The 112,580-nt window shown below is 64.6% G+C and carries 113 protein-coding genes and 1 tRNA gene (2 of these 114 cut by a window edge); 46 read left to right on the forward strand and 68 right to left on the reverse strand.

Annotated features, from left to right (window positions below):
- From gshA to ACZ5BH_RS04040, 5 genes are all read left to right on the forward strand, one after another.
- On the forward strand, positions 1-1,007 hold the 3' portion of the coding sequence (gshA, locus tag ACZ5BH_RS04020; protein ID WP_464890628.1) for a glutamate--cysteine ligase. Its footprint begins 289 nt before the window's first position; only the last 1,007 of its 1,296 coding nucleotides appear in the window; its start codon lies off the left edge, out of view; its stop codon occupies positions 1,005-1,007.
- Between the two features lie 4 nt (positions 1,008-1,011).
- Complete coding sequence (gene gshB, locus ACZ5BH_RS04025) at positions 1,012-1,968, forward strand: glutathione synthase (protein WP_464890629.1); 957 nt, start codon at positions 1,012-1,014, stop codon at positions 1,966-1,968.
- Positions 1,965-3,026 (forward strand): FAD:protein FMN transferase, encoded by a 1,062-nt coding sequence (locus tag ACZ5BH_RS04030; protein WP_464890630.1) that lies wholly within the window; start codon positions 1,965-1,967, stop codon positions 3,024-3,026. The genes gshB and ACZ5BH_RS04030 overlap by 4 nt, the downstream gene beginning before the upstream one ends.
- A gap of 51 nt (positions 3,027-3,077) precedes the next feature.
- Positions 3,078-3,983: an energy transducer TonB gene (locus tag ACZ5BH_RS04035; protein WP_464890631.1), complete on the forward strand. Its 906-nt coding sequence runs from the start codon at positions 3,078-3,080 to the stop codon at positions 3,981-3,983.
- 149 nt (positions 3,984-4,132) lie between these two features.
- A tRNA-Ile gene (locus ACZ5BH_RS04040) sits at positions 4,133-4,224 on the forward strand.
- 29 nt (positions 4,225-4,253) lie between these two features.
- Here the strand turns inward: ACZ5BH_RS04040 and ACZ5BH_RS04045 are convergent.
- From ACZ5BH_RS04045 to ACZ5BH_RS04130, 18 genes are all read right to left on the reverse strand, one after another.
- Complete coding sequence (locus ACZ5BH_RS04045) at positions 4,254-5,390, reverse strand: hypothetical protein (RefSeq protein ID WP_464890632.1); 1,137 nt, start codon at positions 5,388-5,390, stop codon at positions 4,254-4,256.
- A 39-nt stretch (positions 5,391-5,429) separates the two neighbouring features.
- Positions 5,430-5,900 (reverse strand): hypothetical protein, encoded by a 471-nt coding sequence (locus ACZ5BH_RS04050; protein WP_464890633.1) that lies wholly within the window; start codon positions 5,898-5,900, stop codon positions 5,430-5,432.
- 513 nt (positions 5,901-6,413) lie between these two features.
- Complete coding sequence (locus tag ACZ5BH_RS04055; RefSeq protein ID WP_464890634.1) at positions 6,414-7,007, reverse strand: hypothetical protein; 594 nt, start codon at positions 7,005-7,007, stop codon at positions 6,414-6,416.
- An 11-nt stretch (positions 7,008-7,018) separates the two neighbouring features.
- Positions 7,019-7,489 (reverse strand): hypothetical protein, encoded by a 471-nt coding sequence (locus ACZ5BH_RS04060; protein WP_464890635.1) that lies wholly within the window; start codon positions 7,487-7,489, stop codon positions 7,019-7,021.
- Positions 7,490-7,563: 74 nt separating this feature from the next.
- Positions 7,564-7,875 carry an immunity 53 family protein gene (locus ACZ5BH_RS04065; protein ID WP_464890636.1) on the reverse strand — a complete coding sequence of 104 codons (312 nt, stop codon included), beginning with the start codon at positions 7,873-7,875 and terminating at the stop codon, positions 7,564-7,566.
- 128 nt (positions 7,876-8,003) lie between these two features.
- Positions 8,004-8,375: a GFA family protein gene (locus tag ACZ5BH_RS04070; RefSeq protein ID WP_464890637.1), complete on the reverse strand. Its 372-nt coding sequence runs from the start codon at positions 8,373-8,375 to the stop codon at positions 8,004-8,006.
- A gap of 145 nt (positions 8,376-8,520) precedes the next feature.
- Positions 8,521-8,763, reverse strand: coding sequence for a hypothetical protein (locus ACZ5BH_RS04075; protein WP_464890638.1), 243 nt, complete (start codon positions 8,761-8,763; stop codon positions 8,521-8,523).
- Positions 8,764-8,856: 93 nt separating this feature from the next.
- Complete coding sequence (locus tag ACZ5BH_RS04080) at positions 8,857-9,366, reverse strand: hypothetical protein (protein ID WP_464890639.1); 510 nt, start codon at positions 9,364-9,366, stop codon at positions 8,857-8,859.
- 65 nt (positions 9,367-9,431) lie between these two features.
- The gene (locus tag ACZ5BH_RS04085) at positions 9,432-9,725 is read right to left on the reverse strand and encodes a type II toxin-antitoxin system RelE/ParE family toxin (RefSeq protein WP_464890640.1); all 294 of its coding nucleotides are present in this window, start codon (positions 9,723-9,725) and stop codon (positions 9,432-9,434) included.
- Positions 9,722-9,946, reverse strand: a complete 225-nt coding sequence (locus tag ACZ5BH_RS04090; protein ID WP_464890641.1) for an addiction module protein — start codon at positions 9,944-9,946, stop codon at positions 9,722-9,724. The genes ACZ5BH_RS04085 and ACZ5BH_RS04090 overlap by 4 nt, the downstream gene beginning before the upstream one ends.
- A gap of 87 nt (positions 9,947-10,033) precedes the next feature.
- Positions 10,034-10,903 carry a DUF2806 domain-containing protein gene (locus tag ACZ5BH_RS04095; RefSeq protein WP_464890642.1) on the reverse strand — a complete coding sequence of 290 codons (870 nt, stop codon included), beginning with the start codon at positions 10,901-10,903 and terminating at the stop codon, positions 10,034-10,036.
- A gap of 46 nt (positions 10,904-10,949) precedes the next feature.
- A complete protein-coding gene (locus ACZ5BH_RS04100) occupies positions 10,950-11,663 on the reverse strand; it encodes a hypothetical protein (RefSeq protein WP_464890643.1) in 714 nt (237 codons plus the stop codon).
- 89 nt (positions 11,664-11,752) lie between these two features.
- On the reverse strand, positions 11,753-12,175 hold the full coding sequence (locus ACZ5BH_RS04105) for a hypothetical protein (RefSeq protein WP_464890644.1): 423 nt from the start codon (positions 12,173-12,175) through the stop codon (positions 11,753-11,755).
- Positions 12,176-12,289: 114 nt separating this feature from the next.
- Positions 12,290-12,514 carry a hypothetical protein gene (locus ACZ5BH_RS04110; RefSeq protein WP_464890645.1) on the reverse strand — a complete coding sequence of 75 codons (225 nt, stop codon included), beginning with the start codon at positions 12,512-12,514 and terminating at the stop codon, positions 12,290-12,292.
- Between the two features lie 14 nt (positions 12,515-12,528).
- Positions 12,529-12,846 carry a hypothetical protein gene (locus ACZ5BH_RS04115; RefSeq protein WP_464890646.1) on the reverse strand — a complete coding sequence of 106 codons (318 nt, stop codon included), beginning with the start codon at positions 12,844-12,846 and terminating at the stop codon, positions 12,529-12,531.
- Positions 12,847-12,938: 92 nt separating this feature from the next.
- Positions 12,939-13,349: a GFA family protein gene (locus ACZ5BH_RS04120; protein ID WP_464890647.1), complete on the reverse strand. Its 411-nt coding sequence runs from the start codon at positions 13,347-13,349 to the stop codon at positions 12,939-12,941.
- A 91-nt stretch (positions 13,350-13,440) separates the two neighbouring features.
- Positions 13,441-13,869 carry a hypothetical protein gene (locus tag ACZ5BH_RS04125; RefSeq protein WP_464890648.1) on the reverse strand — a complete coding sequence of 143 codons (429 nt, stop codon included), beginning with the start codon at positions 13,867-13,869 and terminating at the stop codon, positions 13,441-13,443.
- A gap of 105 nt (positions 13,870-13,974) precedes the next feature.
- Positions 13,975-14,931: a hypothetical protein gene (locus ACZ5BH_RS04130; protein ID WP_464890649.1), complete on the reverse strand. Its 957-nt coding sequence runs from the start codon at positions 14,929-14,931 to the stop codon at positions 13,975-13,977.
- 477 nt (positions 14,932-15,408) lie between these two features.
- On the opposite strand from ACZ5BH_RS04130, the gene ACZ5BH_RS04135 reads away from it, so the two are divergent.
- From ACZ5BH_RS04135 to ACZ5BH_RS04160, 6 genes are read left to right on the forward strand one after another with little or no spacing between them, the layout of a single operon-like run.
- Positions 15,409-16,515: an integron integrase gene (locus tag ACZ5BH_RS04135; protein ID WP_464890650.1), complete on the forward strand. Its 1,107-nt coding sequence runs from the start codon at positions 15,409-15,411 to the stop codon at positions 16,513-16,515.
- A gap of 54 nt (positions 16,516-16,569) precedes the next feature.
- Positions 16,570-17,133 (forward strand): YqgE/AlgH family protein, encoded by a 564-nt coding sequence (locus ACZ5BH_RS04140; RefSeq protein WP_464890651.1) that lies wholly within the window; start codon positions 16,570-16,572, stop codon positions 17,131-17,133.
- On the forward strand, positions 17,126-17,539 hold the full coding sequence (gene ruvX / locus ACZ5BH_RS04145) for a Holliday junction resolvase RuvX (RefSeq protein ID WP_464890652.1): 414 nt from the start codon (positions 17,126-17,128) through the stop codon (positions 17,537-17,539). The genes ACZ5BH_RS04140 and ruvX overlap by 8 nt, the downstream gene beginning before the upstream one ends.
- 52 nt (positions 17,540-17,591) lie before the next feature.
- The gene (gene pyrR / locus ACZ5BH_RS04150; protein WP_464890653.1) at positions 17,592-18,101 is read left to right on the forward strand and encodes a bifunctional pyr operon transcriptional regulator/uracil phosphoribosyltransferase PyrR; all 510 of its coding nucleotides are present in this window, start codon (positions 17,592-17,594) and stop codon (positions 18,099-18,101) included.
- Positions 18,098-19,075, forward strand: a complete 978-nt coding sequence (locus ACZ5BH_RS04155) for an aspartate carbamoyltransferase catalytic subunit (protein ID WP_464890654.1) — start codon at positions 18,098-18,100, stop codon at positions 19,073-19,075. The genes pyrR and ACZ5BH_RS04155 overlap by 4 nt, the downstream gene beginning before the upstream one ends.
- Entirely contained in the window at positions 19,075-20,364 is a 1,290-nt protein-coding gene (locus tag ACZ5BH_RS04160) for a dihydroorotase (protein ID WP_464890655.1), read from the forward strand. Before ACZ5BH_RS04155 ends, ACZ5BH_RS04160 begins: the two co-directional genes overlap by 1 nt.
- A gap of 380 nt (positions 20,365-20,744) precedes the next feature.
- Here ACZ5BH_RS04160 and ACZ5BH_RS04165 read toward each other — a convergent pair whose 3' ends face one another.
- Entirely contained in the window at positions 20,745-21,380 is a 636-nt protein-coding gene (locus ACZ5BH_RS04165; protein ID WP_464890656.1) for a hypothetical protein, read from the reverse strand.
- Positions 21,381-21,490: 110 nt separating this feature from the next.
- On the opposite strand from ACZ5BH_RS04165, the gene ACZ5BH_RS04170 reads away from it, so the two are divergent.
- Positions 21,491-22,363 carry a dihydroorotate dehydrogenase electron transfer subunit gene (locus ACZ5BH_RS04170; RefSeq protein WP_464890657.1) on the forward strand — a complete coding sequence of 291 codons (873 nt, stop codon included), beginning with the start codon at positions 21,491-21,493 and terminating at the stop codon, positions 22,361-22,363.
- A gap of 426 nt (positions 22,364-22,789) precedes the next feature.
- Here the strand turns inward: ACZ5BH_RS04170 and ACZ5BH_RS04175 are convergent, their stop codons facing one another.
- From ACZ5BH_RS04175 to ACZ5BH_RS04320, 30 genes are all read right to left on the reverse strand, one after another.
- Positions 22,790-23,404 (reverse strand): c-type cytochrome, encoded by a 615-nt coding sequence (locus ACZ5BH_RS04175; protein ID WP_464890658.1) that lies wholly within the window; start codon positions 23,402-23,404, stop codon positions 22,790-22,792.
- 114 nt (positions 23,405-23,518) lie between these two features.
- The gene (locus tag ACZ5BH_RS04180; protein WP_464890659.1) at positions 23,519-24,706 is read right to left on the reverse strand and encodes a ligand-binding sensor domain-containing protein; all 1,188 of its coding nucleotides are present in this window, start codon (positions 24,704-24,706) and stop codon (positions 23,519-23,521) included.
- A 6-nt stretch (positions 24,707-24,712) separates the two neighbouring features.
- On the reverse strand, positions 24,713-25,861 hold the full coding sequence (locus ACZ5BH_RS04185; protein WP_464890660.1) for a ligand-binding sensor domain-containing protein: 1,149 nt from the start codon (positions 25,859-25,861) through the stop codon (positions 24,713-24,715).
- Entirely contained in the window at positions 25,858-26,160 is a 303-nt protein-coding gene (locus ACZ5BH_RS04190) for a c-type cytochrome (protein ID WP_464890661.1), read from the reverse strand. Before ACZ5BH_RS04190 ends, ACZ5BH_RS04185 begins: the two co-directional genes overlap by 4 nt.
- Before the next feature lie 32 nt (positions 26,161-26,192).
- A complete protein-coding gene (locus ACZ5BH_RS04195) occupies positions 26,193-27,563 on the reverse strand; it encodes a sigma-54-dependent transcriptional regulator (protein ID WP_464890662.1) in 1,371 nt (456 codons plus the stop codon).
- Positions 27,560-29,077, reverse strand: coding sequence for a sensor histidine kinase (locus ACZ5BH_RS04200; RefSeq protein WP_464890663.1), 1,518 nt, complete (start codon positions 29,075-29,077; stop codon positions 27,560-27,562). The genes ACZ5BH_RS04195 and ACZ5BH_RS04200 overlap by 4 nt, the downstream gene beginning before the upstream one ends.
- A 171-nt stretch (positions 29,078-29,248) precedes the next feature.
- Complete coding sequence (locus ACZ5BH_RS04205) at positions 29,249-29,815, reverse strand: tetratricopeptide repeat protein (RefSeq protein WP_464890664.1); 567 nt, start codon at positions 29,813-29,815, stop codon at positions 29,249-29,251.
- Positions 29,812-30,420, reverse strand: coding sequence for a TlpA family protein disulfide reductase (locus tag ACZ5BH_RS04210; RefSeq protein WP_464890665.1), 609 nt, complete (start codon positions 30,418-30,420; stop codon positions 29,812-29,814). The genes ACZ5BH_RS04205 and ACZ5BH_RS04210 overlap by 4 nt, the downstream gene beginning before the upstream one ends.
- On the reverse strand, positions 30,417-31,748 hold the full coding sequence (locus ACZ5BH_RS04215; RefSeq protein WP_464890666.1) for a cbb3-type cytochrome c oxidase subunit I: 1,332 nt from the start codon (positions 31,746-31,748) through the stop codon (positions 30,417-30,419). The genes ACZ5BH_RS04210 and ACZ5BH_RS04215 overlap by 4 nt, the downstream gene beginning before the upstream one ends.
- Position 31,749: 1 nt before the next feature.
- Positions 31,750-32,562 carry a cytochrome c biogenesis protein CcsA gene (ccsA, locus tag ACZ5BH_RS04220; RefSeq protein ID WP_464890667.1) on the reverse strand — a complete coding sequence of 271 codons (813 nt, stop codon included), beginning with the start codon at positions 32,560-32,562 and terminating at the stop codon, positions 31,750-31,752.
- A gap of 12 nt (positions 32,563-32,574) precedes the next feature.
- The gene (locus ACZ5BH_RS04225) at positions 32,575-33,576 is read right to left on the reverse strand and encodes a cytochrome c biogenesis ResB family protein (RefSeq protein ID WP_464890668.1); all 1,002 of its coding nucleotides are present in this window, start codon (positions 33,574-33,576) and stop codon (positions 32,575-32,577) included.
- A 6-nt stretch (positions 33,577-33,582) separates the two neighbouring features.
- The gene (locus ACZ5BH_RS04230; protein ID WP_464890669.1) at positions 33,583-35,940 is read right to left on the reverse strand and encodes a hypothetical protein; all 2,358 of its coding nucleotides are present in this window, start codon (positions 35,938-35,940) and stop codon (positions 33,583-33,585) included.
- Positions 35,937-37,016 (reverse strand): 6-bladed beta-propeller, encoded by a 1,080-nt coding sequence (locus tag ACZ5BH_RS04235; protein ID WP_464890670.1) that lies wholly within the window; start codon positions 37,014-37,016, stop codon positions 35,937-35,939. Before ACZ5BH_RS04235 ends, ACZ5BH_RS04230 begins: the two co-directional genes overlap by 4 nt.
- Positions 37,013-37,936 carry an NHL repeat-containing protein gene (locus ACZ5BH_RS04240; RefSeq protein ID WP_464890671.1) on the reverse strand — a complete coding sequence of 308 codons (924 nt, stop codon included), beginning with the start codon at positions 37,934-37,936 and terminating at the stop codon, positions 37,013-37,015. The genes ACZ5BH_RS04235 and ACZ5BH_RS04240 overlap by 4 nt, the downstream gene beginning before the upstream one ends.
- A 17-nt stretch (positions 37,937-37,953) precedes the next feature.
- Positions 37,954-38,301 (reverse strand): c(7)-type cytochrome triheme domain-containing protein, encoded by a 348-nt coding sequence (locus ACZ5BH_RS04245; RefSeq protein ID WP_464890672.1) that lies wholly within the window; start codon positions 38,299-38,301, stop codon positions 37,954-37,956.
- 49 nt (positions 38,302-38,350) lie between these two features.
- On the reverse strand, positions 38,351-38,875 hold the full coding sequence (locus ACZ5BH_RS04250) for a c(7)-type cytochrome triheme domain-containing protein (protein ID WP_464890673.1): 525 nt from the start codon (positions 38,873-38,875) through the stop codon (positions 38,351-38,353).
- A 19-nt stretch (positions 38,876-38,894) separates the two neighbouring features.
- Positions 38,895-39,776, reverse strand: coding sequence for a hypothetical protein (locus ACZ5BH_RS04255; RefSeq protein ID WP_464890674.1), 882 nt, complete (start codon positions 39,774-39,776; stop codon positions 38,895-38,897).
- A gap of 31 nt (positions 39,777-39,807) precedes the next feature.
- On the reverse strand, positions 39,808-40,710 hold the full coding sequence (locus ACZ5BH_RS04260) for a hypothetical protein (protein WP_464890675.1): 903 nt from the start codon (positions 40,708-40,710) through the stop codon (positions 39,808-39,810).
- 40 nt (positions 40,711-40,750) lie between these two features.
- Positions 40,751-41,401, reverse strand: coding sequence for a c(7)-type cytochrome triheme domain-containing protein (locus tag ACZ5BH_RS04265; protein WP_464890676.1), 651 nt, complete (start codon positions 41,399-41,401; stop codon positions 40,751-40,753).
- Between the two features lie 27 nt (positions 41,402-41,428).
- Entirely contained in the window at positions 41,429-41,842 is a 414-nt protein-coding gene (locus ACZ5BH_RS04270; RefSeq protein WP_464890677.1) for a c(7)-type cytochrome triheme domain-containing protein, read from the reverse strand.
- 37 nt (positions 41,843-41,879) lie between these two features.
- Complete coding sequence (locus tag ACZ5BH_RS04275) at positions 41,880-43,529, reverse strand: hypothetical protein (RefSeq protein ID WP_464890678.1); 1,650 nt, start codon at positions 43,527-43,529, stop codon at positions 41,880-41,882.
- 123 nt (positions 43,530-43,652) lie between these two features.
- Positions 43,653-44,705: a peptidylprolyl isomerase gene (locus ACZ5BH_RS04280; RefSeq protein ID WP_464891191.1), complete on the reverse strand. Its 1,053-nt coding sequence runs from the start codon at positions 44,703-44,705 to the stop codon at positions 43,653-43,655.
- Positions 44,706-44,823: 118 nt separating this feature from the next.
- A complete protein-coding gene (locus ACZ5BH_RS04285) occupies positions 44,824-45,675 on the reverse strand; it encodes a cytochrome c3 family protein (protein WP_464890679.1) in 852 nt (283 codons plus the stop codon).
- Positions 45,676-45,878: 203 nt separating this feature from the next.
- Positions 45,879-48,269, reverse strand: a complete 2,391-nt coding sequence (locus tag ACZ5BH_RS04290) for a cytochrome c3 family protein (RefSeq protein ID WP_464890680.1) — start codon at positions 48,267-48,269, stop codon at positions 45,879-45,881.
- On the reverse strand, positions 48,266-49,177 hold the full coding sequence (locus ACZ5BH_RS04295) for an NHL repeat-containing protein (protein WP_464890681.1): 912 nt from the start codon (positions 49,175-49,177) through the stop codon (positions 48,266-48,268). The genes ACZ5BH_RS04290 and ACZ5BH_RS04295 overlap by 4 nt, the downstream gene beginning before the upstream one ends.
- Before the next feature lie 31 nt (positions 49,178-49,208).
- Positions 49,209-50,171, reverse strand: a complete 963-nt coding sequence (locus ACZ5BH_RS04300; protein ID WP_464890682.1) for a cytochrome c3 family protein — start codon at positions 50,169-50,171, stop codon at positions 49,209-49,211.
- Positions 50,172-50,437: 266 nt separating this feature from the next.
- Positions 50,438-51,385 (reverse strand): formate dehydrogenase subunit gamma, encoded by a 948-nt coding sequence (locus ACZ5BH_RS04305; protein WP_464890683.1) that lies wholly within the window; start codon positions 51,383-51,385, stop codon positions 50,438-50,440.
- A gap of 47 nt (positions 51,386-51,432) precedes the next feature.
- Positions 51,433-52,560: a hypothetical protein gene (locus ACZ5BH_RS04310; protein WP_464890684.1), complete on the reverse strand. Its 1,128-nt coding sequence runs from the start codon at positions 52,558-52,560 to the stop codon at positions 51,433-51,435.
- A 219-nt stretch (positions 52,561-52,779) separates the two neighbouring features.
- On the reverse strand, positions 52,780-53,766 hold the full coding sequence (locus ACZ5BH_RS04315) for a hypothetical protein (protein ID WP_464890685.1): 987 nt from the start codon (positions 53,764-53,766) through the stop codon (positions 52,780-52,782).
- Positions 53,767-53,860: 94 nt separating this feature from the next.
- A complete protein-coding gene (locus ACZ5BH_RS04320; RefSeq protein ID WP_464890686.1) occupies positions 53,861-54,958 on the reverse strand; it encodes a 6-bladed beta-propeller in 1,098 nt (365 codons plus the stop codon).
- Positions 54,959-55,511: 553 nt separating this feature from the next.
- Between ACZ5BH_RS04320 and ACZ5BH_RS04325 the strand changes: the two genes are divergently transcribed.
- Genes ACZ5BH_RS04325 through ACZ5BH_RS04335 form a run of 3 tightly spaced genes read left to right on the forward strand, consistent with a single transcriptional unit; the run spans position 55,512 to position 58,835 of the window.
- The gene (locus ACZ5BH_RS04325) at positions 55,512-56,657 is read left to right on the forward strand and encodes a c-type cytochrome (protein WP_464890687.1); all 1,146 of its coding nucleotides are present in this window, start codon (positions 55,512-55,514) and stop codon (positions 56,655-56,657) included.
- Positions 56,658-56,662: 5 nt separating this feature from the next.
- Positions 56,663-57,676: a c-type cytochrome gene (locus ACZ5BH_RS04330; protein ID WP_464890688.1), complete on the forward strand. Its 1,014-nt coding sequence runs from the start codon at positions 56,663-56,665 to the stop codon at positions 57,674-57,676.
- Positions 57,677-57,683: 7 nt separating this feature from the next.
- Positions 57,684-58,835 carry an NHL repeat-containing protein gene (locus ACZ5BH_RS04335; RefSeq protein WP_464890689.1) on the forward strand — a complete coding sequence of 384 codons (1,152 nt, stop codon included), beginning with the start codon at positions 57,684-57,686 and terminating at the stop codon, positions 58,833-58,835.
- A gap of 79 nt (positions 58,836-58,914) precedes the next feature.
- On the opposite strand, the gene ACZ5BH_RS04340 is transcribed toward ACZ5BH_RS04335, so the two are convergent.
- The 4 genes from ACZ5BH_RS04340 to ACZ5BH_RS04355 all read right to left on the reverse strand — a co-directional run bounded on the left by ACZ5BH_RS04340 (position 58,915) and on the right by ACZ5BH_RS04355 (position 61,945).
- A complete protein-coding gene (locus tag ACZ5BH_RS04340; RefSeq protein WP_464890690.1) occupies positions 58,915-59,811 on the reverse strand; it encodes a cytochrome c3 family protein in 897 nt (298 codons plus the stop codon).
- A 301-nt stretch (positions 59,812-60,112) separates the two neighbouring features.
- Entirely contained in the window at positions 60,113-60,640 is a 528-nt protein-coding gene (locus ACZ5BH_RS04345; RefSeq protein WP_464890691.1) for a hypothetical protein, read from the reverse strand.
- The gene (locus tag ACZ5BH_RS04350; protein ID WP_464890692.1) at positions 60,637-61,413 is read right to left on the reverse strand and encodes a cytochrome c3 family protein; all 777 of its coding nucleotides are present in this window, start codon (positions 61,411-61,413) and stop codon (positions 60,637-60,639) included. The genes ACZ5BH_RS04345 and ACZ5BH_RS04350 overlap by 4 nt, the downstream gene beginning before the upstream one ends.
- Complete coding sequence (locus tag ACZ5BH_RS04355; protein WP_464890693.1) at positions 61,406-61,945, reverse strand: hypothetical protein; 540 nt, start codon at positions 61,943-61,945, stop codon at positions 61,406-61,408. Before ACZ5BH_RS04355 ends, ACZ5BH_RS04350 begins: the two co-directional genes overlap by 8 nt.
- A gap of 137 nt (positions 61,946-62,082) precedes the next feature.
- Here ACZ5BH_RS04355 and polX point away from each other — a divergent pair, with 137 nt between their 5' ends.
- The 5 genes from polX (at position 62,083) to ACZ5BH_RS04380 (ending at position 69,028) form a co-directional block, all read left to right on the forward strand.
- Complete coding sequence (gene polX / locus ACZ5BH_RS04360) at positions 62,083-63,810, forward strand: DNA polymerase/3'-5' exonuclease PolX (RefSeq protein WP_464890694.1); 1,728 nt, start codon at positions 62,083-62,085, stop codon at positions 63,808-63,810.
- On the forward strand, positions 63,807-64,724 hold the full coding sequence (locus ACZ5BH_RS04365; RefSeq protein ID WP_464890695.1) for a hypothetical protein: 918 nt from the start codon (positions 63,807-63,809) through the stop codon (positions 64,722-64,724). The genes polX and ACZ5BH_RS04365 overlap by 4 nt, the downstream gene beginning before the upstream one ends.
- On the forward strand, positions 64,721-65,890 hold the full coding sequence (locus tag ACZ5BH_RS04370; protein ID WP_464890696.1) for a cation:proton antiporter domain-containing protein: 1,170 nt from the start codon (positions 64,721-64,723) through the stop codon (positions 65,888-65,890). Before ACZ5BH_RS04365 ends, ACZ5BH_RS04370 begins: the two co-directional genes overlap by 4 nt.
- Before the next feature lie 58 nt (positions 65,891-65,948).
- Positions 65,949-67,037, forward strand: a complete 1,089-nt coding sequence (locus ACZ5BH_RS04375; protein ID WP_464890697.1) for a VIT1/CCC1 transporter family protein — start codon at positions 65,949-65,951, stop codon at positions 67,035-67,037.
- A 248-nt stretch (positions 67,038-67,285) separates the two neighbouring features.
- Positions 67,286-69,028, forward strand: a complete 1,743-nt coding sequence (locus tag ACZ5BH_RS04380) for a sensor domain-containing diguanylate cyclase (RefSeq protein ID WP_464890698.1) — start codon at positions 67,286-67,288, stop codon at positions 69,026-69,028.
- Positions 69,029-69,124: 96 nt separating this feature from the next.
- On the opposite strand, the gene ACZ5BH_RS04385 is transcribed toward ACZ5BH_RS04380, so the two are convergent.
- From ACZ5BH_RS04385 to ACZ5BH_RS04395, 3 genes are all read right to left on the reverse strand, one after another.
- Positions 69,125-69,466: a zinc ribbon domain-containing protein YjdM gene (locus ACZ5BH_RS04385; RefSeq protein ID WP_464890699.1), complete on the reverse strand. Its 342-nt coding sequence runs from the start codon at positions 69,464-69,466 to the stop codon at positions 69,125-69,127.
- Between the two features lie 283 nt (positions 69,467-69,749).
- Positions 69,750-70,877 carry a PilT/PilU family type 4a pilus ATPase gene (locus ACZ5BH_RS04390; RefSeq protein ID WP_464890700.1) on the reverse strand — a complete coding sequence of 376 codons (1,128 nt, stop codon included), beginning with the start codon at positions 70,875-70,877 and terminating at the stop codon, positions 69,750-69,752.
- 24 nt (positions 70,878-70,901) lie between these two features.
- The gene (locus ACZ5BH_RS04395; protein ID WP_464890701.1) at positions 70,902-71,939 is read right to left on the reverse strand and encodes a type IV pilus twitching motility protein PilT; all 1,038 of its coding nucleotides are present in this window, start codon (positions 71,937-71,939) and stop codon (positions 70,902-70,904) included.
- 147 nt (positions 71,940-72,086) lie between these two features.
- Here ACZ5BH_RS04395 and ACZ5BH_RS04400 point away from each other — a divergent pair, with 147 nt between their 5' ends.
- The 11 genes from ACZ5BH_RS04400 to ACZ5BH_RS04450 all read left to right on the forward strand — a co-directional run bounded on the left by ACZ5BH_RS04400 (position 72,087) and on the right by ACZ5BH_RS04450 (position 84,614).
- A complete protein-coding gene (locus ACZ5BH_RS04400) occupies positions 72,087-72,770 on the forward strand; it encodes a YggS family pyridoxal phosphate-dependent enzyme (protein ID WP_464890702.1) in 684 nt (227 codons plus the stop codon).
- A gap of 116 nt (positions 72,771-72,886) precedes the next feature.
- Positions 72,887-73,762, forward strand: coding sequence for a substrate-binding domain-containing protein (locus tag ACZ5BH_RS04405; protein WP_464890703.1), 876 nt, complete (start codon positions 72,887-72,889; stop codon positions 73,760-73,762).
- A gap of 15 nt (positions 73,763-73,777) precedes the next feature.
- The gene (locus ACZ5BH_RS04410; RefSeq protein WP_464890704.1) at positions 73,778-75,352 is read left to right on the forward strand and encodes a diguanylate cyclase; all 1,575 of its coding nucleotides are present in this window, start codon (positions 73,778-73,780) and stop codon (positions 75,350-75,352) included.
- A gap of 10 nt (positions 75,353-75,362) precedes the next feature.
- Positions 75,363-76,184: a pyrroline-5-carboxylate reductase gene (proC, locus tag ACZ5BH_RS04415; RefSeq protein WP_464890705.1), complete on the forward strand. Its 822-nt coding sequence runs from the start codon at positions 75,363-75,365 to the stop codon at positions 76,182-76,184.
- A gap of 16 nt (positions 76,185-76,200) precedes the next feature.
- Positions 76,201-76,776, forward strand: coding sequence for a YggT family protein (locus ACZ5BH_RS04420; protein ID WP_464890706.1), 576 nt, complete (start codon positions 76,201-76,203; stop codon positions 76,774-76,776).
- A gap of 3 nt (positions 76,777-76,779) precedes the next feature.
- The gene (locus tag ACZ5BH_RS04425) at positions 76,780-77,070 is read left to right on the forward strand and encodes a DUF167 family protein (RefSeq protein ID WP_464890707.1); all 291 of its coding nucleotides are present in this window, start codon (positions 76,780-76,782) and stop codon (positions 77,068-77,070) included.
- Positions 77,071-77,378: 308 nt separating this feature from the next.
- Entirely contained in the window at positions 77,379-79,322 is a 1,944-nt protein-coding gene (locus tag ACZ5BH_RS04430) for a dynamin family protein (RefSeq protein WP_464890708.1), read from the forward strand.
- Positions 79,323-79,540: 218 nt separating this feature from the next.
- Positions 79,541-80,686: a homoserine O-succinyltransferase MetX gene (gene metX, locus ACZ5BH_RS04435; protein WP_464890709.1), complete on the forward strand. Its 1,146-nt coding sequence runs from the start codon at positions 79,541-79,543 to the stop codon at positions 80,684-80,686.
- Entirely contained in the window at positions 80,683-81,282 is a 600-nt protein-coding gene (metW, locus tag ACZ5BH_RS04440) for a methionine biosynthesis protein MetW (RefSeq protein ID WP_464890710.1), read from the forward strand. Before metX ends, metW begins: the two co-directional genes overlap by 4 nt.
- A 207-nt stretch (positions 81,283-81,489) precedes the next feature.
- Positions 81,490-81,939: a DUF4426 domain-containing protein gene (locus tag ACZ5BH_RS04445; protein ID WP_464890711.1), complete on the forward strand. Its 450-nt coding sequence runs from the start codon at positions 81,490-81,492 to the stop codon at positions 81,937-81,939.
- 278 nt (positions 81,940-82,217) lie between these two features.
- Positions 82,218-84,614, forward strand: a complete 2,397-nt coding sequence (locus tag ACZ5BH_RS04450) for a bifunctional diguanylate cyclase/phosphodiesterase (protein WP_464890712.1) — start codon at positions 82,218-82,220, stop codon at positions 84,612-84,614.
- A 439-nt stretch (positions 84,615-85,053) separates the two neighbouring features.
- On the opposite strand, the gene ACZ5BH_RS04455 is transcribed toward ACZ5BH_RS04450, so the two are convergent.
- Both ACZ5BH_RS04455 and ACZ5BH_RS04460 read right to left on the reverse strand, forming a co-directional pair.
- Positions 85,054-85,746 carry a sulfite exporter TauE/SafE family protein gene (locus tag ACZ5BH_RS04455; protein WP_464890713.1) on the reverse strand — a complete coding sequence of 231 codons (693 nt, stop codon included), beginning with the start codon at positions 85,744-85,746 and terminating at the stop codon, positions 85,054-85,056.
- 144 nt (positions 85,747-85,890) lie between these two features.
- Positions 85,891-87,291 carry an AmpG family muropeptide MFS transporter gene (locus ACZ5BH_RS04460; RefSeq protein WP_464890714.1) on the reverse strand — a complete coding sequence of 467 codons (1,401 nt, stop codon included), beginning with the start codon at positions 87,289-87,291 and terminating at the stop codon, positions 85,891-85,893.
- Between the two features lie 80 nt (positions 87,292-87,371).
- On the opposite strand from ACZ5BH_RS04460, the gene ACZ5BH_RS04465 reads away from it, so the two are divergent.
- The 4 genes from ACZ5BH_RS04465 to ACZ5BH_RS04480 all read left to right on the forward strand — a co-directional run bounded on the left by ACZ5BH_RS04465 (position 87,372) and on the right by ACZ5BH_RS04480 (position 91,791).
- Positions 87,372-88,526 carry an efflux RND transporter periplasmic adaptor subunit gene (locus ACZ5BH_RS04465; protein WP_464890715.1) on the forward strand — a complete coding sequence of 385 codons (1,155 nt, stop codon included), beginning with the start codon at positions 87,372-87,374 and terminating at the stop codon, positions 88,524-88,526.
- A gap of 170 nt (positions 88,527-88,696) precedes the next feature.
- A complete protein-coding gene (locus ACZ5BH_RS04470) occupies positions 88,697-89,386 on the forward strand; it encodes an ABC transporter ATP-binding protein (RefSeq protein WP_464890716.1) in 690 nt (229 codons plus the stop codon).
- Complete coding sequence (locus ACZ5BH_RS04475; RefSeq protein WP_464890717.1) at positions 89,373-90,587, forward strand: ABC transporter permease; 1,215 nt, start codon at positions 89,373-89,375, stop codon at positions 90,585-90,587. Before ACZ5BH_RS04470 ends, ACZ5BH_RS04475 begins: the two co-directional genes overlap by 14 nt.
- A gap of 4 nt (positions 90,588-90,591) precedes the next feature.
- Positions 90,592-91,791 (forward strand): ABC transporter permease, encoded by a 1,200-nt coding sequence (locus tag ACZ5BH_RS04480; RefSeq protein WP_464890718.1) that lies wholly within the window; start codon positions 90,592-90,594, stop codon positions 91,789-91,791.
- 287 nt (positions 91,792-92,078) lie between these two features.
- On the opposite strand, the gene ACZ5BH_RS04485 is transcribed toward ACZ5BH_RS04480, so the two are convergent.
- A complete protein-coding gene (locus ACZ5BH_RS04485; RefSeq protein ID WP_464891192.1) occupies positions 92,079-92,849 on the reverse strand; it encodes an exodeoxyribonuclease III in 771 nt (256 codons plus the stop codon).
- Between the two features lie 72 nt (positions 92,850-92,921).
- Here ACZ5BH_RS04485 and pyrE point away from each other — a divergent pair, with 72 nt between their 5' ends.
- The gene (gene pyrE, locus ACZ5BH_RS04490) at positions 92,922-93,572 is read left to right on the forward strand and encodes an orotate phosphoribosyltransferase (RefSeq protein ID WP_464890719.1); all 651 of its coding nucleotides are present in this window, start codon (positions 92,922-92,924) and stop codon (positions 93,570-93,572) included.
- Positions 93,573-93,656: 84 nt separating this feature from the next.
- Here pyrE and ACZ5BH_RS04495 read toward each other — a convergent pair whose 3' ends face one another.
- Positions 93,657-94,406, reverse strand: a complete 750-nt coding sequence (locus ACZ5BH_RS04495; RefSeq protein ID WP_464890720.1) for a sulfite exporter TauE/SafE family protein — start codon at positions 94,404-94,406, stop codon at positions 93,657-93,659.
- 29 nt (positions 94,407-94,435) lie between these two features.
- On the opposite strand from ACZ5BH_RS04495, the gene ACZ5BH_RS04500 reads away from it, so the two are divergent.
- The gene (locus ACZ5BH_RS04500) at positions 94,436-95,122 is read left to right on the forward strand and encodes a hypothetical protein (protein ID WP_464890721.1); all 687 of its coding nucleotides are present in this window, start codon (positions 94,436-94,438) and stop codon (positions 95,120-95,122) included.
- A gap of 329 nt (positions 95,123-95,451) precedes the next feature.
- Here the strand turns inward: ACZ5BH_RS04500 and slmA are convergent, their stop codons facing one another.
- From slmA to radC, 6 genes are all read right to left on the reverse strand, one after another.
- Complete coding sequence (slmA, locus tag ACZ5BH_RS04505; protein WP_464890722.1) at positions 95,452-96,042, reverse strand: nucleoid occlusion factor SlmA; 591 nt, start codon at positions 96,040-96,042, stop codon at positions 95,452-95,454.
- 4 nt (positions 96,043-96,046) lie between these two features.
- Positions 96,047-96,940, reverse strand: a complete 894-nt coding sequence (gene argB, locus ACZ5BH_RS04510) for an acetylglutamate kinase (RefSeq protein ID WP_464890723.1) — start codon at positions 96,938-96,940, stop codon at positions 96,047-96,049.
- Between the two features lie 43 nt (positions 96,941-96,983).
- Positions 96,984-99,602 carry a phosphomannomutase/phosphoglucomutase gene (locus ACZ5BH_RS04515; protein WP_464890724.1) on the reverse strand — a complete coding sequence of 873 codons (2,619 nt, stop codon included), beginning with the start codon at positions 99,600-99,602 and terminating at the stop codon, positions 96,984-96,986.
- A gap of 211 nt (positions 99,603-99,813) precedes the next feature.
- Positions 99,814-100,269, reverse strand: coding sequence for a dUTP diphosphatase (gene dut / locus ACZ5BH_RS04520; protein ID WP_464890725.1), 456 nt, complete (start codon positions 100,267-100,269; stop codon positions 99,814-99,816).
- Positions 100,270-100,329: 60 nt separating this feature from the next.
- On the reverse strand, positions 100,330-101,673 hold the full coding sequence (gene coaBC, locus ACZ5BH_RS04525) for a bifunctional phosphopantothenoylcysteine decarboxylase/phosphopantothenate--cysteine ligase CoaBC (RefSeq protein WP_464890726.1): 1,344 nt from the start codon (positions 101,671-101,673) through the stop codon (positions 100,330-100,332).
- 162 nt (positions 101,674-101,835) lie between these two features.
- Positions 101,836-102,510, reverse strand: a complete 675-nt coding sequence (gene radC, locus ACZ5BH_RS04530; protein ID WP_464890727.1) for a RadC family protein — start codon at positions 102,508-102,510, stop codon at positions 101,836-101,838.
- A gap of 202 nt (positions 102,511-102,712) precedes the next feature.
- Between radC and rpmB the strand changes: the two genes are divergently transcribed.
- From rpmB to ACZ5BH_RS04550, 4 genes are all read left to right on the forward strand, one after another.
- Entirely contained in the window at positions 102,713-102,949 is a 237-nt protein-coding gene (gene rpmB, locus ACZ5BH_RS04535; RefSeq protein ID WP_464890728.1) for a 50S ribosomal protein L28, read from the forward strand.
- Positions 102,950-102,962: 13 nt separating this feature from the next.
- On the forward strand, positions 102,963-103,118 hold the full coding sequence (gene rpmG / locus ACZ5BH_RS04540; protein ID WP_464890729.1) for a 50S ribosomal protein L33: 156 nt from the start codon (positions 102,963-102,965) through the stop codon (positions 103,116-103,118).
- Between the two features lie 122 nt (positions 103,119-103,240).
- Complete coding sequence (locus ACZ5BH_RS04545; RefSeq protein WP_464890730.1) at positions 103,241-104,434, forward strand: EAL and HDOD domain-containing protein; 1,194 nt, start codon at positions 103,241-103,243, stop codon at positions 104,432-104,434.
- A gap of 110 nt (positions 104,435-104,544) precedes the next feature.
- Entirely contained in the window at positions 104,545-104,934 is a 390-nt protein-coding gene (locus tag ACZ5BH_RS04550) for a hemerythrin family protein (protein ID WP_464890731.1), read from the forward strand.
- Positions 104,935-104,965: 31 nt separating this feature from the next.
- Here the strand turns inward: ACZ5BH_RS04550 and ACZ5BH_RS04555 are convergent, their stop codons facing one another.
- The gene (locus ACZ5BH_RS04555; RefSeq protein ID WP_464890732.1) at positions 104,966-106,945 is read right to left on the reverse strand and encodes a hydantoinase/oxoprolinase family protein; all 1,980 of its coding nucleotides are present in this window, start codon (positions 106,943-106,945) and stop codon (positions 104,966-104,968) included.
- Positions 106,942-107,994, reverse strand: coding sequence for a GGDEF domain-containing protein (locus tag ACZ5BH_RS04560; protein ID WP_464890733.1), 1,053 nt, complete (start codon positions 107,992-107,994; stop codon positions 106,942-106,944). Before ACZ5BH_RS04560 ends, ACZ5BH_RS04555 begins: the two co-directional genes overlap by 4 nt.
- A 67-nt stretch (positions 107,995-108,061) precedes the next feature.
- Between ACZ5BH_RS04560 and ACZ5BH_RS04565 the strand changes: the two genes are divergently transcribed.
- From ACZ5BH_RS04565 to mutM, 5 genes are all read left to right on the forward strand, one after another.
- The gene (locus tag ACZ5BH_RS04565) at positions 108,062-109,009 is read left to right on the forward strand and encodes an ABC transporter ATP-binding protein (protein ID WP_464890734.1); all 948 of its coding nucleotides are present in this window, start codon (positions 108,062-108,064) and stop codon (positions 109,007-109,009) included.
- A complete protein-coding gene (locus ACZ5BH_RS04570) occupies positions 109,006-109,764 on the forward strand; it encodes an ABC transporter permease subunit (RefSeq protein ID WP_464890735.1) in 759 nt (252 codons plus the stop codon). The genes ACZ5BH_RS04565 and ACZ5BH_RS04570 overlap by 4 nt, the downstream gene beginning before the upstream one ends.
- A 7-nt stretch (positions 109,765-109,771) precedes the next feature.
- The gene (locus ACZ5BH_RS04575) at positions 109,772-111,208 is read left to right on the forward strand and encodes a GldG family protein (RefSeq protein ID WP_464890736.1); all 1,437 of its coding nucleotides are present in this window, start codon (positions 109,772-109,774) and stop codon (positions 111,206-111,208) included.
- Positions 111,205-112,104, forward strand: a complete 900-nt coding sequence (locus tag ACZ5BH_RS04580) for a DUF4340 domain-containing protein (RefSeq protein ID WP_464890737.1) — start codon at positions 111,205-111,207, stop codon at positions 112,102-112,104. The genes ACZ5BH_RS04575 and ACZ5BH_RS04580 overlap by 4 nt, the downstream gene beginning before the upstream one ends.
- 73 nt (positions 112,105-112,177) lie before the next feature.
- Positions 112,178-112,580, forward strand: the 5' end (the start) of a protein-coding gene (mutM, locus tag ACZ5BH_RS04585) for a bifunctional DNA-formamidopyrimidine glycosylase/DNA-(apurinic or apyrimidinic site) lyase (protein WP_464890738.1). The gene runs 413 nt beyond the window's last position; 403 of the gene's 816 nt are visible here — the first part of the coding sequence; it begins with the start codon at positions 112,178-112,180; its stop codon lies beyond the right edge, outside the window.

The raw sequence follows: 112,580 nt of genomic DNA on the forward strand, positions 1-112,580 counted from the left end.
CGCCGCGGGCCCGGCGCATCGTCATCGTGCCCGAGAACCACACCCGCAATCGGTTCTATCTGGCCTCGGTGGCCACCCTCCAGGCGATCCTGGTCAAGGCCGGCTTCGAGGTGCGGGTCGGATCCCTGCTGCCGGATCTCGACGGGCCGCGCGAATTCGACCTGCCCGGCGGCAAGCGCCTGACCCTCGAACCGCTCGAACGGCAGGGGGACAAGGTGCGGGTGGGCGACTTCGAACCGTGCATCGTGCTGCTCAACAACGATCTGGCCGAAGGCCGGCCGCCGATCCTCGAGGATCTGGCCCAGGTGGTGCTGCCACCGCTGGAACTGGGCTGGAGCAACCGCCTCAAGTCCGAGCACTTCGCCCATTACCGGCAGGTGGCGCGCGAATTCGCCGCCCGCATCGACATCGATCCCTGGTTCATCGATCCCCTGTTCCGCAACTGCGGCGAGATCAACTTCATGAAGCGCGAGGGCGAAAACTGCCTGCGCAGGAACGTCAACGCCCTGCTCGAGGCGATCCGGAAGAAATACGACGAATACGGCATCGACAAGGCCCCCTTCGTGGTGGTCAAGGCCGATGCCGGCACCTACGGCATGGGCATCATGATGGTGCACGATGCCGACGAAGTGGTGGAACTCAACCGCAAGCAGCGGACCAAAATGGCCGCCAGCAAGGGCGGCCTGGCGGTGACCCAGGTGATCATGCAGGAAGGGGTCTACACCTTCGAGACCTGGGGCGAGGAACAGGCGGTGGCCGAACCGGTGGTCTATCTGGTCGATCACTTCGTGGTCGGCGGCTTCTACCGGGTGCACACCGACCGGGGCGTGAACGAAAACCTCAACGCCCCGGGCATGCACTTCGAACCCCTGGCCTTCGCCGACACCTGCAACAACCCCGACCGCAGCAAGGCGCCCGACGCCCACCCCAACCGCTTCTACACCTATGGCGTGATCGCCCGCCTGGCCCTGCTGGCGGCGGCCCGCGAGAATGCCGAGGCCGTCTGAGCGCATGACCATCCGCCTCGCCGTGGTGATGGACCCCATCGGCTCCATCCGCATCGCCAAGGACAGCACCTTTGCCATGCTGCTGGCCGCCCAGGCCCGCGGCTGGGAACTGCACTACCTGGAACAACCCGATCTCAGCCTGGCCGATGGCCGCGCCCACGGCCGCCTGCACCCCCTGCAGGTGCGCGACGATCCGGCCGGCTGGTACACCCTGGGCGACCCCGCCAACCGCCCGCTGGCGGAGCTGGACGTGATCCTGATGCGCAAGGATCCGCCCTTCGACATGGACTACATCTACAGCACCTATCTGTTGGAGCTGGCCGAGGCCGAGGGCGTGCTGGTGGTCAACCGTCCCCAGAGCCTGCGCGACGCCAACGAGAAGCTCTACACCGCCTGGTTCCCCCAGTGCACGCCGCCCACCACCGTCAGCGCCCGGCAAGACATCCTGCGCGCCTTTCTCGCCGAGCACGGCGATATCATCCTCAAGCCCCTCGACAGCATGGGCGGGGCTTCCATCTTCCGCGTGCGGGAGGGCGATCCCAACCTCGGCGTGATCCTCGAAACCCTCACCCATCACGGCCGGCGCCTGACCATGGCCCAGCGCTACCTCCCCGAGATCCGGGACGGCGACAAGCGCATCCTGCTGGTGGACGGCGAACCGGTGCCGTATGCCCTGGCGCGCATCCCGGCCCCCGGCGAGACCCGCGGCAACCTCGCCGCCGGCGGCCGCGGCGAAGGGGTGCCCCTGAGCGAGCGGGATCGCTGGATCTGCGAACAGGTGGCCCCCACCCTGCGCGAGAAGGGCCTGCTCTTCGTGGGCCTGGACGTGATCGGCGACTGGCTCACCGAGATCAACGTCACCAGCCCCACCTGCATCCGCGAGCTGGATGCCCTCTACGATCTGGACATCGCCGGCCAGCTCATGGACGCCATCGCCGCCCGCCTCGAGGCCCGCTCATGATCCGCGCCCTGCTCCTGCCCCTGCTTGTGGTGCTCCTGGCCGCCTGCAACCAGCCCACGGCCGAGCGCCACGACACGCAACTGGTCTTCGGCACCCTGGTGGACGTGACCGTCTACGGGGTGGACGAGGCCACCGCCCAGCAAGCCTTCACCCAGCTGCGGGAAGACTTCAGGCTGATGCACTTCATGTGGCACCCGTGGAAGCCGGGGCCGCTGGGGCGCACCAACGAACTGCTGGCCCTGCAGGCCCCCTTCTCCGCCAACCCCTCGATCCTGCCGCTGATCGAAAAGAGCCTGCCCCTCAGCCAGGCCTCCGATCACCTGTTCAATCCGGCCATCGGCAAGCTGCTCGATCTGTGGGGCTTCCACAGCGACGAGCCGCCCCAGGGCCCGCCGCCGGATCCGGCGGCCATTGCCGCCCTGGTGGCCGCCGAGCCGAAACTGGAAGACATCGAGATCCGCGGCGTGGTGATGCGCGGCACCAACCCGGCCGTGAAGCTCGACTTCGGCGCCATGGCCAAGGGGCTGGCCATCGATCGGGGCATCGAGGCCCTCAGGGCCCTGGGCGTGAAGAACGCCGTGATCAACGCCGGCGGCGATCTGAAGGTGATCGGCCGCCACGGCGATCGCCCCTGGCGGGTGGGGATCCGCGCCCCCCGCGGCGAGGGCGTGCTGGCGGTGCTCGACGTGCACGACGGCGAGGCGGTCTTCACCTCCGGCGACTATGAACGCTACTTCGTGTGGGAGGGCAAGCGCTATCACCACATCCTCGACCCGCGCACCGGCTATCCCGCCGAAGGCACCCGCTCGGTGACCGTGATCCACCCCGACGCGGCCACCGCCGATGCCGCCGCCACCGCCCTGTTCGTGGCCGGCCCAAGCCTGTGGCCGAAAATCGCCCGGCAGATGGGCCTCGATCAGGTGCTGCTGATCGACGCCGAGGGCGTGCACCACGTCACGCCGAAGATGCAGGCGCGATTGAAATACGCCCGGGAACCCCAGCGGCAACACGTGGTCGATCCCACAGCAACCGATAGTCCGAAGCCATCCCGTTCATGAAAACCCGCACACCCTGGCCACCGCACAAGGCGGCGCTATAATCCGGATCCCATGGCCACGCTCGCCCAACCCAATCCGCATCCCGGCGTTTCCTCCTTCGACCGGCTCAGTCTGACGGTATTCCTGGCCATTGCCTTCCATGCCATCATGATTCTTGGCGTCACCTTCAACCTCACGCCGCCCGAGAATGCCGCGCTGACCACCATGGAAGTCACCCTGGTCAGCAACAAGTCGCAGGAGGCCCCGGACGACGCCGAATACCTGGCCCAGGCCAACCAGCTCGGCGGCGGCGACCGGCGCGAAAAGGTGCGTGATTCAAGCCCCTTCTCCAACCCGGCGCCGGCGGCCGAACGGGGCATCGCGCCCAACAGCCCCCGCGCCCTCGCCCTCCCCCCACTTCCCCGGGACAAGACCCGGCAGGAAGTGCTCACCGCCGAACAGGCAAGCCGGAAGACCGACAGCCAGCCCATGCACGAACCGCTGCCCGTGCCCGAGGCCCGGATCAGCGCAGCACAACTGTTCGAACGCAGCCAGGAACTGGCCCGCCTCTCGGCCAAGATCGATCAGATCCGCAAGACCTACGCCGTCAGCCCGCGCCAGACCTACGTGCGCGGCGCCAACGCCAAACAATACCGTTTCGCCAGCTATCTGGATGCCTGGCGGGCCAAGGTGGAACGCATCGGCAACCTCAACTACCCCCAGGAAGCCGTGGACAAGGGCATCAACGGCAGCCTGCTGCTGGACGTGGCCATCAACCCCGACGGCAGCCTGCACTCGGTCAGGCTGCTGCGCTCATCGGGCCACAAGATCCTCGATGACGCCGCCAAACGCATCGTCAGACTCGCCGCCCCCTATCCGCCACTCAGCGAGGAAATCCGCAAGGACACCGACATCCTGCACATTCCCCGCGTCTGGCACTTCCGCAGCGGCAAGGGCCTGTCCACGAGCCTGCAATAAACATTGCGGGAAGAAAACCGCGTCGGGCTCAATGACTCAATTCTTCGGTCCTTGAAAGTGTGGGATTCGCTGGTAGAATGAAAGCCATGCACGACACACGCGCAACGCAACCGCCATTTCGAATACCCGGCAGACCCACGCGGTCCGCCGGGGATGTAGCTCAATGGTAGAGCAGCGGGTTTATACCCCGTAGCGCCAGATAAGCGGCAGGTTGTGGGTTCGAATCCCACCATCCCCACCACTTTGCCGCCTGCAGAATCGCCGTTCAGCCTACCGTTCCCAGTTTCGCGCCTGCAGTTCGTCGCGAAGTCTCTGCATGGCAGGCTTCTCAGTCCCATCGTGACGACTCAGCCCCAATGTACCAAGATACGCTCTGAACGCGGATTCATAAGGGCTACCAGACATGCCGTAATCAATGACCCACTGGTCAACGGTCGACGTTGCAACATCATATTGCCAGGCAAGATCAACAAGCCGAATCCGGTCGATGTGATTGTCCCAGGCATCGAATACCGCTGAAATGAAATCCGCCTGTTGCGCTTCGCTGCTATTGGTCAGCGCCCCAGACGGGTAACCACACTCCTGCAACAAGATGGTTTTACCCGCAATCTTGTTGACCATGACGCCAAAATCGCTGGCCACGGTGGAAATCGGCCGAACCGTGAAATCGGCATTCAAGGGATAATAAGTGAATACCGCATTGTCGAGATCGGGCAACAAACTCAAATATAAAGCGGATTTTTCCGTATCCTTCAACACCGAAAACTGAACGATACTGCTTACCTGAACACTTGCCCCCCACAGACTGCGCACCTTTGCCTTCGCGGCCTGAAAGAATGTTTGCCACTGTGCCCAGCGAGCAGCATCTTTGCCAAGATACGCATCAATCTCATTGCCAATATGTATCCACTTGAGTTTTCCGCTTGCATTCAACGTTGACAGGTTCGAATGAAGATTGACAAGAAACAGGCCGAACGCATCAATGACCCGTTGATCGTCATACGCCAAACCAACCAAATCCGCAGGCATCGAAGGCCCAGACGTATCGAGCGGACGCAACACCAGCGCCAGATCACCCACCTGCAAAGGATAGTAAGCATCCATGATCACCAGCAAGGTGTCGTCATAGTTGCCTACGGCCGGCTCCAGCAATGCCCAATCCAGAGATACACTCACCTCACGCACCCCAAGCGCAACCGCCTGGTCATAGGCCATCGCATAGGTCACTGACGGTATTTCCTTCACATCCATCCCAAGGACACGAGCACCTTGTGATGGCGTAAAAGACGAATCAGAATTCGCGCCCCCACTACCGCAACCTACAAGAAAGGCAGCAACGACCATAAAGACAATCGTTTTTGTCATGTTATTCAGCACTGTTGCTGCGGCAATGAAATATTGATTCATGATGTTTATCGTAGACCACCTGACGCTGGCCCGCGGTCACTAACACAGCCCTCTGACCCTTGCCGCAAGCCAGGGTGACACAGCCGTCACCGCAAGGACCAGAACAAACAAATCCCCCTTTCTCACGTCAAATACCTGCATGATTTCGGCCCAGGTTTTACCCACGACAAAATAACCGAACACACCCTCAAACAGCAATGTGAGAACCACCCAAAACAGGCCAACTGCAATATATACCGATTGCGTTGATGGACCGAGACGGGGGACAAAAATGAAAGAGACGACAAAAACCAGAACGCCCAAGGAGACACCGCTGACAGGCAACGCCAAATCGGAGCCGATTAGCGGCACCAGCATTTTCTCTCTCATCACACCATTGACAATGGCAACAAGTACGATTACGAACCAAACAAGAAGTGCCTTGGCGAATATTCTGACCACGTACTGATGAGACTTAACGCCAAAATAACCTGCGCCAAATACGACGCACAGCGGCGTATTTGGCGTCAAGGTTAATTTTCTTGTTAGCGTTCAATTTTATATAGAGTGATATATTTTTTTGTCTAACTGCAGAACAATAAATACAGAGATATATAACCACACAAGCGAAACTATGAATATTATTGGCATTATATCCATGAAGAAAATTAATATATCATTCCCATCCGCAGCATCTGCATTATGGATTACAAAATACCAATAAAGAACAAGCCCAGGAATATTCAATAACGGAATCCTCTTAACAAGCTTCTTTATTGCACTGGTACTTTTATTCCAATACACAATAACAAACAAAGCATAAAGAACAATAAACGGCTCAACCACTGCCGCCAATACTCCCTGAAGCACAATTTGTATAATTTTTACTTCAAAAATATACAATAAAGAATACGGGATAACTACAGCCACAATTATCAGGGAAATAAATATGAAATGTTTTTCCGTCACCATTACAAACGCTAACGACCAAGCTGCGCGGTGGGAACGAAGCGCAGCGTAGTGAGCATCCGCACGAGCGCCTTGTTAGCGCCCACCTGGCACTACCTCATATACACGCAAATAATTTTCACCCGACAAGGATCGACTGAGTTCGCCAACCACATTCGCCTCAAATAATGCACCAATTGAATTTAAGAATGTTTTTGGTTTACTACACAAGTACGCATCATCTATAGATAAGGATTCCCCCTTCCCCAACCCCCAAAACTCGGTATGGCCATTATTCGGGTTTCTGAAATACACTGCCATTTCTTCACTTGTTACATAAACGAAATATGACCTTATCCCAATTTCCTTTGACACTAAGACTTGCCGTTTTATATCTTTAAACACGTGACCCGCTTTCTGTGTCTTTGGTTGGTTCTTCCCGCCGGGCGGGTCACGATCATATTTAAACTCTAATGCTATGGAACCCTCTTTATATGAAGGCAACCACATATCAATCTTTGCCCTATCTATCTTAGGATGAGGATACTCCAATACAACCTGATCTGGGGTGACGCCAGCCCGGAGTAGCGCCGCGAAGAAGGTGTATCTAACAGAATCCTCTGTCGTAACAACTTTTCGTTCAAATCGCTCGTCCAGCAGCTTTCCAAATTCTTCGAATATCTCGATCATTTGTTTTAGCGCTAACGGCAACCATCACCGGCGCGCGTTTTGGCGCGGCCGGTAGATGGTTTTGTTAGCGCAGCATCTTCATGCGTAGATAGAGTCAATTCATATATTAAGTTTACTAGAAGAACATATGAATACCCTATAACCAAACCATAAACACTAAACAACAAAATTATTCCAAAAAAATCTTTTAACTTAAAATATGATCCTGATTCATACAATAGCCATGCAAAAAGAGTAACCGCCATCACCGCCAAGAATATGAATGGAACAATATATGACAACCTCCGTATTTGTATTTCATTCTTTCTTCTCGCCCAAATAATAATCCCTACACACATAATCAAATATGGAATCCCGCCAAACGCTAAAGAGAAAAACAATAGCACTGATAAGACATTATTTATTCCAAATGGATATAAACCAATCGGAACGATAATTGGCGTTGCTAGCGAGATTAAGAAATAGCGTTTTCCTAGGGTCATATTTTCTCGCGCTAACGACAAGCTGTGCGGCGCAAACGAAGCGCAGCGTAGTTTGCGTCCGAACAAGCACCTTGTTATGTGTTTCTTGATTCATTGGCTTCTGCCCAATCTAAAAATATTTGCAGAAGTTCTTTAAGCTTTTGAGGTCCTCCACACCCAATAAATTTGGGCCCTTCTTTTTTACAATGAAGCCAATCGGACTCATTTTTATTTTGGTATTTATATTCTTCAAATGGAATGTTTTGTAGATAACTATCATCCAAATCGACTTCCAAGGACCAGCCTGGATTATCAATATTTCCAATTTCTAATCCATATGTATGCTCCCAATCTCCATTGCAATTTGCCTCATACCAATTTTGTAATCTTGCAAGTATATCGTTCATTTTTATTACACATAACGACAAAGATAACTTGCGCCAAATACGACGCGCAGCGGCGTATTTGGCGTCAAGGTTAATTGGCTTGTTAGGTTTTTACCTTTCAATTCCTCTTTCAAAGCTTTTAAGTTTGCCTAATGCTGAACCCACCCTGACATGCTCTCACAATAGACATTAAACATTGGAGTTATTTGCTTTTGATCGTTTATTGCGCCGTAGAACACCATAAATAGCCCAGGATATCTGGCGTTTTTATTGTATATGGGGCTACCGCAATTACTGCAGAAATATTTTTCTCCTTTTCCTTCTGCAGAATATGATGCAAGCGACTTGTTTCCTTTTCTGACATGGAGATCGCTTTCATTTACGACCAGATATGTTGAAAATGCACCGCTATTTCTCTTTTTACAATCATCGCAATGGCAATTCAGGATGATCCTTGGTTCTCCGGTAACTTTAAACGACACATCACCACAGTGACAGGATCCTTGTATTTCACTTTCCATAGTCGCTTCCTTGTTTAAAACCTAACGACCAAGCTGTGCGGCGCAAACGAAGCGCAGCGTAGTTTGCGTCCGAACGAGCGCCTTGTTAGGCAATGAATTTCTACCTGCCCACATTAGGAAAGCTGATCATGCACAATAATAGTTGTTACGCAAGCTCCCAAGGCCTTGATTTACTTCCGTGCACAGGCTTCATCACACCCGAATCTCGTAATTTTTGTGCAGCCCACCTCACATCATACTGCCACGTATAAAGTAAACGGCCAGACCTTTTTAATTCGTTCTCATATGTATCCCAAATATATTTGCAAACATCAAAAACTCGCGCGCTGCCACCATGTTTCTGTAGCACTTCGATCACCCAATCTTGCAAATCTTCGCGTGTTGCCATAGCGTTTTTTCCTTGTTGCCTAACGACAAGCTGTGTGGCGCCAACGGAGCGCAGTGGAGTTGGCGTCCGCACGAGCGACTTGTTAGATTTTATTTATTGCGAATCCTTCCAGATCATTTTGATAACCTCATCCATAGGTGGGCCAAGCCTTTCATCACGAACCTGTTTATACCAAATCACATCATCTCCAAACCGCCCACCTTGACGGTTCAATGGGGGCTCCGCTGTATGTATTAATATAGCTTCCATGTGATTTAATACTGTGGTTATATCTGGATGCGCTGCCTCTGCTTCTGCTGACAGGCTTCCATTAGTCAAGACTCGGCGAAGCCCGTACCATGAAAATCTGTCCCACCGTTCCGCCAAATCTCCCGTTCTGTGCTTTTTTAGTCTGTCAAATAATTTAGCGTGACCACTTCCAGCTTGCCCTACATACAGCAACTGATACCCTGAATAAAGCGCATAAACTCCTGTTTGTTCACGGAAGTCAATTGGCTCCATAGTCAAGTTATTCTGAGGAACACCTAGCAATTTTCCTGGCTGATTCCCTCTCCCCCAGAAAATGTCGCTTGCTTTCCAGAATAAACCAACACTTTTAATCATGCAGCTTCCTTTGAAATCTAACGATGAGGTCAGCCGCCGCGTTAGCGGTCGGCTGAAGCGACTTGTTAGAGCCTCCCCATCCAATATTGTGGACGCCTGCGATAATGGGCAACCGCCAAAACTTCGATATTACCTGACGCCTCACGGTAAAGTATCGAAAATGGAAAACGCTTCATTCGGATCCGCCGTATATCGGGCTTCTTCTCAATTGGATACCTTTGAGGCGACTCGCACACCATTGCCATAACCTTTTCAAACTCAGCCAGATACAAGGCCCCAAGCCCTGCTCTTTTCGACTCGAAATAGGCTACAGACTCAAGATGTTCGGCTTCTGCTGCAGGATGAAATACGTAATTCACCGTAATAGTGCCCGGGCCTTACGCCTAACCTCTTCTGCCGGAACTGGCTGAACGATACCCTCGTCAAGTTCTCTCGCTCTTCGTTGAGCTTCTGCCAACCAGTCTTCTTCGATCTCGTTTTCGGTTGGCGAATCAAGGCTAAGCAACAGCTTCTTTGCCAATTCTGCTCGTTCTTCTTCAGACAAATGAAGAAGCTCTTCTTCAATTTCTTTCAGTTTCATATTGAATTACCTCTCAGACTGCGCTTTTGGCTCTAACGGCGCAAATAACTGGCTGGTGGAGGAGCGCAGCGACGAAACCAGTCCACGTTAATTTGCCTTGTTAGGTATCGGGCATGACAGAATCAACCCATTCTTGTGCCAGCTTGATATTACATATTCGTAGAAATTATCATTTCTTTGGGCTCCACAAATGGGGGCCAGCTCTTGGCCTGCTTGTGTAAGCATCGCCTTACCAAGTTGCAACTCATTATCTTTGTCTTTACTGAATTCGATTATTGTGGGCGTACCAAAGTAGAAGATTTGAGCATATTTTCCAAACCCCATGCGCCTATAACCAGAAATCGACTCAAATGAAATAAGCCCAATTGAATCTAGGTGTTTTAGCGAACTAAAGTTAATTCCATTCTTATTGTAGATTTCATTTTGTTCATCAAGGATGATAGGTACAACATCACCTATGAACCAACAATACTGACAAAAGGTGGTAAATAGTTGTGCATCTTTCTTATCCATTGACGCAACAAAATCTACTGTCCGTTTTGAAAATGTACCGGGATTCGACGCCTCACCGGACAACAAACGAGACCACAAAGATTGCATTTCTTTGTCCGATACCGTGTCACATTGCTTGAAAAAGTGTGCAATCCAATCCTCTTCGAGATCCTCTACTTTTGCATCAGGTTCCAACGATGATGCTGCCTGAGCCGTAATGGATTCAATGTTGTCCTGTTTTCTAGTTTCCTGCTGAACCAAGCGATCAATCGCTCTTTGCTGGATTTCGCTTAACTCGATCGAAGCTAATGCTTTAATCTTTTCTGCCTCAGCTTCAGCTTCTGCTCTCTTGCGAATTCGCCTCGGCTCATAAAGCACCCCAACAGCATTGGATACTTTCTCAATAAGCAATGTTGCCGGCTTGGAAAGGTCACCTAAGTTAATTAAAGAGCTTCCTTCTGCCACTAGTTGCTCCTTCTTCTACCTAACGCACAGATAACAGGCGCAAACTTCAATGCAGAGCATTGAAGTTTGCGTCCTTGTTAATTTTATTGTTAGGTTTTTTATTATATAAAATATGTCTACGATATAATTCTTTTGCTTGGTGTAATAGCTCAGATGACCCTGTATCCCAATACCAATATTTTTCAATCTCATCAAAAATTATTTGTGCTTCTTTATTTCCTGATAGCGCCGCAGCCAAAACACGAAACACCAATCTAGGATTACCGCGCCTATCTGGGCTGGCTTTTGTTTTTCTGACTTCAGCTAGTATTTTTTTGACCGACTCTTCATTGAGGCGAGGCGACCTAAATACATACTCCTCGGAATATTGTAATTCTCCCCCTGATATCTTATAAGTGTATTTCATGAATTTTACATTTCTCCACTCGGGGTTGCCGTTAATCCAAAAATCCTGAATCTCCCAAACCACCAAGCCATCATCACTTCCTTTTACAATATATGTATCTAATTCTCCATAAGCACTCAGAATGTGCCCATCTGAACAATTGGCGACGATAAAACACGAAGACTCTAATTCTCTTTCATCTAAAACTTTATCAACATACCCACACATCATCAGAGATAGATCGCTTTTCTCATTCTTAACAATCATTTTTGGTTTATCACCAGCCCTACTACAAAAACTATCCGGGCACACACAATCTGCTTCGGCAACAAAAGGAATACAAAATAAAATAAAGAATATTAGCTTGTTTTTCATTTGCGATTCATACCTAACGACAAGGGCAACAGGCTGGCAACGAAGCGCAGCGTAATTGCCAGTCCTTGTTGACCCGCTTGTTAGAGCTTTTATATATGATTATTTTTAACAAGAAACTCTCTACCTTTTTGGTCAAGACTATAAGTTACAGGCATACCTATGATGTATCGCTGATAAAGATATTCGTTTTCTGCTAGTTTCTCGGCATAATATTCAGCTTTTGTTTCGTTAATTCCGAGATGATGAGCAATTGCCGCAGCAGAGCCTCCTTCATCACCTGCACCAGACAATAACTTGAGAATCTCTATTTCAATTTCCTCTAGCCCCCCTATCTGCGCATTTGCAAGCTGTGCTTGAAGTTGTGAGTTTTGAGCCTCAAGCTCAGCTACGTGTGCTTTTAATTCAGCATTTTCTTCTTCTATATGCTTGAATCGTTCTTCGGCTAGCGCTAACCGCTCTTTCGCTACAGACAAAGCCGGATATTCTTTTAATAAATCAGATAACCACCCCATCCCATTATTCCTCTATTAAGCTCTAACGATAAAGCTGTGCGGCGCAAACGGAGCGCAGCGGAGTTTGCGTCCGAACGAGCGTATTGTTAGCGTTTTTCTACAAAGATGTAGACACTAAAATACATCATCGTTTTTATCAGGAAAATGTTGTAAATCTTCATGAAAATCACGCAGCGCCCTATCAACCAAACGTTGAAAATTTCTCTCTAAGCTATCCCAATTTGCTTGTTCTCTAGGCAAGGAGAGCCAAAGAACTTGCAAGCACTCTCTGATTTTTTGATCAACACCTGATATTGAAGCTGCAACATCTTTTCTGTTGGGGTGTGGTTTACGCAACATAATAATCTTCCTTATCAAATCCAGAACATGCCCGACGAGTATATTTTCCCGTTTGGATGCTCCCTTCGCTGAAATGGCGGTTCAGGTGGATTTAAATACATACTTTCTGCACCATTCTTAGAATATAAGCGAAATCCGTTTCTTTCCAACGAAGATATAGCATCATCTAAACTATTGAAGTTCATTTCATCAAACACGCCTGATGTATCACTAATAAAATATATTCTATATTGATTACTATTTACTTCCTCAATAAGCGCCCAATTTTGTTGAAGCATCTCAACAACCTTGAACCAATAAGCACGACTTTTAATATCTATTGTTTCAAGCATAACCGAACACTGCTAACGACAAAAATAACTTGCGCAAAACTCAGCGCCGCGCGCTGAGTTTTGCGTCAAGGTTAATTGGCTTGTTAGGTTTTCTACCTTTCAATTCCTCTTTCAAAGCTTTTAAGATTTCCAAGATCAGAGACCCACTCCGCCATACTCTCGCGATAGACATTAAACATTGGATTTATTTGATCTGGATCTTTTATTGCCCCGTAAAACACCATATACAGGCCAGGATATCGCGCATTTTTGTTGTAAATTGGTGCGCCACATCTCGAACAGAAATATTTTTCGCCTTTCCCTTCTACCGAATACGAAACTAGCGAACTATCACCACTATTGATATGAAGATCGGTTTCAGATACCGCAATGTATGTTGAGAATGCTCCGCCATTTCTCTTTTTACAATCATCACAGTGACAATTCAGAACGACTCTTGGTTTACCTGAAACTTGGAACGACACATCGCCACAGTGACAAGATCCCTGAATATTACTTTCCATAGCAGTTTCCTTATTTAAAACCTAACGACGAGCTCACCCGACGAAAACCGCAAAGCGGTTTTTGGTCGGGTGGAGCGGCTTGTTATAAGCTTTAGAATTCGCGTGGACCAATTACTGTTCCATCCATCAGAACGGCGACCCATGCTCCACCACCATACACTTTATTTCCGTCAATAACAGGAGTTAAATCTATTACATAATACCAACGATTAGAAATGAGTGAGCAGCCATATTTCTTGATTGATATTTCTTGGACTTTAACATCATCATAACGAGCATATTTTTGACGCCCATAATTTATTGCCGTTTGATACGCTGCAGACACACTCAATGGTGGTTCGCCATTTTCAGGACTCCATGCCTGAGTTTGCTCCAGTTGTTCTTGTGATATAAATAGCCCAATTTTCGTACCATCTTCCTTTGAAGTGCTCAAAACTGGATATTCGGCACCGCCACATGCAAGCGTACGGTTTGAAATTAGAAATACGAATATAGTGATAATCCCTGTCGGTATCTTCACGCTTTTCTCCTTGCTTATAACGCCTTGCTCAGCGGCAATTCAAAGTGGCACGTTTTTGCGGACGCAAAACAAGTGCCGCTTTGAATTGTCCGCTGGAGCTATTTGTTAAGCCTTTTCTTCATTTGCTAAATATAATGATTCGACTACATTCCTGAGATGGCGCAAACAATCCTTTGCTTTTTCCTTTCTTTGAAAAAGCGCCTCTTTACTGGTTCTTGACTTCTTTGGATGAATATACTCGTTACCATAGTCCCTGATTTCTTCCATTGACGATGTTATCTCTGGTATTCTCTCGCCAATTTCTTCGATAAGGTGGCTTAGCTTTTTTTGTTTTGACACGCCTTTTTTAATTGTGGTTTCGTATTTTGGACTGATCTTGAACTTATGTAGATTGTCCAAGATTACATATTCTAAAACTGAACGAGACAGCGCCAGCACTGAAAGCCAATTACCAAAAACATAAGAACGATATATTTCTATTATTCTGTATTTCGCATGAACAGGGATATCAGCACCTTTTCTGGACGTTCTTACTGGGTATAACTCTCCTGCGTTATCTAGCCAACTATCTGGCTCAAATTCTATTAGCTTGGAATCAAGTACATCATTTGCTCTACTAACTGAAAATGAATCTTCTAAGTCGGGATTATCTTCGATCAATTCCTCCATTCTTTCGATTGCAACATTAAATGTAAATCGTACTTTCCCCCCTGCTCCACTTGGGATTAGGGCACCATCGAGTAAACAGTATAATTCAGCTAAATCAGGATCAATGATTTCAAAAGCGCGATCTATTACCGGTAGATTGGGCAACACTCTGTCTTTATAGAATTCTAAGACATCACGAGGGATATCTTGTTGGACAGACGCATTTTCCAACACCCCTTTCTTAAATTCTGTTTCTATAGCATCAATATGGTTTTTTATATTTCTTAGTAATTCCCTATATCTAATTCTTTGGCTTTCAAGTGGCCGAATTTCACTCACAACCGATGGATCACAGATTGAGCATAGCTCTTCGTACTGCTGCTTAACCAACGGAAATCTTGCTGTGATCTTCATGCTTCTTCTCTTTTAGGCTTAACAGTGTATTAGGTGGATGGGTGGGATTTTAGGGTTAGGTGGAATTCTGCCTAATTCTGGTTCAGGAACACTTGGATCAGGCATGCTTGAACCCTGTTTGCCCATTCGTTATCCTCAAGCATAGTCAGGATGCTTCTCACAGACAAGGAGAGTCGGATGGATACTGATCGTGCTCGCCGTTTCTGACGGAAATTCTATTCTGAATTAGAAACTTACGGGATTCCTCCCCATCTTCGGCCGACGTACCGGCGGCATGCGCAGCGCTACATCGAGGCCCATGAGGGATTGCGCCTCGTTCATCATGGGCCTCGGGAAGTATCGGCTTATCTTGAACACCTGGGACGCTCGACGTCCTGTACGGCGCAAGCTTATGCGCAGGTTGTGCGTGCTCTAGAGATACTGTTTCTCCGTCTGGTGAAGGCGCCGTGGGCGGTTCGGTTTTCCTGGGAAGATTGGTTGCAGCGGGCGCAGGCGATTCCGGTCAACCACGCCACTGTCTTGCGCGACCGTCGGGTCGTTTCCCCGGAACGGGCAGAGGGCCATCGCCTCGCCCCCGGCACGCTGACCGGGGCTGTTGCAAAGGCCCATGCGATCGAGCCGGAACTGCTCGAACGGCTGGTGGGCGCGATTCGCATGCGAGACTATTCCATCCGGACCGAGGAGGCCTATCTTTCCTGGCTCGCACGGTTCATGCTTTTTCATGATCCCCTGCCGCCGGATGCGTGGACAGCGACACATGTCCGGGCCTTTCTCGAACATCTGGTGCTGAAACGCAAGGTTTCGGTCAGCACGCAAAAGCAGGCGCTCAATGCGCTGGCCTTCGTGTTCCGGCATGTGCTCGATCGCCAATTCGACCTCGACACCTTCACCCGCTCCCGCAAGCCTGTTCGGGTGCCCGTGGTGTTGAGCCGTGACGAAGTCCGACGGGTACTCGGTGCCATCAAGGCGCCCACCTACCGTTTGATGGCCGACCTGCTGTATGGCTGTGGCCTGCGGCTGATGGAAGCGGTCCGCCTGCGGGTGCAGGACGTGGATTTCGAGCGTCATCGCATCGTGATCCGCGAAGCCAAGGGCCGCAAGGATCGGGTAGTGCCTCTCCCACGGCGTCTCGTTGCACCGCTCACCAGTCAGGTCGAACAAGTCCGGGCACTTCATGCACGTGATCTCGACGCCGGTCATGGCGAGGTCTATCTGCCCGATGCACTGGCACGCAAGTATCCTCAGGCGCCCCGTGAACTGCGCTGGCAATACCTCTTCCCCTCGGCACGCCTATCCCAGGATCCACGCAGCGGTCGGGTTCGGCGCCATCATATTCATGAAAACAGTCTGCAGAAACAGATCCGGCGCGCAGCCAACGCATCCGGCATACTCAAGCGCGTGACCAGCCATACCTTTCGTCATTCCTTCGCCACCCACCTGCTCGAAGCCGGTACCGACATTCGCACGGTACAGGAATTGCTTGGCCACGCCGACGTGAACAACACCATGATCTACACCCATGTGCTCGACCGGCCCGGCGTCACGGTGGCCAGCCCCCTCGACAGTCTGGACTCGCCGGCGTAGCCGACCGGGGCTGCGGGTCTTGCCTTGGCCTCCAGGCTGGCGGATACTTTGTGCATGGATCCAACCCCCTCTCTGACCGGCCATTTCCTGATCGCCATGCCGAATCTGGCCGATCCCAACTTCTTTCATACCGTGACCTTCCTCTGCGAGCACAACGCAGCCGGAGCCATGGGCCTGGTGATCAACCGGCCCACAGAACTCACGCTGACCGATCTGGCCGAACAGATTGGAGTGGAGATCACCGAGCCGGAGGTGGCCCACACGCCCATCTACCAGGGCGGGCCGGTGCAGACGGAGCGGGGTTTCGTGTTGCACACGCCTTTTGGGGAGTGGGACAACTCGCTGGAGGTGACCCCGGGCGTGACGCTGACCCTGTCGCAGGACATCCTGGAAGCCATCGGTGCCGGGGTGGGGCCGGAAAAGTACCTCATCGCCCTGGGCTATGCCGGCTGGGGCGAAGGCCAGCTCGAGGACGAGCTGGCGCAAAATGCCTGGCTCAATGGGCCGGCCGATCCGGCCATCGTCTTCGACACGCCGGCCGAGTCCCGCTGGACGGCCGCCGCCGCCCATCTGGGCGTGGATCTGAACACCCTTTCCACCGACATCGGGCATGCCTGAAACCCTGCTGGGGTTCGACTACGGTACCCGCCGGATCGGCGTGGCCGTGGGCCAGACCCTGACCGGCACGGCCCGCCCCCTCACCACCCTGCCCTGCCGCAACGGCAAGCCCGACTGGGAGGCCATTGGCCGGCTGATCCGCGAATGGCAACCAAGCCGGCTGGTGGTGGGCCTGCCCCTGCACATGGACGGCACCGAACAGCCCATGACCGATCAGGCCCGGCGCTTTGGCCGCCAGCTCGAAGGGCGGTACAATCTGCCCGTGGAATGGATGGACGAGCGGCTGAGTTCCGAGGAAGCCGAGCGCGCACTGGGGTCGGCCCGTGACAAGGGCGCGGTGGATGCCGTGGCTGCGGCGGTGATTCTGCGTGACTGGCTGGCGACGCGGGGCGGGAGTTTGGCTTGACAGCCTGTCGGGCCGGGCCCGAGCCACATGAACACAATAAAGGTATAACTGCATGCCCGAACGCCTCGACGTGAACGCCCTGCTGGCCGACCTGGCCGGCGATCTCAAGACCACGCTCGATGCGCGCGGCATCACCGATCCGCTGATGATCGGCATCCACACCGGCGGCGTCTGGGTAGCCGAACACCTGCACGCGGCGCTGGGCCTGCAGGCACCGCTCGGCGCCCTCAACATCGTTTTCTACCGTGACGATTTCACCCGCATCGGCGTGCATCCCCGGGTGGAGCCTTCCAACCTGCCCTTCGAGGTGGAAGACCGGCACATCGTGCTGGTGGACGACGTGCTGCACACGGGACGCACGGTGCGCGCCGCGCTCAACGAAATCTTCGACTACGGCCGGCCCGCTTCGGTGCTGCTTGCGGTGCTGGTGGATCGCGGCGGCAAGGAGCTGCCCATCTGTGCCGACGTGGTGGGCGCCACCCTCGAGCTGCCGCCGGGGAAACACGTGAAACTGAGCGGTCCCGAACCGCTGCGCCTGAGTGTGGGGGAGGCCGCCGAATGAGCCGCCGCGGACTGCAGTTCGACGACGAGGGCCGCCTGCGCCATTTCATCACCCTGGACGGGCTGGACCGCGCCACCCTCACCGAGATCCTCGACAGCGCCGAGAACTTCGCCACCGTGGGCACCCGCCAGGTGAAGAAGGTGCCGCTGCTGCGCGGCAAGACCATCGCCAACCTGTTCTTCGAACCCAGCACCCGTACCCGCACCACCTTCGAGCTGGCGGCCAAGCGCCTCTCGGCCGACGTGCTCAACCTCAACATCAGCACTTCCTCGGCCAGCAAGGGGGAGAGCCTGCTCGACATGCTGCGCAACCTCGAGGCGATGAACTGCGACATGTTCGTGGTGCGCCACAACACCTCCGGCGCGGCCCACTTCATCGCCGAGCACGCCGCGCCCCACATCAGCGTGATCAACGCCGGCGACGGCTGGCACGCCCATCCCACCCAGGCGATGCTGGACATGTTCACCATCCGCCGCCACAAGGGCGACTTCACCGCCCTGCGGGTGGCCATCGTGGGCGACATCAAGCATTCGCGGGTGGCCCGCTCGGAGATCCAGGCGCTGTCGATCCTCGGCGTGCCGGAGATCCGGGTCATCGCGCCCCAGACCCTGTTGCCGCCGGAGGCCAAGCGCATGGGCGTGCACGTCTATCATTCCATCGAGAAGGGCATCCGCGACGTGGATGTGATCGTAATGCTGCGCCTGCAACGGGAGCGCATGGAGGGGGCGCTGCTGCCCTCGGAGGACGAATACTTCGCCCGCTTCGGGCTCACCGAGGCCAAGCTGGCGCTGGCCAAACCCGACGCCATCGTCATGCACCCCGGCCCCATCAATCGCGGCGTGGAGATCGACTCGGCGGTGGCCGACGGCCCGCGCTCGGTGATCCTGGAACAGGTGAGCAACGGCCTGGCGGTGCGCATGGCCATCATGGCCAAGGTGCTCGGCCGCGGGCCCCAGAGCGAGGAGGCGGCCTGATGCGGATCCGGATCCACGGCGGGCGCGTGCTCGACCCGGCCAGCGGCTTCGATGCCATCACTGATCTATATATAGGTGATGGAAGGATCCTGAGCGTGGGCAAGGCGCCCGACGGCTTCACCGCCGATCGGGAGATCGATGCCCACGGCCTGCACGTGATCCCGGGACTGGTGGACGTTTCGGCCCGCCTGCGCGAGCCGGGCCAGGAGCACAAGGGCACCATCGCCAGCGAGACCCGCGCCGCGGCCGCCGGCGGCATCACCACCCTGTGCCTGCCCCCCGACACCGATCCGGTGATCGACACCCCGGCGGTGGCCGAACTCATCGCCCGCCGCGCACGCGACGCGGGCCATGCCCGGGTAGTCACCCTCGGCGCCCTCACCCTGGGGCTGGGCGGCGAACAGCTCGCCGAGATGGCCCTGCTGCGGGATCAGGGCCATTGCGTGGGCGTCTCCAACGCCTGCCGGCCGGTGACCAGCACGCGGGTGATGCGCCGGGCCATGGAATACGCCGCGAGCTGTCGCATGACCGTGTTTCTGCATGCCGACGACGCCAGCCTCTCCCAGGGTGGCTGCGTGCACGAGGGCGTGATGAGCACCCGCCTGGGCCTGCCCGGCATTCCCGACGCCGCCGAGACGGTGGCCGTGGCCCGCGAGCTGATGCTGATCGAACAGACCGGGGTGCGCGCCCATTTCTGCCATCTGTCCACCGCCCATGCGGTGCAGATGGTGGCCCGCGCCCGCCACGACGGCCTGCCGGTGAGCATGGGCACCACCGCCCATCACCTGCACCTGACCGAAATGGACATCGGCGACTTCGACAGCCGCGCCCATGTGCTGCCGCCCCTGCGCACCGAGCGGGATCGCGACGGCCTGCGCGAGGGCGTGGCCCGCGGCGCCATCAGCACCATCTGCTCCGACCACCAGCCCCACGACGCCGATGCCAAGCTGGCGCCCTTCCCCGAAACCGAACCGGGCATCTCGGGGCTGGAAACCCTGCTACCCCTGGCCCTGCGCCTGGTGGAAGACGGCATCGCCGATCTGCCCACGGTGCTCGGCAAGCTCACCCATGAACCCGCCGCCATCCTGGGTCTGGACGACTGCGGCCGCCTCCAGCCCGGCCTGCGCGCCGACATCTGCCTCTACGCCCCCCGCCAGCCCTGGCGGGTGGACGGCTCGGCCTTCCTCAGCGCCGGCAAGAACACCCCCTTCGACGGCTGGGAGCTGCGGGGCCAGGTGCTCTACACGCTGCTGGAAGGGAAAGTGGTGTACGATTTCAATTCTGAATAGGCGATTTTTCCCCTCACCCTGTCCCTCGGCTCTGGCTCCTGCTTCGCCCTACCTCCCGCCTCCTTGCGGTCGTCTCCCCAAAGGGGAGAGGGGACCCTTCGTTCGATCAGTTGCCATGCCGGTTCCGCTACGCTTGAACCGGCCTACGGTTCCGGGAACCCCGTAAGTCGGTTCAAGCGTAGCGGAACCGACGAATTGCCGGCTTCGCCGTTCCCCCTCACCCTGTCCCTCGGCTCTGGCATCCTGCTTCGCCTACTTCCCGCATCCTTGCAGTCATCCCCCCGGCAGGAGAGAGAACCCTTCGTTCACCGGCTGTGGGAGCGGCGCAAGCCGCGATGATGTCGGATGGCATGCGGCCTGATTCGCCTCTGACATCCGTGTCAGGTGAACAGGGCGATCAGGGTGATGGCATTGCGCTGTGTCTGCAGGGTGGCGTCCACCACCAGGGCGATGTTGGTGTTCTGGATGATCTGGGTGGCGAGGATGCGATCGGCCATCAGGCCAATGTTGTCGGCCATCACCAGAATCTTGTCGGCCATTTCCAGAATGCGGTCGGCCATGGTGCCGATGTCGTCCGACAGGCGCAAAAGGGTGTAGGCCGCAGTAACGATGGTCGTGCTCGCGGTGGTGGCGGACAGGACACTGACCTGTTCCGCCAAACCGAGAAGCCCCTGGGCCAAGGCAGCGCTCTGGCCAGCCAGGTTCTGCAACAGCGCCAGCAGTTCGGCGTCAAGCGCAACCGTGGAACCGGCAGCGCGGGCGGCATCCACACTGGCGAATTGAACGGCGATGCCGTCGCGCAGAGCCTCGAGATCGTTCTCCACTGCCGACAACTGACTGCCGAGGGTCAGGGGAGTGAGTGTCAGACTCTCCATCGTGGCCAGCAGGGTCTCCCCACCGGCCTGCAGGCTCGTCAGCGCCTGTTCGAGATTCTCCGTGTCGAAGACGGCGGCCTGCGAGAGAGGCGGAAGGAACAACAAGAGGGCCAACAGACCCGAACGGATGCAGTAAAACATGACGGTCTCCTCGTTTCGGTTTGTGCGATGTCCCAGCTTGGCCTGCCGCCCCCTCACGTGTCGGTGACGAAGTCACGTATAATTCCGGCATCCCTACCCGGAGCCTGCCCATGACCACACACCGTGACACCATCTTTCTCGAAGAGGCCGAAATTCTCGAACGCGTGGCGTGGGAGGGGGATCAATACTGGCTGAAGGTGAAGGCGCCGAAGATGGCGGCCACGGCCCGGGCGGGGAGTTTCGCCCACATCACGGTGCATCCCCTGCGGCCCATGCGGCGGCCCGTGTCGATCCTGCGGGTGCACGAGGCCGCAGGGGAGGTGGAGTTTCTGTTCAAGGTGTTCGGCGAGGGCACGGCGCTTCTGGCCGAACGGCAGGTGGGCGAGACGCTGAGTGTGCTCGGGCCCATCGGCCGGCCCTTCGCGCTGCATTCGGAACGGCCGCGGCCGCTGCTCATCGGCGGCGGGGTGGGGATGCCGCCGATGGTCTTTCTGGCCGACGAGATCCGCCGCCAGCATCCCGATTTCAGGCCCCTGATGATCCTCGGCTCCGAGGTGCCCTTTCCCTTCCGCATGCAGCCTTCGGAATTCCTGGTGCCGGGGATCCCCGAGGGGGTCATCGCCACCCTGCCGCTGGTGGAGGAATGGAACATTCCCTGCAGGCTGGCCAGCCTGCAGGGCTATCCGGGCTGCTTCGAGGGTTACGTGACCGATCTGGCCCGGCGCTGGCTCGATGCCCTGGATGCGGCGCAGCGGGCCGAGGTGGAGGTGTTCTCCTGCGGGCCCCACCCCATGCTCGAGGCGGTGGCGGCCCTGGCCCGGGAATACGATCTGCCCTGTCAGGTCTCGCTGGAGGAGTTCATGGCCTGCGGCGTGGGCGGCTGCGCCGGCTGCGTGGTGGAAGTGCAGACCGAGGACGGCGCGCGCATGCAGCGGGTATGCGTGGACGGGCCGGTGTTCGAGGCGCGGGCGGTGTTCGGTTGAAGCGGTAGCGGGGGTCGCGGCGGGGGCGCCGCTCCTACAGGGGTTTGTGCCATCGGTAGGAGCGGCGCGAGCCGCGATGAATCCAGGGCGTGTTCCCGAAACCCTGCAGCGCAGGCCGGGGCCGGTGGCGAGCATTGTTTTGGTATGCCGTATTCTGACGGCTGCAAGGGGATACGAGAAGTTGGCGGCTGGTCGCGGCTTGCGCCGCGCCTACAGGGGTTCGTGCCACCGGTAGAAGCGGCGCGAGCCGCGATGAATCCAGGGCGTGTTCCCGAAACCCTGCAGCGCAGGCCGGGCCCGGTGGCGGGCATTGTTTTGGTATGCCGTATTCTGACGGCTGCAAAGGGCAACGAGATGTTGATGGCTGGTCGCGGCTTGCGCCGCTCCTACAGGGGTTCGTGCCACCGGTAGGATCGGGCGCCCTCGTCACTCAAGCGCGCTGAGGTAGGCGGCGAGGGCGGCGATGTCCTGATCGGTGAGGTCGCGGGTCTGGGCGGACATGATGTTGCTGCGGCGTTTGCGGTTGCCGTCGCGGAAGGCGGTGAGGGTGGCGATCAGGTATGCGCGGCGCTGGCCGGCGAGACGGGCGTAGTCGTGGGTGCCGTGCCCGTCGGGGCCGTGGCAGGCGGCGCAGTGCTGGCGGAAGAGTTTCGCGCCGCGGGGGGCGAGCCGCGGGTCGGGGCGGGCGGTGCGGGGCGTATTGGACGAGAAATAGATGGCCAGGTTGAGCTTGTCCTCGTCAGTGAAGTCCTTGGCCAGGGCCTGCATGACGAAGTTCTTGCGCCGGCCGGTGGCGAAGTTGTCGATCTGCTTCCAGAGGTAGTGGGGATTCTGGCCGGCCAGGTTGGGCACGTCGGGCTTGCGGCTGTTGCCGTCTTCGCCGTGGCAGACGCTGCACAGGGTGGCCCGTTCGCGGCCGGCCTCGAAGGCCGCCTGGAGACGCGCCGGATCGGCCTGGATGCGGGCGAAGCGGGCGGCGAGATCGCTGCGGGGCGCGGCGGCAGACTGGGCGGCCAGGAGGAAGAAAATGGCGCCAGCCACGAATGCGTTCGGACAACCGGTTTTCATGCAACCTCCGAAGACGTGATCGAGACCTGGCGGCCGGCCCGGAGGCCGGCCTGCAGAGGCGCATAATACCACAGGAAAAGTGGCGTTTCAGAAGCCGCGGATCCGGGTCACGCCGCCGTAACTGCCGATCCAGAATTCGCCGTCCGCGTCGATGTCCATGGAGAAGACGTTGGCCGAGAACAGGCCGTCGGCCACGCCGTAGTTGCGGAAGGTCTTGCCGTCGAAGCGGGACAGGCCGTTGCTGGTGCCGATCCAGAGGTTGCCCTGGTCGTCGCCGTGGAGCATGAAGATGTGGTTGGCGGGCAGGCCGTCGGCCACCGTGTAATTGGTCCAGGTCTTGCCGTCGAAGTGGCCGAGGCCGCCGCCCCAGGTGCCGACCCAGACGCTGCCGTCGTCAGCCACCCACAGGGCCACGATGTAGTTGGGGTTGTAGGCGATGTTCACGCCTTCGAGCCCCTGCTCCTTCTTCTGGGTGGCGTGGTGGCTGGAGACGCGGGCCGGATCGTTGGCGAAGCGGATGTCGGCCTTGACCTTCTCGTAGTCGGCGCCGAGCCCGCTGGCATGGTTCCAGTTCTGCCACTGGCCCTGGTCGTAATGGGCCAGGCCGCCTTCGGTGGCCAGCCACACGTCGCCGTGCTTGCCGGCGGCGAGGCCGTAGACCCAGTCGTTGGGCAGGCCGCCGCCAGTATTCTCCACCGTGTACAGTTCCCACTTGCTACGGTCGTGCAGATCGCCGCCCACCACGCGGTTGACGCCGGACCAGGTGGCCACCCAGATGTCGCCATTGGGCATGGCCAGCACGTCATAGACGAAGGCGTCGCCCAGGCCGTCGGGGATGTTGAGGATCGCCCATTTGTCGGTCTGCTTGTCGTAGATGGACAGGCCGCCGCCGTAGGTGCCGACGAAGATCTTCTCGCCCAGTTTGCTCAGGTGGAAGATGCCGTTGGAGAGCAGCGCGCCGCCGGTCTTGGTGGTGTACATGCGGTGCTGATCGGTCTTGCGGTTGTAGCGGATCACGCCGCCGGAGGTGCCGATCCAGATCTCGTCGCCGTCGGCCAGAATGGCCTTGACGTTGCGGTTGCCGACCCGGAAGTGGGTGAAATCGAGCGCCGCGTGCGGCGCCCCCTCGGCGAGGGTTTTCGCCGGCATCGATCTTGCGGCGCTCTGCTTCGGGGCCGGGGCCGGGCTCGCGGCCTGACGGCTGCCCAGCCAGTAGGCGCCGGCGGCCACGGCCAGAAGCGCCACGATGAAGATCCCCACGGTCTTGTTGTTCACGTCAGCTTACCTCGTTGTTGGATGCGGAACGGGCGCCCGGCGGCTGAGCCGGTTGACGCCCCCCTTGGTGGCGGCCCACACATCCCCGTCGGGAGAGATGGCCAGGGAATAGACATGGTTGTCGAGCAGGCCGGTGTTGCGGTCGAAGGTTTGCCAGGTCTGGCCGTCGTAGCGGCTGATCCCCTTGTCGGTGCCGAACCAGAACACCCCGTCCTCGCCCTGGACGATGCTGTAGACCACGTTGCCGGCCAGGCCGTCGCGGGTGGAGAGGCTGGTCCAGCGCCGGCCGTCGTAGCGGCTCACCCCGCCGCCCCAGGTGCCGGCCCAGACCACGTCTTGCGGGTCCACCCAGACGGCGAACACGTAATTGGGGTTGTAGGTCTCCTTGCCCTGGCGCATCAGGCTGAGATCGTGGCGGCTGCGGGTGCCAAGGCCGGTGTTGCGGCTGGGCGGCAGGTTGTCGTGGTTGGGCGCGCCGAGCCCGTCGGCGTGGGTCCAGCTGTGCCACTGCTTGCCGTCGAACATGCTGATCCCGCCTTCGGTGCCGAACCACACCCGATCCCGGCTGTCCACGTCGAGGCCGTAGACCCATTCGTTGACGAGTTCCCGCACGTAGGTGGTGAATTCGCCGGTCTTCGGATCGTAGCGGTTGGCACCGGCCCAGGTGCCGATCCACCAGCTGCCGTCGCGCTGGGCGGTGAAGGCATAGATCCAGTAGTCGGCCAGGCCGTGCAGGGGAAAGAAGGTCTTCCACTGGCCAGCCTTGTAACGGGAAACGCCGCCGCCGTTGGTGCCGAACCACTTGTACCCTTGCGGATCGATGCCGATGGCGAAGACGTATTCGTTGGCCAGCCCTTCCTTGCGGGTGAAGGTGTTGCGCATGGCGTAGGTCTCGAGATCGATCTGCAGCACGCCCACCGAGGTGCCCACCCAGAGGCTGTTGGTGGCCGGCTCCACCGCCAGGGAGCGGACGAAGACGCTGTCGCCCACACGGAAGGTGTCGGCCACCCGCCAGGGCGGCGGCGCCGGTTCGGCCAGATCCACCGTCTTGCCGGTTTTCGTGGCCGGCGCTTCGGTCGGCGGGCGGTCGCAGGCCGCCAGGGCCAGCGCCGCGAGCAGCAGGGGGAACAGGTTTCGCAACAGGCAGGTTTTCATTGCAGGGTTCTCATGTAGGCGATGACGTCGAGGATCATCGTGTTGTCGAGGATGCCACGGTAGCCGGGCATGGCATCGACGCCGTCGCGGATCTTCTCCAGCAGGACGCCGTCGGGCTGGAACAGCTTCTGTCCCTGGGTGAAATCGGGCGCGCCGGGCATCGGCCGACCCGGCGCGTGGCAGCTCATGCAGTGCTGCAGGAACAGGTCCTGGCCCCGCACCGGATCGGCGGCCCGGGCGGGCAGGACGCCCAGGGCGCAGAGCAACAGCGCGATGACGAGATGGCGTGGTATCGGCATGGCGTGGTTTCTCCCCTTCGAGCGGGCGCGGCTCAGCGGCCGTCGCCGTATTCGTCCAGTTTGCGATACAGGGTCGACTGGCCGATCCCCAGGTTGCGGGCGGCCAGCGAACGATCGCCCTTGGCCTCTTCCAGCGCGCGCATGATCAGGCTGCGCTCATAGAGCCGCACCTGTTCGCGCAGGGTGAGCCGGCCGTTTTGCGGCGGTTCGGGCAGGTGATCGTCGGCCAGCGCGGTGATGGTCTCGGGCAGATCGCCGATGGTGATCAGTTCGTCCTCGGCCAGGATCAGGGCGCGATCGATGACGTTCTCCACTTCCCGCACGTTGCCGGGCCAGTCGTAGGCCAAAAGCAGGCTCTCGGCCTCCGGCGTCAGCCGCAACGTGCGCCCCTTGGCGAAACGCTCGGCGTCCCGCTCGAGCAGGAAGCGGATCAGCTTGCGGATGTCCTCGCGCCGCTCCCGCAGGGGCGGAATGTGGATGTGGAAGACGTTCAGGCGGAAATACAGATCCTCGCGGAAGGTCCCCGCCTCGACCATCCTGTCCAGCTCCCGGTTGGTGGCGGCGATGATGCGCACGTCCACCTTGCGGAACCGTTCGCCGCCCACCGGCCGGATCTGCTGGCTTTCGATCACGTGCAGCAGTTTCACCTGCAGGTGCAGGGGCAGTTCGCCGATTTCGTCGAGAAACAGGGTGCCCCGGTCGGCTTCGACGAACAGGCCTTTCTTGGCCCGCTCGGCGCCGGTGAAGGCGCCCTTCACATGGCCGAACAGCTCGCTCTCGATCAGGTTCTCGGGAATCGAACCGCAGTTGACGGGAATGAACGGCGCCTCGGCCCGGTGACTGAGGGCATGGATGCGCCGTGCGGTGACGCCCTTGCCGGTACCGCTCTCGCCGGTGATGAGGACGGTGGAATCGGTGGGCGCCACCTTGCCGATCAGCTTGTCGATCTGCCGGATCGCCGGCGATTCGAACTGACAGCTTTCGTCCTTCTCCAGCAGCACCAGGGTTCGCAGCAGGCGGTTCTCGTTGCGCAACCCCCGCAGGTCCACGATCTGCTTGACTTGGTGCAGCACCTCCTCGGTGCGCACCGGCTTGGTGAGATAGTCGAAGGCGCCCAGGCGCATGGCCTCGATGGCCGTGTCGAGCGAGGCATGGGCGGTGACCAGCAGGAAGGTGGTATCGATGCCGGCCTGCTGCACGGCGCGCAGCAGATCGATGCCGCTCATCTCCGGCATGCGGATGTCGCAGATGGCGATGTCGATGTCGCCCGCCTGCATCCGCTCCAGGGCCGCGGGCGCTTCGCCCAGCTCCTCCACGTCGTAACCCGCCTTGCGCAGGTTGCTGGCCAGCACCTGGCGAATGGCCAGTTCGTCGTCGACCACCAGGATGCGCGCACGCGTCATGCCTCTCCCTCCTCCAGCAGCGCCCGTTCCACGGGCAGATAGACGAAGACCCGGGTGCCCTTGCCCGGGGTACTGTGGATTTCCATGCGCCCGCCGTGCGCCTCGACGATGGCGTTGCACAGGGTCAGTCCCTGGCCGGTGCCCTTGCCCGTGCGCTTGGTGGTGAAGAACGCCTGCTTGGCCTTGGCCAGCACGTCGGACGACATGCCTTCGCCGTTGTCCTCGACCACGAAGAACACGTGATCGTGCACCCGCCCGGTCTTGATGCAGACACAGGGCGCTCGCGGCTGGGCGGATTCCAGGGCGTCGGCCGCGTTGACCAGGAGATTCATGATCACCTGGGTGATCTGATCCGAGACGGCGTTGATGGCCGGCAGGCGCTTGTCCAGATCCAGGCGCAGAGCGATGTTCTTCCAGCGTTCGTCGTAGCGCATGAGGTTGGTGGTGCTGCGCACCAGGCCGTTGAGATCCACCAGGCTGCTGTCGGAAGACTGGGGCTGGGCGATTTCGGAGATCTGGTGGGTAATGTGGCTGAGGCGCTGCACGTGCTCGAGCACCATGCGCAGCTTGCATTCGTCTTCCGGCTCGAGCAGAGGGCACTGGCCGGTCTCCCGGGCTTCGATGATGTCCTTAACCAGCCCCGAGATGGCCGCGATGGGATTGCCCACTTCGTGGGCGATGCCGGCCGCCAGGCGGCCGATGGAGGCCATCTTCTCCTGGTGGAAGGTCTTCTGCCGCTCGATCTCCAGATCGTGTTCCTGCTGGCGCAGATCCCGGGCCAGGCGGCAGATCACCCGGGCCAGTTCGCCGACTTCGTCGGTGCGCTCCACCGGCAGTTCCACTTCGCGCTCACCCCGGGCCACGGCCATGCTGGTGTGGGTGAGCATGTGCAGATCCTGGCTCAGGCGCCTGAAGAACAGGCGGGTGATGAGGCCGAGAAAGGTCAGCACCCCGAGCCCCAGCGACAGGGCGATGAGCGCCGCCCGGTTGCTGCGCTCGCGATAGTTTTCCACCAGTTGCTGGCGATGTTCGGCACTGCGGCCAAGCGCCGCGCGCAGTTCGGCGAGGAAACGCGACTGCGCCGCAGCGAAACGCGCGAGACGCTCGGGGGAAGGATCTGCGGCGGCGGCCTGCAGGGCCGTCTCCAGTTCCTGCGCGGCGGCGGCGCCCGGAAACAGGGGACGGATCTCGCGCTGCAGCATCTCCTGGTAACGCTGCAGGTGCCGTTGCAGATGCTCCCGTCCGCCGGGATTGCGCAGGTTGTCGGTGTTCAGGACATGGGACTCGATCTCGCCCAGCAGCCGCGCCTCCATCTCGTGCAGCTGCAATTCCCGGGCGTAGGCCGCCTGCAGCGTGCCGAACTCGCGCAGCAGGAGATTCTTCTGGTAGAACACGAATATCGCCAGCAGGATGGCGAAGGCCAGCAACGTGCCATAGGTGAGATAGGCCTTCAGGCGCAGGGAGATGCGCCGCTGCATCGGTGCCTGTCCGTCTTGCCAGTTGCGCGCGTCCATGGTCGATCTTCCTCGGCCCGGCCGGGGCCTGTCGGGTGGGCAGGCCGGTTTCCCGGCGGCTTGCCATCCAAGCTGTACGTACTCCCAACGCATACTGTGTCATGACAACCCGGCCGCGTTCTTGCGCCGGGTCAAGTTTTCGTGTTTGCAATAACCCACTCGCCTGCCCCGCTATTGGCCATCGGCCGGCGGCGCCGGGGTTTCGCAATTCTCCGGCTGCCACTGCTCGAGCAGCTTGTGGGCCTTGGCGAGCCAGGGGTCGCCCGGCCCGGAGTGACGCAGAAAGATCCGCATGGCCGCTTGCGCCTCGGTGAAGCGCGCCTGAGCGGCCAGGGCCAGGGCCAGGCCGTAGTGGGCGTTGGCCTGGACCGGGCGCAGGCCGATGGCCTGGCGGAAAGCGGCTTCAGCCTCGCCGTGCCTGTCCAGATCGAGCAGCACGAAGCCCCGGTTCACCCACGCCTCGGGCAGCGACGGGGCCAGCGCGAGCACGTCTTCCCAGACGGTCAGCGCCTTCTCCGGCTGGCCCGTGTGCTGAAGGTTGACGGCCTCGCGAAACCGGGTAGCCACGCGCTGGGCCTGCATGTGCCGGGTGACATCGAACCCCTCCTCTGTGGCGGACGGCGGCTTGCCGGGCAGGCCCCGGACCAGCCATCCCACGCCCAGGATCAGCACCAGGGTGAGCGCCGCGGCGCCCCAGCGCACGTCATGCCGCCGCGACCTGGACAGGGCCCCGCTCATGACTCCGCCCCCGGCGACCGCCCGCGGCGCAGGAAACGGCGGCGGGCTTCGGCGATGATCCGCTCGCGCCGCTCGGCGGACACGCGCCGGCCGGCGGCCAGATCGCGCAGCAGGGCCCGCATGCCGGGATCCTGCCAGTCGAGAGCGCCGTGCAGGCGCAGGCGGATCACGCCCTCGCCGTCGACGAGCAGGGTGAGGGGATAGTCATGGACGCCGAGGCGCAGCTCGGCGCGCCTCTGGTCGATCAGGGCCACCGGCAGGCGCAGGCGATGGCGGCGCAGGAACTCCTTGACCAGGAACGGATCCTCCTCCACCGCCAGGGTGGTCACCACGATGCCCTCCCGGCCCAGGGTGTCAGCCAGTTGCTGCAGATCCGGCATCTCCTGCCGGCAGGGCGGACACCAGACCGCCCACACGTTCACCAGCCGCAGGCGTGCCGGCGGCAACGGCCAGGGCACGGGCTGGCCCTGCGCGCCGCGCACGATGAGCGGCGGAAAGGCCGTGCCTTCGGCAGCCGGCCCCGCGGGCGGGCGCTGGCAGGCCACCGCCAGCAGGGCCAGCCACGCGCCGATGACGGCGGGCCACAGCCGGCGTTCGCGCCTCATCCGGCTTCCTCCATGCGGCCCGCCGCAACCATGTGGCTGCGGGCCGGCCACAGGGGCCGCAACACCAGCCACAGGAACCACAGGGTCGCCGCCAGGCCGATGAAACCGCCGATGCCCATCAGCAGCATCCCGGCCCATTCCTGGACCTGTTCGAGCACGGCCGTGCCCGGGGTCTTGCGCGGCACGCCATGCAGTCCCGACCACAGCAAGCCGCCGACCAGCAGCAACAGGCCGACCCCGTAGAGGCGCAACTGGCGCCGCACCTGACGGGCCGGCGCCGCGGCAAGGCCCAGGCGCGCCAGCAGCAGGTGGGTGATGGCCATGAAGGCCAGCGTGACGGCCCCCACCGTGCCGTGATAGTGCGCGGTCACCACCACGTTGTCTTCGCGGATCATGGCCCCGGCCACGAGGCCGGCCGCGAACAGCAGGATGGAGAGCAGCAGGGCGTTGCAGGAGGGATCGGCAAGCGCGCCGGGGCGCCGCCCCAGGCGTCCCAGCAGCCAGGCCCCGAGGGCGGCGGCCACCGGCCAGCTGCCCCAGCGCATCAGCTCGGTCCAGGCCGCCCGCCAGGCTTCGCTGGCCGGCGGCAGGAGCACCACGATCAGGGGGGCGAACAGGGCCGGCAGGGCCGCCATGGCAAACAGCCCCGCCAGGCGCAGGCGCGGCGCCGGCAGCCGCGCCCGGCCCGCCAGCACTGCCCAGGCGGTGAGCATCAGCAGCAGGTGGGTGAATTGCAGCAGATGCCCCCCGCCCCAGAACAGATTCTCGAAATCGCGCCCGGGCCGCAGCAGGATCGTGGCCAGCAGCACGCCCAGCGCCAGCAGGGTGATCACCGCCGCCTGACGGGGGCCGGCCGCCACCCCGCGGCCGGTGCCGGTCAGGGCCCGCAGCGCCATCACGCCGATCCCGCTGAGGAACAGCCCCAGGCCGCCGAGAAAGACCGGGCCATCGATCACCGGCACGTAGTTGCTGAGCACCGCCTGGTGCTCGCCCAGCAGGCGCGCCAGCAACAGCAGGCACACACCGCCCACCGCCAGCGCCCAGGCCAGCCAGCCCGCCCGGGCGTGCCGCGCCCCGCCCGTGAGACTCCACCAGAGGCCGGCGAAGGCCAGGAACCAGACCGTGACCGCCAGGTTGACGTGCATCACCAGGGCGCTGCGGAAGAAATCGGGCGCCAGCCAGTGGGCGATGAACGGCGTGCGCGCCACCACCAGCAACAGGGCAAACAGGGTGGAGATGGCCAGGGCGGTCAGGGCCAGGACCAGCCAGGCCAGGGCCAGGCGGCGGCGCTCACCGGCGGGGACGGGCAGTTCGGGCCAGGCGTTCATGCTAGACGGCTCCCTGGTGCGGCACCTGGCTGACGAAGGGCACCCCGTAGAAGGTGAGGAAGCCGAGCACGAACACGGCCACCACCAGCCAGGCGCCGCGCTGCGGCGAGGGCCGGAGGGTGACCCGCAGATGCAGGGCGAAGCCCAGCACCAGCCAGGTGATGAAGGCCCAGGTCTCGAGCGGATCCCAGGCCCAGTAGCGGCCCCAGGCGTCCTGGGCCCAGATGGCGCCGGCGATCAGCATCAGGGTATCGAAGATGAAGGCCAGCATCATGAAGCGGTAGGCCAGATCGTCGAGCCGGCGATCGCTCGGCAGGCTGGCGAAGCGTCGTTGGCCGAAGGCGCTGCGGCGCAGCAGGATCACGCCGGCCATGCCCAGGGCCACGAACACGCCGCCCATGAACACCTTGCCGAAGAGGATGTGGATCACCAGCCAGGTGGTGTCGTAGGTGGGGGGCACGTAGGCATCCTTGGGATCGGTGAGCACCATCCAGCCGGCCATGATGAACATCAGCGGCAGCACCACCGCGGCGGTGGGGCGGATGGGACGGTAGCGCCAGTAGGCCAGGGCATAGATGAACAGCAGGCCGAACACGCCGCTGGAGAGGATCTCGTGCATGGTGATGTAGGGGCCGTGGTCGAGCCGGATCCAGCGATGGCCGATGGCCAGGCCATGCGCCAGCAGGCCGCTCCAGAGGAGCCCCTGGAGGGTCTTCTCCGGCTTCCTGCCGAAGATCACGGCCACGATGGCCAGGGCGCCGGCCAGCACGTACAGCACCACGGCGGTCCACAGAAGCTGGATTTCCCGTTCCACGTCGCTACCTCTTCAGTCGTCGTCTTCTTCCGCCCGCCAGGGGCGCGCGGCGCACTTGCGCCAGTAATGCCAGCCCATGCCCAGCACCGCCACCACGCAGGCGGCCAGCAGCCAGGGAATGGTGCGGTCGTAGAACACCGTGTAACCCATCCACTGGCGCAGGCCGAGGAAAGTCAGGGTGCCGTCGGCCAGCGTGACCCGATCCCCCGGCCGCAGCACGTGGCGCTGCCCGTCGGCACGCAGCACCAGCCGGTAGTCGCGCGGCAGGCGAAAGCGCGAGGGCCGCGCCGGATCCAGCACCACTTCGTCCATCTCCAGCAGGGTCCAGAGGCGGTGGCCGGTGCCCGGCAGCGTCCACGCCAGGGCCTGCCGGTATTCGTGGGCCGGATAGCTCGGCAGATGCACCGAGCCGGTTCGCGCCGGACCACCGTCGGCCGGCTGCCAGCGGAACAGGGGGGCGAAGCCCTTGTTGTGGGTGGTGTAGAAACGGTAACCGTCGATCACCAGTGGATGGTGATCGCCGATCACCCCTTCCTGCAACCGCCCCCCGGCATCCAGCCAGGCCACGCGGCTGAGGGTGCGCCCCCGTTCGCGGCCCGGGTGGTATTCGATGGTGAACGGCAACTGGCGAAAGCGCACGGCACTTATCGTGTCGGGGTGCAGGGGGCCGGCATCGCGCCCGGTGAGGGTGCCGTCGAACCATTCCCCTTCGGTGATCTCCAGTTGCCCGCGCAGGTAGGTGAGCCGGCTGACGGCCAGCAGGATCACCAGCATCAGCAGGGCCAGGTGAAACACCAGCAGGCCACCCTGGCGGCGAAAGGCCGGGTTGGTGGTGATGGCCGCCAGCAGGTTCAGCGCGAACAGGCCGAAGGGCACGGCCAGCACCCAGCCGTCCAGCCGGTTGACGAGATACACCGCCACCACCAGCACGGCGAACAGCACGAAGATGGCCAGGGTCAGCTTCAGGGAACCGACCGAAACCCACCACGCGCGTTCCTGCATCACGGCACTCATGACACCTCAGGGTGGATTGCTGCAGGTACTGCGCATCCAGAAGCGCCCCCCACAGTCGGCCGAACTCCAGTTGCCGCTGGGCTGCCAGTTCACCGGGCCGCCACCGCCGAGCATGGCATCCAGGTAGTAAGGCCCGTTGTCATAGGGCGCAGTGGCGCCTTCCTGGCTGATGTCTACCAGCAGGGCCTTGTTGCGCCAGCCGTGGGGCACCATGGTGTGGCACCAGGAACATTCCATGCGGCCGATCCGTGCCGCATGACCGATGTGCAGGTTGGTGCTGCGGAAACTCAGGCCACACATCCCGCCGCCACCGCCCATGCCGCCACCCCCGCCACCGCCACTGGCGGCACGGAAACCGCTCTGATTGGGCGCGGTGTTGTTGGGGTTGGCGTAATCGTCGTAGTTGTGGCACTTGAAGCACAGATCGCCCTGGCGGCCGGTGCCCGTTTCGTTGTCCCAGTTGCCCTTGAGCAGGAAGTTGTTGCTGGAGCCGTGCGGCCCCCAGGGGGCACCATCGGGCCCGCCGTTGGGTTCCACGGTGCCCGGCGCGGTGTCGGAGCCGTGGCAATCGGTACAGTACATGGTGAGGTTGCCGATGTAACTGCCCCCGCCGCCGTTCCAGGGCGAGAGAAACAGGCCGGCGCTGGCGCCGCCGCGGGCTGCGAGATCGCGGCCCGTATTGTCGAGCACCGGATGCCAGCTGCGGTGGTTGCCGCCGGGCTCGCCCTTGTCGGCGGCCGGTGGCTGGAACTCCATGGCCTGGTTGGTGTAACGGGTGACCTGGTTGGTGCCAGCCGGTGTGCCGCCACCCGACTCGCCGAGAAACGGCGGAGTGTCGTAGGCGTAGTCCGAGTGGCACTTGAGGCAGTACTGGTATTCGCGGGTCAGGTAGCTGCTGCTCACCGCGGTGGAAGCGCCGATGCCGCCATCGCCCCGCTTGACCTGGTAGCCGCTGGGCAGGCTGCCCCAGGTGGTGGCGCCGTAGATGGGCTCGACACCCCAGCCGCCGCGCAACACGCCCGAGGCGATGTTGCTATGCTGCACCGCCGGGTCGTGTTCGTGGGTGCCCACCGCGTTGCCGGCGGTGCCGTTGAACAACTGGTTCTTCATCAGCCGGTGGGGGTTGTGGCAGTCGGTGCACTCCACATGGCGGTTGGTCAGGTTGCCCTTGCCGAGGGTGGCGGGGCTTTCGGTGAAGTCGGCGTCGCGGATGTCGTGCCGCTCCTCGCCGGCGGGCTGATCGGCATTGGTGATGGGCATGCGCCGGGCCAGCAGGAAATCGCTCTTGATGTCGGGCACCGGGAAACCGGCGGTGCCCTGCCCCTGCAGCACACCGCCGTCGGGCGAATGGCACTGGTAGCAGGTTTCCTCGATGGCCGGCAGCGAGGCGGTCTTGGGCACGGTGGTGCTGTCCACGCCCTCGCGCAGCAGGCGCCGGGAACCGGGCACGGTGTGGGTGTCGTGACAGTTGAGGCAGGCCGCCTGCCAGACCTGGGTGCCGGCCGGGAAGTCGCGCTGGGTGGCGGCCGTGGCGGTGTAGATTTCGTCGGCCACGCTCTGATCGGCGTGGGCCGAAAGCGACCAGGCCTGGCCCAGCTTGTCATGGCAGGCGAGACAGACGATGTCGTTGGCCTGGTCGAAATCGCCGCCGCCGGGCGCGGCCTTCTGGAAGCGGTTCAGGCGCAGGAACTTGATGTTCAGGGTGGCATCGGTGTCGCGAATGTGCGGATCGTGGCAGCTCACGCACTGCATCTGGTCGTTCTCCAGCGGCACCGGCGGGCGGGTGTTGGTGCCGGCCTGGCGGTTGGCGATGTGGCTCACCAGGGCCGGATCCCGCAGTTCGCCGTCGGCGGCGGCCAGGGTGCTGTCGTAGGTGAAGGAGATGGGATGGTCGTTGGTCAGATCGATGCCGAGGCGGCGGGTGAAACCGGTGTTGGCGCCGCTGCCTTCGGGCAGGGTGCCGTCGGCGGCGGTGCCCTGCAGATCGATGGTCACGTTCTGCTGGCCGTTGAGCACGTTGACGGTGCCCAGGGCCAGGGTGCCGTCGTGACACGACAGGCACAGCTTGGAACTGCCCGCCGGCTGATCGAGGCCCACGGCATCCATGGAGGTGGAACTGTAGGTGCTGTAGGTGGCGCCGGACAGCTGGCGGTTCCACAGAGGGGCGCCCGGCGCGCTCTCGGCATTGTGCGGCGTGTGGCAGAACACGCAGATCCGGGACTCGGACAGGGCGGTCACCGGCCCCGGCCCGGTGTTGGAAAGGTTGTGGGGGGTGTTGGCGATATCGGGGATCCGCGCCGCCTGGCCTGCGCCCGCCGCCAGCAGCAGACCCAGCCCCCACAGGAATCGACGTATCCCCTTCACAGCCGTCCTCCCAGATACTGGAACACCGCCACCCGGCCGTTGAACATGTCGGCCACGTAGATCCGGTTGTGCCGATCCACCGTCACGCCCGCCGGCAGGAAGAACTGGCCGAGGCCCGCGCCGGTGCCGCCGATGGGCAACAGGAAGCGCCCCCGCCCGTCGAAGATCAGCAGATGATCCCGGTAGGACTCGACCACGTAGACGTTGCCCTCGTCATCCACCGCCACGCCCTTGGGCCGCTCGAAGTTGCCCACGTACAGGCCCCGGCGGCCGAGGGTGCGCAGCCAGCGGCCATCCCGGGTGTCGAAGATCTGAATCCGCGAATTGAGCGTGTCGGCCACGTAGAGCCGCCCTTCGGCCACGGCCAGATAGGTGGGGGCGTTGAACCGGCCCGGTTCGTCGCCGGGCTGCCCCCAGTGATCGACAAAACGCCCATCGGCGTCGAAGATCACGATCTGGTGGCGGCGGGTGTCGGCCACGTAGATGCGCCCACTGCGCGGATCCCGCGCCACGCCCGTGGGCCGCGCCAGGTCGGCCCGCCCGATCACGCCCCGGGGCCGCCCGTCAGCCCCCAGGCGAAACACCGCGCCCAGCTCCGCATCGGCCACCAGCAGCCCACCACCGCCGTCCGGGGCCACGCCGACGGGCGCCTTGAACGGGGCGCCGGGACGCGCCTCGGTCCACACCGCCAGGCGTCCGCCCGCCGGATCGAAGACCAGCACGGCCTTGCGGCTGATGTCGCTGACGTAGATCCGGCCGGCGGCATCCACGGCGACGCCCTGGGGGCGTTGCAGACGATTGGGCGCCTCGCCCTCGCCGTCGAGACCGGCCAGCCAGCGCAGGGCCGTGCCCAGGGCACTGCGCTCAACAGGGCGTTCGGCAAAGTTGGCCTCCCCGATCAGCTCGCCGACCCAGCGGTAACGGGGCACCTCCGGCATCGCCGGCCAGTAGCGCTCCGCCGCCGCGTGCAGAAACCGGAAGTCCCGGGCTTCGGGCTGGCCGCCGCCGGGCCCGGCGCAGCCGGCCAGCCCGCCTAACAGGAGGCCGAGCAGGGCGAAGGCCGAAAGCCGCGTCACGGCGGCGCCTCCTCTGCCACCGGCGGCGCAAGGCGCAGGATGTGCACCGCGCCCATGCCCTCGTCGGCAACGAACAGCCAGCCCGCCTGCACGGCCAGATCCCGAATCCGCGAAGCATTGAGCATCATGACCCGGGCGCGGGTGCCGGCCGGCCGCCGGGCAGGAAAGATCCACAGCCGGCTGTCGAAAGCGTCGGCGACGAGGAGGCGGCCAGCGGAATCCCGCGCCAGCGCCACCGGTTGCCGCAGGCGCGCGGCCCCGAAACGGCTCACGAAACGGCCCTGCCGATCCACCACCAGCACTTCCCGCCGGGCCCCGTCGAGCAGATAGAAACGCGTCCCGTCCGCCACCAAATCGATGAGGCCGCCCGGCGGCTGACCGGTTTCGTCACGGGGGTGAATGATTTCCTCCAGCCGCCCAAGGCGGTTGAAGGCAAGCACCTGCTGGTAGGGGCCGTCCAGGACCAGCAGCCGGCCGCCCCGGGGATCGTCGTACAGGGCCACCGGCCGGTTGAGATTGAAGTCGCGGAAACGCTGGATCACCCGCCCCTGGCCATCGAGCCGCAATACCTGGCGTTGATCCGGATCCGTCACGTACAGCTCGCCGGCGGCATTGGCCAGCAGGCGCACGTCCGGCGAGAGGGCACGGACGTGAAACGGCGTGAGCCGATCGGCGGCGCGATCATAGCGATAGATGACGCCCCGCCCGGCATCGGCGATGAAGATCTGATCCTGCCAGCCGGCCACCGCCACCGGACGGGCCAGCTGCACGAAGCGGCCCCGGGTGTCGGGCGCCGCCTGCAGCACACGCCACGGTTGCAGGGGCGTGTCGGCCGGGGTTTCCCCGCCAGGCGGCGTCGCGGTGCAGGCCGACTGGGACAGGAACAGCCCTGCCAGCAGAAGGGCAAGAATGCGTGTCAAGCGTGTCTCTCCCATGATTACCAGATCCCCGGCCCCTTGGTGGAATGGCCGCCGCGAATGCCGCTCTTGAGGCCCGGTTTTCCCGAATGGCAGAGGAAACAGTTTTCCGTGCCCCAGGCGATTTCGTCATTGTGGCACATGCCACAGAACTTGCCGTCGATGATCTCCTGCATGGTCACGTCGTTGCTGCCGGCGCGCATTTCGAATCCCAGTTCGAAGTGGCAGACCTTGCAGCGGAACCGGATCCGGTGGAACCAGTGCGGAAAAATCACCGGCGGCATCCCTTCGGCCTCGGCGCGCCGGTTCAGAATCACGTCACCGTATTCGGCGGCCACCGGCAGGCTCGCCAGACACAGAACCAGCATCCCCAAGGTCCGCCCGCATCGCTGCCGCCATGTCATGCTCCTCATGCCTTCAGGGTCGCGCCTCTTTACGCGGCACGCTGTGACAACGGTTACATTCGGTCAGGGGAAAGGCCACGGCCCCATGACACCGGCCACAGTATTCCCCCTGCAGAATCTTGTACATGTTGATGGGATTGGCGCCCGCCTTGGAGACGAAATACCGTTCGTGGCAATTCTTGCAATCCAGCCACAGGGTATGCGGCCGGTGGGGAAAGCGCACCATCGGCATTTCGCCCGTGTTCTTCATCAGCACCGTGGTCTCGCGGATCCGCACCTTGGTCTCGGGGCGCAGGTTGGTGCGCGGCCGGATCACACCCTCTTCCAGTGCCTTGACCCAATCCACCTGGTTGCCGGCCGGATTCGGCGGCAGCCGCGAAAGCGCTTCGGCCGGTTCCTGCAGCACGCCGATGGCCGGACTCTCCGGATCGTGCAGATTGTCCTTGGCCAGCGGGACCCAGTAGCCAGCCAGTGCCACCCCCACGCACAGCAGGCCGGCCAGGCCGCTGCCGAGAAACTGCCACTTTCGTCTCATCATCCGCGCTTTTCTCCCCGACCTAGCCCGGAATGTAGAAGCCGGCATTGCGGATCGCCCGCACGTACTGCTGCGTGGATTCCTCGCAACGGGTCACGGCGGCCGCATAATCGCCCTGCTCGGCCAGCTTCTCGGCTTCGGCCCGCAGGCGCTGCGCCGCTTTCAGGTACTTCTCCACCCGCTTGCGGATCCGCGGATCCTGCAACTTCTCTTCCAGCAGCATCTGCACCAGCATCTTGTGGGTGTCGTTGCGATCCAGTTCGTAGAGGTATTCGTCGCGCTTGGTTTCGAAGTGCAGGGAGCGCACCAGGGTGTCCCCACTGCGCAGGCCGCTGATGGCCGTCTTGATCTGCACGTAGGCCGCATCCAGCGTCTTGCGGGCGGAATAGGGCTGGTCGCTCTCCATCTGCGCCCTGGCCGTGGCGATGGCCGTCTCGGCGACGCCGCGTACCTCGCGCACCAGATCCTCCCGGTCCTTCTCCTTGCCAATCCGCTCCAGGGCCTGCATCAACGCCTCGACACTCTTGAGGCGGGCTTCCACCTCCCGCTCGGCCTCGCCCTGGGCCGGACGGGCGCCCGCCGCGCTGGTGAGACGCACGGCGCGGAACATGGTTTCGGTGGCATAGAACAGCGCCTCGCCGGCGGCATCCCGATCCCCTTCGTCCATGGCCCTGACTGCGCGTTCGTAGAGTTCCCGAGCCGCCCGGTAGAGGGTCTGGACGTTGGGATCCGTGCTGGCCTTGACCCGCCGCGCCGCCGACGACACCGTCAGCAACTGCTCCACGAAATGCAGCCGGTCGATGGTGGCCGGGTTGATGGGCTTGCCATCGGCCGACTGCAACGCCGGCAGCGGCGAAGTGACGAACAGCATCGCGACCAGGCCCCATGTTCTGATGTGTTTCATGATTTCGCTCCTGGTGAAATCCCTGGCGGGCCTACAGCGCCAGCCCCCCCATGCGCAATGCCTGCACGATGGTCTTGTTGGCCCGTTCGATGGTGGTCAGGGCCTGCGCCATGTCTCCCGCTCGTTTCAGCGCTTCGGCTTCGGCCACCTGTTTCTCGCTCCTGGCGATCAGGCGCTTGATCAACGAAATGCGCCGGCGCAACTCCGCCGGCGCGGTGTTCAACAGAATCTGCGCCAGGGAGACGTAGCTGCGATTGCGCTCGTATTCGTAACGATACTCGTCTTCCGGCGTCTTGAACTCCAGGGCATAGGTCACCGTCTCCCGCGCCCGCGCCCGGCTCAGGGCCGATTCCACCGCCGCGGAGGCGCGGCCGAGGACCCGCAGCGCGGTCGTATAATCGCCCTGCTCGGCGTGGGACCGGGCTTCGCGCAACCAGCTTTCCACCCGGGCCTGATCCAGCAATTTGCTCAGCGGCAACCCCTTGCGGCGCGCCGTGTCGGAGAGGGCCTTTTCGTAAACCCGGATATTCTCCAGCAACTCCCGGTAACGTTCCCGGGCCTGGGCATTAAGCCCTTCCGTATCGGCGATCAGGGCAAAGGCCCGGGTCACGTTGTCGAGACTCACCCGGGACGCCTGACGGGCCTGCTCCAGATCCCCGCTGTCGAGGAGGGCGCGCGCCTGCCGGTAGGCGTTCTTGGCATCGGCCAGCAGTTCGCCGGCCCGCCGGTTGCCGCTCGCCACGATGCGCCGGGCCCGCTCCGAGCGAAACAGGATCTGATCGAGCATGCGCAGCTTGCTCTCCAGAACCCTGCGCTCCCGTGCGCCGTCGCCCGCGGCCGCGTCGGCCGACTGCCAGGCGATCCCCAGCAGGATCAGACAGCACAGCAAGGGCCAGGCCGCCGCGTGTGGGGTTTTGCCGTCATGCGTCATCATGTCCTCCAACCGCCTTCGTCAATGTCCGGTCGAACCGGATCTATTTCTTGCTGGTCTTGCTGGACGCCTTCTGCGCCTTGGCCTTCTTGCCTTTTCCACCCTTGGGCCGGGAATGGCACTTGCGGCAGGTCTTGGCCGTGATCGGGAAGGCGACCTTGCCATGACAGACCCCGCATTTCTGCCCCATCAGGATGGCGGCCATGCTGATCTGGTTGGCGCCCTTCTGGGGAATGAAGATGGCAGGATGACAATTGGAGCAATCCAGCCATTCGGTATGCTGCTTGTGGGGATAGACCACGTCCGGCATGGAGCCTTTCACCTCACGCACGATGTTCAGATCCATGACGATGGGCTTGGCTTTGGGATCCAGACGGTCGAACCGGGGGTCGATCTTGCCGCTCTCGAGGGATTTGACCCAGTCCACATGGTTTCCCACGTTCGACGGTACCAGATCCTTGAAGGCTTCCCTGGGCGGTTGCAGGTAGGCCACCCCCTCCCCTTCCGGATCGTGATAGCCGTCCTTGGCCGGCGGCAGGTTGAAGGGCTTCTTCGGTTTGAGCAGACGGTTGAAGACGTTGGGATTCTTCTGCTCGGCGGCACCGGCCTGTTCCACGATGCCAAACACCAACAGCACGGCCGCCAGCGCGAACAACAGAACGATGAATTTCAGTGAAGCGATCTGGTCATTCATGTCAGTTTCTCCATGGGCTCGCGGGCATCAGGGCTTGTCCGCCGGCTTGGGTGGCGCCAGGGTTCCAAGACGACTGCCGATGACCTGGGTCTTCAGCCCCGGCTTGCCGGAATGACAGATGTTGCAGTTCTCCACCGACCAGGCGATCTCGCCATTGTGGCAGGCGCCACAGTACTTGCCATCGATGATCTTGAGCATGTTGATGCCGCTGCCGCCGGCCTTGAACTGAAAGCCCAGATCGGCATGACAGACCTTGCAGCGGAAACGGATACGGTGAAACCAATGGGGAAAGATCACCGGCGGCATGCCTTCCTTTTCCGCCTGCTGGTTGAGCACCAGATCCCCGTATTCGGCCCGGGCCGGCTGGCTGCCGAACCCCCAGACCATGAGCAGGACCGCGAGCATGCCGCCCAGGCCCGCCTTGCGCATGATGTGGTTCATGTTTCCTCCCTCTTTCTTTCTGCAGCCCGATGCTGCCTCAGTTGCCGAAATAGCGACGCGCCTGGAACATCAGCACGTTGTACCGGTTGCGGTTGATCTCCGACATGCGCAGGCTCAGGCGCAAACTGAGCCGCCCCAGCACATAATCGAAACGACTGATCCAGACCACGCTTTCCTGTTTCTGGGTGAACACGTTACGCGGGGACTCCAGCTGGTTGCTGATGCGCAGATCCGACTGAAACTGCAAGCGGTAGATATCGAAGGCCCGAATATGGCGATACACCAGAGAGCCGCTGGCGGTCGTGGCAAAACCGTCATAGGTGCTGGCTGCCGTCACGTTCTTGTTGGCGTTGATGGTCAGGTTACCCGTCAGCGCCGACCAGGGCCCGAATGAATAGGTGCCATTGAGCTGATAGTTGATCAGCTGGTAAATCTCCCGGGGCCCGTCGCCGCCGACGGTGCGTGCATCCGATGCCAGCAGGCGCATGTAGGCCTGGCCCAGCCCCCTGCCCTTGCGCCAGGTGAAGGAAGCGCTGTGATTGAGCCGGTTGCGCGAATCTAACCGGGTATCGTAATCGCCATTGATGCTCTGGGAGAACTGGAAGGAAAACTCCTCGCGTGGCCGCAGCTGGAAGCTCCGCTGCACGTTGTGGCCGAGCGTGAGGTTGAGATGCTGGCCACCATACTGTTCCTCCATGCGATTGGTCAGCCCCGTGGTGCCATACCATCGGTACTGGTAGCGCCCCAGAGGAATATAGGCCGGATTGTAGGCCACGGAAAGCGTCTGGGTGGAAACGTTGAGCTGCTCACCATTGGCCCGCACCGCCTTCGCAGTCAGCGTGCCGCGGAAGCGCAGGTAGGGCGTCAGGTTGTAGTTGATCCCGCCATAGGCGTTCAGTGAATCATTGTCGGTCGCCTGACTTGCCGATTCCAGGGCGTTGTTGAAATAACGCAGCCCGAGAGTGCCTGACAACTTCCGGTTGGCCGGCCGCCAGAAGGCATTGGACGTCATCTGCACCTGGCGGGTGAGACTGGCGAAGGTGCTCACCTGGTCGTCCAGCTCCAGGTAACTGAGCATGTTTTCCATGCTGAAGGCGCCGCTGGGGCGGTAGGTGTGCCGCAGCACCACGTTGTCGTTCCGGTAGTTGCTGCGGCTGGAGCGCCGCCGGGCGTCCTCACGCTTGACATCGAACTTGAGACGGTTGTGGCGAAAACTCTTGCCTGCCATGAAGGTGATGATGTCGCTCACGTCGTCGGCCTGCCCCTGCATGGTCTGGATGTTCTTGTCCCAGGCGCCCTGCATCACGAACGATCCTTCCGGGCTGCGGTATTGCTGACTGATCCCGTACCGGGTATTGGTATAGGGCAGCGAACCGATCGCCTCGCCGGTCACCCGGCTGTCGGTGCGCAGATACCGGGCCTCGAAGGGGAAACGGCTCATCGGCAGAAAGCGCAACTGGGCATCACCGGTGACGATGTGACCGGTCGAGGTTCCCGCCGTTTCCCGCTGCAGGTGGTCGAAGGTCAGCCCCAGGCCGCCATTGACCTGCATGAACCAGGGTTGCCAGAGATAACTGTCGCCGCGCAAATTCAGAGTCAACAGGTTCTCCCACTGATCCTCGCCTTCGCGATAATCCTCCACCCGGCTCTGGTAGGTCACGTCACCCCAGAACCGGATTGGGGCCATGACGTATTCGGCCTGCAAGGGTGCGGTCAGAGCCGACAGCAGACTGGCGCCGAGCACATACCGTTCCCAACCCTTGCCCGTTCCGCAATACCCCATGATTCCGCCCTGGCGTGTTGCCCCTCGTCACGGTTTGCGTGGGGTTCCGGGCGTCCCTTCCTTTTGCTCGCCGGCCGCCGAATCGTAACGACGATTTATCCGGATGGCCGTCTTCTCCCACAATTGCGACTCCAGGGCCGCGATCCGCCGTTCTCGCGCCTCCCGCAGATACAACTCGCGGGCCCTGGCCTTTACTTTCTCGTACGGATTGCGCACCGGTGGCTTGCGATCCACGAGACGGAAGATGGCGATGCCCTGCAGCAGTCGCAGTGGCGGGGTAATCTCACCCGGCCGCATCCCGTCGAGGGCTTCCTGTACGGGCGGTGCCAGCATGCCACGGTGCAGATAACCCATGTCTCCCCCCTGCTCGGCACTGTCGTCCGCCGAATGCAGCCGCGCCAGTTCGGCAAAGTCGGCACCCGCTTCGAGCTGCCTGCGGATGCGCCGGCCTTCCTCCATCGCCTGTTCCCACACGGCAGGCGTCGAGGAAGGCGCCACCCGCAACAGGATCACCGCCACGCGCAACTGTTCGGGAGAAGTAAACTTGTCGGGGTGATCCGCGTAATACCGGCGAATCTCTGCCTCTTCAGGATCAGGCATCCTTGCGAGATCTTTCTTGAGCTGGATCAGGCGGCTCTGATTTTCCAGAAAGGTGCGCAGGCGTCGTTCCAGCTTCGCGCCAAAGTCCGGCCAGTCTTCCCGCTCTCCATAGCGCTTGCGGTAGTCCTCGAGCATGGCTTCGAGGGTTTTCGCCACCCGTTCGGCTTCCGGTTTGTAACCGCGCCGCCGCGCCTCCTGAACCAGCAGGACTTTCCGAATCAGTGCCTGCGCCGCTTCATGTCGTATCCGCGCCTGCTCGCCTTCCGGGATCTTGCCGTGATAGAACTGGTTGCGAATATAGTTGTGAAAGAATTGCTTGAATTCCTCTGCCGTGAGGGTGTCTTCCCCCACCTGGGCGAATACCGTCTCCGGCAGGTCCGCCACCGTCACCGCCGCCTGTAGCGGCCACGCCATCAGCCACACCAGGATCAGCCCTGCGGCCCGCCTTGCGGAAGACATCCTCACAATCACCTCCTGCATCAACGACTGGCAGGCGAAAAAAACGGCCCCGGGTGACGGAGACAGCGATCACCCCGGGACCGTTTGTCTGGCGCGCTTTCTTCAGAAGACTGCGACCATCGCCCGATACACCGATTGCTTACTTGGTATGGCAGGCCAGACAGACCGCGCTGCCGGTGTTCTGGATGCGCAGGAACGTCGGATTCACGTCCGTATGCGGGTTGTGGCAACTGGCGCATTCGACGAAGGGTTCCGTGGCACCCAAATCGGCCCGGGTGTAGAGCTGCATGTCGGTCTTCTCCCGCACGCCGGTGGTACCGACGCTGGTATCCACCCACCAGACGGGATTGCCGTTGATGGTGGCCTTGGAGGGCGGGACGAAATCCGGATCTTTCAAATTGGTCCCGGTGAATGCGCCATCGGCATCGGCCGATGTGGCGCCACCCCCGCCGTACTGGATACCCACCGGATGATCGTTGCTCAGATCCGTGCCGATGTTGACGATGCTGGCCGTGGCATAGTTCAGCGAGCCCACCGGGGTTGCCGTGGCCGCCGGGCCGGTCCAGGTGCCAGGCAACGTTGCACCAGCGGGGTCATAGTTGCCCGAGCCCGGCGCGTTGATCATCACGTTCATGGCCTGGGTGCCGTCATGACAGGAGAGACAGGCAATGGACACGGAGCCCACCGGCGCCACGCCACCGTCGAGCGTGGACGTGCCCAGGGAGGCATAGGTGGTGTAGGTGGCCGGATCCGAGAGCACCCGGTTCCAGAGGGGAACCGACGCCGAATTGTCGGCCCCGTGCGGGGTGTGACAGAAGACGCAGATGGCCTCGGTGCCATCGAACGAGTTGGTGCCGGTGCCAGTGCTGCCGAGATTGTGCTTGGTATTGGCGATGGCCCCCATGGCCGTCTGTGCCGTGAGCAGGCCGGTGGCGGCCAGTACCCCGAACAGGCCACGCCACAGCCACTTGTTACCGATCTTGCGATTCATGGAAGAACCCTCCGCTGTCGTTGTTCTATACAGGCAATCTTTCCCTGTTTACTTCAGTGCACGATCCGGGCCAAAACGCAAGCCTTTGATATTTCAAGGATCCTATGACTTCCGGCCGAGGCCCCCTTACCGAAACCGGGAATTTGTCACGCCACGATTCCCGATTTCGGGAAAACCTGACACCAATGACAGCGGCAGTCGCGTCAGGGTCGCGGCTCTGCCGGTTTCTTCTTCGTCCGTCGCGTGACCTCGAGATCCTCGTAGAGAGGATGCGCCGTGCGTGAGAGAGGCCAATGGAAATACTTGTAGCGGAACAGTGAATCCAGGCCATGACAGTCGCTGCACAGGAAGCCCTCCGTGCGGGCATGACGCAGGAAGCTGTCGAGCACCGTTCCCTCGTGACGCCGGCCGTCGCCGCGCTCGGCCCGCGCCGGGTTCCAGCGATGCGGATCGTGACAGGTGGGACAGGTGATCCGGCCCACCGGCACCCGCCGCCCGTCGGTGGTGAAGACGGGAGGATTGAGGTTCTGCTTGCGCAGGCCCACCCGCCGACCGGCATTGGACGGCACCCGCCGTGGCGGGTGGTGCAGTTTCTCCGGCACCTTCTTCCCGGCCAGCCCGTCCTGCCGGTGGCAACTGCGGCAGAGCGTCTCGAGCACATCCCTGCCGGGACCGGGCGTTCGCGCCCAGAGACGGGTACCGGCCAGTGGCGTGTGCGGGGTATGGCACTGGCCGCACACGCCGCTTGCGGCGATCGGTTGCTGCTTGCCGTTGCGGGCCCGAGGCGCCGTGACCCGCAGATCGTGCTCGGTGCCGAACACCAGCGCCTTGTCGGCGTGGCAGCGCACGCACAGCGGAGACTCGCCGGCCGCCGCCACCCGCAGGAAACTGTTGCGGCCATCGCCTTCCACATCGGGATCGGCACCGGCCCGGCTGCCGGGATGCGCGGCCTCCCAGACGTGGGGATCGTGACAGGTGGCACAGTCCACTTCGGTGCCTTGCGGATTACGCCCGCCCTGACGGGAGAACAGGGGCAGGCGCGGACGGATGGTGTCCGGCAGCCGATCCAGCCCCACGTGGACGGGATGGCTGTGTTTTCCGGTGGGCTTCTTCGCCGCCGGCAGGCCCTGGGCATGACAACTGGTACACAGGCCTTCGATGCCCGCGGCCGGCCCCGGTGGACGAGCCCACATGCGCGGCCCGCGGCCATTGTGCGGCAGATGGCAGGCGCTGCAGGCCCCGGCTTCGGCCACCGTCTGGCCCATCACGTTGCGCGCCTTCGCGGCCGTGATGGCCAGGTTGTGCTTGCTGAAGGCCACGGCCGGCTTGTCGCGGTGACAGTTGCTGCACAGGCGGTTGCGCCCGTCATGGGGCAGGCGCAGGAAACTGTTGCGGCCGTCGCCCTCGAGCTTGCGCGGATCGGCCCCTGCCGGCATCGGCACGCCGCCCGGTGGCGCCCAGCGATGGGGATCGTGACAGGCAACACAGGTGACCTTGCCCTCACCCTGGGCATGATTGCCCCGCCGGTCGATCAGGGGCAGGGGCACAGGCGCCTCCAGACCGGCGAGGCGTTCGAGCCGGCTGCGCCAGCGCCCCAATTCGGCCCGGATCCCCACCCGCGTGATCGACACGTCCACGGGATGGGACTGGCTGCCGATGGTCTTCTCGTGCGCCGGCCCCTGTTCGTCGTGGCAACTGCGGCAGAGGGAGGAAATCATGTCCATCCCTTCCGGACGCGGGCGGGCCCATAGACGAGGGCCGGTGGCCTTGTGGGGCACGTGGCAGGCGCTGCACACACCGGCATGGGCCGTGGTCTCCTGACGCACGTTGGGCGCGTCGATGCCCATGGCGCCCATGTCGTGCCGGCTGCCCCGGATGCGATTCTTGTCCGCATGACAGGTGGTGCACAGGCGGCTGCCCGCGAGGGGCAGCACCAGCAGCTTCTTCTGCCGGCTGCCATGCACCCGATGACAGGACTGGCAAATCACCCCGCCCTTGTTGCCGAGCTGGCCGCCCGCCTCGAGCAGGGCAGCCGGGTGCTGCGGCGGGCGGCTGTGCAGGGGGTGATTGCCGCTGATCGGCCCCTTCGCCCGGTTGCTGTGACAGAGCACGCACAGCCCCGAGTTGATGTTCTCGGCGCGCAGGAAGATCGGCGATTCCTTGTTCTCCCACTCCACCCCGTGAGCCGAGTGACAGGTGCCGCAGTAGATCTTGCCGTCATCGTTGAGGGGCAAAACCTCCTTGCCGTCCACCAGCGGAACGTGCACGTCCGGCGAGGGTTTGACCCCCACCGGGTGCAGGTGCGCCCGCTCGGCCCAGACGAAGCGGGAATCGAGCACGAAGCCGTCGTGACAGGAAAAACACATGCGTTCGGTGCTCACCACGTCCTGGCGCCCGGTTTCCACCACCGGTCGGGGTGCGTAGGGCACCAGGGTCTTGACGCCCTCCCGCTTGAAATCGGTGAGCCACATGATGTGGCAAATGGAACATTCGCGCTTGGGCGAGGGCTGGCGCGCCTGCACCGATTGGCCCGGCCACAGTGCGCCCAGCAGCCAGAGGGCGAGCAGCACCAGGGCCGGACGGACGGGTTTCATGGTTCGGCCACCCGGAAGAGACTGACCCGGTTGGCCAGGGTCTCCGCGACATACAGCCGATCATCCCTGTCGACGGCCAGACCGGTGGGGGTCTTGAGCCGGTAGCCGGGCGTCTCCAGCACGTGCAGAAAGACGCCGTCCGAATCGAAGACCTGGATGACATTGAGATAGCTGTCGCTCACATAGAGGCGGCCGCGGCGATCCACGGCCACCCCCTTGGGCCGGAACAACTGGCCTGGACGCACTCCCCAACTGCCGGCATGAAAGACAAAGTCGCCGCTGCGCTCGAACAGCTGGACCCGGGTATTGAACACGTCCACCACCGCCAGACGCCTGCCGGGCAGCACGGCGATCGTGGCCGGATAGCGGAACTCGCCGGGCCCGGCGCCGTTGCCTCCCCAGTGGCGCAGCAGACGCCCTCGCGGGGAGTAGACCCGCACTTCATGACTCCGGTTGGTGGTCACGAACAATTCACGGCCGTCACGGCTGACCGCCACGTCGATGGGCCGCTCGGGAACCGCAAAGGCGTGAACGCGATGGCCCCGGGGCGAGAAGGTCAGAATTTTCCGGCTGGCGCGATCGGCCACCACGATTCGGCCGGCGGGGTCGATATCCAGCCCCACCGGCGCCTGCAGGGGATCCTTCCCGTCCGCCCCGAAGGCGCCCTGATACCGGCCGCGGCGATCATACAGGACGATGCGCCGATGGCCGCCATCGACCACGGCCACCCGCCCGGCGTGAACGGCCACGTCGGTCGGCAACAGCAGGGCCTGTTCCCCCTGCCCCTGGAGCAGCCCCACCCGAGGCACGGCCAACGTCCCGGCCGCGAACGCCGCCACCGGCCACAGCGATGCCAAGACCGCCGCCCGGACGATGGCGCGGTAAATCGATTGCCAGTGCCGGCTCACACCTTGCTCACCTCCCTTGACGGTGGGGCAGTCAGTCCTTCCCGCCCTGGGTCTGGAACAGTTTCGGCAGATAGAACTTCTTGTACTTTTTTACGATACCCGTGATATTGAGATTGGTCAGATCCCCGATCCGGGTCTCGGAGAAGCCCAGCTTGCGAAAGGGCAGGTAGCTGCGCTCCTCGGGGGCATGACAGCGATCGCAGAAACGGCCCTTGCGCCGCACAATCCGATGCATGCGTTTCTTCATGGCCTCCCGATCCGCGTCGGAGAGCCGGTCTTTCACGGCCAGGAATTCCTGGACTTCGGGCTTGTCTTCCGTGGCCTCCATCAGGGTCTCCTCCCCGTCAATCCGCGCGTAGACGACGATTTTCGAATACACGTCGTCGGTGGGGATGAGATAGCCGGTTTCGGGATCGATGTCGGTACCGAAGGGCCGCCCCTTGACCGCAATTCCCGAGTAGTTGAGCCAGGCGAAACGGTAACTGGACTCCGGGACCTTCTTCTCGTCGGTATGACAGGTCATGCAGCCGACGAACTGGGTGTGCATGTTGAGCAGGGTGCGGATCATGCGGGTCTTGGAGTGGGGGTAGTCCCCGTGACAATAGAAACAGGCCGGTTTCTTTCCCCGGTTGATCACGTCCTCGTGCGGCGCATTGTGGAAATGCCGCATCTTTTCCGAGAAGCGCTCTTCCTTGAGCTGGGCCAGCAGCTCGGGTTTTTCTTCCTCCTCGAACAGACCAAGCCGTTCGCCGATGACCACTGCACTCTCCGCCAGCAGGGTGACGATGACCGCACCGAGGATGAGGGTGGTGAGAAAGGAAATGACGGGGTGCTCGCGGCGCACCCCCACGATGTGGAAGGGATCGTCATGGTAGCGCCCCGGTATCCTGGCCTTGTGATCGATCATCACCAGGATGGCGATGCCCAGAAGGATGAACAGCAATACGCTGATCACGACATAGGCGATGAGAACGATGTTGATATCATCCGGCATGACAGCGCCCCGTTATCCGCCAAATGGAAGCACCACATACCGGACCACCTGGGCAAGCGTGCCCGATTCCGACACCGCCCTGCGGGACAGAGGCCTCGGCGCCCACAATGAACCCTGGTCTGGTATTTGGTACTTTCATTCAGGATTGAAAGAAAAACATCCACAACACGAACAGCCCGCCCAGGCTGGCCAGAAACACCAGCAGCAGCGAACCGTAGGCGATCAGTTTCTGCACCGGCTTGAGGGAACGTTGCATGACCGCCTCCTCAGTCACGCACCGGCTCGGGTTCGGCAAGCGCTTCGCCCTCGGGAATCGCCACCAGCTCCCGGGCCAGCAGCATGTCCATCAGCTTTTCCCGCTCCTCTGGAATCTCCACCAGGTTGCGCAGGTATTCGAGAAAGTGTTCCTCCATCTGATGTTCCCGCGTAATCTTGCCGGTGAGAAAGGTCCACTGCATGGGAAAGCGCCCCGGCGCCAGATGCACGTTGTACCAGTGCCAGTAGGCGATCACGAACAGTGCCAGCAGCGCCTCGTGGGGATGGGACAGGCGCATCATCTCCTGGAAGTTGGCGGCCACGTCGGCCGGGAGGACGGCCGCCCAGAACTCGGGAAACAGGAAGGAAGACCCGGAAATCACCATCACCAGATTGCCGAAGGCGGCCGCAAAATAGTGGATCTTCTGCTTGTACATGAACTTGTCCATCTCTGGGCGCTGATCGGCCAGGCCGAAGAAATAGCGGAAGTCGGCCCTGAAGTCGCGCACGTCCTTCCAGGTGGGGATGATGGTGCGCTGCAGGTCGAAGGTGCCCTGCATGATTTTCTGGATGGTCCCGCCAACGATGGTGAACACGTGGTAGATCATGCTGAATATCATCACCGAGGCCAGGGTGCGGTGGATGACTCGCGACACGTCCACCCCACCGACCAGGGCATTCAACGGCGCCGCCCAAGCGTGATCGAAGAAGGCGATGGGCAGGCCGGTGAAGGCCAGCGTGAGAAAGGTGACGAAGGTCAGCATGTGCTGGACCCGAATGTGGACCGAATAGCGCGGCAGATCGCCAATCGGATTGGAGACCACGTTCTTGTAGAGCAGCACCCGATCCTGTGGCATGGCCGCGATCACCCGTTCGATCTCGGCCTGCTCCTCCGGGCTTACCCGGTTGTAGGCCATGGTTCGATCGACCACCCGGCGCGCTTCGTCTGACAACTTCATGGCAACCCCCTCGTATTCCTGGCTTCGGCGGGCTTCATCCCGGCCGGTCAAATCACCCGATCCCGGTCGCGCTTCGACTTGCGCCACCACGACGACCCCTTGCGGATCTTCCACACCACGCCATCACGCCAGCGGCCGATGGTCTCCAGCAGCGCCATGCCAATCAGCATCACCAGCACGATGTCCCCCACCCAGCCATAGATCACCTCGGCATAGTGGCGGAAGGGATTGTCCTGGAGGTGGCTGGTGGGATGCGGATCGAGCCGCGCATAGTTCTCGTCCGCATACTTGTGGCAGCGCCGGCAGGTCTGCAGCTTGCGTTCGGGGCTCACCGGCGACACCGGATCCCGAGACGGGCGGATGAAATGCACGTTCAGGTAGTAGTTGTCCTGATCCACGTGGCAATCGACACAGTTGGCGGCCTTCTTGAAGCCGTAATGGGTCACCTTGCCGTGGAAGCTCTCCAGATACGATTCCACCGCATACGGATACTTGCGCCCCAGCTCGCGCCCTTCCAGCCGGGCCGCCTTCAGGTGCCGCTCCACCAGGCGCTTGTCGCCGTGACAGTTGGCACACAGTTGCACGATTTGCCGGGAATCCCGTTTCACTTCCCTGATCCGCCGACTGGTGTGCTTGTACCAGTTTTCGACGAAGGCCCGATCCTCGTGACATACCACGCAGCGCTTCACGATGTGCTCGGGGAGTTGCTTCTCCTGGGGGTTGTAGATGGGGTTGGTGTGACAGGTCACACAGTAGGGCTTGTCCCGATCCGGGCCCGTGGCGTTCTTGGGCCGGCCATGCACGCTCTCGATGTATTTGTCATGGATGGGCTTGTGGCTGAAGCGTTTGCCCGTGGCCGGATTCTTGATCGAATGGCATTCTGAGTCGCACTGCACGCCCACCTTCACCGGCCGGTGCGGAAGCTCCTTGATATAGCTGTGGCAGTCGCGGCAGGGCACATTGCGATGGACCGTGCGCGAGAAGACGTGGGGCATCACGTAATAGCTGCGAAACACGCCGTCGTCCGTGACCCGCCCCATCTTCGGGTACTTGTGGCACATCAGGCAGTTTTCGTCGTCCTCGAATGCGCCCTGCGCCGGCACGGCGAGCAGCCAGAGGATCAGACAGCCCAGCGCCAGGCCGAATTCGCGCCGCGTTCGAACAATGGCAAACATGCTTCCCTCCCGCGCAATGCGCATCGCCATCTCCATTCCCGCAGGCCTGGCCGCTGTCGTTCTTCTCTCCGCCGGCTGAAAAAGCCCTTTGCCTGCCTTTTCAGCCGTCTGCGCTCGCGACGACTCGCGGTAGCGGCATTTCATTCACGCATGACACAAGTGTCACGCCTGTTTCGCCTGCCGCCAAGGGTCCCTTGCGCGATTTCTGCATTTTTCTTGCTATAGATCATGACAGTTCTCGCACATGGAGCGTGACCGCAGCCGTTTCGGTTCATCCGCGCCCCGCGCCGCTCGCGGATTGCGAATCACGCCGCGGGCATGGGGGTTGTGACAGGTAGCGCAATAGATTTCCCCGCTGTCTTCTTCCAGCGGCAGGATGATCCCGTTACGGTCCGCCATCTTCTCCATGTATCGGGCGATGCCCGGCGGCGGACGCACCAGATGATTCGGCCCGCCCTTGTCGAGAAACACCAGATCCCCGCCGGGATGCGGCAGCACCTCATGGCAATTGAGACACAATTGCGAATACTGATCCGGCACCACCAGTTCCGTGTCCACCGTGCGCCCATCGGGCAGCTGTCGGGGCACCTTGCGATGACAGAGCAGGCACGTGTTGGTGATCACCTGTCCATGGGCATCGACCTGGGCATGGGAGTTGAGCCGTGCGTAGGCCTTGCGCGGATGGCAGGCGTAACAGAAGCCCGTGCGCGAACGATAAGGTCCGCCACGCAGGAAGGCATGGCGCAGCCTGCGCTCGCGAAAGTTTTCCCGCCGGCACTGGACGCGGATGTCGTGGCAGGTGGTACAGGCCAGCCGCGGCCGACGATCCGTACCCTGCAGACGTTCACGCAAGGCCGGCATCATGCTCTGCAGAAGACGGCGGCTCACGCCGATCGCCACGGGATGCACCTGCACATGCTCCCGGCTCCGTCCGTGGCAATAGCCACAGAGCCTGTCGGTGTCGCGAAAGCGGCGCCGTGGCGACGCAACGTTCAGGGGCCCGCGATGACAGGTGGTGCAGGCATCCTCACGCCAGTGGGGATTGGGGATCTGCGCGGGGGTGATGGCGCCTTCACGCAGCCATGCCGGGATCCGCTGTGGCTGGGCCAGCATCTGCTTCTCGCCCAGCGCCGCCTGCAACCGGCCGGCCGGCCACAGCAGGACCAGCAGCACGACACATTGCCACAGGCGGATTGTCCCGTGCACCGCTCTTCTCCCCCGTGCCTTGAATGATTGTTGCGCACCCGCCGGGCCGGCACGATGGCCCGGCGGAATGGACGGCGCCCTGTCGAAGAACCCGTCAGGGCGGTGTCGCCCGCCTTTCCACCGGCCCGGTGGTTTCCGGGGCATCGGTCACTGCGTCCGGATTCAGATAAGGCGTCGGCCTGAAGACTTCCACCTTGCGGAAGAACTGATCCACCAGGTACAGACGGCCGTCGGCTTCGTCGATGTCCACCCCCGCCGGCAGCATGAAGGCGCCCGGCACGTCCCGGTTGCCCCGCGCTCCCACGAACATGAGCAGTCGCCCGTCCGGGTCGAAGATCTGCACGTTGCCGAAGGCCGTATCCACCACATACACGTTGCCCCAGCGGTCCACGGTAATGCCCTTGGGACGCGAGAACTGGCCGCTGCGCCGGCCGATACTGCCGAACTTGCGCACGAACTTGCCGTCGAGGGTGAATACCTGCACCCGGAAGTTGCCGCCATCGACCACGTACAGCAGGCTGTTGTAGGGGCTGATCACGGCGTCACGGGGCAGATTGAACTCGCCGTCGCCCGTGCCGCGCTTGCCAATGGTGTTGAGCAGCTTGCCGGTGATGGCGTCGAACACCAGCACGTGATGGTCATCGTTGTCCACGCCACCGGTATCCACCACGAACACCCGGCTGCCTTCCGGATCCACGGCCACGCCCGACGGGCGCCGGAAATATTTCTGACCGCCGATCGCGCGCAGAAAGCGTCCGTCACGGTTGTAGATGACCACCCGCTTGGCGGTCCCGTCGCAGACATAGATGTTGCCCATCCGATCCTTGGCGATCCCGAGCGGCAGAAAGAGACGCCCCGGCTCTTCCCGGCCCAGCTCGAAGAACTTCCCCATGCCCTGCGGATCGAACACCATCACCGTACGCCGTACCGTGTCGCCGACGAACATCCGCCCCTTGTGCACCACCACGTCGAAGGGTTTGGCGAAGCCTTCCCCCTTCTTCTGCTCCCCGGTGGCAAAGCGCCGGAAGGCGCTGGTGGAATCTTCCTTGACCACGTCCAGACTGCTGCGGATCGTGCGTTCATAGACGTAACGCGGCTTTTCCGGCGGCGGCGGGTAGACCGGAATCACCACCTCCTGCTGCGGGGCCTCGCTGGTCGTGGTACAACCGGACAGCACGACCAGCAACGCCAACAGTCCCGTTCTCAACACGCCGTTGTGCAAGTTCTTCCCTCCTCTGCTGCCAAAATGACCTGCCTCCTGGTCATGATAGCGGGGCCCGGTGAACGCTCGCCACCGCTTACCCTGACCTGGCGCAAGTTCCGCCGCATTGCACACACCGGCACGCTGTGGATGGCTGTTCCGAAACATCGATCCATCTTCTCTACAGGCACAAAGCCCGCATGGCCGGAAGGGGGTGGCGTGACCTTCGGCCGCAGGGATGGGGCCGCAGAGCCTACATGGAGGTATTCACGGCGTGTCACGCCCCCCTTCCGGCCATGCGGGCGGTCCCCCGGCTCAGGTCACCAGCAACAAAATGACGCATATTTCGGGACAACAAACTTACGTCAACGAAACCACAAGCAAGGATGATGCCATGCCCATCTGCGCCCCGTTCAAAACCCCAGTGCCTCGCTCTGGCATGAAATCCGCAATGTCCTGATCGACGTCAGCTTGCACGGCCCCGTCCCGGTCGACAGGGTGCGATGCCTGTGACACCATCCAGCGAAAACCCGGATCCATGACCATGCACCACACAAGACGCCACTTTCGCCTGTCCGCTCTTCTCTCACCACTCCTGGTTCTGCTCCTGCTGGCACCGGCCTGGGCCAGCGCGGCCGAGGCACGGTCACCGGCGCCGCAACCGGATCTGCTCTACCACAACTACTGTTCGGTCTGTCATGGCGACAAGGGCGATGGCCAGTCCCATGCCCGCTCGAGCCTGCAGCCCCCGCCGCGGGATTTCACCGATCCGGCCGGTGCCGCCGCCCTGACCCGTGACCGCATGATCCAGTCGGTGACGCACGGCGTGCCCGGCACGGCCATGGCGGGCTGGGAAAAACAGCTCAGCCGCGCCGAAATCGAAGCGGTGGTGGACTACATCCGCGAAACCTTCATGCCCCGGCCGGTGGCGACCTCGACCGACCGGGGCGAGGAAATCTACGCTCACAGCTGTTCGGTCTGTCACGGCGATCAGGGCAACAGCGCTAGGTGGGGAAGCAATCTGCTGGCCCGCCGGCCGCGGGACTTCACCAGCGAAGCCGCGCGACGCGAACTGACCCGCGAACGCATGATTCATTCGGTGACCCATGGCGTGCCCGGCACCCCGATGATGGCCTTCGGCAGCCAGCTCTCCGCCACCGACATCGAAGCGGTGGTGGACTACATTCGCAAACGCTTCATGCGGCCGGCCACGGCCGGCATTTCCGGCACCTCCGCCCACGGCAAGCGCAGCGCGCCCGCCCCGAAACCGGCGCGCAATTTCCCGGAAATGGGAGTGATCACCCAGCCCCTGATTCCCGAATCCGAGAAAGGCGCCAAACCCGAGCCGGTCGACATGCGCGCCGCCCTCCCCGAGGGCCTGCGCGGCAATCCGGTCGAAGGCAAGGCGCTCTATCTCCAGAACTGCGTCCCCTGCCATGGCCTGGCCGGGGATGGCGAAGGGCCGCGCGCCTATTTCATCTTTCCCCGGCCACGTGATTTCACCCGCGACTACTCCCGGGCCGTATTCAACCGGCCACGCCTGTACCGCGCCATCAGTGAAGGCAAGAACGGCACCGAAATGCCGGCCTGGTCACGGGTGCTCACTGCCCAACAGATCGCCGATCTGAGCGAGTACGTCTTCCAGGCCTTCATCCAGGGCAGGGAAACGCCGGCCACCGCCAAGCGCTGAGGCTCATGCGCGCACTGCTGATCGGTTTTCTCCTGCTCGCGCTGTGTCCCGGCGGGGCCACCGCCGTCACCCCGGCGGCAGACAGCGATGCGTACCACGAACAGGGACGGGCCATCTACAACTTCCGCTGCTACTACTGCCACGGTTATTCGGGTGACGCCCGCACCCTGAGCGCCACCTTTCTCGACCCCCCGCCGCGCGACTTCACGGCCCTGCACGACGACCCGCCCAGCCGATCACGCATGCTCGCCGTGGTGCGCGACGGCATTCCCGGCACCGGCATGGCCGGCTTCGGCAACCTCCTCAGCGAGGCCGAGATCGGCGCCGTGGTCGACTTCGTGCGTCGCGAGTTCATCATCGCGAAACGGCCCAATACCCGTTACCACACCGCCGCCAACGGCTGGCCCGACCATGAACGCTACCGCGCCGCCTATCCCTTCGCCACCGGTGTCCTGGCCCTCGACACACCGGACGAACGGCTGGATGCCCCGGCCCGGCGTGGCAAGCGCCTGTTCCTGACCAGCTGCATCAGCTGCCACGACCGGGCGCGGGTGGACGACGCAGGGCCCCTGTGGGATACCAGCGCCGTCTCCTTTCCGCGCAAGAACACCTGTTGCAACGTGCCGCCACCGGACAGCATCAGCGGCGCCTCGGTGTATGCCCGTCACGACATCCCGCCCCGGCTGGCCGATGCCACGCCGCAACAGCGCCGTGGCGAACGCCTCTATCAGGCCAACTGCGCCTTCTGTCATGCGGCCGACGGCAGCGGACGCAACTGGATCGGCAGTTTCCTCGAACCCCATCCCCGGGATCTGACCGAGCCGGCCTTCATGTCGGGCCTCACCCCCGAACGCCTGACCCGGATCATCGAAGACGGCCTGCCCGGCACCACCATGCCCGCCTGGCGCCACGTCCTGAATGCCGAGCAGATCGCCGCCATCGTGGCCTACGTGGATCGGGCCTTCCATCCCCTGGCACGGCAACGCGCAGCAAACGATGCTCCGACTCTGCCCCGCTGACCGGCGCTTGAAAAAAAACTTTCGGGGGCTTCCTCGGCAGCCCGCCGAACGCGCCTCGTCACGCTCACGGCTGCCGGGGTTCCTGCTTCTGGCACTGGCACTTGCCCTGACCCTGACCGGCTGTGGCAGCCCGGCCCCGACGCGGCCGGCGACGTCACGCGCCCCCTTCTGGCCGCCTCTGCCCGATCGGCCACGCTTCGAATACGAATTCACCCTGCGTACCGATCTGAGCATCCAGCCGCTCAAGACTGGCTTCGACTTCAAGGCCATGGCCACCAATGCCCATCGCGAACCCCGCATCCGCCTGGTCAAACCGCTCGATGTGGCCGCCCGCCGCGGCCACATCATCGTCAGCGATACCGTGATGCGAGTGGTGACCCTGTTCAACGTCCCGGCACGCATGACCACGGTGTTCGGCACCAGCGAGAAGCATCGCCTGCGCAAACCCCTCGGGGTGGCCATCGACGACCGGCTCAACTACTACGTGGCCGATGCCGGACGACGAGAAGTTCTGATATACGATCAGACCGGTCACTTCCTGCGCCGAATTGGTGATCCGGCCCGCCTGCAGCGTCCCACCGACGTGGCGGTGCGTCGGGATGGCCAGCGGATCTATGTGGTCGACACCGGCGGCGTGGACTCGCGGGATCACAAGGTGGTGGCCTACGATGCCGCCGGCCGGGAGCTTTACACCCTCGGCCCCCGCGGCACCGGCGACGGCCGGTTCAATCTTCCCACCTTCGCCTGCGTGGCGCCGGACGGCACGCTCTACGTACTCGATGCCGGCAACTTTCGCATTCAGGCCTTCGATGAGGCGGGCCGGTTCCTGCGCCGCTGGGGCGGCCTCGGCAGCGGCCTCGGCCAACTGGCCCGGCCGCGAGGACTGGCCTGCGATGATCAGGGACGGGTTTACGTCAGCGACGCCCGCTTCGCCAACGTGCAGATCTTCGACGCGAGCGGCCGCCTGCTGATGGCCCTCGGCGAGGGTGGCTACACGGATCGTCCCGGCCGCTACGCCCTCATCGCCGGCATTGCCGTCGACGAGACGGGCCGCCTGTACGTCGTCGATCAACGCTTTCGCAAGGTGGAGGTGATTCGCCCGCTCAACAGGGAAGAAGGCCGGGCCATCCGTGAAGCCCTGCAATCGAGGACAGACTGATCCCTTTCCTGCTCGGTTTGCGCTCTCGAACATACCGGCATGCGCCATGCCGGCACCCCGGACGCAAGAGAAGCCCCCGTTACTTGTTGTGACAGGTCAGGCACAGCGTGGACTGCTTGTCGACACGCAGAAACGACGGAATCAACGCTCCCCCCGTGCCGCCGGTCACGGTGGTGCCATGGGGATTGTGGCAGGAGGCGCATTCCACTTCGAAACCTTCCCCGCTGTTGTAGAGGCGCAGTTCGTTGTTGTCGGGCCGGCCGTTGCCATTGGTATCGAAGAAGCGCACATTGCCCCGGGTGGTGCTGGGCTCGTTGAAGTCGTACAGCGTGGTATCGGGATAGCGCACCCCCACCGGGTGATCGTCGGTCAGATCGGTTCCCAGCATGAATACGGTGAAGTCGGGCGCGAAGACGTTGGTGCTGTTGTGACACAGCAGGCAGTCGTCGAGCGTGGCATGTCGCACCGGCGTGTTGTCGGGCCAGGTATCGAGAAAGGCGTCGTTCTGGATGGTCTGCTGGGCCGGATCCCACGACACCAGGCCGGGCCGGTTGGGCATGTTGATGACCGAATCGATGGCCACCGTTCCGTCATGGCAGGACAGGCACACCAGGGAGTTGGTCCCCGGCGGGGTGGGCGTCTGTCCCGAACTCAACGGCTTGTTGTACAGGGCATAGGTGGTACTGCGGTTGGTACGGTTCCACAGGGGGGCATCGATGGTGCCATTGGCGCCATGCGGTGTGTGGCAATAGACGCAGACCTCGCCATAGTCGTTGCGGGCCCCATCCATGTTGGTGGCCGCCGCCCCGAGATAGCTCATGGTCATGTTGTGACGGGTATTGACGATGCTGTCCACGTTGGGCGCCTTGGTGGCCGGGTCCCAACCATCCGCCAGCACGGCCTGGCTGGTTGCCAGCAATGTTGCGAGCAGCAGGCCTCGGCCCGCGCGGGGCCTGGCGCAACGTGAGTCGATCATGGCCTCCCCTCCCTCCGGCGCCCTGCGCCGCCGGTGCCGGTTTGCGCCGCATGGCGCTGTCCCTGTTGTCTTGACGCCTTTTCCCGTGATCGGCAAGCAGCTTTCATGCCATGGCCACAATGCCGGCTTTGCGGGGATGAGCGCGGTTTTTTTTGCAAAACCGGGAATGTGCGGCGACGGACTCTCCCGATTCCGGGAAAACTCGTCTGACTTTTACGACAAAGGCATTAACCCGGCTTGCCAGGGTCCGATTTCGTTCCCGGGTCGAAAAAACCCGGGGAGGGGCTGTTTCTATCGCCCGTTACAGCAGGCGCCGCAGCGCGCTCAGCGTCGAGCGGGAAGCGGCAGGATCATCCGGCAGGGTCTCTGGCAGGGACTCGATGCAGCGCGCCACTTCGGCGAAGCGGGCCTGTTCGGCAGCGCGCCAGTGGCGGGCGGCGTCCAGGACCGGATGCCGCACTGCCGCCGCCGCGGGAAGTTGCCGCAGATCCGTGTGACGGATCCGTTCGAGCAGGGGATCGAGTTCACCAACGATGGCGCTCACCCGTCGCCGCCAGCGGCGCTCGCTCCAGCCCACGGCCAGCAGGTTGATCAGCACGATCAGGGGCACGAACCACAGCAACTGCGTCACCAGCACCGGCAACCCGGCCGGCGGCTGGTGGACGCGATACAGGCTGGCCTCGACGGCCTCGCGCATGCCCCACCAGACCCCGAACAGGGCCACCACGAACAGCAGCAGCTCGCCGACGATCATCTGGCGCAACAGGCGGCCCTGGAGCACGGCATCGATGTAGTGGCGGTGACGGCGATGGGGAACGGCGCGGCTCATAGGTCGTGACACTCGAAGCACAGGCGGGAGCCACGATTGGCGATCACCAGCTCGCCATGGCGAGGGGAGTAGCCCACGTGGCAGGAGATGCAGCCGATCCGCCCTTCGGGCAGGCGAATCGCCGCCGACAGTTGCGCCACCGGCCGGTAACCGCCGTACTGCATGGCACGCGCGTAGGGGACGCCGATGGGATGGTTGATGCCATGTTCGGCATGGCGCAGCAGGCCGCCGGTGGCCAGCTCCACGGCCGGGCCGCTGTCGGCCTTGCCGCTGTGGCAGTCGAGGCAGCGAAGGGTGGCCGGATCGAGCGGCAGGCCCAGATCGGCAGGGCTGGCGGCCAGGTGCCCGGTGCGGATCAGCGACTCGCCGCCATCGGCCATGGCCTGGAAGAAGGCGTCCGCATGGCAGTCCAGACAGAATGCCCGCCCGCGCTTGTCGCCCCGCAGGTGGCCGGGGCGGTGATCATGGATGGCGTGACAGGTGCTGCAGGTCATGTCGCCCTTCCAGTCCAGCGGATAGGCCGCCGGCAACGCCCGCCCGGGGGTGAAACCGCTGGCATGGGACAATGCCAGCGCCCCGGCATGACAGCTTCCGCACAGGCGCTCCTGGGTACCCAGCAACGCCCGGGCATTCTGCGCCGTGACCTTCTCGCCGGCCAGATGACAACGGCTGCACGGCGCCGCGTGAGGACCGGGCGCCTTCGCCCCCACCCGGTAGAGCGCCAGCCCCCCGATCAACAGCCCCAGCAGCAGCACCGCAAACCAACTACGCATCCCGGCGAACCCTTTCGATCAGCGCCTGCAGGCGGGCCCGCTCGCGTTGCCAGGCCTCGCCATCGCCGGCCTCCAGCGCCGCCTCGGCGGCCTGCGCCGCCGCATCCAGTTCCCGGCGCAGGCGATGCAGTGCCTGCCAGGCCTGCTGCAGATGCGCCGAGGTGTCGTGCAGACTGTCGTTACGGCGGATCCCCAAGGGAGGCTCGCGTTCGGCCTGCTGAAGATTGCAGGTAAAGCGATACAGGGGGCCGGCGATGCGAAAGCTGCCGTAGAGGGTGAACAGCCAGGTCATCAACGCCACCAGCGCCAGCAGGAACAGGCCGGCCACCAGCAGTGCCGGGCCAAGCTGGCGGCGGGTGAGCGCATGCGCCCGAATCATCTCGAAATAGGAATCGCCGCCGGCATCGTTCAGCCACCACACCACCACGCCCAGCACCAGCAGCGCCAGCAGACCGGTGCCCCCGGCGATGCGCGAGACCAGTTGCAGGCGGCTGAGGCCCGCTTTGGCAAACGTGTCTTGCAAGGAACCCATGCAGCCCATATCGGCGCCGAGGCCGCAGGCTTTACCGCTTCCCGTTTTCGGGAATCGCGGGCCTGTCAATGGCTGCGCATGCTGTTATGCTTTTCAGGACCAACGATGGTCACCCAGGCAGCGCCAGCGAGGTCGTCATGCCGGTCCACAACGAGGACGTTGCGGCCATCTTCGACGAGATGGCCGATCTGCTCGAAATCGAGGGCGACAACCCGTACCGGGTACGGGCCTACCGCAATGCGGCCCGCACCGTGCGCCATCTGGGCCGGGAACTGGCCGACATGGTCGAGCGGGGGGAGGATCTCACCCGTCTGCCGGGGATCGGCAAGGAACTGGCGGCCAAGATCCGCGAGATCGTGGCCACCGGGCATGCCCGGGCGCTGGACAAGCTGCACCGACGCGTGCCGGCCAGCCTCGAGGCCCTGCTGAAGATCCCGGGCCTGGGCCCGAAACGGGTGCGAGCCCTGTACCACGAACTGCACATCAAGAGCCTCAAGCAGCTCGAAGACGCGGTGCGCCGCGGCCGGCTGCGCCAGTTGCCCGGTTTCGGCCCCAAGACCGAGCAGCGCATCCTCGAGAACCTCGCCGCCCACCGCACCGCAGAGAAACGCTTTCTGCACTCGGTGGCCCGACGCTATGCCGAGCCCCTGGTGGCCTGGCTGCGCGACACGCCCGGCGTGGATCGGGTGGTGGTGGCCGGCAGCTACCGGCGGGGCAAGGAGACGGTGGGCGACCTCGACATCCTGGTCACCGTGCGTGGCAACAGTCCGGTGATGCAGCGCTTCACCGAATACGACGAGGTGGCCGACGTGGTCTCCCGCGGCACCACCCGGTCCACCGTGTATCTGCGCTGCGGCCTGCAGGTGGATCTGCGGGTGGTGGAGCAGGCCAGCTTCGGCGCCGCCCTGCACTACTTCACCGGCAGCCGCGCCCACAACATCGCCATCCGCCATCTCGGCCAGCAGCGGGGCCTCAAGATCAACGAATACGGCGTGTTCCGGGGCGAGCGGCGCATCGCCGGCGAGAGCGAGGAATCGGTCTACGCCAGCGTGGATCTGCCCTGGATCCCGCCGGAGCTGCGCGAGGCGCGCGGCGAAATCGAGGCGGCCCGCGAAGGCCGCCTGCCGCGGCTGATCGAACGGGCCGATCTGCGCGGCGATCTGCACTGCCACACCCGCGCCACCGATGGCACGGCCAGCATCAAGGCGATGGCCCGCGCCGCCCGCGAGGCGGGGCTGGAATACCTGGCCATCACCGATCACAGCCGCCGCCTCACCGTGGCCCACGGCCTCGACGAAAAGGCCCTGCGCCGGCAGATGGAGGAGATCGACCGGCTCAACGAGACCCTCGAGGGCATCACCCTGCTCAAGGGCATCGAGGTGGACATTCTCGAGGACGGCTCGCTGGATCTGCCCCCGGACGTGCTGTGTGAACTGGATCTGGTGGTGGCCGCGGTGCACAGCGCCTTCCGCCTCTCGCGCCGCAGGCAGACCGAACGCATCCTGCGGGCCATGGACTCCCCCTGTTTCTCCATCCTGGCCCATCCCAGCGGCCGCCTGCTCGGCGAGCGGGAGGCCTGCGAGCTGGACATGGAGCGGATCCTCGACGCGGCGCGGGACCGGGGCTGCTTCGTGGAACTCAACAGCCAGCCCCAGCGCCTGGATCTGACCGACGACCACTGTCTGCTGGCACGCGAGAAAGGCGTGCTGGTGGCCATCGACTCCGACGCGCACCAGCCGGGCGACTTCGCCCTGCTCGACGGCGGCATCCGCCAGGCCCGCCGCGGCTGGCTGGAGAAGGGCCACGTGCTCAACACCCTGCCCCTCAAGACCCTGCGCCGCAAGCTGCGGGCCACCCTGCGATGAGCCGCGCCCCCGAAGCCCACATCGTCTTCGTGCCGGGCAAGAATCCCAAGCCGCCGCCCGAGGCGCATCGCCGGGCCCTGTGGCGCACCCTGGTGGAAGGCGTGCGCCGGGCCGAGCCGGACGTCGTGCCCGCGCTGCAGGGCGCCCACGAACGGTTCCATCTGGCCGCCTGGAACTACCTGTTCTACCGCCGCGTCAAGGACATCAACCGGGACTTGCCCTGGATCGATGCCCTCATCCACCAGCACGGCCCCACGCCCCTGGACATCCGCGAGGCCCACAGCCTGGCCTACCGGCTGGCCTGGCTGCTGTTCCAGATCGCCGATCACCTGCCCTTCCTGATCCCCCTGATGCCGGCCCACATCCGCAGCATGGCCCGGGAGACCCGACGCTACTTCGTCAACCAGTACGACATCGCCTGCGAGGTGCGCGAAGTGCTCAAGGTGCAGTTGCGCCCGCACCTGGCGCGCGGCGATCGCATCCTGCTCATCGGCCACAGTCTCGGCTCGGTGATCGCCTGGGACAGCCTGTGGGAACTGTCGCGCGAGGAACACCATCACGGCCGGGTCGACACCTTTCTCACCCTCGGCAGCCCGCTGGGCATGCGCTACGTGCGCCGCCGCCTGCGCGGCGCCGACCGGCAGGGCGCCGAACGCTACCCGGCCAACATCCGCCGCTGGATCAACGTGGCCGCCGAGGGCGACGTGGTGGCCCTGGTGCGCTGTTTCGCCCGCGACTTCGCCGAGATGCGCCGGCTGGGCCTGGTCGAAGCCATCGAGGATCACTGCCACGGCATCTACAACCACTTTCGCAACGAGGAAGGGCTCAACGTGCACCGCTCCTATGGCTACCTGGTCAACCCTGCCGTGGGCAAGGTGATCGCCGACTGGTGGCAAGGCGGGGCGGATCGATGAACGCCGATTCGATCCTCGAGATCGTGTTCCTGATCTTCACCGGCGCCGCGGTGCTGGCCACGCTGGGGCTGTACGCCCGCCAGTCGCTGCTGGTGATCTACATTGCCCTGGGCGCGCTCATCGGCCCCTGGGGGCTGGGCTGGGTGGGCGACGTGCAACGGGTGAGCGACATCGCCCACATCGGCATCATCTTCCTGCTGTTCCTGCTGGGCATGAACCTGGCGCCGCAGAAACTGCTCGCCATGCTCGGACGCAGCCTGCTGGTCACCGGTGTCTCCTCGCTGCTGTTCCTGCTGGCGGGCGGCGGCCTTTCGCTGCTGTTCGGTTTCCGGCCGATGGAGGCGCTGATCATCGGCGCAGCCATGATGTTCTCCAGCACCATCCTCGGCATCAAGCTGCTGCCGGCCACCGTGCTCCATCACCGCCACACCGGCGAACTCATCATCAGCATCCTGCTCCTGCAGGATCTGCTGGCCATCCTGATCCTGATGCTGTTGCGGGCCGACTGGAGCGACGCCCTGCCCCTGCGGGAAGCCGGCCACCTGCTGCTGGCCCTCACCGGGCTGGGGCTCTTCGCCTGGCTGTTCGAACGCCACGTGCTGATCCGCCTGATGCAGCGCTTCGATCAGATCCACGAATACCTGTTCCTGCTGGCCATCGGCTGGTGTCTGGGCATGGCCGAGCTGGCCGTCCACCTCGGCCTGTCGGCGGAAATCGGCGCCTTCATCGCCGGGGTGGTGCTGGCCACCAACCCCGTGGCCCTCTACCTCGGCGAAAGTCTGCGGCCCTTGCGCGACTTCTTTCTGATCCTGTTCTTCTTCGCCCTCGGCGCCGGCTTCGATCCCGCCCTGGTGCGCGAGGTGCTGTGGCCGGCCCTGCTGCTGGCCGCCGTCATGCTCGCGGGCAAGCCCCTGGCCATCACCGCCCTGCTGCGCGGCGTGGGCGAAGCTCCCCACCGGGCCCGCGAAGTGGGCGTGCGCCTGGGCCAGATCAGCGAGTTCTCCCTGTTCATCGCCGTATTGGCCCTGGAGACGGGCGCAGTCACGCCCCGGGCCGCCTATCTCGTCCAGGTGACCACGCTGTTCACCTTCATCGTCTCCGCCTATCTGATCGTGCTGCGCTACCCCTCCCCCATCGCCCTCGACGACCGCCTGCGCCGGGACTGACTTGTCCCCCCGGCGTCGCGTCCCCATCACCACCCGAAACACATCCCGGAATTCGGACATGACCGACACCCTGCTCAACAAGGCCCGCCAGTTCTACCTGGGCGAAATCGACGACTGGCTCACCTACTCGCTGCTGGCCCGGCACAGCCGCGATGCCGAACTGCGGACCCTGCTGGAGCGCATCGCCGCCATGGAGAAGCGCCATGCCGAGTTCTGGGCCGATATCCTCGCGCGCCACGGCCAGCCCCTGCCCGCCGCTCGCCCGCGGCGCCTGCGCAGCCTTGCCCTGCGCCTGCTGCAGCGCCGGATCAATCCGCTCTTGCTGATCGCCGCCCTGGAACTGGGCGAGACCGGCGCGGTAGAAGCCTATCACCGCCTGTGGCAGAGCGGCCTGCTGCCGCCCGAGGATCACGCGGCCCTGCGGGGAATCATTCTCGACGAGCTGGAGCACGAAGCCGCCTTCCGCCGCCAGACCCGCGAGGCGGGCCTGCAGAACGTGCGCGACTTCGTGCTCGGCATGAACGACGGGCTGGTGGAGATCCTCGGTGCCGTCACCGGCCTGTCGGCCGCCTATGCCGGCAACCCGCTGCTTGTGGCCGTCAGCGGCCTGGTGGTGGGCATCGCCGGCGCCTTGTCGATGGGGATTGGCGCCTTCATCTCGGTGCGCTCCCAGCGCCAGGTGAACGCCGGCGCCCGGCAACGCATGGAAGTCCTGTTCAGCGTGGCGCCGGAACGGGCTGTGGCCGAATACCGCGAGCGCCTGCGTGCCTCGGGGCTGCCGGACGAGATCAGCGACGAAGTGGCCAACCGGCTCGGCGACAACCGCAAGGCCCTGTCAAAGCTGCTGCTGGAGGAAGTCAGCGAGAACGAATGGCGCTCGGGCCTGTTCACCGGCAGCGCCTACCTGTTCGGCGTGCTGTTCCCGGTGCTGCCCTATTTCGTCGCCGACAGCGCCCTAGCGGCACTGATCGGCTCGGTGTTGCTGGCCGGCCTGGCCCTGGCTGCGGTGGGTGGCTTCATCGCCCTGGTTTCGGGCATCCGCCTGCGCACCAAAATCATCGAAATGCTGGCCTCCGGCCTCGGCGCCGCCGCCCTGGCCTGGCTGTTCGGCACGCTGATGCAGAACGTGTTTGGTATTGCGGTCTGAGAAACACCGCAAGACGGGATCGCCTCCGGCGCTATACCGATTTATTAAACGCCGCAAACTCGTGCTGACACAAACGGCACCGGCCACGAACGGGGGTAGGCCGGCTCAAGCGCAGCGGAGCCGGCAAACCTCGCAATCCCCATGGCAGCTCCGCTGCGCTTGCGCCGCCCTGCGGGACCTGAATAACCGCCCGTCCTCGACATGGTGCAATATCCGGGCTAGGCTTGGAATCAGCCACGGGAAGCCGCATGAGACTGCTCAACCACCAGTACCGGTCCGAGGCGGAACTCGCTGCGTTCTGCCAGGCCAAAGGCATCACAGACGATGCCGGCCTCTTCATCCAGGTCTTCTGCGGCAATCTCGAAGACGGCTTCATCCACGATCTGAACCGCCTGCTGCGCCAGCGCTTTCCCCACGCGGTCATCCTCGGCACCACCACCGGCGGCGAGATTGCCGATGGCCGCCTGTTCGAGGAAGGCGTCATCGTCAGTTTCCTCGAATGCCGGCGCACCCGCCTCGCCACCACGACCCTGCCTTGGGACCAGGAAGACAGCTTCGCCCTGGGGCAGCAACTGGCCCGCCGCCTCGACACCCGCAACGGCGCTCCGGCCCTGATCATCGCGGTGGCCACCGGCCTCAACACCAACGGGGAAGACTTCGTGCTGGGCGTGAGCGACGTGCTGCCCGACGTGCCGCTGGCCGGCGGGCTGTCGGGCGAATACCTGCGCTTCAAGCACACCTGGATCTTCGACGGCGATCAGGTGCTCACCCAGGGCGCCATCGCCGTGGCCTTCCATAGCGAACACCTGCAGGTGCAGACCCTCTACAGCATGGACTGGATGCCCCTCGGCCGGGCCCTGACCGTGAACCGAGCGCGCCGCAACCTGCTCATCGAACTCGACGGCCGCCCCGCCATCGACACCTACCGCCATTACCTGAGCGACGAAGCCGCCGAACGCCTCCCCGTGCTCAGCGTGCAGTTTCCGCTGATGGTGGAACGCGGCGGCATGAAACTGGCGCGCGGCTGCACCGGCGTCAATGCCGACGGCAGCATGGTCTTCATGGGCAACTTCCAGCCGGACGACCAGGTCTGGTTCGGCATCGGTGACGCCAACGCCCTGCTCGACAGTTCCTCAGAACTCATCGAACGCCTGCGCACCCAGCGCTTTGAGGCCATCCTTTGCTACACCTGCGTGGCCCGCAAGGCGCTGATGACGAAGCTGATCAGCGACGAAGCCGAGGTCTTCCAGCAGCTCGCGCCCACGGCCGGTTTCTTCACCTACGGCGAGTTCTTCCATGCCAACGAAGGCAATCTGTTCTTCAACTACACCCTGACCCTGGTGGCGCTCACCGAGCATCCCGAACAACCGGTGCTCGCACGCCCCCTGCCCCTGTCCCTGTCCACCGCGCGCATCACCACCGAGACCCAGGCCTATGCCCACCTCATCAACCGCACCGCCCGGGAACTGGAAGACCTGCTGCAGCAGATGCACGAACTGGCCCGCACCGACGAACTCACCCGCCTGCCCAACCGCCGCTACCTGATGGAACAGATCCGCAGCCACGTGCGCCTGCACGAGCGGGACGGCTCGCGCCTGTCACTGCTGTTGCTGGATCTGGACGACTTCAAGCAGGTGAACGATCGTTGCGGCCATCAGACCGGCGACGACGTCCTGGTGGATCTGGCCCGAATCATCGAAAACGTAATTCGCCTCAGCGACATTCCCGGCCGCTGGGGGGGAGAGGAGTTTCTGGTGATCTGTCCCAACACCGAGGCCGACGGCGCCCGGGATCTCGCCGAACGGCTGCGCGCCGCGGTGGCCGCACACCGCTTCGCCCGGGAACTGCGGCTCACCGTGTCCATCGGCTGCGCCGAACACCGCCGCGGCGAGAGCATGGACGCCCTCATCGGCCGCGCCGATCGGGAGCTCTATGTGGCCAAGGAAGCAGGCAAGAACCGGGTCCGCGGTTGCGAGGCGCGGCCGGGGTAAGAATGTTCATGGCGTTTGCCTGTCGCGGCTTGCGCCGCTCCTACAAATTGGCATCTCACCCCTGTAGGAGCGGCGCAAGCCGCGACAGAGGGCGCCTCAGGCCTTGCGCACGAACTCCGACTTGAGCCCCATGGCCCCGATGCCGGGGATCCGGCAATCGATGTCGTGATCCCCTTCCACGAGACGGATGTTCTTGACCTTGGTGCCCACCTTGATCACCGACGAGGATCCCTTGACCCTGAGATCCTTGATCACGATGACCGTGTCGCCGTCGCGCAGTCGGGTGCCATGGGCGTCACGCACCACGGGACCGTCCGCGCTTTCGGCCACCTCGGCCTGGGGTGACCATTCATGGGCACATTCGGGGCAGACGTACTGGACGCCATCGAGATAGGTATAGACGGAACCACACCGGGGGCAGGTGGGCAGATCGCTCAAGGGGAAACTCCTTCGGACCAGAAACCGGCGCGAAGGATAGCACAACGTTACAGGGCCGAGGGACGAGGGCCGAGTGGCGAGGAAAGACGGCATCCCGAAATGGCCGCTCCGCTGCGCTTGAGCGGGCGTATGGTGCTGTAGTGGCACTGAAAAACCTCGGCCCCGGCCCTGCAGGGTCGCGCCGCTCCTGCGCGAAAAACCTTTGCGATCTTTGCGCCTTCGCGCCTTTGCGTTGGATTTTCGGCGGCGGGTATCCGCTGGGCACTCTGGACCGCACCCAGCCCTATTCCGGCTCTTCCAGCGTCACGCCGTCGAGGGAGGCGGCCATGGCGTCCACGTTCTGGCCCCGGGTCTCGCCCAGCTTGATCATCAGGCGCAGTTCGTTGGCCGAATCGGCGTGGTTGATGGCGTCCTCGTAGGTGATGTCGCCGTTCTTGTACAGCTCGTAGAGGGCCTGATCGAAGGTGCGCATGCCATGCTGGCCCGACTTGGCCATCAGCGGCTTCATCTGGTGCACTTCGCCCTTGCGGATGAGATCGGCCATCAGCGGCGTGTTGATCATCACTTCCACCGCCAGCACCCGGCTCTGGCCGTCGGGGGTGGGGATGAGCTGCTGGGCGACGATGGCCTTGAGGTTCAGGGACAGGTCCATCAGCAACTGGTGGCGGCGATCCTCCGGGAAGAAGGTGATGATCCGATCCATGGCCTGGTTGGCGTTGTTGGCGTGCAGGGTGGCCAGACACAGGTGGCCGGTCTCGGCGAAGGCGATGGCGTGATCCATGGTCTCACGGGTGCGGATCTCGCCGATCAGGATCACGTCCGGCGCCTGGCGCAGGGTGTTCTTCAGGGCCACCTCGAAGCTTTCGGTATCCAGTCCCACCTCGCGCTGGGTGACGATGCAGCCCTGGTGGTTGTGGATGTACTCGATGGGATCCTCGATGCTGATGATGTGGCCGGTGCTGTTCTTGTTGCGATAGCCGATCATCGCCGCCAGCGAGGTGGACTTGCCCGAGCCGGTGGCGCCCACGAACAGCACCAGGCCGCGCTTGGTCATGGCCAGATCCTTGATGATCGGCGGCAGGCCCAGATCCTCGATGAGCGGAATGGTGGTCTCGATCTTGCGCAGCACCATGCCCGCATGGTTGCGCTGGCGGAAGGCGCTGACCCGGAAGCGGCCGATCCCCGAGGCCGAAATGGCGAAATTGCACTCGTTGTGGCGGGCGAACTCCTCGCGCTGGGCGGGGGTCATGATGTTGGTGACGATCTCCTCGGCCTGGGCCGGGGTCAGGGTGGCCTGGGTCACCGGGGTGATCTTGCCGTTGATCTTGAGGCTGGGCGCCACGCCTGCGGTGATGAACATGTCCGAGGCGTTCTTGTGCACCATCAGCTTGAGCAGGGAATCGAAGTCCATCCTTACCGCCTCACAAAGTCGGGATTAGTTGAAGGCATCCTTGTTGGCCGCCCGCATCCGCGCCTCGGCCTTGCTCACGATGCCGCGCTGCACCAGTTCCTGCAGGTTCTGATCCAGGGTCTGCATGCCCACCGCCTGGCCGGTCTGGATGGCCGAGTACATCTGCGCCACCTTGTCCTCGCGGATCAGGTTGCGGATGGCGGGGGTGCCGATCATGATCTCGTGGGCGGCCACCCGGCCGCCGCCGATTTTCTTGAGCAGGGTCTGGGCGATCACCGCGCGCAGCGATTCGGAAAGCATGGAACGCACCATGTCCTTCTCCGCCGCCGGGAACACGTCGATGATCCGGTCGATGGTCTTGGCCGCCGAGCTGGTGTGCAGGGTGCCGAACACCAGGTGGCCGGTCTCGGCCGCGGTCAGCGCCAGGCGGATGGTTTCCAGGTCCCGCAGCTCCCCCACCAGGATGATGTCAGGGTCCTCGCGCAGGGCCGAGCGCAGGGCCTCGGCGAAGCCGAGGGTGTCGCGGTGTACCTCGCGCTGGTTGACCAGGCACTTCTTCGACTCGTGGACGAATTCGATGGGATCCTCGATGGTGAGGATGTGGCCGTGCTCGTTCTCGTTCTTGTAGTCCACCATCGCTGCTAGGGTGGTGGACTTGCCCGAGCCGGTGGGACCGGTCACCAGGACGATGCCCCGGGGGTTGTCGGCGATTTCCTTGAACACCGGCGGCGCGCCCAGCTCCTCCAGGGTGAGGATCTTGGAGGGAATGGTCCGGAACACCGCGCCGGCGCCGCGGTTGTGGTTGAAGGCGTTGACCCGGAAGCGCGCCAGTTCGGGGATCTCGAAGGAGAAGTCCACCTCCAGGAATTCCTCGAAATCCTTGCGCTGCTTGTCGTTCATGATGTCGTACACCAGCGCGTGCACGGTCTTGTGATCGAGCGCCGGGATGTTGATCCGCCGCACGTCGCCGTCGACCCGGATCATCGGCGGCAGGCCGGCGGAAAGATGCAGGTCCGAGGCGTTGTTCTTGACGCTGAACGCCAGCAGTTCGGTAATATCCATAGGAGGCTGTCTCGAAAATCGGCAGGTTTCGCTGACCTGTCACTGTATCGGTATTTTCGCAGAAATCTTGACTGCCGGAAGCGGCAGGCTTTCCACCGCGCGCCGCCCGCCGCACAATACCGGAATTCCATGCGACGAGGAGGCAGCATGTCCAGCATAGCCGAGCGGCTCGCCCAGGTACACTCCCGGATCCGCGCCGCGGCCGAGGCCGCCGGCCGCGACCCGGCCAGCGTGCGCCTGCTGGCGGTGAGCAAGACGCAGCCGGTCGCCGACGTGGAGGCAGCCCTGGCCGCCGGCCAGCGGGCCTTCGGCGAAAGCTACCTGCAGGACGCCCTGCCCAAGATCGCGGCCCTCGGCGCGCGGGCCGAATGGCATTTCATCGGCCCCCTGCAGTCCAACAAGACCCGCGCCATCGCTACCCATTTCGACTGGGTCCAGAGCGTGGACCGCCTGAAGATCGCCCGGCGCCTCAGCCAACAGCGGCCCGCCGGACGGCCGCCGCTGCAGATCTGCCTGCAGGTGAACGTCTCCCGCGATCCGGCCAAGGCCGGCGTGGCGCCCGAAGCCCTGCCGGAACTGGCCGCGGCGGTGCGTGAACTGCCCAACCTGCAACTGCGGGGCCTGATGACCATTCCCGCCCGGGAAACGGATCCCGCCCGCCAGCGCCTGCCCTTTCGCCATCTGCGCGAGCTGTACGAGGCCCTGCGCGCCGAGGGGCTGGCCCTGGACACCCTGTCGATGGGCATGAGTGGCGATCTGGAAGCCGCCATCGCCGAAGGCGCCACGCTGGTGCGGGTAGGCACGGCCATCTTCGGTCCCCGCCAGGGCTGAAGCCACTCGAATCTTCCCGGCATGGGTCGATACGCCTTGTGACGCAGTTCACGCTTTTTGTGGCAAACTCCACGATCCCTCCCGAAAAACGCCAAAACCGAAAACCGTTACCGCCCATGCGCCGTCTTCGCTCTCTCCTGCCGTCCCTGCTGCTGTCCGCCGCCTGGTTCGCCGCCCCGCTCGCCTTGCAGGCCGATCCGGCCAACAAGGCCGCGCCGCCCATCGTCGGCGCCGGCGCCCATTTCGCCTGGGTGATCTTCCACGAGCTGAAACCGGAACTGGAACGGGCCAGCGGCCGGCGCCTGGAACTGCACGGGCGCCATTCGGCCCTGGGCATGGGCTGCGGCGCCGGACTCGAGAATGCCGCCCGCCACAGCCCCATGAACGAAACCTTCGGTTTCGTCTGCTGCGCCATCGACGACGCCGAACTGGCCCGCCGCGGCCTGGTGTTGCACCCGCTGGCCCGCGAACCCCTGCTGATCCTGGTCAATGCGGCCAATCCGGTGCGCAACCTCGACACCGCACAGGTACGGGCCATCTTCCACGGCACGATCCGCAACTGGCGGGAAGTGGGCGGCCCGGATCAGCCCATCGTGGTCGTCACCCGCCTGCACTGCAAGCAGCGCCCCGGCCACTGGAAGCGGATCCTCCCCCGCGCCGAAGACTTCCGGCCCGACCGTATCGACGTGGCCAGCGCCGAGGAGATGGTGCGCAAGCTCAACGACTTCCGCTGGGCCATCGGCCACCTGGGCGCCACCTGGGCCTTCCGGCCGGAGGACCGCGTGCGGGCGCTGACCATCGACGGCCATGCCCCCACCGCCGCCAACCTGGCCGCCGGCCGCTATCCCTTCTACCGCCAGCTCGGTGCCGTGGTGCGCGCCGATGCCCGCGGAGACGTGCTCAAGGTGATCTCGGCCGTGGAACACAGCCGGGCCCTGCGCCAGGTGGCCCGCCGGTACGAACTGCTGCCTCTCGCCGGCGAGACGCCCTGAGCCGCGCTTCCGGCGATGCACAGCTACCGCGTCAAGCTGCTCGCCTACACGCTGGCCCTGCTGGTCCTGCTGGTGGGCTCGCTGGGCTTCACCTACCGCTATGTCTACGCCCTGATCGACGAGGAAGGCGATCAACACCTGACGGCCATCACCGACCTGCTCGACAGCCATCTGCAAGCGCAGCGGCTCGACGATCTGCGCAACGCCAGCATCGTGGCCCGGCATCCGCGGGTGAGCGAATACCTCTTCGCCGTGGTGGAGATCGGCACCGAACCCGACCCCCTGCGGATCCTCTACGAGCGGGAATTCCGCTGGATCCCCGCCGACCGCTTCCTGATCCTCGGCCGCGACAACCGCATCCTGGTCGGCCGGGATGCGGCCGACCTGGCACTGCAGGTGCGCAACGCCCGCCAGCAGCGCCCCGCAGGCAGCTTCTACTTCTACAACCGCCGGGGCCTGCAGCACGTGGCCTATGCCCCGATCTACTACCAGAACCGCTTCCTCGGCACCGTGGCCATCGGCCGCCTGCTGGATCGCCGCTGGCTGCGGGAACAGCCCCAGAACCGGACCGGCGTGCTGTTTCTCTCCTATGCCGGACGGATCATCGACAGCGCCCTGACCGGGCTCGCGGGCCTGCCCATCGCCAGCGACGCCACCCGCCTGCGGGGGGCCGGGCACCGCTACCGACTGGCCCGCCTCGATCTGCGTCCCGCGCGAGGCGACATGCCCGTGCTGTGGTTCGGCCTGGACGAGACGGCCCTGCGCACGCGCCTCGATCACCATCGCCGGACCATCTTTCTGATCGCCGGCAGCAGTGCCCTGGTGATCCTGCTGTTCGGGCTGCTGATCATCCGCCAGTTCACCCGTCCCCTGTCGGCGCTGGTGGCCATCACCCGGGAAGTGGCCGACGGCCGCCTGCCGCAATTGTCCAAATCGACGCGGCGGGACGAGATCGCCGTGCTGGCCAACCATTTCGCCGACATGCTCCAGGCCCTGCGCCGCAAGGAAGAGGAAGTGGCCCAGGCCCGCGCCGAACTGCAGAAGACCGCCACCACCGACAGCCTCACCGGGCTGTACAACCGTCGGCACCTCGCCGACGTGTTCCCCAAGCTGCTGGCCCGGGCCCGCCGCCAGGGCAGTCGCCTGTTCGGGGTGCTGATCGATCTGGACAAGTTCAAGCCCGTCAACGACACCCACGGCCACATCTGCGGCGATCGGGTCCTGGAACGCTTCGCCGCCCGCCTGCGGGAACACTCCCGGGTCAACGACTACCTGTTCCGCATGGGCGGCGAGGAATTCCTGGTGCTCACGGAAACACCGGATCGGGACGGCGTGGTGGCCCTGGCCGAGAAGCTGCGCCAGGCCATGGCCACCCTGCGCATCACCTGCAACGGCCAGACCATCGGCTTCACCATCAGCTGCGGGATCAGCGAGGCCGACATCCAGCTCGACACCACCGCCAGCCTGCGGGACATGCTCACCCGCGCCGACGCCGCCCTCTACCGCGCCAAGCAGTCGGGCCGCAACCGGGTATGCGTGGACGGCGAGCCGCCGTGCAAACCGATTGAACCGGATGCCGACACGGGGTAACGTAGCCGCCATGGACACCCTCAGCATCGGTTTCATCGGCGGCGGCAACATGGCCCGCAGCCTCATCGGCGGCATGCTCGCCGCCGGCCACCCGGCCAGCCGGATCTGCGTGGCCGATCCCGATCCGGCCACCCGCGAACGGCTGCAACAAGAGGCCGGAATCGAGACCCACGCCGACAACCAGGCCGTGGTCGACCACTGCGACGTGGTGGTGCTGGCGGTCAAGCCCCAGGTGCTCAAGACCGTGGCCACGGCCCTCGAGCCGGCCCGCCGCCCCGGCCAGCTGTTCCTGACCGTGGCCGCCGGCATCCGCACCGACTCCCTGGCCCGCTGGCTGGGCAGCGAAACCCCCATCGTGCGCGCCATGCCCAACACCCCGGCCCTGGTCCAGGCCGGCGCCAGCGCCCTGTACGCCACGCCCCGGGTCAGCGGCGCCCAGCGCGAGGCCGCCGAATCGATCCTGCGCGCGGTGGGCGTGGTGCAATGGGTCGACGACGAGGATCTGATGGACGTGGTGACCGCCCTCTCCGGCAGCGGCCCGGCCTACCTGTTCCTGGTGATGGAAGCCATGGAGCGGGCCGCCGTGGATCTCGGCCTGCCGCAGGAGACGGCCCGCCTGCTCACCGTGCAGACCGCTTTCGGCGCGGCCAAGCTGGCGCTGGAGATCGAGGAGGATCCGGCCGTGCTGCGCGAGAACGTCACTTCCCCCGGCGGCACCACCGAGGCGGCCCTGCGGGCGCTGCGCGAAGGCGGACTCGAGGCGCTGTTCGCCAAGGCCATCACCGCCGCCCGCGACCGGGCCGTGGAACTGGCGGCCCAACTGGGCGAATGAACGGAGCGCACGGACGATGAGCTATCTCGGCAACGCCGGCGTGTTCCTGGTGAGCGTGCTGTTCGGCTTCTTCGAGGTGCTGGTGGCGGTCCGCCTGCTGATGCAGCACGTGCGGGCCGACTTCTACAACCCGCTCGCCCGGTTCGTGGTCAGGGCCACCAACCCCCTGCTGCGCCCCCTGCGCCGGGTGATTCCGCCCCTGGGCCGGTTCGACAGCGCCTCGCTGGTGCTCTGGCTGCTGTTGACCGTGGCCGAGCTTTCGCTGATCACCCTCCTGCTCGGCCGCCCCTTCCCGGCGCCCGCCGGCCTGTTCCTGTGGGCCATGGCCGACATGCTCAACCTGCTGATCTGGATCTGGCTGTTCTGCATCTTCGTGCTGGCCATCGCCAGCTGGATCAATCCCGGCAGCTACAACCCGGCCCTGGCCCTCATGGCCCGGATCAGCGAGCCGGTGCTCAGGCCGGTGCGCCGCCTCCTGCCGCCCATGGGCGGGCTGGATCTCTCTCCCATGCTGGCCATCCTGGCCCTGTACCTGGCGCAGATGCTGCTGGTGGCCCCGCTGCGGGATCTGGCCTTCCGCCTGGCCGCCTGAGCCATGGACGCCGGCTGGTACCGCTGGCAGGACGACGTGCTGATCCTGCAGGTGCACGTCCAGCCCCGCGCCAGCCGGGACGAGATCGTCGGCCCCCACGGCGACGCCCTCAAGATCCGAATCACCGCCCCGCCCGTCGAAGGCCGCGCCAACCGCCAGCTCACGGCCCTGCTGGCCAGGACCTTCGGCGTGCCCAGGGGCGCGGTGGAGCTGGCCGGCGGGGAAAGCGGGCGCCGCAAGCGGTTCCGGATCCGCCAGCCCCGGCGGCTGCTCGAGGGCATGGCCGCCCCCTGACAGGTTGTTGAAAGTGAGACGTCCGTCACAATTCCCGCAGAGAACCGTTTCCGCCCGGCGCCCCGCACAGCCGGCGAGCCCACAAGCATTTTCCCTTTGATTTCAATTATTTGTTATTGAGGTGTCGGCGCGGCGCACGGCCCGGGTGCCGCTTCCGGGCAGGCCCGACCATTAAACCCGGCAGGCAAATTGCCGCTAAACTTGTCCAGGCAGCCGCGCCGGGGGCGCGGGTTGCAAAAACCGTACAATCGGTCACAATCGATCGAAGACAATAAAATCAATCAGCTACCGCACCGGGTTCACGCAACATGGCAACCGATCGCTTTACCGACCAGATGCAGGCCTACGGACGCTGGCGCACCGATCTGATCGGCGCCATCGACCGCTACCGGGCCTGGCTCGACGCCAACGGCATGGGCAGTCCCGAAACCGAGCTGCGGATCTTCGAACTGGTGGAAGCCCTCAAGTCGGACCGCCTGACCATCGCCTTCGTGGCCGAATTCGCCCGCGGCAAGACCGAACTCATCAACGCCATCTTCTTCTCCGAGTACGACCGCCGCCTGCTGCCCTCGGAAGCCGGGCGCACCACCATGTGCCCCACCGAACTGTTCTACGACTCGGACGCCGACGAAAGCTACATCCGCCTGTTGCCCATCGAAACCCGCCTGGAGGACAAGTCCATCCAGGAACACAAGCTCGAGCCCATCAACTGGACCACCATCAAGCTCGACACCAACTCGGCCGAGGCGATGGCCGAGTCCTTCAAGGAAGTGATCAAGACCAAGCGGGTGCCGGCCCCGGTGGCGGCGAAACTGGGCCTGCACGATCCGGCCCAGGCCGAATCGGCCGAGATGGTCGAGATCCCCATGTGGCGTCACGCCATGATCAGCTTCCCCCATCCCCTGCTCAAGGAAGGCCTGACCATCCTCGACACCCCCGGCCTCAACGCCCTGGGCAACGAACCGGAACTGACCCTCAACATGCTGCCGGCCGCCCAGGCGGTGATCTTCGTGCTGGCCGCCGACACCGGCGTGACCCAGTCGGATCTCGAGATGTGGAACAGCTTCGTCAAGCCACTGGGCGCAGACGCCAAGCACTCGCGGCTGGTGGTGCTCAACAAGGTGGACACCCTGTGGGACGAGCTCAAGGGCGAGGAAGCGGTGCAGGAATCCATCCGCAGCCAGTGCAAGTCGGTGGCGCGCATGCTGGATCTGGACGAGGCGGCCATCTTCCCGGTCTCGGCCCAGAAGGGCCTCCTGGCCAAGATCCGCACCGATCGGGAACTGCTGGACAAGAGCAACATCCTGGCCCTGGAATCCATCCTCGCCCAGGACATCCTGCCCCGCAAGCAGGACATCGTGCGCGAGACCATCGTTGGCGAGATCGGCGGCATGGCCCGGGAATCCCACGACCTCATCGCCTCACGCCTGGCCGACACCAACCGCCAGCTCAAGGAGCTCAAGGGCCTGTCGGGCAAGAACGAGGACGTGATCGCCCACCTGATGAAGAAGACCCGCGAGGAGCAGGCCACCTACCACAAGTCGGTGGAGAGCTTCACCGTCAACAAGCGCATGTTCGCCGAGAAGCACGCCCAGCTGCTGAACCTGCTGAGCCTCAACAAGCTCGACCGGCTGATGGCCAAGACCCGCAAGGAGATGACCGGCACCTGGACCACCGCCGGCCTGAAGAACGCCATGAAGGAGTTCTTCGACATCGTCACCACCACCATCCGCGAGGCCAGCGCCCAGACCGATCAGATCAACACCCTGCTGCAGACCATCTACCGCCAGTTCCACAAGGAGCACGGCCTCTCCGAGGTCAAGCCCAAGTTCTTCAGCATGGCCCGCTACAAGCGGGATCTGGAACGCCTGCACCACGAAGCCGAGGCCTACCGTAAGAGCCCCGTCACCACCATGACCGAGCAGTCCTTCGTGGTGAAGAAGTTCTTCATCTCCATGGTCAGCCACGCCCGCAACACCTTCTTCCAGGCCCACCAGGAAGCCGACGCCTGGGGCAAGTCGGCCATGGCACCGCTGGTCTCGCGCATCAAGGAACACAAGCACCAGATGGAAAAGCGCCTGGAGAGCCTGCGCAAGATCAACGAATCCCGCGACACCCTCCAGCAGCGCATCGCCGAACTGGAAGAGGCCGCCGCCCAGCTCTCCACCCAGCTCGCCGACATCGACGGCCTCATGCAGACCCTCGGCAAACCCCTCGAAGCCGGGAGCGAGGAAGCGGAGAAAGTGGCCTGATGTAAAGGGACGAGGGCCGAGTGGCGAGGGGAATCGGTTCACAACCACGAAAACGCATGGCATGTGCAATGCTTTTCGACCTCCCGAGCTGACACATTCCTCTTCGGCCACCACCACGCCACTCGGCCCTCGGCCCTACCCTGCCGGCATTGCCATGCCGTCAGGGCATGCCGTAGACTTCTCCCTTTCCCGTAGCACGGCCAACGCCCCGGACTTCCATGCCCGATACCCTGCCTGCCGATTCGGTTGGACTGGTCAGCCCGCAGAAACTGCGTTTCGACGAGCCGCTGGCGCTCGACTGCGGCCGCACCCTGCCCGCCTATGAGCTGGTCTACGAGACCTACGGCGAGCTGAACGCCGAACGCACCAACGCGGTGCTGATCTGCCACGCCCTGTCCGGCGACCATCACGCGGCCGGCTATCATCGCCTGGACGATCGCAAGCCCGGCTGGTGGGAGACCTGCATCGGCCCCGGCAAGCCCATCGACACCAACCACTTCCACGTGGTCTGTCTCAACAACCTCGGCGGCTGCAAGGGCAGCACCGGCCCCATGAGCATCAACCCGGAGACCGGCAAGCCCTACGGGCCCGACTTCCCCATCGTCACGGTCCGCGACTGGGTGCGCTCCCAGGCCCGGCTGGCCGAGCGCCTGGGCATCGAACAGTGGGCCGCGGTGATCGGCGGCAGCCTGGGCGGCATGCAGGCCCTGCAGTGGGCCATCGACTTCCCCGAGCGCCTGCGCCACGCGGTGGTGATCGCCGCCGCCCCCAAGCTCTCGGCCCAGAACATCGGCTTCAACGAAGTGGCCCGCCAGGCCATCATGTCGGACCCGGACTTTCACGACGGCCGCTACTACGAACACGGCACCCTCCCCCGCCGCGGCCTGGCCCTGGCGCGCATGCTCGGCCACATCACCTACCTCTCCGACGAGGCCATGCGCGCCAAGTTCGGCCGCGAGCTGCGCGAAGGCAAGCTCAACTTCGGTTTCGACGTGGAGTTCCAGGTGGAGAGCTATCTGCGCTATCAGGGCCAGTCCTTCGTCGAGAAGTTCGACGCCAACACCTATCTGCTGATGACCAAGGCCCTGGACTACTTCGATCCGGCCGCCGACTACGACAACGACCTGGCCCGAGCCCTGGCCCGGGCCCAGGCCGAGTTCATGGTCATGTCCTTCACCTCCGACTGGCGCTTCGCCCCCGCCCGTTCGCGGGAGATCGTCAAGGCCCTGGTGGACAGCCGCAAGCCGGTTTCCTATGCCGAGATCGAGGCCCATCACGGCCACGACGCCTTCCTGATGCCGATCCCCGACTACCTGGCCACCTTCACGGCCTACATGACCCGGGTACGGGAGGGCCGGCCATGACCGCACTGCGCCCCGAGCTGCGCACCATCGCCGACTGGATCGCCCCCGGCAGCCGGGTGCTGGATCTGGGCTGCGGCGAGGGCACCCTGCTGGCCCACCTGCGCCGCGAACGCCAGGTGGACGGCTACGGCCTGGAAATCGACCCGGCCAAGATCGTGCGTGCCATTGACAACGGCATCAACGTGATCCAGAGCGATCTCGACGTGGGCCTGTCGGAATTCGAGGACGCCAGCTTCGACTACGTGGTCATGACCCAGACCCTGCAGGCGGTCCACTACCCCGACCGCCTGCTGGAAGACATGCTGCGGGTCGGCCGCGAAGGCGTCATCACCTTCCCCAATTTCGGCCACTGGCGCTGCCGGCTGCAACTGCTCGGCGGCCACATGCCGGTGACCGCCTCCCTGCCCCACACCTGGTACAACACCCCCAACATCCACCTCTGCACCCTGCGCGATTTCGAGGAACTGTGCGCCGAAAAGGGCTTCGCCGTCCTCGAGCGCACGGTGGTCGACCAGGCCCACCGCAGCACCCTGGCCATGCGCCTGCTGCCGAACCTGATGGGCGAAGTGGCCCTCTACCGCTTGCGCAACGGCTGAGGCGCCACCATATCCTCCTTGTCAAGGGGATTTTCCCGGGCTTCTTGACTATGCTTTGAGTAACAGCACCAAATATCAGCCCACGGCCCAGTTCAGGCACTGAGCCCGCCCCTGGCGGGCGGAACCCGATGAGGGTAATCAACTGGTGTCGTGGTGTGGTGCGTTTGGTCAAGCCAACAACCACAACAACAATCGCGGAGGTGCATCATGATTCGATTCCTGCAAACCGGAATACTGACCCTGTTCCTCGCCCTGGCCGGCCCGGCCCTGGCCGACGACGAGTATTCCCGCACCGTCGGCGACTACGTGGTCTATTACAATGCCTTCACCACCGACACCCTGGCCCCCCAGGTCGCCAAGCAATACGGCATCAAGCGCTCCCGCCACCGGGCCATGTTCAGCATCGCCGTGCAGAAGAAGGTGATGGGCATGCCGGGCAAGCCGGTTCACGCCAAGGTCACGGGCCGGGCCATCAATCTCAACAACCAGGTCAAGCAACTCGAACCGCGGGAAATCGTCGACGGCACGGCCATCTACTACATCGGCGAATTCGGCGTCGCCCACCGGGAGACCCTCACCTTCGAATTCCGCATTCAGCCCGAAGGGGCCGCCGAGCCGTTCACCATCAAGTTCCGCAAGACCTTCTACACCAACTGAACGCGGCCTCGCGGCAGGGCCGGACGAGCCGCCCGCACGCCCGGCCCCTGCCGTTCATGGGGTTTCGCCTTCATGGCCAACAGGCTGTTGAAAAAGCCCACGGAGGGGCTCTTTCAACAGCCTGCTAAAGCCCGGCACCGTTCTGCCGACAAATCGGCTATCATCCTCCCGGCCATGAACATGTTGCGTCGTCTCCCATCGTCAACGGCGGCCCCCGCCACCGCTTCCCCCAGCAACCCGGCCATGCCCGGCCAAACCTGCGAGTGAGACCCAGGTTCATGCGCCTGCGCTTCTCCACCCGGCTGATCCTCGGCGTCATCCTCATCGAGGCCGTGATGCTCAGCGCCCTGGTCTGGAACTCGGTGCGCCTGATCAGCTCCAGCCACGAGGCCCAGCTGCTCAAGAACATCGAGGCCCAGACCCGGCTGCTGGCCGCCTCCCTGCAACCGGGCCTGGCCAGCAACGACCGGGCCCTGCTGTCCGATGCCCTGACCCTCCTGGAAGGTAATCCCGGCATCCGCTACGTGACGGTCACCGATCGCGAAGGCCGGCCCATGGCCCGGCTCGGCAACCCGCCGGAGAAGCTGCCCGAACCCGACACCCGCTTCGCCTCCGCCCAGCGCGACGGCGTGTACAACGTGCGCCAGCCCGTGGTGCTCTACGGCCAGACCCTCGGCACCCTGCACATCGGCTACGACATCGCCTTCGTGCAGGATCTCATCGACACCACCCGCCAGCAGAACAGCCTGATCGCCGCCGCCGAGCTGGGGCTGTCGATCCTGCTCACCATCCTGCTCGGCCTGTATCTCACCCGCAATCTGCGCAAGCTGGAGCTGGGTGCCGAAGCCCTGGGACGGGAAGAACTGGACCATCGCATCGACCTCCCCGCCGACGACGAGATCGGCGCCGTGGCCAGCGCCTTCAACCGCCTGGCCGATCACCTGAAACAAACCCGGCAGACCCTGCGCGAGGAACACGCGGCCCTGGCCCGGGAAAAGCAGCGCATGGAAACCCTGCTCAACAACATCAAGGCCGTGATCATGGAAGCCGATCCGGCCACCATGCAGTTCCACTTCGTCAGCCGGGAAGCCGAAACCCTGCTCGGCTATCCGGTCGAAGACTGGTACCGGCCCGGCTTCTGGCGCCAGCGCCTGCATCCCGACGATTTCGACTGGGTGTTCAACACCCTGCAGGAACAGACCCGGCTGCCCGGCGAATACAGCCTGGACTACCGGCTCCAGCACCACAGCGGCGAATACGTCTGGGTGCGCTGCCTGTACAGCATCGAGCACCAGGACGAGCGGCAGATCATCCGCGGCCTGCTCATCGACATCAGCGAACAGAAGCAGACCGAAGAGCGCATCGTGTTCCTGGCCAACCACGACCCGCTCACCAACCTCTACAACCGCCGCCGCTTCCAGGAACACCTGGAACGGCAGATCGCCTATGCCCGGCGCTTCAAGATCCACTCGGCCCTGCTGTTCGTGGATCTGGATCAGTTCAAGTACATCAACGACACCCTGGGCCATCAGGCCGGCGATCAATGCCTGATTTCCGTGGCCCACGTGTTTCGCGCCAGCCTGCGGGAGATCGACATCCTCGGCCGCATGGGCGGCGACGAATTCGGCATCATCCTGCCCAACGTGGACGAGCAGGGCGCCCTCACCGTGGCCCGCAATCTCATCGATCGCCTGGAAGCGGAAGTGCGCGTCCCCGCCGATCCCAACATCCGCCTCAGCGCCAGCATCGGCATCGCCCTGTTCCCCGAGCAGGGCACCACCCCCGCGGAACTGCTGGCCAAGGCCGATGCCGCCATGTACACCACCAAGCGCCAGGGCCGCAGCCGGGTGCACGTCTACCAGCCGGACGACCGGGAACTGCTCAACATGAAGGCCAAGGTGCACTGGGAGAACCGCATCAACCATGCCCTGCGCCATGACCGCTTCCTCCTCCACTACCAGCCCATCGTCTCCCTGCCCGATCACCGCATCAGCCATTACGAGGTCCTGCTGCGTCTGCGGGAGGAAAACGGCGAACTGATCTATCCCGGCGCCTTCCTCGAGATCGCCGAGCGCTTCGGCCTGATCCGCGACGTGGACGAATGGGTGATCCGCAACGCGATTGCCGAGCAGGCGCGCAGCATCCGCGACGGCCTGCCCGTCACCCTGGCCATCAACCTCTCGGGCCGCCACTTCGGCGATCCCGACTTCGTGACCCTGGTGCGCGAATGCCTGGCGGAGAGCCAGGCCGATCCCGCCCGGCTGATCTTCGAAGTCACCGAAACCGCCGCGGTGGAGAACCTCACCGCCGCCGAACGCTTCATCGAACCGCTGCGCGAACTGGGCTGCCGCCTCGCCCTCGACGACTTCGGCGTGGGCTATTCCTCTTTCCATTACCTGAAGAACCTGCCGGTGGACATGATCAAGATCGACGGCAGCTTCATCCGGCACCTGCACCAGAACCGCGCCGATCAGGCCATCGTGCGGGCCATCACCGATCTCTCCCGCGGCATGGACATCCAGACCGTGGCCGAATTCGTCGAAAACCGCGCCATCCTCGACAAGCTCGAGGAACTGGGCGTGGACTACGCCCAGGGCTACCACATCGCCATGCCCGGCCCCGACTTCCTCCACGAACCGGACGACGAAGCCTCCCTGCAGCTGCGGATCCGCTGAACGCGGCAGCGGACGGCGGGAGATTGAACGTCTTGAAATTGTGCTGACACAAACGACACCGATGTGGGGCGGGTGTAGGCCGGCTCAAGCGCAGCGGAGCCGGCAAAAATCGTGTCATCCCGACATGGCAGGCTCCGCTGCGCTTGAGCCGCCCTACGGACTGAATGCGGTAGCGGGGAGCGGGTAGCCTGGAAAAGCGTCGGGGGTGGCAGGTAACGGGCCGGTTTCCAACATTCAACCCGCGCTTCGCGACTCGCGTCGCTCCCACGGATTTCCGTTCTTGCAGGATACAAGCCCCCTGTAGGAGTGGCGCAAGCCGCGACAACCGATACCAGGAAAAAACACTGTTTTCCTCGGCCCTCGCACCTCGTCACTCGTCCCTGTTCTTTCGCGGCGCAAGCCGCGACAACCTGTACCGGCCGGTTTTCCCAGCCACCCGCTACCCGCCACCCAGCACTCCCACGGCCCGCCACACCTCCAGCCCCCCGAAGGCCATCACCAGCAGGCCCGCCGCCCGGCGCACGCCCGGCCTTGCGACAAACCGCCTCAGGTGCTGCGCAAACAGCCCCATGGCCAGCAGATTGGGCAGGGTGCCGAGGCCGAAGGCCAGCATCAGGAGGGCGCCCTGCCCGGCGCTGCCGGCGGCCATCGCCCAGATCAGCACGCTGTAGACCAGGCCGCAGGGCAGCCAGCCCCACAGCGCCCCGAGCAGCAGCGCCTGCCAGACATGGCGCACCGGCAAGAGGCGGCGGCCGGCCGGCTCGATGCGCCGCCAGAGTCGCCCGCCAACGGCCTCCACCCGGCGCAACACGCCCCACCACCCGGCCAGATAGAGCCCCAGCAGGATCAGAAAGCCCCCGGCCAGCCCCAGCAGGACCTGCTGCCAGACCCGAATGTCCAGCAGATGCCCGGCCACCGCCGTCACGCCCCCCACCAGCGCCCCGGCGACCGCATAGCTCGCCAACCGCCCCAGGTTGTAGGCCAGCTGCAGGGGCAGACTCCCCCGCCAGCCCTGCCGCTGTGCCGGCAAGCCCAGGCTCAGCGCCCCCACGATTCCCCCGCACATCCCCACGCAGTGCACCCCACCCAACAGGCCCACCACCAACGCCGCCAGCAGCGAATATTCGATCATCCGGCGGCCTCCTTCGGGTTCGCTGCAAATAACGCAGAGGGCGCAGAGACGCAGAGTGCGCAGAGGGCGATCCGATTTTTTCGTTCGTCTTGTCGGACGGGCATCATCAGAATCCCTCGTGTCGAAAATTCCTGACGCCACCCATCATCCATTGCTCTGCGCCCTCTGCGTCTCTGCGCCCTCTGCGTTCCTTCCACTACTGTTCGCAAGCGGCGACGACTGCCGGAGCAGGTACCAGGCCAGGCCGATGGCGGGCAGGCCGAGGGCCGAGGCGTAGAGGAAGAAGACGACATAGTCGCTGGCGTCGACGACGATGCCGGAGAAGCCGGCGACGATCTTCGGCACCAGGGTCATGAGGGAGCTGAACAGCGCATACTGGGTGGCAGTGTAGGCGCGGTTGGTGAGGCTCGACAGGTAGGCGATGAAGGCCGAGGTGGCGAAGCCGCCGCTGAAGCTGTCGGCGCTGATCACCACCGACAGCATCACGAGGTCGTGCCCGAGGAAGGCCATGAGGGCGAACAGGAGGTTGGTCAGCACCACTGCCACCGCCCCGGCCAAAAGCGGCCGTCCGATGCCATAGCGCACCACCAGCACGCCGCCGAGGCCGGCGCCGAGCAGGGTCATGAAGAAGCCCAGCAGCTTGGTGACGTTGGCCACTTCGATCTTGCTGAAGCCCAGATCGTAATAGAAGGGATTGGCCATGGCGGCCATGGTGATGTCGGTGATCCGGAACAGGCCGATGAACAGCAGGATGATGATGGCCAGCCGGCCGTTGCGGCTGAAGAAGTCGGTGAAGGGGCAGATCACCGCGCCGATGAACCAGGCCACTGCCGCCCGCAGGCGTGGCGGCAGGCGCGAATCGCCGGCCAGGTAGCGGATCACCCGCGCCTCGTTCTCCCAGGTGGTGCGGCCAATGGCGTGATCCGGCTCGCGGACCTTCAGCACCGTGAGCATGCCCACGCCCATCAGGGCCGCCATGATCACGTAGGCCTGGGTCCAGCCGAGGAACTCGGCCAGGTAGAGGGCGCCGGCGCCGGCCACCAGGGTGCCGAGGCGATAGCCGCCGATGTACATGGCGGCCATGGCGCCCTGGTATTCGGCGTCGAGGATCTCGATGCGGTAGGCGTCCAGGGCCACGTCCTGGGTGGCCGAGGCGAAGGCCACGCCGAGCGCGGCCAGGGCGAACAGCCCGGTGTGCAGGCGCGGATCGATGTGCGCCATGGCCAGCAGGCCGGCGGCGATCCCGATCTGGCCGAACAGCATCCAGCTGCGGCGCTTGCCGAGCCAGCGGGTCAGTCCCGGCAGGGGCAGGCGATCGACCACCGGCGCCCACAGCACCTTGATGGAATAGGTGACCCCCACCCAGCTGAAGAAGCCGATCACCGTGCGGCTGATCCCCGCTTCCGCCAGCCAGCGCGACAGGGTACTGAACACCAGCAGAAAGGGCAGGCCGGCGGCAAAACCCAGCAACAGCATGGCCAGCAGCTGCGGCCGGCGATAGACGATCCAGGCCTCGCGCCAGCTGTGCAGAGTGGGAAGCGGCATGTCGGGAAAGAGGATGCAATCGGAATGGAGTGCTGGTACTTTACCATGAACCCCGCTTTCACCGCGTCCAGGGAGGCCGCATGTCACCGAAATCGCTTCGCGTGCTGGTCATCGTGCTGCTCTCGATCGCGCTCGTGGCGGCTGCCATCGGGTGGCTGACCCGTCCCAAACCGGTGGCCGTGGTGGTGCAGACGGTGACCACCGGCCTGGTACAGGACACGGTGGCCAACACCCGGGCCGGCACCGTCAAGGCCTGCCGCCGGGCCGGGCTGTCGCCCACCATCGGCGGCCAGATCGTCCGCCTGCCGGTGCGCGAAGGCGACGCGGTCAAGGCCGGCCAGATCCTGATGGAGTTCTGGAACACCGATCGCCGCGCCCGCCTCGCCCTGGCCCGCAACGAATTTGCCGCGGCCCAGGCCCGCGCCAACCAGGCCTGCGTGCTGGCCGACGTGGCCCGGCGCAACGCCGAACGCCTGCGCACGATGAAGAAGCAGGGCCTGGCCTCCGACGAGGCCATCGATCAGGCCGACGGCGAAGCCAAGGCCAGGGCCGCCGCCTGCCGCGCCGCCCAGGCCCAGGCCGAGGTCGCCCGCAGCCGCATTCACGTGGCCGAGGCGGCCCTGGATCAGACCCGCCTCAAGGCCCCCTTCGACGGCATCGTGGCCGAGATCAACGGCGAAATCGGCGAGTTCGTCACACCCTCGCCGGTAGGCGTGGCCACCCCGCCGGCCGTCGATCTCATCGACCGCCAGTGCCTCTACATTTCGGCGCCCATCGACGAAGTGGACGCGCCGAAGATCCGTGCCGGCATGACCGCCCGCCTCTCCCTCGACGCCTATCCCGGCCGGATCTTCCCCGGCCACGTGCGCCGGGTCGCCCCCTATGTGCTGGAAGTGGCCCGCCAGGCCCGCACCGTGGACGTGGAAGCCGAATTCGACCGCCCCGAAGACAGCCGCGGCATGCTGCCCGGCTACAGCGCCGACATCGAAGTGATCGTGGCCGAGAAAGACAACGTCCTGCGCGTGCCCACCGAAGCGATCCTCGAAGGCGACAAGGTGCTGGTGTTCCATGAAGGCGAGCCCCTCGAACAGCGCACCATCGAAACCGGCCTGAGCAACTGGGAATGGACCGAAGTGACCCGGGGCCTGCGCGAAGGCGAAACCGTGGTGGTCTCCGTCGACCGCAAGGGCGTCGAACCCGGCGTCCCGGCGGTGCGGGAATCCGTGGAACCCTGAACCGGCACGGGTGGAAGAAACGCAGAGGGCGCAGAGACGCAGAGGACGCAGAGAATGTGTTTGCTTGAAAAACCTTGTTCGATCCCTCGCACCACAGTGCAAATGGTGCCCGGCCAGAGACGTTACCCGTCTCTGTGCCCTCTGCGTTCTTTCCAGTGCCTTCCGATGAGATGATCGATCTCGAACACATCCACCGCGATTTCCGGGTCGGCGATCAGATCGTCCACGCCCTGGACGACGTGAGCCTGCGCATCGAGGCCGGCGACTACGTTTCGATCATGGGCCCGTCGGGGTCGGGCAAATCCACGCTGCTGAACATCATCGGTCTGCTCGACCGGCCCACGGCCGGCACCTACCGGCTCAACGGGCGCGACGTGACCGACCTCTCCGACACGGAGCAGGCCGAGGTGCGCAACCGCGAGATCGGCTTCGTGTTCCAGGCCTTTCACCTGGTGCCGCGGCTGACCGCCTTCGAGAACGTGGAGCTGCCACTGGTGCTGGCCGGGGTGGAACCGGCCGAGCGCCAGCGGCGGGTGCGCGAGGCCCTCGCCGCCATGGGGCTGACGACGCGGGCCCACCACAAGCCCGATCAGCTCTCGGGCGGACAGCGCCAGCGGGTGGCCATCGCTCGCGCCACCATCATGCGGCCCAACGTGATCCTGGCCGACGAGCCCACCGGCAACCTGGATCACCGCGCCGGCGGCGAGGTGATCCGCACCCTCGAGGATCTCAACGCCGCGGGGATCGCGCTCATCGTGGTGACCCACGATCCCCTGGTGGGTGAGCGGGCGCGGCGCCGCCTGCACATGCTCGACGGCCGTCTGGAGCGGGATCTGCAGTCCTCCCATGCGCCTGCATAGCCGCGACATCGGCCACTTCGCCTGGGGCGCGCTGCGCGGCTATCCGGGCCGCACTTTCCTGATGCTGCTGGCCATGGCCATCGGCGTGGCCGCCGTGATCGTGCTCACCGCCCTCGGCGAGGGGGCGCGCCGCTACGTGGTGGGCGAGTTCTCCGCCCTGGGCACCAATCTCGTGATCGTGATCCCCGGCCGTTCCGAAACCGGCGGCCTCAATCCCAGCACCCTGATGGGCGAGACACCGCGGGATCTGACCATTGGCGACGCCCGGGCCCTGACCCGCAGCGCCAACGTGCGCCGGGTGGCGCCCCTGAACGTGGGGCAGGCGGAAGTGAGCTGGGGCGGCCGCGCACGCGAGGTGGTGATCGTCGGTGCCACGCACGAATACCTGGCCATCCGCCACTGGAAGCTGGGCCAGGGTCGCTTCCTGCCCGCCGCCAAGTGGGAGCAGGCCCTGCCGGTGGCCGTGATCGGCGGCAAGATCCGCCGCGAACTGTTCGGCCCCCGGCGCGCCCTGGGGCAGTGGCTGCGGATCGGCGACCGCCGCTACCGGGTGATCGGCATCCTCGCCTCGAAGGGACGCTCCATCGGCGTGGACGTGGAAGACCTGGTGATCATTCCCGTGGCCTCGGCCCAGCAGCTGTTCAACACCCCGTCGCTGTTCCGGATCCTCGTGGAGGCGCGTTCGCGGGAGGCCATCGCGCCGGTGAAGCGCTTCATCGTCGAGACCCTGCAGCGCCGCCACCAGGGGGTGAAGGACGTGACGGTGATCACCCAGGATGCGGTGCTGGCCACTTTCGACCGGATCCTCGGCGCTCTCACCTACGCCGTCGGCGGCATCGCCGCCATCTCCCTGGCGGTGGCCGGGATCCTGATCATGAACGTGATGCTGGTGGCCGTCTCCCAGCGCACCGCCGAGATCGGCCTGCTCAAGGCGCTGGGGGCCTCGCGGCGCACCATCAGCGTGCTGATCCTGGCCGAGGCGATCCTGCTCTCGGGCCTCGGCGCCCTCGGCGGCCTGCTGCTGGGCCTGCTCGGCAACGTGGCGATCCGCAAGCTGCTGCCGGTGCTGCCGGCGCAGACGCCCCTGTGGGCCCTGCTCGCGGCCCTGGCGGTGGCGGTCGTCACCGGCCTGCTGTTCAGCCTGTTGCCGGCCCGGCGGGCCGCGGCGCTGGATCCGGTCCTGGCCCTGTCCCGGAGGTGAGCCCATGCGCGCCCGCGATTTCCTCCACCTGACCGGCGCCTCCCTCGTCGCCCACCGCCTGCGCAGCGGGCTCACCGCGCTCGGCATCGCCGTGGGCATCGCCGCGGTGATCGTGCTCACCGCCATCGGCGAGGGCCTGCACAAGTTCGTGCTCGCCGAGTTCACCCAGTTCGGCACCACCCTGATCGCCATCAATCCGGGCAAGGCCACCACCGCCGGCTCCAGCATGGGCGTGTTCGGCACCAACCGGCCCCTGACCCTCGACGACGCCGCGGCCCTGCGCCGCCTGCCCTACGTGGAGGCGGTGGTGCCCTTCGTGATGGGCAACGCCGAAGTGGACGCCGGCGAGCGCCGCCGGCGCACCAACGTCTACGGCGCCGGCCCGCAGATGCCCGAGGCCTTCCGCATGCACGTGCGCTCGGGGCGCTTCCTGCCGCCCGACGATCCGACCGCCCCGCGGGCCTTCGCGGTGCTCGGCAGCAAGCTGCGCCAGGAGCTGTTCGGCAACCGGAATCCCCTCGGCCAGCGGATCGCCATCGCCGGCAGTCGCTACCGCGTGATCGGGGTGATGGAACCCAAGGGCACGGTGCTGGGCTTCGATCTGGACGACACGGTGTATATCCCCGCGGCCCGCGCCCTGGGCCTGTTCAACCGCGACTCGCTGTTCGAGATCGACGTGCTGTACCGGGAACAGACCCCGGTGGAGAAGGTGGTGGAAGGGATCCGCAAGACCCTGATCGCCCGCCACGGCAAGGAAGACTTCACCATCACCACCCAGCAGCAGATGCTGGACGTGCTCGGCTCGGTGCTCGACGTGCTGACCTTCGCCGTGGGCGCCATCGGCGGCATCTCCCTGCTGGTGGGCAGCATCGGCATCGTCACCATCATGACCATCGCCGTCAACGAACGCACCGCCGAGATCGGCCTGCTGCGCGCCCTCGGCGCCCGCCGCCGTCAGGTGCTGGCCCTGTTCCTCGGCGAGGCCATGGTGCTCGCCGCCCTCGGCGGCCTGGCCGGCCTGCTGCTGGGCATCGGCACTGCCTGGCTGCTGCACGCCCTGATCCCCGCCCTGCCGGTGCACACCCCCCTGACCTTCGTGATCCTCGCCGAAACCCTCTCCCTCCTCATCGGCCTCGCCGCCGGCGTCCTCCCCGCCCGCCGCGCCGCCCGCCTCGACCCGGTGGTGGCGCTGCGGGCGGAATAGCACTTTTTGATACTCGGTGGAAGGAACGCAGAGGACGCGGAGACGCAGAGAGCGCAGAGCAGGAAAATCATTTCGTAGGGTGCGCTCGCGCAGCCGCGGACCACCATTATCACGTTTGGATTAGTGAAACCTCGAAGAACAAAACAGGCCTCACGGAGAAGATAACGACCAGCCTTCCACGGTGCGCAGCTGCGCGAGCGCACCCTACCACCGTAGATCACAATAAATTCTCGGCGTCCTCTGCGTCTCCGCGTCCTCTGCGTTCCTTCCACCGAGCCCATCGAAACCTACAATTCGATGTCGTAATCCATGATCAACGGCGCGTGATCCGAGAACCACTTGTCCTTGTAGATCCGCGCCTTGCGGATCCGGTCTTTCAGGCCGGGGGTGACGATCTGGTAGTCGATGCGCCAGCCCACGTTCTTTTCGCGGGCGCGGCCGCGATTGGACCACCAGGTGTACTGGCCGGGACGGGGATCGACCACGCGGAAGGCGTCCACGTAGCCCAGTTCGTCGAACAGGCGATCCAGCCAGGCCCGTTCCTCGGGGGTGCAGCCCGAGTTCTTCTGGTTGCTCTTCCAGTTGGTGATGTCGATCTCCCGGTGCACGATGTTGAAGTCGCCACAGATGATGAACTCCCGCCGCTGGCGGCGCAGGCGGCGAAACTCCTCGAACAGGCGCTCCATGAACTGCAGCTTGCGCTGGTGCCGCTCGGGGCTGGCCGAGCCCGAGGGCAGGTAGAAGGAGACGATGCTCAGATCCGCGTAGTCGGCCTGCAGCCAGCGGCCCTCGCTGTCCACCGGATCCCAGCCCAGCCCGCGCACGATGCGCCGGGGTTCCTTGCGCGCGAACAGCGCCGTGCCGCTGTAACCCTTCTTTTCGGCATCGAAATAATAGGTATGAAAGGCCTTCGGATAGTAGCCGCCGTCGAGCTGGTGCTCCTGGGCCTTGGTCTCCTGCAGGCAGACCACGTCGGCCCGCTGATGGCGCAGCCAGTCGAAGAAACCCTTGCGCGCGGCGGCGCGGATGCCGTTGACGTTGAAGGTGATGACCCGCAGCATGGCTGACTCCCGTCGTGAACGCGAAAGCGTGTATCATACACGCCCCGCGAAACCACCCGAAACGATCCCATGCTCCCCTACCAGAAGGCTTTCATCGATTTCGCCCTCGAGCGCCAGGTTCTGCGCTTCGGCGAGTTCACCCTCAAGTCGGGCCGCATCAGCCCCTACTTCTTCAACGCCGGCCTGTTCAACACCGGCGAGGCGCTGGCCCGCCTCGGCCGCTTCTACGCCGAAACCATCGTGCGTGGCGCACCGGAATTCGACGTGCTGTTCGGCCCCGCCTACAAGGGCATCCCCCTGGCCAGCGCCGCCACCATCGCCCTGGCCGAGCATCACGGCCACGACATCCCCTGGTGCTTCAATCGCAAGGAAGCCAAGGACCACGGCGAGGGCGGCAACCTGGTCGGCGCGCCCCTCGACGGGCGGGTACTGATCATCGACGACGTGATCACCGCCGGCACCGCCATCCGCGAATCCATGGCCATCATCGAGGCCCACGGCGCCACCCCCGCCGGCGTGGTGATCGCCCTGGACCGCCAGGAACGGGGCACCGGCGAGAAATCGGCGATCCAGGAAGTGGAGGAGACCTACGGGATTCCCGTGATCAGCATCGTGAAGCTCGCGGATCTGATCCGGTATCTCGGCGAACGGCCGGAGATGCAGGCACACCTGGAACGGGTGCAGGCCTACCGCGACGAATACGGCATCGAAGCCCGGTAACCCTCCGCAGATCGGGCTTCAGCCCGACAAACCTCCTGTCGGCCCGACGTGTGTCGGCCTGAAGCCGACCTGCATCTGCCACGCCTACCCCCAGATCAGCTTGATCCCCACCAGCACCGTCACAATCTCGTAGGCCAGCTTGATCCAGCGGCTGCCGCGGGCGATGGCGAAGTGGGCGCCAACATAGCCGCCCAGGGCCGAGGCCACCAGCAGCACCGGCACCCAGTCCCACTGCACCTGGCCGAGCAGACCGAGCGTGAGGGCCCCGCTGCCGTTCCAGAACAGCCCCACCAGCACCAGGGTGTAGGCCACCGCCCGCTTGTAGTCGAGACCGAACCAGCGCACCAGCCAGAGGGTGACGAACAGCCCGGTCCCGGAGGTGAGGGAGCCGTTGAGGATGCCGATGGCGAACAGCACGCCGCCACCGATGAGGTAGCCGCGCCGGTTGCGGTGGGCGGCCTCGGCCACGAGGCCGAGACCCGGCTTCGAGCGGGAATAGAGCCCGAGGCCGAGGGTGAGGATGCCGAGGGCGATTTCCGCCGGGCGGTCCGGCACCCGCAGCACCAGGCTGGCGCCCAGCACCACGCCGGGCACGCCGGTGGCGAGGATCAGCAGGGCGAAACGCCAGTCCAGCGCCTTCTCCTGGAGCTGGCGGGCGGTGGCGCCCACGCCGAGGGCCACGCTTGCCAGCTTGTGGGTGGCCAGTGCTACACTGAACGGGAGTCCGAGAAAAATCAGTGCCGGTAGCTGCAGCAGCCCCGCGCCTCCCCCGGCGAAGGCGGAAAAGGCATTGGCCACCAGCGAGACGAAGAACAAGAGGACATAGTCGAGCATGCGCCGGGGAAGACCATGAAGAGGAAAGGATGAGCCGCTATATACCCCGAATCCTGCAGCGGTGCAAAACGGGCCTGTGGCCGGTGCTGGGGCTGGCCCTGCTGCTGGCCGCGGGCCCGGCCGGCGCCGGCAGCCGCATCAAGTGCTGGGTGAACAAGGACGGCATTCGCGAGTGCGGCCAGTTCGTGCCCCCCGAGTACGCCCAGCAGCGCATCGAGATCATCAACGAGCGCGGCATCGTGGTGGACGTGATCGAGGCGGCCAAGAGCCGCGAACAACTGGCCCGGGAAGCGGCGGAACGCCGGCGGCGGGCCGAGCAGAAGCGCCGCGACGAGATCCTGCTCAACACCTTCACCACCGAACGCGACATCGAACTGGCCCGCAAGAGCCGCATCCAGGCCATCGAGAGCATCATCGCCATCACCAACAGCAACACCCGCTCCCTGAAGGCCAACCTGAACCGGGTGCAAAAACGCGCCGCCGATTTCGAACGCGCCGGCGAGGAGCCGCCGAAGGAGCTGTTCGAGGAGATGGAAAGCCTCAAACGCCAGATCAGGGACAACGAGGAATTCGTGGCCAAGAAACAGCGCGACATCATCGCCCTGGAAAAACGCTTCGACGCGGATCTGAAACGCTTCCGCGAACTGAAGGGGATTGCGCCTTCAGCGGAGAAGGCGCCGGATTCCCAGGCGCACGGCGAAAGTCACACCCACTGAAACGCCCCCCCGTGTAGGAGCGGCGCAAGCCGCGACCCATGCAGGGCCGAGTGGCGAGGGCCGAGGAAAAACGCGGCTGGTTGGCTTCGGTGGCCTCGGCCCTCGCCACTCGTTCCTCGGCACTGTCCGTTCGCGGCTTGCGCCGCGCCTACGGCGACGGGTGTGACAACCGGCCAACCCTTCTGGCAAATCAGGGCTTGCGGCGCCCGTGTTGCAACATCCGGGTTGGTGGTTTCATGGTCAAGACACTCGCCACTCCTCCGTGATCTCCGTGTCTCCGTGTCTCCGTGCCCTCCGTGTTCCTTCCACCGCCCTTCCCGAAAGCCCCCTCAGCCGAGCAATTCCGCCAGCATCGCCCACTGGTCCTCCCACAGCTCCAGGGGGCGGCGGCGGAAGCCGCTGCGCACGAACTGGTTGATGCGGCCTTCGACCACGGCCAGCAGGAGGTTGGCCAGGGGGGCGACGGGGCGGTCCGGGGGGAGCTGGCCGGCCAGTTCGCCTTCGCGCAGGATCTGCTTGAACTGGGTTTCCAGCCGTTCGTAGAACTGGTTGATGCGCTGGCGCAGGCGTTCGGTCTCGCCCACCAGCACGTCGCCGGCCAGCAGGCGGCACAGGCCGGGGTTGCGCTCGGCGAAGCCCAGCAGCAGGGCCATGAGCCGTTCGCAGCGGCCGAGGACGGTCTTGTCCCGTTCCAGGATCTGGTTGGTGAGGCCGAACACCGAATCCTCGATGAACTCGATGAGCCCCTCGAACATGCGGGCCTTGCTGGGGAAGTGGCGGTACAGGGCGGCTTCGGAGACGCCCACGGCCCGGGCCAGGCCGGCGGTGGTGATGCGCTCGCCGGGCGAGCGTTCCAGTTCCTGGGCCAGGGTCTCGAGGATCTGCTGGCGGCGGGAAGATTTGCGGCCCGTCTCGCTCATGGGTTCACCGCTTGATCAGGGTGCCCACGCCGGCGTCGGTGAGCACTTCGAGCAGCACGGCATGGGCCACCCGGCCGTCGATGATCTGGGCGGTGTTGACCCCGGACTGCACCGCATCGAGGGCGCAGCGGATCTTGGGCAGCATGCCACCGTGAATGGTGCCGTCGGCGATCAGCTCCGCCACCCGTTCCGCCCTGAGGCCGGTGAGCAGCTCGCCGTCCCTGTCCAGCACGCCGGGGGTGTTGGTGAGCAGGATCAGTTTCTCCGCCTGCAGGGTGCTGGCCAGCTTGCTGGCCACCAGATCGGCGTTGATGTTGTAGGACTGGCCGTCCTCGCCCACGCCGATGGGGGCGATGACCGGAATGAAGTCACTGTTCTCGAGCATGCGCAGCACGGCCGGATCGATGCTCGCCACTTCGCCCACGTGGCCGATGTCGATGATCTCGGGGGCGTTCATCTCCGGGTCCTGGCGCGCGAAGGTGAGCTTGCGGGCGCGGATCAACCTGCCGTCCTTGCCGGTGAGGCCCACGGCCTTGCCGCCGTGCTGGTTGATGAGGTTGACGATCTCCTTGTTCACCAGCCCGCCGAGGACCATTTCCACCACGTCCATGGTCTCGCTGTCGGTGACCCGCATGCCCTCGACGAAGGTGGACTCCTTGCCGATCTGCTCGAGCATGTTGCCGATCTGCGGGCCGCCGCCGTGCACCACCACCGGGTTCATGCCCACGGTCTTCATCAGCACGATGTCGCGGGCGAAGCCGCTCTTGAGCCGATCGTCCACCATGGCGTTGCCGCCATACTTGATGACCAGGGTCTTGCCGTGGAAGCGCTGGATGTAGGGCAGCGCCTCGGAGAGAACCTTGGCGATCTGGTGGGCGTCGGCGGGCGGGATGGGCATGCTCGGTTTCCGGTGAGTCAATCAGCGCGGCAGGATACCCAAATCAGAAGGGCAGGCGCAAATCGGGCCGGATGGCGAGCAGCAGCGCGCGGAACTGTTCCTGCACCTTCGCCAGGCTCTCGGCATCGCGCCCCTCGAAGCGCAGGATCAGGCTCGGCGTGGTGTTGGAGGCGCGCACCAGCCCCCAGCCGTACTCGAAGTCGGCGCGGATGCCGTCGATCATGGTGATGTTGGCCTCGGGGAAGTCGGCCCGGGAGAGCAGTTCGTCCATGAAGGGCTCCAGCTCCGCCTGGGGCAGCTCCACCCGCAGCTCGGGGGTGTTGACCGCATCGGGCAGGCTGGCGAACACCTCCTGCACGGACCGTTCGTCTGCGGCCAGGATCTCCAGCAGGCGGGCGCCGGCATAGAGGGCGTCGTCGAAGCCGTACCAGCGCTCCTTGAAGAAGATGTGGCCGCTCATCTCGCCGGCCAGCAGGGCGCCCGACTGCTTCATCTTGGTCTTGATCAGCGAATGGCCGGTCTTCCACATCACCGGCTCGCCGCCGCGCTCCCAGATGGCGGCGGTGAGGTTGTTGCTGCACTTGATGTCGTAGATGATCTGCGCGCCGGGGTTGCGCGAGAGCACGTCGGCGGCGAACAGCATCATCAGCCGATCGGGCCAGATGATGCTGCCGTCCGGGCCCACCACGCCCAGCCGATCGCCGTCGCCGTCGAAGGCGAAGCCCAGATCGGCGCCGGAAGCGCGCACCATCTCGATCAGATCCTTGAGGTTCTCGGGCTGGCTGGGATCGGGATGGTGGTTGGGGAAACGGCCGTCCACCTCGCTGTACAGCTCCACCACCTCGCAGCCCAGGGCCCGGTAGAGCTTGGGGGCGATGCCGCCGGCCACGCCGTTGCCGCAGTCCACCACGATCTTGAGCGGCCGCTGGAGACGGATCTCCGAGGTCACCCGCTCCACGTACTTGCTGCTCACCGGATGGGTCTCGTACTGGCCCTGGCCGGTCACGAAGTCCTCGGTGTAGACCCGCTCCTTGAGGATCTGGATGGCATCGCCGGCCAGCGATTCGCCGTCGAGCGCGATCTTGAGACCGTTGTAGTCGGGCGGGTTGTGGCTGCCGGTGAGCATCACGCCGCTGCCGTCGGTGAGTTCGGCGGCGGCGTAGTAGAGCAGCGGGGTGGGCACCATGCCCACGTCCACCACGTCCACCCCGGTGGAGAGGATGCCCTTGACCAGGGCCTGACCCAGTTCCGGCCCGGAGAGGCGGCCGTCGCGGGCGAAAGCGATGCGGTGCACGCCACGGCTGATGGCCTCACTGCCCAGCGCCTTGCCGATCAGCTCCATGTGTGCGGCGGTCAGGGTGTGGCCGACGATGCCGCGGATGTCGTAGGCCTTGAAGATCTCCTCCGGCGGCAGGGCCGGCGGGGTGGCGGGGGCGGCCGGCGCCGGTTTCGCTTCCGCCTGGGGGGCGGCCGGGGCCGTCTGGGCGGCGCGCGCCGCCTCGAAGGCAGACAGATCGTCCAGCTCCTCCACCGCCACCGAGGAGACGTCCATGATCTGCGAATCGTCCATGTCCTCGATGCGCAGCTCCTTGAGGCTGAGGCTGGTGGCGTCGTCGTCCCGCTCCCGCTCCATGGTGTTGCTCTCTTCCACCAGGTTGGCGATGCGCCGGCTGGCCTCGCGGAACTCGGGCAGCAGGAGCTGATACTCATGGGCCTTCCGGCCGTAGAGCTCGGCGGCCATCATGGGCATGAAGTTCTCGAGATCGTGGCTGATGGCCCGGCTCAGCGACCGCCACAGCAACAGGATCAGCAGGAAGCTCATCAGCGCGCCGACCACGAACACCAGCAGGATGTGGGTGTCCAGCAGCCCCGGCTCGCCATGGCGGCTCAGCCAGAGATTGACCTTCCAGCGGGTGCCGGGCACCGGGACTTCCGCCGAGCGGCCCTCGGAGCGCAGGTTCGGATCCCCGAGCTGGGCGAGCTGCACGCCGGCCCGGTCGGAGATGGTCTGCACCAGACTCACGTACCCTTCCTTGCCCGCCAGCGCCCGAAGCCACTGGTTGAGCGCCTCCACCTTGAGCGCCACCTGCAGATGGGCCAGCACCCGCCGGCCAGCGGCATCGAGCACCGGCTGGATGATGTCCACGTGCTGCTGGGGTGTGCCGGGCACATGCACCTCCACCGGCGGCGCGGCGCGGCGCTTTTCCGCCTCGCGCATCATGTCGAGGCAGGCGAAGCCGATGGGCGGACGCACCTGCGGGTCCGGCGCGGCCAGCCCCACGGGCACGAAGCGCACGCTCAGCGCCCAGGGGAACAGGGCCTGCAGTTCCCGGGCGCGCCGGGCCAGTGCCGCCCGGTCGCCGGCCTTCGCCAGGGCCACGATGGCCGGGTCCCGGGCGATGGTCCGCGCACCCTGCGTGTATTCGGCCAGTTTCAGCGCCAGCCCGTCGGCCAGTTGCCGGCCCTGGGCCTCGACGGCCACGGTGCGCAGGGCCTGCAGCCGTTGCAGGGGAAACAGCTCGGCCAGAAAGATGCCGGTGGTGAAAATGAGAATGAAGGTGCCGATGGCGATGAGGCTGGCCGCCCTGAGACTGAGGCCGGTGCCCTTCCTGCTCTTCCCGCCCCGCCGCTTGCGGGCACGTAGTTTCCCTGCTCTTGCCACGCCGGATGTCTCCCGTCGGTGTGTGCCTGTTTCGATTCGCCGTGCGATTGCCGGAATGGTTCGGTGTTGTCCGGCCATCGGGCCGGGGCAATCGTCATTGCTTGAGCGGCTGGGGGGCGCCGGTCTTTAGCGATTCGTTGCGTATTGCCTTCCTTAATATAACGGAAAGCCTGCCGTGACAAGCCTTGCCGGTGCCGGCAGGCGCGCCGTGTCAGCCCCGGCCGGTGTGCCCGAACCCGCCCTCGGCCCGCTGGCTGGCCTCGAAGGACTCGACCACCTCGAAGCGGGCCTGCACCACCGGCACGAAGACCAGCTGGGCGATGCGGTCGCCCGGTTCGATGGTGAAACTGTCCCGGCCGCGATTCCAGCAGGAGACGAAGAGCTGCCCCTGGTAGTCCGAATCGATCAGGCCCACCAGATTGCCGAGCACGATGCCGTGCTTGTGGCCCAGCCCCGAGCGGGGCAGGATCACCGCCGCCAGGCCCGGATCGCCGATGTGGATGGCCATGCCGGTGGGAATCAGCTCGGTGGCGCCCGGCGGCAGGATCAGCGGGCCGTCGACACAGGCGCGCAGATCCAGGCCGGCGGAGCCGTCGGTGGCATAGTCGGGCAGGGGAATGGAATCCCCCAGGCGGGGATCGAGGATCTTCAACTGGATGGATTGCATGGCGCTCGCGGGTCTGTTCAGGAAGCCAGGCGCGAGTATAACCGACCCCTCCGGCGCACCCTACCTCGTCCCTCGTCCCTCGTCTCCCGGCTTCGGCTTCCTGCGTCGCTCTACCTCCTGCATCCCTGCAGTCGTCGTCCCTCCCAATGGGACCACCTTGGCCGGTTCCGGCCGCGCGGCGTGGAAGGCCTCGAGACGGGTGGCAATGTGTTCGATGAGCTGGCGCGCCAGGCGGGCCTTGCTGGCCAGCGGCAGGCTGGCCTCGCCACCCGGCCAGAACAGGTGCAGGGCGTTGTCGTCGCTGCCGAACACGCCACCGGCCTCGGGGGCCGCCGGGCCCACCCGGTTGGCCGCCACCATGTCGATGCCCTTGCGGACGAGCTTGTCCCGAGCGTGGCGTTCCAGATCGTCGGTCTCGGCGGCGAAGCCCACGCAGAAGAGATCGGGGCGCCGGGCCTTCACTTCGGCGAGGATGTCGGGCGTGCGCTCGAGTTCCAGGGTCAGCGTTTCGGCCGTCTTCTTGATCTTGGCGGCGGCCGGCCGGGCCGGGCGGTAGTCGGCCACTGCGGCGGCGCCGATGAAAATCGCCGTGCCCGGCAGCGCCGCGAGCACCGCTTCGTACATCTCCTGGGCGCTCTCCACGTCCACCCGCTCGACGCCGGGCGGGGTCTCCAGGGATACGGGGCCGCTGATCAGCACCACCTGGCCGCCCGCCTCGGCCGCGGCCCGGGCCAGCTGGAAACCCATCTTGCCGGAACTGCGGTTGCTCAGGTAGCGCACGGGGTCGATGGCCTCGCGGGTGGGCCCGGCGGTGATCACCAGGCGGCGGCCGGCCAGAAGGCCGCTGGCAAACAGCTCCCCGACGCGGGCCACCAGCGTTTCAGGGGCCAGCAGGCGGCCGGCGCCGGTGTCGCCGCAGGCCTGCGGGCCCTCGTCGGGCCCGAGCAGCACCACCCCGCGGGCCCCCAGCGTGCGCACGTTGTCGGCCGTGGCCGGGCTGGCCCACATCTTCGCGTTCATGGCCGGCGCCACCGCCAGCGGCACCTCGGAGGCCAGGCACACGGCGGCGAGCAGATCGTCGGCCCGCCCCTGGGCCAGCCGGGCCAGGAAGTCGGCGCTGGCCGGCGCCACCAGGATGGCGTCGGCCCAGCGGGCCAGCTCGATGTGGCCCATGCCCGCCTCGGCCGCCTCGTCGAGCAGATCCCGGTGCACCGGATGGCCGGAGAGGGCCTGGAAGGTCAGCGGCCGGACGAACTCGCCAGCCCCGGCGGTCATGATCACCCGCACCTCGGCCCCCGCCTCGCGCAGCCGCCGCACCACCTCGCCAGCCTTGTAGGCCGCGATGCTGCCGGTCACGCCCAGAAGGATGCGCCTGCCGGCCAGAAATCGGGAAGGATCGGTCATGGGGCGATTGTAGCAAGACAGGGACGAGGAACGAGGAACGAGGGACGAGGAAATCGTGAGCACCGGAATATGGCCATCAAGGCAACACGTCGCACCTTCGCCGTACCATTGAGTTCCTCGCCACTCGGCCCTTGGCCCTCGTCCCTGCCGCGCCCCGCGCGGCTAAATCCAGCCCCGCTCCGCGAAGGCCACGCATTCGCCGTCGCCGACCACCACGTGGTCGAGCACCCGCACGTCCACCAGGGCCAGCGCGTCCTGCAGGCGGCGGGTGATCCGCCGGTCGGCCTCGCTGGGTTCGGCCACGCCCGAGGGATGGTTGTGGGCCAGGATCAGGGCGGCCGCATTGTGATGCAGGGCGCGGCGCACCACCTCGCGGGGATGGACCGAGGCGCCGTCGATGGTACCGCGGAACAGTTCCTCGAAGGCGATCACCCGGTGGCGGTTGTCGAGAAACAGGCAGGCGAACACCTCGTGGGGATGATCCCGCAGGCGGCTGGCCAGGTAGCGGCGGGTGGCGGCCGGATCCGTGAGGGCGTCGCCCCGGCTGAGGGTGGCATCCAGATGGCGGCGGGCCAGTTCCAGCACGGCCTGAAGCTGGGCATACTTGGCCTCGCCGAGGCCGGGGCGGGAACAGAATTCGCGGCGCCCGGCCCCGAGCAGGCCCCGCAGGCCGCCGAAGTGGCCCAGGATCTCGCGGGCCAGATCCACCGCGGTGCGCCCGGGAAGGCCGGTGCGCAGGAAGATGGCCAGCAGTTCGGCATCGGACAGGGCGCCCGGGCCCCGCTGCAGGAGCTTCTCGCGCGGCCGCTCGGCCGCCGGCCAGTCGGGGATGGCCATGATTCACCTCCATGTGAACGAGAGCAGGGGAAAGGGGAAAGATACAAGAGGAAAGGGGGCACAGGAAAGTACACACAATTTTAGGGTTGCTTTTAGCGGCAGGCGCTTTTCTCTTGTCTCTTGTATCTTTCCTCTGCTTTCAGTACCATTCGCCCTCTTTTTTCGCCCGCCAGGGCCATTTTCTGTTTCTGGAGAAGGAACCATGTCGAGAGTCTGTCAAGTGACCGGCAAGCGGCCGATGACCGGCAACAACGTGTCTCATGCGCACAACAAGACGCGCCGCCGTTTCCTGCCGAATCTGCACAGCCACCGCTTCTGGGTCGAGTCGGAACAGCGCTGGGTCAAGCTGCGCGTGAGCAGCAAGGGCATGCGCATCATCGACAAGAAGGGCATCGACGCCGTCCTGGCCGAGCTGCGCGCCCGCGGCGAAAAGGTCTGAGGGAGAATTCGTCATGCGTGAAAAGATCAAGCTCGTATCCAGCGCCGGCACCGGCCACTACTACACCACCACCAAGAACAAGCGCACCATGCCGGAGAAGATGGAGATCAGGAAGTACGATCCGGTGGTGCGCAAGCACGTGATCTACAAGGAAGCGAAAATCAAATAGGTTTTCGTCACCGGCCTGCGACAAAACCCGCCGCGTGCGGGTTTTTTCTTGCCCGGCCTCCGGTCAAGTCGCCGCCGGGCCCGCCGATAGATCGGGGGAAGCCCTTCCCCCGGAATCCGCCCATGGCCCAGGTATACATCGGACGTCAGCCCATCTTCGATCGAAACAACCGGGTCTTTGCCTACGAACTGCTGTGGCGCGGCGGCGACGACAACCGGGCCGGGTTCGCCGACGGCGATCTGGCCACCACCCAGGTGATGCTCAACGCCCTGACCGAGATCGGCCTCGACCGGCTGGTGGGGGAACACCGGGCCTTCATCAATCTCACCCGGCGCTTCCTGCTCGGCGAACAGCCCCTGCCGGAGATGACCGATCAGGTGGTGCTGGAGATCCTCGAGGACATCTCGCCCGATGCGGAAGTGATTGCCGCCGTGCGGCGCCTGGCCGCTCTGGGCTACTGCATCGCCCTGGACGACTTCCTCTACCGGCCGGAACTGGAACCGCTGGTCGAACTGGCGGACATCGTGAAGATCGATCTGCTCGCCCTCGATACGGCGGCGCTGCGCGAGCACGTGACGCGGCTGCGCCGCTACCCGCTGAAGCTGCTGGCGGAGAAGGTGGAGAACGCCGAGCAGCACGCCCTGTGCCTGGATCTGGGTTTCGATTACTTCCAGGGCTACTACTATGCCCGCCCCAACGTGGTGGCCGGCCGGCGCATGCCCGCCAACCAGATGGCCCTGCTGCAACTGCTGGCGGCCCTGCGGGATCCGGATCTCGGCGATGCCGAGCTGGAGGAACTGATCGGCCAGGACGTGGGGCTGGCCTGGCGCCTGCTGCGTTACATCAACTCGCCGCGCTTCGGCCTGTCCCGCGAGATCGACTCCATCCGCCAGGCCATCGCCCTGCTCGGCCGGCGGATCCTCTGCCAGATCGCCTCCCTGCTGGCCATGGCCCAACTCGGCGACAAGCCGCCGGAGCTGATGATGACCGCCCTGATCCGCGCCCACATGGCCCGCCGCCTGAGTGGCGAACTGGACCCGGATACCTGCTACACGGCCGGCCTGTTCTCGGTGCTCGACGCCCTGCTGGATCGGCCCATGGCCGAACTGCTCGCCGATCTGCCCCTCTCCGAGGAACTGACGCGCGCCCTGCGCGACCGCAGCGGCCCGGTGGGCGAGGTGCTGGCGACCGTGATCGCCTACGACGAGGCCGACTGGGACCGGGTCTGCGCCAGCGGCATCGATCCGCAAACCCTCAGCACGGCCTACCTGGAGGCCATCGACGAAGCCGGCGAGACGGCCGGTTTGCTGACCTGATCGCCCCTCCTCTGCCAGTGTGACCGGATTCACACTTTTGCCGGTCAAGCCCCGACATGCCGCTGCCGATACGTTGCATGACAACCGGCACATTTCCGAGGGAGCGCAACATGGCCTATTTCGTGTGGAACGAGGATCTCGACGTCGGCGTCGAGTCGATGAACGATCAGCACAGGCACCTGATCGAGCTGATGGAAACGGTCTACCAGAAGAACCGCAGTGGCGCCTCGCGTGACGAGATCCTCGCCGCCGTGGACGAACTGGGCGCCTTCGTCATCGAGCACTTTCGCGACGAGGAGGCCATGATGGCCGAACAGGGCTTTCCCGGCCTCGACGCCCACCGGCAGCTCCACGCCAACCTGCTCACGGACTTCACCCGGCACACGGAAGCCTTCCGCAACGGCAGCGACGCCACCCTGCCCGAGGATTTCATGGCCTTCCTGAGCCTGTGGATCAACACCCACATCATGGCCATCGACACGAAGTACAGTCCCGAGTGACGAGGGGCGTGGTCCCGCGGGAGGCTGTGGCCTACGCGCTTCGTTCCAGCAGCAAATTGCCGTAGGCCTCCATCTCGCACGACCAGCCCGGCGCCAGCCAGGTGGTGGAGACGGTTTCGGTAATGAGAGCCGGGCCGGTGATCACCTGGCCGGGCGCCAGCGTGTCGCGTGGCCAGACGGGCACGGGGCCGTCGTGCCCGGCCAGGCTGACGTGCTCGGCCGGCGTGCCCGGGGCGCAGGCCGCCCGTTCGGGCAGGACCGGCGGGGCCTGGCGGCTGCGCAGAGAGACGCGCAGGTTGACCAGCTCCACCGGCCGCGCCAGGCGGTGGCCGTAACGGGCCGCGTGCAGGGCGTGGAAGGCCGCTTCGCTGCCGGCGGGATTCGTCCAGGGCACGTTGAGGGTCCAGGACTGGCCCTGGTAGCGCAGATCCAGGCTGCGCGAGACGCCGATCTCGTCTTCCGCCACGCCCTCGGCCCGCAGCTCGGCGCGGCCGGCCGCTTCCAGTTCGGCGAACAGCGCGGCCAGTTCCGTGGCGTCGAGGCTCGCCAGGGGGGCGATGCGGCTGCGGGAGCGTTCCCGGGCCCGCGGCGCCACCAGCATGCCCAGGGCCGAGAGCACCCCGGCATGGATGGGCACCATGGCGTGGCGCATGCCCAGCGCCTCGGCCAAGGCGCAGACGTGCAGGCCGCCCGCCCCGCCGAAGGAGACCAGGGTGTGATCCCGCGGATCGATGCCCCGCTGCACCGAGATCACCCGCAGGGCATGGGCCATGTGTTCGTTGGCGATGCGCACGATGCCCTCCGCCACGGCCAGCGGCGGCATGTCCAGCTCTGCCGCCAGCGCCCCCATGGCCTCGCGGGCCGCCGCCGCGTCCAGCCGCATGCCGCCGCCGAGGAAGGCCTCGGGGCGCAGGCGGCCCAGCAGCAGGTTGGCGTCGGTGACCGTGGGGCGGCGGCCGCCGCGGCCGTAGCAGGCCGGGCCCGGATCGGCGCCGGCCGACTCGGGACCCACCTGCAGCAGGCCGCCGGCGTCCACCCAGGCCAGGGAACCGCCGCCGGCGCCGATGGTGTGCATGTCGACCATCGGCACCGCCACCGGCCAGCCGGCGATGCGCCCCTCGATGGTCAGGCGGATTTCGCCCTCGATGAGGGCCACGTCGGTGGAGGTGCCGCCCATGTCGAAGGTGAGCAGCCGCTCGCGGCCGGTGAGTTCGCCCAGGAAGCGGGCCGCGGCCAGGCCTCCGGCCGGCCCCGAGAGCAGCATGCGCACCGCCTGGCGGCCGGCCTGGGCGGCGTCGATGGTGCCGCCCGAGCTTTGCATCACGGAAAGCCCGGCTTCCGGGGGCAGGCCCGCCTTCAGGCGCCGCAGATAGCCGTCCACCAGCGGTCCCACGTAGGCGTTGAGCCAGGTGGCCATGCCCCGTTCGTATTCCCGAAACTCGGGGAGCACTTCCGAGGAACGGCAGACGAACAGCGCGTCGCCCAGGGCGGACGCAAGGGCCTGCGCGATGCGCCGTTCGAAGCGCTCGTCCCGCCAGGCATAGAGCAGGTTGATGGCCACCGCCTCGGGCCGGCGCTGGCGCACGGCCGCAACCAGCGCCTCGAGATCCGCCTCGCTCAGGTCTTCCAGGGTCTCGCCGGCCGGGCCAAGGCGGCCGCCGGTCTCGAGGCAGTCGTCACGGGGCACCGGCGGTGCGAGCGGCGGCGGCTGCAGATCATAGAGTTCGCGGCGGGTCTGGCGGCCGATGGTGAGCATGTCCCGCAGGCCGCGATTGGTCACGAACACGCATCTGACGCCCTTGCCCTCGAGCACCGCGTTGGTGGCCACGGTGGAGCCGTGCACGATGCGCGGAGCCTCGCGGGCCAGGCCCAGCTCGGCCAGCCCCTGCAGGATGGCCTGCTCCGGCGCGGCGGGGGTGGAGAGCACCTTGTGGGTGACGAGCGCACCGTCCCGCCACAGGACGAAGTCGGTGAACGTGCCACCGGTGTCGATGCCAAGCAGCACCGTCATGCGGCAACGACCCGATCGCGTCCGGCCTGCTTGGCCGCGTAGAGGGCTTCATCGGCCCGCGCCAGCAGGGCCTGGGGCGTTTCGTCGTCTGCCAGGGCCGCCACGCCGAGGCTCACGGTCAGCGGAATGCGGTGTTCGCCCACCTGCACCGGCGCCGAGCGGATCCGCTCGCGCACCCGTTCGGCCACCTGGCGTCCGGTCTCGAGGGAACTGGCTGGCAGCACCAGCAGAAACTCCTCGCCGCCGTAGCGGCCGACGATGTCGCGCCCCCGCACCGCCGCCTCCAGGCGCCGGCCCACTTCCTTGAGCACCTCGTCGCCCACCAGGTGCCCCAGTTCGTCGTTGACGCGCTTGAAGTGATCGAGATCGGCCATGGCCACGGCCAGCGGCTGGCCGCCGCGGCGCGCCACCGACACTTCGTTGGCGAGCACCGCGTCCAGATGCCGCCGGCTGGCCAGCGCGGTGAGCGAATCGACCCGCACCTGCCGGGACAGTCGTTCCTTCTCGTCGGCCAGGGTGTGCACCGAGCGGATCAGATCCTGGATCTGGAACTGGTGATAGATCTCGATGGCCAGGCTCATGTCCAGCTTGATGATGCGACCGAGAAACCGGCTCACCGTCAGACCTGTCGCCGACTCGCGGAACCATTCGTCCGGAAAGTGGTCGAGGATCAGGTCTTCCAGGAGGCGATAGGCGGCCAGGTAAAGACTCAGCGGCATGCCGATGTGGGCATGGGCCATGCCCGCCCGCAAGCGGTTCTCGAAGTAGTCGGCGCTGTCGAAAGCGATGCCCAGCGTGTCGAGATAACCGGCATGGGTGACCTTGAGCTGCGGCACCTTGCGTCCGCCATCGAGAAACAGCGCGGTTTCGGGGCGGGTGAGCAGATAGTCGTAGAAGGCATCGATGATGCGGGCACCATGGGGTGTGATAACCTGCGCATGCAACTGACCGGCCAGTTCGTGATCGCCCGCCTGGAAGCCGAACAGTTCGATCCGCCGGCGACGTCCGATTTCATCGAACCCGTACTTGTCACACAATGAATAATTCATATAATTCCCGGCGACGACCCGGAGCCGGTCGTCACCTTCCCGCAACTTTCCGGAGCACAGGACGCCCATGACGGATACGCCTCTGGTAAGTGTACTACATGTCTCCCGCCACTACGGCCAGCTCCAGGCCGTGCAGGACGTGAGCTTCAGCCTGCAAAAGGGCGAAGTGCTCGGTTTTCTCGGCCCCAACGGCGCCGGCAAGTCCACCACCATGCAGATCATCACCGGCAACCTGGCCCCCAGTGCGGGGCGGGTGCACATCGCCGGGCATGATCTGCTCGAGCAGCCGAAGGCCGCCAAGGCCGAAATCGGCTACCTGCCGGAGCAGCCGCCCCTCTACCGGGAGCTGACGGTGGACGAGTACCTGCGCTTCTGCGCCCGCCTCAACCGCATCCACCGCGACAAGGTGGCCGAAGCCGTGAAACGGGCCAAGTCCCGCTGCGGCCTGGAAGCGGTGGGACGGCGCCTGATCGGCAACCTCTCCAAGGGCTATCAGCAGCGGGTGGGCATCGCCCAGGCCATCATCCACAGCCCGGCGGTGGTGGTGCTCGACGAACCCACCGTGGGGCTCGACCCCATCCAGATCCGCGAGATCCGGGATCTGATCCGGGATCTGGGCGCGGAACACGGCGTCATCCTCTCCACCCACATCCTTCCCGAAGTGCAGATGACCTGCAATCGCGTGCAGATCATCAACCAGGGCCGGCTGGTGTTCAGCGACAGCATCGAGAACCTCAACCGGCGCATGGACACCACCACCCTGCTGGTCGCCTTCGATGCCCCGCCCCCGGTCGCCGCCCTCGAAGCCATCGACGGCGTCGAACGGGCCGAGGATCTCGGCGACGGCCGCTTCCGCCTGCATCACGCGGCCGGCGCCGCGCCGGCGCCGCGCCTCGCCGAGGCCGCCGTCAGCGGCGGCTGGGGCCTGCGTGAGCTGACCCCGGAACACAAGACCCTCGAACAGATCTTCATCGACATCACCAGTTCGGAACACGCCGTGGAGGACGCCGCATGATCGGAACCCTGGCCCTGCGGGAACTGCGCAGCCTGTTCCTCTCGCCGCTGGCCTGGTCGGTCCTGGCGGTGGTGCAGTTCATCCTCGCCTACCTGTTCCTGGCCCACGTGCAGGACTTCATCCAGTTCCAGCCGCAACTGGCGCTCATCGACAACGCCCCCGGCGCCACCCAGCTCATCGTCGCCCCCCTGTACGGCAGCGCCGGCTTCATCTTCATGATGGTGGTGCCGCTGATGACCATGCGCCTGATCAGCGAAGAGCGACGCAACCGCAGCATCGCCCTGCTGTTCAGCGCCCCGGTCTCCATGACCGAGATCATCCTGGGCAAGTATCTGGGCGTGGCCGCCTTCTTCCTCATCCTCACCGGTCTCATCACCCTCATGCCCCTGTCGCTGCTGAGCGCCGGTACGCTGGACATGGGTCACTTCGCCGCCATCGTGCTCGGCACGCTGCTGCTGGTGGCCAGCTTCGCCGCCCTGGGGCTGTACCTCTCCAGCCTCACCGTGCAGCCCACGGTGGCCGCGGTGAGCAGCTTCGGCGCCCTGCTGCTTTTGTGGATCATCGACTGGGCCGGCGACAAGGTCAGCAATCCCGAAGCCTCCGGCCTGCTCACCTACCTGTCCCTGCTGCGCCATTTCGAGGCCCTGGCCCGGGGCGTGTTCTCTACCGCCGACGTGGCCTACTACCTGCTGTTCATCACCGTCTTCCTGGTTCTGGGCATCCGCCGCCTGGATGCCGACCGACTGCAACACTGAGACCGCCATGGAAATCACCCCCAAGACCCGCTGGCAATACCGCCTGCAAAGCGGCCTGTTCCTGGTGCTGTTCCTGGCCGTGATCGGCCTGCTGGCCTGGATCTCCCACCGCTACAGCTTCGAGGCCGACTGGACGGCCAACGGCCGCAACACCCTGGCCGAACCCAGCGTCGAACTGCTCAAGCGGATCCCCGAACCGGTCACCATCGTGGCCGTGGCGCGCAACACCGATCTGGCCCCCACCCGGCGCAAGATCGAGGAACTGATCGCCCGCTACCAGGCCGTCAAACCCGACATCAGGCTCGAGTTCATCGATCCCGACACCGAGCCGGACAAGGTGCGCCAGCTCCAGGTCACGGTGGACGGCGAACTGATCGTCAGCTACGGCAACCGCAGCGAGCACGTCACCCGGCCCACCGAGGAGAGTCTCACCAACACCCTGCAACGGCTGCTGCGCAGCGGCGAGCGCCGGATCGTCTTCCTGCGCGGCCACGGCGAGCGCGACCCCGGCGGCCGCGCCAATCACGACTACGGCAGCTTCATGCGTTTTCTCGAGAGCAAGGGCCTCAAGGGCGAGACGCTGGATCTGAACCAGTCGCCGACGATCCCCGAAGACACCGCGGTGCTGGTGATCGCCGGCCCGCAGACCGACTACCTGCCGGGCGAAGTGAAGCTCATCCGCGAATACGTGGAAAAGGGCGGCAACCTGCTGTGGCTGCACGATCCCGGCCCCCTGCACGGGCTGGCCGATCTCGCCAAGGCCCTGCACGTGGATTTCGTGAAGGGGCTGATCGTCGATCCCAGCACCCAGATGCTGGGCATCCCCGATCCCTCCTTCGTGGTGATCACCCGCTACGGCGATCACGCCATCACCCGCGACTTCCGCTACATGACCATCTACCCCCGCGCGGCCGGGATCCGTTTCCTGGCCAAGGCCAACCAGGACGACGAGCGCCCCTGGCAGTACACCCAGTTCCTGCTCACCGTGGAACGCAGCTGGTCGGAAACCGGCCCGCTCAAGGGCGCCATCGCCTATGACGGCGGCGACGAAACGCCGGGGCCGCTGACCGTGGGCCTGGCCATGTCGCGCAAGCTGCCCGAAACCGGTGACACGCAGGCGAAGGACGGCAAGGGCAAGACGGTCACCCCGCAAGACAAGCCGGAACCGCAACCCGAACAGCGGGTGGTGATCGTCGGCGACGGCGACTTCCTGTCCAATGCCTTCCTCGGCAACCAGGGCAACCAGGACATGGGCTTCAACATCGTCAACTGGCTGAGCCATGACGACGCCTTCATCGCCATCCCCTCGCGCTCGGCCCCCGACACCCGCCTGACCCTGAGCGAGTCCACCTGGTCGGTGCTCGGCCTGTTCTTCCTCTTCGGCCTGCCCGGCCTGCTGCTCGGCACGGGGCTGACCATCTGGATCCGGAGGCGCCGCCAATGATGCGCTCGCGGCTGTGGCTCAACCTGGGACTGCTGGCGCTGGTGGCGGTGCTGGTCGCCATCGTGATCTTCGAACCGGGCAAGACGCCGGAACCGAAACCGCAGCCGCTCACCACCCTCGACCCCGAGGCCGTCACCCACCTGAAACTGGTGCGTGGCGAGAAGGACGTGATCGAACTGGAAAAACGCCAGGGGCGCTGGTGGCTGACCCGCCCCTGGAACCTGCCGGCGAAGGACTTCCGCGTGCAGGGCGTGCTGCGCCTGCTGGATACCGACAGCCGCAGCCGGCACGATCTCGCCGGCCTGGATCTGGCCAAGTTCGGCCTCGACAAGCCGCGCGCCTCGGTCACCTTCGACGGCGAACTGACCATCGACTTCGGCGGCACCGAGCCGCTCTCCCAGCAGCGCTACGTCCGGATCGGCGAGGATCTGCACACCATCGTCGACACCTACTACTACCAGATCGCCGCCACCCCCGAATCCTTCGTCGACACGGCCCTGCTGCCGCCGGGGGCCAATCCCGTCAGGCTGGTGCTGCCCGGCCTCACCCTGACCCTGCAGGACGGCAAGTGGCAACGGGAGCCCGCGCGGCCCGATCTGTCGGCCGACGCCAGCCTCGACCTCGTCAACGCCTGGCGTACCACCGAAGCCTTCGACGTCAGGCCGAAGGACAAGCTGCCGGAAGGCCAACCCGCCGGCACGGTGGAAGTGTGGCTCGAAGGCCAGGACAGCCCCCTGCGCTTCACCCTCATCGAGAAAGACGACGACGTCTACTTCCTGCGCGACGACGTAAAACTCGCCTGGCAGGTGACCAGGGAAAACGCGGAAAAACTGCGCAAACTGCCCGAACCGGAAAAAGCCGAGAAACCCGAAACCGAGACGAAAGACACCCCGTAGGAGCGGCGCCATCGCCGCTCCTACGGAAGATCACTTCCTTCCTCTTTCCCCTTTCCTCTTTCCACTGATTTCAATGCCCGAACTCCCCGAAGTCGAAACCGCCCGCCGGGGCATCGCACCCCATCTCGAGGGCCGCCAGGTCACCGGCGTGGTGGTCCGCCAGCGGCAGTTGCGCTGGCCGATACCCAAAGGACTGGGCCAGACGCTCGCCGGGCAGATTCTGCAGGCGGTGCGCCGGCGCGGCAAATACCTGCTGCTGGACTTCGAGGAAGGCAGCCTGATCCTGCACCTGGGCATGTCCGGGAGCCTGCGCATCGTGCCCTGCGGCACGCCGCCGGGGAAACACGATCACGTGGACATCGCCTTCAGCGGCGACCGCTGCCTGCGCCTGACCGATCCCCGCCGCTTCGGCGCCGTGCTCTACACCCGCGACGATCCGGCCCGCCATCCGCTGCTGGCCGAACTCGGCCCGGAGC

Source organism: Thioprofundum lithotrophicum, assembly GCF_055387065.1.

Coding starts and splice junctions, on each gene's coding strand:
- ACZ5BH_RS04410 (WP_464890704.1), top strand. CDS start 73,778: ATGCACAGCTACCGCGTCAAGCTGCTCGCCTACACGCTGGCCCTGCTG.
- ACZ5BH_RS04130 (WP_464890649.1), bottom strand. CDS start 14,931: ATGAAGATCACAGCAAGATTTCCGTTGGTTAAGCAGCAGTACGAAGAG.
- proC (WP_464890705.1), top strand. CDS start 75,363: ATGGACACCCTCAGCATCGGTTTCATCGGCGGCGGCAACATGGCCCGC.
- ACZ5BH_RS04080 (WP_464890639.1), bottom strand. CDS start 9,366: ATGATTAAAAGTGTTGGTTTATTCTGGAAAGCAAGCGACATTTTCTGG.
- ACZ5BH_RS04165 (WP_464890656.1), bottom strand. CDS start 21,380: ATGTTTTACTGCATCCGTTCGGGTCTGTTGGCCCTCTTGTTGTTCCTT.
- dut (WP_464890725.1), bottom strand. CDS start 100,269: ATGCAATCCATCCAGTTGAAGATCCTCGATCCCCGCCTGGGGGATTCC.
- ACZ5BH_RS04305 (WP_464890683.1), bottom strand. CDS start 51,385: ATGAAGTTGTCAGACGAAGCGCGCCGGGTGGTCGATCGAACCATGGCC.
- ACZ5BH_RS04140 (WP_464890651.1), top strand. CDS start 16,570: ATGGATCCAACCCCCTCTCTGACCGGCCATTTCCTGATCGCCATGCCG.
- ACZ5BH_RS04465 (WP_464890715.1), top strand. CDS start 87,372: ATGTCACCGAAATCGCTTCGCGTGCTGGTCATCGTGCTGCTCTCGATC.
- ACZ5BH_RS04250 (WP_464890673.1), bottom strand. CDS start 38,875: ATGATGAGACGAAAGTGGCAGTTTCTCGGCAGCGGCCTGGCCGGCCTG.
- ACZ5BH_RS04280 (WP_464891191.1), bottom strand. CDS start 44,705: ATGCAGGAGGTGATTGTGAGGATGTCTTCCGCAAGGCGGGCCGCAGGG.
- ACZ5BH_RS04450 (WP_464890712.1), top strand. CDS start 82,218: ATGCGCCTGCGCTTCTCCACCCGGCTGATCCTCGGCGTCATCCTCATC.
- ACZ5BH_RS04120 (WP_464890647.1), bottom strand. CDS start 13,349: ATGGAAAGTAATATTCAGGGATCTTGTCACTGTGGCGATGTGTCGTTC.
- radC (WP_464890727.1), bottom strand. CDS start 102,510: ATGGCCATCCCCGACTGGCCGGCGGCCGAGCGGCCGCGCGAGAAGCTC.
- coaBC (WP_464890726.1), bottom strand. CDS start 101,673: ATGACCGATCCTTCCCGATTTCTGGCCGGCAGGCGCATCCTTCTGGGC.
- ACZ5BH_RS04115 (WP_464890646.1), bottom strand. CDS start 12,846: ATGCTTGAAACAATAGATATTAAAAGTCGTGCTTATTGGTTCAAGGTT.
- ACZ5BH_RS04260 (WP_464890675.1), bottom strand. CDS start 40,710: ATGATGACGCATGACGGCAAAACCCCACACGCGGCGGCCTGGCCCTTG.
- ACZ5BH_RS04475 (WP_464890717.1), top strand. CDS start 89,373: ATGCGCCTGCATAGCCGCGACATCGGCCACTTCGCCTGGGGCGCGCTG.
- ACZ5BH_RS04390 (WP_464890700.1), bottom strand. CDS start 70,877: ATGGACTTCGATTCCCTGCTCAAGCTGATGGTGCACAAGAACGCCTCG.
- ACZ5BH_RS04555 (WP_464890732.1), bottom strand. CDS start 106,945: ATGACGGTGCTGCTTGGCATCGACACCGGTGGCACGTTCACCGACTTC.
- ACZ5BH_RS04550 (WP_464890731.1), top strand. CDS start 104,545: ATGGCCTATTTCGTGTGGAACGAGGATCTCGACGTCGGCGTCGAGTCG.
- ACZ5BH_RS04350 (WP_464890692.1), bottom strand. CDS start 61,413: ATGCGTAGTTGGTTTGCGGTGCTGCTGCTGGGGCTGTTGATCGGGGGG.
- ACZ5BH_RS04480 (WP_464890718.1), top strand. CDS start 90,592: ATGCGCGCCCGCGATTTCCTCCACCTGACCGGCGCCTCCCTCGTCGCC.
- ACZ5BH_RS04035 (WP_464890631.1), top strand. CDS start 3,078: ATGGCCACGCTCGCCCAACCCAATCCGCATCCCGGCGTTTCCTCCTTC.
- ACZ5BH_RS04395 (WP_464890701.1), bottom strand. CDS start 71,939: ATGGATATTACCGAACTGCTGGCGTTCAGCGTCAAGAACAACGCCTCG.
- ACZ5BH_RS04345 (WP_464890691.1), bottom strand. CDS start 60,640: ATGAGCCGCGCCGTTCCCCATCGCCGTCACCGCCACTACATCGATGCC.
- pyrR (WP_464890653.1), top strand. CDS start 17,592: ATGCCCGAACGCCTCGACGTGAACGCCCTGCTGGCCGACCTGGCCGGC.
- argB (WP_464890723.1), bottom strand. CDS start 96,940: ATGCCCATCCCGCCCGCCGACGCCCACCAGATCGCCAAGGTTCTCTCC.
- ACZ5BH_RS04365 (WP_464890695.1), top strand. CDS start 63,807: ATGAGCCGCGCCCCCGAAGCCCACATCGTCTTCGTGCCGGGCAAGAAT.
- ACZ5BH_RS04270 (WP_464890677.1), bottom strand. CDS start 41,842: ATGAACCACATCATGCGCAAGGCGGGCCTGGGCGGCATGCTCGCGGTC.
- ACZ5BH_RS04265 (WP_464890676.1), bottom strand. CDS start 41,401: ATGAATGACCAGATCGCTTCACTGAAATTCATCGTTCTGTTGTTCGCG.
- ACZ5BH_RS04185 (WP_464890660.1), bottom strand. CDS start 25,861: ATGAAAACCTGCCTGTTGCGAAACCTGTTCCCCCTGCTGCTCGCGGCG.
- ACZ5BH_RS04405 (WP_464890703.1), top strand. CDS start 72,887: ATGCGCCGTCTTCGCTCTCTCCTGCCGTCCCTGCTGCTGTCCGCCGCC.
- ACZ5BH_RS04575 (WP_464890736.1), top strand. CDS start 109,772: ATGGAAATCACCCCCAAGACCCGCTGGCAATACCGCCTGCAAAGCGGC.
- ACZ5BH_RS04300 (WP_464890682.1), bottom strand. CDS start 50,171: ATGCCGGATGATATCAACATCGTTCTCATCGCCTATGTCGTGATCAGC.
- ACZ5BH_RS04200 (WP_464890663.1), bottom strand. CDS start 29,077: ATGGACGCGCGCAACTGGCAAGACGGACAGGCACCGATGCAGCGGCGC.
- ACZ5BH_RS04340 (WP_464890690.1), bottom strand. CDS start 59,811: ATGATCGACTCACGTTGCGCCAGGCCCCGCGCGGGCCGAGGCCTGCTG.
- ACZ5BH_RS04170 (WP_464890657.1), top strand. CDS start 21,491: ATGACCACACACCGTGACACCATCTTTCTCGAAGAGGCCGAAATTCTC.
- ACZ5BH_RS04370 (WP_464890696.1), top strand. CDS start 64,721: ATGAACGCCGATTCGATCCTCGAGATCGTGTTCCTGATCTTCACCGGC.
- ACZ5BH_RS04205 (WP_464890664.1), bottom strand. CDS start 29,815: ATGAGCGGGGCCCTGTCCAGGTCGCGGCGGCATGACGTGCGCTGGGGC.
- rpmG (WP_464890729.1), top strand. CDS start 102,963: ATGCGTGAAAAGATCAAGCTCGTATCCAGCGCCGGCACCGGCCACTAC.
- ACZ5BH_RS04325 (WP_464890687.1), top strand. CDS start 55,512: ATGCACCACACAAGACGCCACTTTCGCCTGTCCGCTCTTCTCTCACCA.
- ACZ5BH_RS04400 (WP_464890702.1), top strand. CDS start 72,087: ATGTCCAGCATAGCCGAGCGGCTCGCCCAGGTACACTCCCGGATCCGC.
- ACZ5BH_RS04030 (WP_464890630.1), top strand. CDS start 1,965: ATGATCCGCGCCCTGCTCCTGCCCCTGCTTGTGGTGCTCCTGGCCGCC.
- slmA (WP_464890722.1), bottom strand. CDS start 96,042: ATGAGCGAGACGGGCCGCAAATCTTCCCGCCGCCAGCAGATCCTCGAG.
- ACZ5BH_RS04495 (WP_464890720.1), bottom strand. CDS start 94,406: ATGCTCGACTATGTCCTCTTGTTCTTCGTCTCGCTGGTGGCCAATGCC.
- ACZ5BH_RS04090 (WP_464890641.1), bottom strand. CDS start 9,946: ATGAAACTGAAAGAAATTGAAGAAGAGCTTCTTCATTTGTCTGAAGAA.
- ACZ5BH_RS04560 (WP_464890733.1), bottom strand. CDS start 107,994: ATGAATTATTCATTGTGTGACAAGTACGGGTTCGATGAAATCGGACGT.
- ACZ5BH_RS04065 (WP_464890636.1), bottom strand. CDS start 7,875: ATGAACGATATACTTGCAAGATTACAAAATTGGTATGAGGCAAATTGC.
- pyrE (WP_464890719.1), top strand. CDS start 92,922: ATGCTCCCCTACCAGAAGGCTTTCATCGATTTCGCCCTCGAGCGCCAG.
- ACZ5BH_RS04070 (WP_464890637.1), bottom strand. CDS start 8,375: ATGGAAAGTGAAATACAAGGATCCTGTCACTGTGGTGATGTGTCGTTT.
- metX (WP_464890709.1), top strand. CDS start 79,541: ATGCCCGATACCCTGCCTGCCGATTCGGTTGGACTGGTCAGCCCGCAG.
- ACZ5BH_RS04255 (WP_464890674.1), bottom strand. CDS start 39,776: ATGAAACACATCAGAACATGGGGCCTGGTCGCGATGCTGTTCGTCACT.
- ACZ5BH_RS04045 (WP_464890632.1), bottom strand. CDS start 5,390: ATGAATCAATATTTCATTGCCGCAGCAACAGTGCTGAATAACATGACA.
- ACZ5BH_RS04355 (WP_464890693.1), bottom strand. CDS start 61,945: ATGGGTTCCTTGCAAGACACGTTTGCCAAAGCGGGCCTCAGCCGCCTG.
- ACZ5BH_RS04455 (WP_464890713.1), bottom strand. CDS start 85,746: ATGATCGAATATTCGCTGCTGGCGGCGTTGGTGGTGGGCCTGTTGGGT.
- ACZ5BH_RS04425 (WP_464890707.1), top strand. CDS start 76,780: ATGGACGCCGGCTGGTACCGCTGGCAGGACGACGTGCTGATCCTGCAG.
- ACZ5BH_RS04380 (WP_464890698.1), top strand. CDS start 67,286: ATGAGACTGCTCAACCACCAGTACCGGTCCGAGGCGGAACTCGCTGCG.
- gshB (WP_464890629.1), top strand. CDS start 1,012: ATGACCATCCGCCTCGCCGTGGTGATGGACCCCATCGGCTCCATCCGC.
- ACZ5BH_RS04290 (WP_464890680.1), bottom strand. CDS start 48,269: ATGAAACCCGTCCGTCCGGCCCTGGTGCTGCTCGCCCTCTGGCTGCTG.
- ACZ5BH_RS04445 (WP_464890711.1), top strand. CDS start 81,490: ATGATTCGATTCCTGCAAACCGGAATACTGACCCTGTTCCTCGCCCTG.
- ACZ5BH_RS04275 (WP_464890678.1), bottom strand. CDS start 43,529: ATGGCCCCAATCCGGTTCTGGGGTGACGTGACCTACCAGAGCCGGGTG.
- ACZ5BH_RS04460 (WP_464890714.1), bottom strand. CDS start 87,291: ATGCCGCTTCCCACTCTGCACAGCTGGCGCGAGGCCTGGATCGTCTAT.
- ACZ5BH_RS04430 (WP_464890708.1), top strand. CDS start 77,379: ATGGCAACCGATCGCTTTACCGACCAGATGCAGGCCTACGGACGCTGG.
- ACZ5BH_RS04110 (WP_464890645.1), bottom strand. CDS start 12,514: ATGTTGCGTAAACCACACCCCAACAGAAAAGATGTTGCAGCTTCAATA.
- ACZ5BH_RS04580 (WP_464890737.1), top strand. CDS start 111,205: ATGATGCGCTCGCGGCTGTGGCTCAACCTGGGACTGCTGGCGCTGGTG.
- ACZ5BH_RS04500 (WP_464890721.1), top strand. CDS start 94,436: ATGAGCCGCTATATACCCCGAATCCTGCAGCGGTGCAAAACGGGCCTG.
- ACZ5BH_RS04285 (WP_464890679.1), bottom strand. CDS start 45,675: ATGAATCGCAAGATCGGTAACAAGTGGCTGTGGCGTGGCCTGTTCGGG.
- ruvX (WP_464890652.1), top strand. CDS start 17,126: ATGCCTGAAACCCTGCTGGGGTTCGACTACGGTACCCGCCGGATCGGC.
- ACZ5BH_RS04195 (WP_464890662.1), bottom strand. CDS start 27,563: ATGACGCGTGCGCGCATCCTGGTGGTCGACGACGAACTGGCCATTCGC.
- ACZ5BH_RS04160 (WP_464890655.1), top strand. CDS start 19,075: ATGCGGATCCGGATCCACGGCGGGCGCGTGCTCGACCCGGCCAGCGGC.
- polX (WP_464890694.1), top strand. CDS start 62,083: ATGCCGGTCCACAACGAGGACGTTGCGGCCATCTTCGACGAGATGGCC.
- ACZ5BH_RS04565 (WP_464890734.1), top strand. CDS start 108,062: ATGACGGATACGCCTCTGGTAAGTGTACTACATGTCTCCCGCCACTAC.
- ACZ5BH_RS04210 (WP_464890665.1), bottom strand. CDS start 30,420: ATGAGGCGCGAACGCCGGCTGTGGCCCGCCGTCATCGGCGCGTGGCTG.
- ACZ5BH_RS04375 (WP_464890697.1), top strand. CDS start 65,949: ATGACCGACACCCTGCTCAACAAGGCCCGCCAGTTCTACCTGGGCGAA.
- rpmB (WP_464890728.1), top strand. CDS start 102,713: ATGTCGAGAGTCTGTCAAGTGACCGGCAAGCGGCCGATGACCGGCAAC.
- ACZ5BH_RS04190 (WP_464890661.1), bottom strand. CDS start 26,160: ATGCCGATACCACGCCATCTCGTCATCGCGCTGTTGCTCTGCGCCCTG.
- ACZ5BH_RS04570 (WP_464890735.1), top strand. CDS start 109,006: ATGATCGGAACCCTGGCCCTGCGGGAACTGCGCAGCCTGTTCCTCTCG.
- ACZ5BH_RS04330 (WP_464890688.1), top strand. CDS start 56,663: ATGCGCGCACTGCTGATCGGTTTTCTCCTGCTCGCGCTGTGTCCCGGC.
- ACZ5BH_RS04100 (WP_464890643.1), bottom strand. CDS start 11,663: ATGAAAAACAAGCTAATATTCTTTATTTTATTTTGTATTCCTTTTGTT.
- ACZ5BH_RS04215 (WP_464890666.1), bottom strand. CDS start 31,748: ATGAACGCCTGGCCCGAACTGCCCGTCCCCGCCGGTGAGCGCCGCCGC.
- ACZ5BH_RS04105 (WP_464890644.1), bottom strand. CDS start 12,175: ATGGGGTGGTTATCTGATTTATTAAAAGAATATCCGGCTTTGTCTGTA.
- ACZ5BH_RS04245 (WP_464890672.1), bottom strand. CDS start 38,301: ATGCTGGTTCTGTGTCTGGCGAGCCTGCCGGTGGCCGCCGAATACGGT.
- ACZ5BH_RS04075 (WP_464890638.1), bottom strand. CDS start 8,763: ATGGCAACACGCGAAGATTTGCAAGATTGGGTGATCGAAGTGCTACAG.
- ACZ5BH_RS04310 (WP_464890684.1), bottom strand. CDS start 52,560: ATGTTTGCCATTGTTCGAACGCGGCGCGAATTCGGCCTGGCGCTGGGC.
- ACZ5BH_RS04225 (WP_464890668.1), bottom strand. CDS start 33,576: ATGAGTGCCGTGATGCAGGAACGCGCGTGGTGGGTTTCGGTCGGTTCC.
- ACZ5BH_RS04545 (WP_464890730.1), top strand. CDS start 103,241: ATGGCCCAGGTATACATCGGACGTCAGCCCATCTTCGATCGAAACAAC.
- ACZ5BH_RS04420 (WP_464890706.1), top strand. CDS start 76,201: ATGAGCTATCTCGGCAACGCCGGCGTGTTCCTGGTGAGCGTGCTGTTC.
- ACZ5BH_RS04470 (WP_464890716.1), top strand. CDS start 88,697: ATGATCGATCTCGAACACATCCACCGCGATTTCCGGGTCGGCGATCAG.
- metW (WP_464890710.1), top strand. CDS start 80,683: ATGACCGCACTGCGCCCCGAGCTGCGCACCATCGCCGACTGGATCGCC.
- ACZ5BH_RS04155 (WP_464890654.1), top strand. CDS start 18,098: ATGAGCCGCCGCGGACTGCAGTTCGACGACGAGGGCCGCCTGCGCCAT.
- ACZ5BH_RS04060 (WP_464890635.1), bottom strand. CDS start 7,489: ATGACCCTAGGAAAACGCTATTTCTTAATCTCGCTAGCAACGCCAATT.
- ACZ5BH_RS04055 (WP_464890634.1), bottom strand. CDS start 7,007: ATGATCGAGATATTCGAAGAATTTGGAAAGCTGCTGGACGAGCGATTT.